Source organism: Bordetella tumbae, from assembly GCF_054780995.1.
In genome coordinates, this window is record NZ_BAAGVG010000015.1 from 1 (window position 1) to 115343 (window position 115343).

At 61.1% G+C, this 115343-nt stretch carries 100 protein-coding genes and 1 riboswitch (1 of these 101 running past the window's edge); of the genes, 50 read left to right on the plus strand and 50 right to left on the minus strand.

The features are described 5' to 3' along the window. Positions 1-369 precede the first annotated feature (369 nt). From ACYVI2_RS12245 to ACYVI2_RS12265, 5 genes are all read right to left on the minus strand, one after another. Entirely contained in the window at positions 370-1338 is a 969-nt protein-coding gene (locus ACYVI2_RS12245) for an NAD(P)H-dependent flavin oxidoreductase (protein ID WP_415821473.1), read from the minus strand. 26 nt (positions 1339-1364) lie between these two features. Next, positions 1365-2339, minus strand: a complete 975-nt coding sequence (locus ACYVI2_RS12250) for a Bug family tripartite tricarboxylate transporter substrate binding protein (RefSeq protein WP_415821472.1) — start codon at positions 2337-2339, stop codon at positions 1365-1367. 37 nt (positions 2340-2376) lie between these two features. Then, positions 2377-3906: a class I adenylate-forming enzyme family protein gene (locus ACYVI2_RS12255; protein WP_415821470.1), complete on the minus strand. Its 1530-nt coding sequence runs from the start codon at positions 3904-3906 to the stop codon at positions 2377-2379. Between the two features lie 105 nt (positions 3907-4011). Then, entirely contained in the window at positions 4012-5187 is a 1176-nt protein-coding gene (locus ACYVI2_RS12260) for a thiolase (RefSeq protein WP_415821469.1), read from the minus strand. Next, positions 5184-5585, minus strand: coding sequence for a Zn-ribbon domain-containing OB-fold protein (locus tag ACYVI2_RS12265; protein WP_415821468.1), 402 nt, complete (start codon positions 5583-5585; stop codon positions 5184-5186). Before ACYVI2_RS12265 ends, ACYVI2_RS12260 begins: the two co-directional genes overlap by 4 nt. A gap of 657 nt (positions 5586-6242) precedes the next feature. Between ACYVI2_RS12265 and ACYVI2_RS12270 the strand changes: the two genes are divergently transcribed. From ACYVI2_RS12270 to ACYVI2_RS12295, 6 genes are all read left to right on the plus strand, one after another. After that, positions 6243-7433 (plus strand): acyl-CoA dehydrogenase family protein, encoded by a 1191-nt coding sequence (locus ACYVI2_RS12270; protein WP_415822542.1) that lies wholly within the window; start codon positions 6243-6245, stop codon positions 7431-7433. A 29-nt stretch (positions 7434-7462) separates the two neighbouring features. After that, entirely contained in the window at positions 7463-8581 is a 1119-nt protein-coding gene (locus tag ACYVI2_RS12275; protein WP_415822541.1) for an acyl-CoA dehydrogenase family protein, read from the plus strand. 171 nt (positions 8582-8752) lie between these two features. Beyond that, positions 8753-9550, plus strand: a complete 798-nt coding sequence (gene paaG, locus ACYVI2_RS12280) for a 2-(1,2-epoxy-1,2-dihydrophenyl)acetyl-CoA isomerase PaaG (protein WP_415822540.1) — start codon at positions 8753-8755, stop codon at positions 9548-9550. Between the two features lie 197 nt (positions 9551-9747). Continuing rightward, positions 9748-10578, plus strand: a complete 831-nt coding sequence (locus ACYVI2_RS12285) for an HTD2 family dehydratase (RefSeq protein WP_460490314.1) — start codon at positions 9748-9750, stop codon at positions 10576-10578. Between the two features lie 30 nt (positions 10579-10608). Further along, a complete protein-coding gene (locus tag ACYVI2_RS12290) occupies positions 10609-11805 on the plus strand; it encodes a CaiB/BaiF CoA transferase family protein (RefSeq protein ID WP_415822538.1) in 1197 nt (398 codons plus the stop codon). Continuing rightward, positions 11802-12629, plus strand: coding sequence for an HpcH/HpaI aldolase/citrate lyase family protein (locus ACYVI2_RS12295; RefSeq protein WP_415822544.1), 828 nt, complete (start codon positions 11802-11804; stop codon positions 12627-12629). The genes ACYVI2_RS12290 and ACYVI2_RS12295 overlap by 4 nt, the downstream gene beginning before the upstream one ends. 49 nt (positions 12630-12678) lie before the next feature. Here the strand turns inward: ACYVI2_RS12295 and ACYVI2_RS12300 are convergent, their stop codons facing one another. The 4 genes from ACYVI2_RS12300 to hda all read right to left on the minus strand — a co-directional run bounded on the left by ACYVI2_RS12300 (position 12679) and on the right by hda (position 15977). Continuing rightward, positions 12679-13161 (minus strand): 2-amino-4-hydroxy-6-hydroxymethyldihydropteridine diphosphokinase, encoded by a 483-nt coding sequence (locus ACYVI2_RS12300; protein WP_415822537.1) that lies wholly within the window; start codon positions 13159-13161, stop codon positions 12679-12681. 64 nt (positions 13162-13225) lie between these two features. Further along, a complete protein-coding gene (gene pcnB / locus ACYVI2_RS12305) occupies positions 13226-14581 on the minus strand; it encodes a polynucleotide adenylyltransferase PcnB (protein WP_415822536.1) in 1356 nt (451 codons plus the stop codon). Continuing rightward, the gene (locus ACYVI2_RS12310) at positions 14581-15279 is read right to left on the minus strand and encodes an HAD family hydrolase (protein WP_415822535.1); all 699 of its coding nucleotides are present in this window, start codon (positions 15277-15279) and stop codon (positions 14581-14583) included. The genes pcnB and ACYVI2_RS12310 overlap by 1 nt, the downstream gene beginning before the upstream one ends. After that, positions 15276-15977, minus strand: coding sequence for a DnaA regulatory inactivator Hda (gene hda / locus ACYVI2_RS12315; RefSeq protein ID WP_415822534.1), 702 nt, complete (start codon positions 15975-15977; stop codon positions 15276-15278). Before hda ends, ACYVI2_RS12310 begins: the two co-directional genes overlap by 4 nt. Positions 15978-16117: 140 nt before the next feature. Here hda and purM point away from each other — a divergent pair, with 140 nt between their 5' ends. Further along, on the plus strand, positions 16118-17167 hold the full coding sequence (gene purM / locus ACYVI2_RS12320; protein ID WP_415822533.1) for a phosphoribosylformylglycinamidine cyclo-ligase: 1050 nt from the start codon (positions 16118-16120) through the stop codon (positions 17165-17167). Positions 17168-18171: 1004 nt separating this feature from the next. Here the strand turns inward: purM and ACYVI2_RS12325 are convergent. The 3 genes from ACYVI2_RS12325 to mutL all read right to left on the minus strand — a co-directional run bounded on the left by ACYVI2_RS12325 (position 18172) and on the right by mutL (position 22730). Beyond that, the gene (locus ACYVI2_RS12325; RefSeq protein ID WP_415822503.1) at positions 18172-19488 is read right to left on the minus strand and encodes a M20/M25/M40 family metallo-hydrolase; all 1317 of its coding nucleotides are present in this window, start codon (positions 19486-19488) and stop codon (positions 18172-18174) included. Between the two features lie 87 nt (positions 19489-19575). Then, positions 19576-20577, minus strand: a complete 1002-nt coding sequence (miaA, locus tag ACYVI2_RS12330) for a tRNA (adenosine(37)-N6)-dimethylallyltransferase MiaA (RefSeq protein ID WP_415822505.1) — start codon at positions 20575-20577, stop codon at positions 19576-19578. After that, on the minus strand, positions 20574-22730 hold the full coding sequence (gene mutL / locus ACYVI2_RS12335) for a DNA mismatch repair endonuclease MutL (protein ID WP_415822506.1): 2157 nt from the start codon (positions 22728-22730) through the stop codon (positions 20574-20576). The genes miaA and mutL overlap by 4 nt, the downstream gene beginning before the upstream one ends. A gap of 137 nt (positions 22731-22867) precedes the next feature. Between mutL and ACYVI2_RS12340 the strand changes: the two genes are divergently transcribed. After that, the gene (locus tag ACYVI2_RS12340; RefSeq protein ID WP_415822508.1) at positions 22868-23527 is read left to right on the plus strand and encodes a VTT domain-containing protein; all 660 of its coding nucleotides are present in this window, start codon (positions 22868-22870) and stop codon (positions 23525-23527) included. A gap of 120 nt (positions 23528-23647) precedes the next feature. Here the strand turns inward: ACYVI2_RS12340 and ACYVI2_RS12345 are convergent, their stop codons facing one another. Both ACYVI2_RS12345 and tsaE read right to left on the minus strand, forming a co-directional pair. Then, positions 23648-25078 carry an N-acetylmuramoyl-L-alanine amidase gene (locus tag ACYVI2_RS12345; RefSeq protein WP_415822510.1) on the minus strand — a complete coding sequence of 477 codons (1431 nt, stop codon included), beginning with the start codon at positions 25076-25078 and terminating at the stop codon, positions 23648-23650. Further along, positions 25009-25545, minus strand: a complete 537-nt coding sequence (gene tsaE / locus ACYVI2_RS12350; protein ID WP_415822511.1) for a tRNA (adenosine(37)-N6)-threonylcarbamoyltransferase complex ATPase subunit type 1 TsaE — start codon at positions 25543-25545, stop codon at positions 25009-25011. The genes ACYVI2_RS12345 and tsaE overlap by 70 nt, the downstream gene beginning before the upstream one ends. Positions 25546-25726: 181 nt before the next feature. Between tsaE and fumC the strand changes: the two genes are divergently transcribed. Continuing rightward, positions 25727-27118, plus strand: a complete 1392-nt coding sequence (gene fumC / locus ACYVI2_RS12355; RefSeq protein WP_415806666.1) for a class II fumarate hydratase — start codon at positions 25727-25729, stop codon at positions 27116-27118. A gap of 181 nt (positions 27119-27299) precedes the next feature. On the opposite strand, the gene ACYVI2_RS12360 is transcribed toward fumC, so the two are convergent. Next, positions 27300-28196 carry an AEC family transporter gene (locus tag ACYVI2_RS12360; RefSeq protein ID WP_415822512.1) on the minus strand — a complete coding sequence of 299 codons (897 nt, stop codon included), beginning with the start codon at positions 28194-28196 and terminating at the stop codon, positions 27300-27302. Between the two features lie 233 nt (positions 28197-28429). Here ACYVI2_RS12360 and ACYVI2_RS12365 point away from each other — a divergent pair, with 233 nt between their 5' ends. Continuing rightward, entirely contained in the window at positions 28430-29416 is a 987-nt protein-coding gene (locus ACYVI2_RS12365; RefSeq protein WP_415822513.1) for a tripartite tricarboxylate transporter substrate binding protein BugE, read from the plus strand. A 577-nt stretch (positions 29417-29993) separates the two neighbouring features. Here ACYVI2_RS12365 and ACYVI2_RS12370 read toward each other — a convergent pair. After that, on the minus strand, positions 29994-30893 hold the full coding sequence (locus ACYVI2_RS12370; RefSeq protein ID WP_415820196.1) for a LysR family transcriptional regulator: 900 nt from the start codon (positions 30891-30893) through the stop codon (positions 29994-29996). 181 nt (positions 30894-31074) lie between these two features. Between ACYVI2_RS12370 and ggt the strand changes: the two genes are divergently transcribed. Beyond that, on the plus strand, positions 31075-32832 hold the full coding sequence (gene ggt, locus ACYVI2_RS12375; RefSeq protein ID WP_415820195.1) for a gamma-glutamyltransferase: 1758 nt from the start codon (positions 31075-31077) through the stop codon (positions 32830-32832). A 68-nt stretch (positions 32833-32900) separates the two neighbouring features. Here the strand turns inward: ggt and ACYVI2_RS12380 are convergent, their stop codons facing one another. Both ACYVI2_RS12380 and denD read right to left on the minus strand, forming a co-directional pair. After that, positions 32901-34688, minus strand: a complete 1788-nt coding sequence (locus tag ACYVI2_RS12380; RefSeq protein WP_415820194.1) for an IlvD/Edd family dehydratase — start codon at positions 34686-34688, stop codon at positions 32901-32903. Between the two features lie 12 nt (positions 34689-34700). Further along, complete coding sequence (gene denD / locus ACYVI2_RS12385; protein WP_415820193.1) at positions 34701-35687, minus strand: D-erythronate dehydrogenase; 987 nt, start codon at positions 35685-35687, stop codon at positions 34701-34703. Positions 35688-35856: 169 nt separating this feature from the next. Between denD and ACYVI2_RS12390 the strand changes: the two genes are divergently transcribed. From ACYVI2_RS12390 to ACYVI2_RS12430, 9 genes are all read left to right on the plus strand, one after another. Then, positions 35857-37296 carry an FAD-binding oxidoreductase gene (locus ACYVI2_RS12390; RefSeq protein WP_415820192.1) on the plus strand — a complete coding sequence of 480 codons (1440 nt, stop codon included), beginning with the start codon at positions 35857-35859 and terminating at the stop codon, positions 37294-37296. A 30-nt stretch (positions 37297-37326) separates the two neighbouring features. Then, positions 37327-38079 carry a FadR/GntR family transcriptional regulator gene (locus tag ACYVI2_RS12395; RefSeq protein ID WP_415820191.1) on the plus strand — a complete coding sequence of 251 codons (753 nt, stop codon included), beginning with the start codon at positions 37327-37329 and terminating at the stop codon, positions 38077-38079. An 84-nt stretch (positions 38080-38163) separates the two neighbouring features. Then, positions 38164-39387 carry a fumarylacetoacetate hydrolase family protein gene (locus ACYVI2_RS12400; RefSeq protein ID WP_415820190.1) on the plus strand — a complete coding sequence of 408 codons (1224 nt, stop codon included), beginning with the start codon at positions 38164-38166 and terminating at the stop codon, positions 39385-39387. A 102-nt stretch (positions 39388-39489) separates the two neighbouring features. Then, entirely contained in the window at positions 39490-40014 is a 525-nt protein-coding gene (locus tag ACYVI2_RS12405; RefSeq protein ID WP_415820189.1) for a TRAP transporter small permease, read from the plus strand. After that, complete coding sequence (locus ACYVI2_RS12410; RefSeq protein WP_415820188.1) at positions 40014-41291, plus strand: TRAP transporter large permease subunit; 1278 nt, start codon at positions 40014-40016, stop codon at positions 41289-41291. Before ACYVI2_RS12405 ends, ACYVI2_RS12410 begins: the two co-directional genes overlap by 1 nt. Before the next feature lie 142 nt (positions 41292-41433). Continuing rightward, the gene (locus ACYVI2_RS12415; protein ID WP_415820187.1) at positions 41434-42456 is read left to right on the plus strand and encodes a TRAP transporter substrate-binding protein; all 1023 of its coding nucleotides are present in this window, start codon (positions 41434-41436) and stop codon (positions 42454-42456) included. Positions 42457-42627: 171 nt separating this feature from the next. Next, positions 42628-43437, plus strand: a complete 810-nt coding sequence (locus ACYVI2_RS12420) for an SDR family oxidoreductase (RefSeq protein ID WP_415820186.1) — start codon at positions 42628-42630, stop codon at positions 43435-43437. A 373-nt stretch (positions 43438-43810) separates the two neighbouring features. Continuing rightward, a complete protein-coding gene (locus ACYVI2_RS12425; protein WP_415820185.1) occupies positions 43811-44449 on the plus strand; it encodes a bifunctional 4-hydroxy-2-oxoglutarate aldolase/2-dehydro-3-deoxy-phosphogluconate aldolase in 639 nt (212 codons plus the stop codon). Further along, a complete protein-coding gene (locus ACYVI2_RS12430) occupies positions 44442-45374 on the plus strand; it encodes a sugar kinase (protein WP_415820199.1) in 933 nt (310 codons plus the stop codon). The genes ACYVI2_RS12425 and ACYVI2_RS12430 overlap by 8 nt, the downstream gene beginning before the upstream one ends. On the opposite strand, the gene ACYVI2_RS12435 is transcribed toward ACYVI2_RS12430, so the two are convergent. Continuing rightward, positions 45331-46368, minus strand: a complete 1038-nt coding sequence (locus ACYVI2_RS12435) for a zinc-dependent alcohol dehydrogenase family protein (protein WP_415820184.1) — start codon at positions 46366-46368, stop codon at positions 45331-45333. The two genes, ACYVI2_RS12430 and ACYVI2_RS12435, sit on opposite strands and share 44 nt — an antisense overlap. A gap of 62 nt (positions 46369-46430) precedes the next feature. Further along, on the minus strand, positions 46431-46733 hold the full coding sequence (locus ACYVI2_RS12440; protein ID WP_415820183.1) for an ArsR/SmtB family transcription factor: 303 nt from the start codon (positions 46731-46733) through the stop codon (positions 46431-46433). A gap of 232 nt (positions 46734-46965) precedes the next feature. Here ACYVI2_RS12440 and ACYVI2_RS12445 point away from each other — a divergent pair, with 232 nt between their 5' ends. From ACYVI2_RS12445 to ACYVI2_RS12500, 12 genes are all read left to right on the plus strand, one after another. Continuing rightward, on the plus strand, positions 46966-47469 hold the full coding sequence (locus ACYVI2_RS12445) for a MaoC family dehydratase (protein WP_415805800.1): 504 nt from the start codon (positions 46966-46968) through the stop codon (positions 47467-47469). A gap of 106 nt (positions 47470-47575) precedes the next feature. Next, a complete protein-coding gene (dctP, locus tag ACYVI2_RS12450) occupies positions 47576-48565 on the plus strand; it encodes a TRAP transporter substrate-binding protein DctP (RefSeq protein ID WP_415820182.1) in 990 nt (329 codons plus the stop codon). Position 48566: 1 nt separating this feature from the next. After that, positions 48567-50195, plus strand: coding sequence for an amidase (locus tag ACYVI2_RS12455; RefSeq protein WP_460490315.1), 1629 nt, complete (start codon positions 48567-48569; stop codon positions 50193-50195). After that, complete coding sequence (gene dctP, locus ACYVI2_RS12460; RefSeq protein ID WP_415820181.1) at positions 50192-51196, plus strand: TRAP transporter substrate-binding protein DctP; 1005 nt, start codon at positions 50192-50194, stop codon at positions 51194-51196. The genes ACYVI2_RS12455 and dctP (ACYVI2_RS12460) overlap by 4 nt, the downstream gene beginning before the upstream one ends. After that, positions 51183-51827, plus strand: coding sequence for a TRAP transporter small permease (locus tag ACYVI2_RS12465; RefSeq protein ID WP_415820180.1), 645 nt, complete (start codon positions 51183-51185; stop codon positions 51825-51827). The genes dctP (ACYVI2_RS12460) and ACYVI2_RS12465 overlap by 14 nt, the downstream gene beginning before the upstream one ends. Beyond that, the gene (locus ACYVI2_RS12470; RefSeq protein WP_415820179.1) at positions 51824-53095 is read left to right on the plus strand and encodes a TRAP transporter large permease; all 1272 of its coding nucleotides are present in this window, start codon (positions 51824-51826) and stop codon (positions 53093-53095) included. The genes ACYVI2_RS12465 and ACYVI2_RS12470 overlap by 4 nt, the downstream gene beginning before the upstream one ends. A 30-nt stretch (positions 53096-53125) precedes the next feature. Continuing rightward, positions 53126-54526, plus strand: a complete 1401-nt coding sequence (locus ACYVI2_RS12475; RefSeq protein ID WP_415820178.1) for an MmgE/PrpD family protein — start codon at positions 53126-53128, stop codon at positions 54524-54526. Between the two features lie 37 nt (positions 54527-54563). Next, positions 54564-55718, plus strand: coding sequence for an acyl-CoA dehydrogenase family protein (locus tag ACYVI2_RS12480; RefSeq protein ID WP_415820177.1), 1155 nt, complete (start codon positions 54564-54566; stop codon positions 55716-55718). Next, the gene (locus tag ACYVI2_RS12485; protein WP_415820176.1) at positions 55715-56905 is read left to right on the plus strand and encodes a CaiB/BaiF CoA transferase family protein; all 1191 of its coding nucleotides are present in this window, start codon (positions 55715-55717) and stop codon (positions 56903-56905) included. Before ACYVI2_RS12480 ends, ACYVI2_RS12485 begins: the two co-directional genes overlap by 4 nt. Further along, the gene (locus tag ACYVI2_RS12490) at positions 56902-57660 is read left to right on the plus strand and encodes a GntR family transcriptional regulator (RefSeq protein WP_415820175.1); all 759 of its coding nucleotides are present in this window, start codon (positions 56902-56904) and stop codon (positions 57658-57660) included. The genes ACYVI2_RS12485 and ACYVI2_RS12490 overlap by 4 nt, the downstream gene beginning before the upstream one ends. Further along, the gene (locus tag ACYVI2_RS12495; protein ID WP_415820174.1) at positions 57657-58859 is read left to right on the plus strand and encodes an MFS transporter; all 1203 of its coding nucleotides are present in this window, start codon (positions 57657-57659) and stop codon (positions 58857-58859) included. Before ACYVI2_RS12490 ends, ACYVI2_RS12495 begins: the two co-directional genes overlap by 4 nt. Further along, complete coding sequence (locus ACYVI2_RS12500) at positions 58860-59687, plus strand: HpcH/HpaI aldolase/citrate lyase family protein (RefSeq protein WP_415820173.1); 828 nt, start codon at positions 58860-58862, stop codon at positions 59685-59687. A 32-nt stretch (positions 59688-59719) separates the two neighbouring features. Here the strand turns inward: ACYVI2_RS12500 and ACYVI2_RS12505 are convergent, their stop codons facing one another. The 3 genes from ACYVI2_RS12505 to ACYVI2_RS12515 all read right to left on the minus strand — a co-directional run bounded on the left by ACYVI2_RS12505 (position 59720) and on the right by ACYVI2_RS12515 (position 63717). Next, the gene (locus ACYVI2_RS12505) at positions 59720-60871 is read right to left on the minus strand and encodes a CaiB/BaiF CoA transferase family protein (protein ID WP_415820172.1); all 1152 of its coding nucleotides are present in this window, start codon (positions 60869-60871) and stop codon (positions 59720-59722) included. A gap of 10 nt (positions 60872-60881) precedes the next feature. Beyond that, a complete protein-coding gene (locus ACYVI2_RS12510) occupies positions 60882-61859 on the minus strand; it encodes a Bug family tripartite tricarboxylate transporter substrate binding protein (RefSeq protein ID WP_415820171.1) in 978 nt (325 codons plus the stop codon). Between the two features lie 139 nt (positions 61860-61998). Next, positions 61999-63717 carry an acyl-CoA dehydrogenase family protein gene (locus ACYVI2_RS12515; protein WP_415820170.1) on the minus strand — a complete coding sequence of 573 codons (1719 nt, stop codon included), beginning with the start codon at positions 63715-63717 and terminating at the stop codon, positions 61999-62001. 134 nt (positions 63718-63851) lie between these two features. Here ACYVI2_RS12515 and ACYVI2_RS12520 point away from each other — a divergent pair, with 134 nt between their 5' ends. Then, positions 63852-64754: a LysR family transcriptional regulator gene (locus tag ACYVI2_RS12520; protein WP_415820169.1), complete on the plus strand. Its 903-nt coding sequence runs from the start codon at positions 63852-63854 to the stop codon at positions 64752-64754. Here the strand turns inward: ACYVI2_RS12520 and purU are convergent. The 6 genes from purU to ACYVI2_RS12550 form a co-directional block, all read right to left on the minus strand. After that, positions 64751-65605 (minus strand): formyltetrahydrofolate deformylase, encoded by an 855-nt coding sequence (purU, locus tag ACYVI2_RS12525; RefSeq protein ID WP_415820168.1) that lies wholly within the window; start codon positions 65603-65605, stop codon positions 64751-64753. The genes ACYVI2_RS12520 and purU overlap by 4 nt on opposite strands. Before the next feature lie 51 nt (positions 65606-65656). Then, the gene (locus tag ACYVI2_RS12530; protein ID WP_415820167.1) at positions 65657-66763 is read right to left on the minus strand and encodes an NAD(P)/FAD-dependent oxidoreductase; all 1107 of its coding nucleotides are present in this window, start codon (positions 66761-66763) and stop codon (positions 65657-65659) included. Between the two features lie 13 nt (positions 66764-66776). After that, positions 66777-67289 carry a flavin reductase family protein gene (locus tag ACYVI2_RS12535; RefSeq protein WP_415820166.1) on the minus strand — a complete coding sequence of 171 codons (513 nt, stop codon included), beginning with the start codon at positions 67287-67289 and terminating at the stop codon, positions 66777-66779. A gap of 48 nt (positions 67290-67337) precedes the next feature. Further along, entirely contained in the window at positions 67338-67970 is a 633-nt protein-coding gene (gene pdxH / locus ACYVI2_RS12540) for a pyridoxamine 5'-phosphate oxidase (RefSeq protein WP_415820165.1), read from the minus strand. 67 nt (positions 67971-68037) lie between these two features. Continuing rightward, positions 68038-68691: a gamma-glutamylcyclotransferase gene (locus tag ACYVI2_RS12545; protein ID WP_415820164.1), complete on the minus strand. Its 654-nt coding sequence runs from the start codon at positions 68689-68691 to the stop codon at positions 68038-68040. Further along, on the minus strand, positions 68688-69902 hold the full coding sequence (locus ACYVI2_RS12550) for an MFS transporter (protein WP_415820163.1): 1215 nt from the start codon (positions 69900-69902) through the stop codon (positions 68688-68690). Before ACYVI2_RS12550 ends, ACYVI2_RS12545 begins: the two co-directional genes overlap by 4 nt. 298 nt (positions 69903-70200) lie before the next feature. Between ACYVI2_RS12550 and ACYVI2_RS12555 the strand changes: the two genes are divergently transcribed. Next, positions 70201-71049 carry a tRNA threonylcarbamoyladenosine dehydratase gene (locus ACYVI2_RS12555; RefSeq protein WP_415820162.1) on the plus strand — a complete coding sequence of 283 codons (849 nt, stop codon included), beginning with the start codon at positions 70201-70203 and terminating at the stop codon, positions 71047-71049. Positions 71050-71120: 71 nt separating this feature from the next. Here the strand turns inward: ACYVI2_RS12555 and ACYVI2_RS12560 are convergent, their stop codons facing one another. From ACYVI2_RS12560 to uvrA, 3 genes are all read right to left on the minus strand, one after another. After that, a complete protein-coding gene (locus ACYVI2_RS12560; protein WP_415820161.1) occupies positions 71121-71756 on the minus strand; it encodes an aminotransferase class IV family protein in 636 nt (211 codons plus the stop codon). Positions 71757-71883: 127 nt separating this feature from the next. Continuing rightward, positions 71884-73155, minus strand: coding sequence for an aminodeoxychorismate synthase component I (gene pabB, locus ACYVI2_RS12565; protein WP_460490316.1), 1272 nt, complete (start codon positions 73153-73155; stop codon positions 71884-71886). A gap of 5 nt (positions 73156-73160) precedes the next feature. Beyond that, a complete protein-coding gene (uvrA, locus tag ACYVI2_RS12570) occupies positions 73161-78932 on the minus strand; it encodes an excinuclease ABC subunit UvrA (protein ID WP_415820160.1) in 5772 nt (1923 codons plus the stop codon). A 314-nt stretch (positions 78933-79246) separates the two neighbouring features. Here uvrA and ACYVI2_RS12575 point away from each other — a divergent pair, with 314 nt between their 5' ends. After that, the gene (locus ACYVI2_RS12575; protein WP_005016451.1) at positions 79247-79375 is read left to right on the plus strand and encodes a hypothetical protein; all 129 of its coding nucleotides are present in this window, start codon (positions 79247-79249) and stop codon (positions 79373-79375) included. Positions 79376-79551: 176 nt separating this feature from the next. Here the strand turns inward: ACYVI2_RS12575 and ACYVI2_RS12580 are convergent, their stop codons facing one another. Then, the gene (locus tag ACYVI2_RS12580) at positions 79552-80478 is read right to left on the minus strand and encodes a LysR family transcriptional regulator (RefSeq protein WP_415820159.1); all 927 of its coding nucleotides are present in this window, start codon (positions 80476-80478) and stop codon (positions 79552-79554) included. Between the two features lie 232 nt (positions 80479-80710). Between ACYVI2_RS12580 and ACYVI2_RS12585 the strand changes: the two genes are divergently transcribed. After that, positions 80711-81646, plus strand: coding sequence for a glycosyltransferase family 2 protein (locus ACYVI2_RS12585; protein ID WP_415820158.1), 936 nt, complete (start codon positions 80711-80713; stop codon positions 81644-81646). Between the two features lie 40 nt (positions 81647-81686). Here the strand turns inward: ACYVI2_RS12585 and ACYVI2_RS12590 are convergent, their stop codons facing one another. Beyond that, on the minus strand, positions 81687-82199 hold the full coding sequence (locus ACYVI2_RS12590; protein WP_415820157.1) for a hypothetical protein: 513 nt from the start codon (positions 82197-82199) through the stop codon (positions 81687-81689). 154 nt (positions 82200-82353) lie between these two features. Here ACYVI2_RS12590 and ACYVI2_RS12595 point away from each other — a divergent pair, with 154 nt between their 5' ends. The 4 genes from ACYVI2_RS12595 to ACYVI2_RS12610 all read left to right on the plus strand — a co-directional run bounded on the left by ACYVI2_RS12595 (position 82354) and on the right by ACYVI2_RS12610 (position 85948). Then, positions 82354-83253 (plus strand): DMT family transporter, encoded by a 900-nt coding sequence (locus ACYVI2_RS12595; RefSeq protein ID WP_415820156.1) that lies wholly within the window; start codon positions 82354-82356, stop codon positions 83251-83253. A gap of 60 nt (positions 83254-83313) precedes the next feature. Continuing rightward, positions 83314-84987 carry an energy-dependent translational throttle protein EttA gene (ettA, locus tag ACYVI2_RS12600; protein ID WP_415820155.1) on the plus strand — a complete coding sequence of 558 codons (1674 nt, stop codon included), beginning with the start codon at positions 83314-83316 and terminating at the stop codon, positions 84985-84987. A 24-nt stretch (positions 84988-85011) separates the two neighbouring features. Then, positions 85012-85545 carry an isochorismatase family protein gene (locus ACYVI2_RS12605; RefSeq protein ID WP_415820154.1) on the plus strand — a complete coding sequence of 178 codons (534 nt, stop codon included), beginning with the start codon at positions 85012-85014 and terminating at the stop codon, positions 85543-85545. A gap of 181 nt (positions 85546-85726) precedes the next feature. Next, positions 85727-85948, plus strand: coding sequence for a glycine zipper 2TM domain-containing protein (locus ACYVI2_RS12610; protein ID WP_094820162.1), 222 nt, complete (start codon positions 85727-85729; stop codon positions 85946-85948). A gap of 166 nt (positions 85949-86114) precedes the next feature. Here the strand turns inward: ACYVI2_RS12610 and minE are convergent, their stop codons facing one another. The 4 genes from minE to ACYVI2_RS12630 form a co-directional block, all read right to left on the minus strand. Beyond that, positions 86115-86375, minus strand: a complete 261-nt coding sequence (gene minE, locus ACYVI2_RS12615; RefSeq protein WP_094819981.1) for a cell division topological specificity factor MinE — start codon at positions 86373-86375, stop codon at positions 86115-86117. A 3-nt stretch (positions 86376-86378) separates the two neighbouring features. Further along, positions 86379-87197: a septum site-determining protein MinD gene (gene minD / locus ACYVI2_RS12620; RefSeq protein ID WP_415805700.1), complete on the minus strand. Its 819-nt coding sequence runs from the start codon at positions 87195-87197 to the stop codon at positions 86379-86381. Between the two features lie 125 nt (positions 87198-87322). Then, positions 87323-88282 (minus strand): septum site-determining protein MinC, encoded by a 960-nt coding sequence (gene minC, locus ACYVI2_RS12625; protein ID WP_415820153.1) that lies wholly within the window; start codon positions 88280-88282, stop codon positions 87323-87325. Between the two features lie 8 nt (positions 88283-88290). After that, on the minus strand, positions 88291-90054 hold the full coding sequence (locus ACYVI2_RS12630; RefSeq protein ID WP_415820152.1) for a glutamine--tRNA ligase/YqeY domain fusion protein: 1764 nt from the start codon (positions 90052-90054) through the stop codon (positions 88291-88293). Positions 90055-90169: 115 nt separating this feature from the next. Between ACYVI2_RS12630 and ACYVI2_RS12635 the strand changes: the two genes are divergently transcribed. Further along, positions 90170-91513: a cytochrome ubiquinol oxidase subunit I gene (locus ACYVI2_RS12635; RefSeq protein WP_415820151.1), complete on the plus strand. Its 1344-nt coding sequence runs from the start codon at positions 90170-90172 to the stop codon at positions 91511-91513. Further along, positions 91510-92538 (plus strand): cytochrome d ubiquinol oxidase subunit II, encoded by a 1029-nt coding sequence (locus ACYVI2_RS12640; RefSeq protein WP_415820150.1) that lies wholly within the window; start codon positions 91510-91512, stop codon positions 92536-92538. The genes ACYVI2_RS12635 and ACYVI2_RS12640 overlap by 4 nt, the downstream gene beginning before the upstream one ends. A 614-nt stretch (positions 92539-93152) precedes the next feature. Here the strand turns inward: ACYVI2_RS12640 and risK are convergent. Then, entirely contained in the window at positions 93153-94667 is a 1515-nt protein-coding gene (risK, locus tag ACYVI2_RS12645; protein WP_415822385.1) for a sensor histidine kinase RisK, read from the minus strand. 15 nt (positions 94668-94682) lie between these two features. After that, entirely contained in the window at positions 94683-95384 is a 702-nt protein-coding gene (locus ACYVI2_RS12650; RefSeq protein WP_094819988.1) for a response regulator, read from the minus strand. A gap of 408 nt (positions 95385-95792) precedes the next feature. Here ACYVI2_RS12650 and ACYVI2_RS12655 point away from each other — a divergent pair, with 408 nt between their 5' ends. Beyond that, complete coding sequence (locus tag ACYVI2_RS12655) at positions 95793-97349, plus strand: fimbrial protein (protein WP_460490317.1); 1557 nt, start codon at positions 95793-95795, stop codon at positions 97347-97349. Between the two features lie 79 nt (positions 97350-97428). Next, positions 97429-99243, plus strand: a complete 1815-nt coding sequence (recQ, locus tag ACYVI2_RS12660) for a DNA helicase RecQ (protein WP_415822387.1) — start codon at positions 97429-97431, stop codon at positions 99241-99243. A gap of 50 nt (positions 99244-99293) precedes the next feature. Here recQ and ruvB read toward each other — a convergent pair whose 3' ends face one another. Further along, the gene (gene ruvB, locus ACYVI2_RS12665; RefSeq protein ID WP_415822388.1) at positions 99294-100355 is read right to left on the minus strand and encodes a Holliday junction branch migration DNA helicase RuvB; all 1062 of its coding nucleotides are present in this window, start codon (positions 100353-100355) and stop codon (positions 99294-99296) included. A gap of 271 nt (positions 100356-100626) precedes the next feature. Here ruvB and ACYVI2_RS12670 point away from each other — a divergent pair, with 271 nt between their 5' ends. Further along, positions 100627-101592: a threo-3-hydroxy-L-aspartate ammonia-lyase gene (locus ACYVI2_RS12670; RefSeq protein ID WP_415822390.1), complete on the plus strand. Its 966-nt coding sequence runs from the start codon at positions 100627-100629 to the stop codon at positions 101590-101592. Positions 101593-101641: 49 nt separating this feature from the next. On the opposite strand, the gene ruvA is transcribed toward ACYVI2_RS12670, so the two are convergent. The 6 genes from ruvA to ACYVI2_RS12700 all read right to left on the minus strand — a co-directional run bounded on the left by ruvA (position 101642) and on the right by ACYVI2_RS12700 (position 107184). Next, positions 101642-102214: a Holliday junction branch migration protein RuvA gene (gene ruvA / locus ACYVI2_RS12675; RefSeq protein WP_415805709.1), complete on the minus strand. Its 573-nt coding sequence runs from the start codon at positions 102212-102214 to the stop codon at positions 101642-101644. Between the two features lie 193 nt (positions 102215-102407). Then, positions 102408-102965, minus strand: a complete 558-nt coding sequence (gene ruvC / locus ACYVI2_RS12680) for a crossover junction endodeoxyribonuclease RuvC (protein ID WP_415822391.1) — start codon at positions 102963-102965, stop codon at positions 102408-102410. Further along, positions 102965-104554, minus strand: coding sequence for a bifunctional phosphoribosylaminoimidazolecarboxamide formyltransferase/IMP cyclohydrolase (gene purH, locus ACYVI2_RS12685; RefSeq protein WP_415822392.1), 1590 nt, complete (start codon positions 104552-104554; stop codon positions 102965-102967). Before purH ends, ruvC begins: the two co-directional genes overlap by 1 nt. Positions 104555-104608: 54 nt before the next feature. Further along, complete coding sequence (locus ACYVI2_RS12690; protein WP_094819995.1) at positions 104609-104848, minus strand: helix-turn-helix domain-containing protein; 240 nt, start codon at positions 104846-104848, stop codon at positions 104609-104611. 35 nt (positions 104849-104883) lie between these two features. Then, positions 104884-105909, minus strand: a complete 1026-nt coding sequence (dusB, locus tag ACYVI2_RS12695; RefSeq protein WP_415822393.1) for a tRNA dihydrouridine synthase DusB — start codon at positions 105907-105909, stop codon at positions 104884-104886. A 111-nt stretch (positions 105910-106020) separates the two neighbouring features. After that, positions 106021-107184: a UbiH/UbiF/VisC/COQ6 family ubiquinone biosynthesis hydroxylase gene (locus ACYVI2_RS12700; RefSeq protein ID WP_415822395.1), complete on the minus strand. Its 1164-nt coding sequence runs from the start codon at positions 107182-107184 to the stop codon at positions 106021-106023. Positions 107185-107219: 35 nt separating this feature from the next. Here ACYVI2_RS12700 and ACYVI2_RS12705 point away from each other — a divergent pair, with 35 nt between their 5' ends. Then, on the plus strand, positions 107220-107672 hold the full coding sequence (locus ACYVI2_RS12705) for a TM2 domain-containing protein (protein ID WP_415822396.1): 453 nt from the start codon (positions 107220-107222) through the stop codon (positions 107670-107672). A gap of 9 nt (positions 107673-107681) precedes the next feature. On the opposite strand, the gene ACYVI2_RS12710 is transcribed toward ACYVI2_RS12705, so the two are convergent. Next, positions 107682-109022, minus strand: coding sequence for an aminopeptidase P N-terminal domain-containing protein (locus ACYVI2_RS12710; protein WP_415822398.1), 1341 nt, complete (start codon positions 109020-109022; stop codon positions 107682-107684). Positions 109023-109284: 262 nt separating this feature from the next. Next, a riboswitch (yybP-ykoY riboswitch) is annotated at positions 109285-109454 on the plus strand. Positions 109455-109496: 42 nt separating this feature from the next. Between ACYVI2_RS12710 and ACYVI2_RS12715 the strand changes: the two genes are divergently transcribed. The 3 genes from ACYVI2_RS12715 (at position 109497) to ACYVI2_RS12725 (ending at position 112360) form a co-directional block, all read left to right on the plus strand. Beyond that, complete coding sequence (locus ACYVI2_RS12715) at positions 109497-110486, plus strand: sodium:calcium antiporter (RefSeq protein WP_415822399.1); 990 nt, start codon at positions 109497-109499, stop codon at positions 110484-110486. Between the two features lie 402 nt (positions 110487-110888). Beyond that, the gene (locus ACYVI2_RS12720) at positions 110889-111245 is read left to right on the plus strand and encodes a hypothetical protein (RefSeq protein WP_415822400.1); all 357 of its coding nucleotides are present in this window, start codon (positions 110889-110891) and stop codon (positions 111243-111245) included. Between the two features lie 224 nt (positions 111246-111469). After that, a complete protein-coding gene (locus ACYVI2_RS12725; RefSeq protein WP_415822401.1) occupies positions 111470-112360 on the plus strand; it encodes a cytochrome c oxidase assembly protein in 891 nt (296 codons plus the stop codon). Positions 112361-112738: 378 nt separating this feature from the next. Here the strand turns inward: ACYVI2_RS12725 and galU are convergent, their stop codons facing one another. After that, positions 112739-113578, minus strand: a complete 840-nt coding sequence (gene galU / locus ACYVI2_RS12730) for a UTP--glucose-1-phosphate uridylyltransferase GalU (protein WP_415818755.1) — start codon at positions 113576-113578, stop codon at positions 112739-112741. Between the two features lie 69 nt (positions 113579-113647). Between galU and ACYVI2_RS12735 the strand changes: the two genes are divergently transcribed. Then, the gene (locus tag ACYVI2_RS12735) at positions 113648-115162 is read left to right on the plus strand and encodes a M48 family metalloprotease (protein ID WP_415818754.1); all 1515 of its coding nucleotides are present in this window, start codon (positions 113648-113650) and stop codon (positions 115160-115162) included. A gap of 71 nt (positions 115163-115233) precedes the next feature. Here ACYVI2_RS12735 and ACYVI2_RS12740 read toward each other — a convergent pair whose 3' ends face one another. Further along, positions 115234-115343 carry the 3' portion of a YheT family hydrolase gene (locus tag ACYVI2_RS12740; protein WP_415818753.1) on the minus strand. It continues 991 nt past the right edge of the window, so the window shows 110 of its 1101 coding nt (coding positions 992-1101); its start codon lies beyond the right edge, outside the window — the gene reads right to left on this strand; the stop codon is at positions 115234-115236.

A 115343-nucleotide genomic window follows, 5' to 3' on the forward strand; every position in this document is an offset into this window, starting at 1 on the left:
ACTGCGCCATATAAAAACCCCCGAAGGTTGGATTTTTGTCCAACTTCTGGGGGTCAGTTCACAGGGCACACGCGAATCGCAGCCCTGCAAGATCTTTCTCTTTACCATCAGGGCAACAAAAAAACGCCAAGCAAGAGACTCGTGCCAGCGGTGTGATGAGCTTGAGTTACTGCGAGTCGAGCCGAGGCAATCGGCCCGGCCGGGCGCCTCAAAGTCGAGCGAGCAGCCACCGTAGGTAGCGCGAAGGCGCGGACGAGGTGAGCGACGCGATGTCCGGCCCCCGCGGGCCGGACCGACTTTGTGAAGCCCGGCCGGGCCGATTGCCTCGGCTCGACGTCCATAAGCACGCCACCCTCCCTGCAAACACCGTTAACGCCCCGCCGTCTCCAACAACGTCTTGCGCGCCTCAGCATATTCGTACGCCAGTTGTTCCACCAACGCATGAGTAGGCAGAATCTCCTGCACCGCTCCCACGCCTTGGCCCGCGCTCCAGACATCCTTCCACGCCTTCGGCCGTGTCGTCTTGTCCATATTGACCGCGTTACTATCCTTGCTATTCAGTTGTTCCGCATCCAGCCCCGCAGCCGAAATGCTGGGGATCAGATAGTTCGCCGGCACACCGGAAAAGAAGGGCGTATACAGCACATCATCTATCGTCGCCTGCAACACCATCTCGCGATAGCGGTCCGGCGCCAGCGATTCATTTGTCGCAATAAAGCGTGTGCCGATATAGGCCAAATCACATCCCAATGCCTGTGCAGCCAGCACATCTTTCCCATGACTGATGCAACCGGACAGCACCAAGGGCCCGTCGTAAAACGATCGGATTTCGTTGACCAGGGCGATGGGGTTGAGCGTGCCTGCGTGTCCGCCCGCGCCCGCCGCGACGAGAATCAAGCCGTCCACGCCGGCATCCAACGCCCGCCTTGCGTGACGGACTGTGGTCACGTCGTGAAAAACCAGGCCACCGTACGGACGCACGGCTTGCACCACGGCATCGGGTGCATGCAGGGATGTGATGATCAACGGGACGCGATGCGCTACGCATGTTTGCAGATCTGCCTGCCAGCGTGCATTCGTAGGGTGCACGATCAGATTGACACCATAGGGGGCGATCACGGCATCGGGATGTGCCGCCCGATAAAGCGCCAATCCTTTCTCAATCCGCGTGAGCCAATCCGTCAGGGCTTCCTGGGGTCTGGCGTTGAGCGACGGAAACGTGCCGATGACGCCTGCCGTGCATTGAGCAATGACCAGATCAGGTCCCGACACCAGAAACATGGGGGCGCAGAGAACAGGCAGGCGGGTCGTGGCTCGCAACGATTGCAGGGCAGACATAAAGGGATTGCTCCAATCAGGATCAGTTATTTTTGAATGTTGGCGGTCTTGATGACATCGGCCCACATCGCGTATTCGCGCTCAATACGAGCTTGTACAGCCTGGCTGTCTCCGTCGTCGACGGTATAGCCACCCTCGGTCATGGCTTTGCGGAATGAGGCATCTTGTGAGACTTCTTTCAACGCTCGCGCCAGCCGTGTCTTGATGGCATCGGGCAGCTTGGGCGGAGCCATCAGGGCATACCAGCCGACCACCTCATAGTCGGGCAAACCGGCCTCGATCATGGTCGGCACATCGGGCAGTTCGGGATTACGCTCACGCGAGGTCACGGCCAGGGCCCGGGCCTTGCCGCTTTTGATAAAGGGAATTGCGGTGCTGGTGATATCGAACATAAAAGTGATCTTGCCGCTCACCACATCCATCATCGCAGGCGAGTTGCCGCGATAGGGCACGTGCAGCATCGGGGCGTCGGCCTGCTGTTTGAGTAGTTCGGCTGACAAATGATTGGATGCGCCCACGCCGGCCGAGCCAAAGCTCACAGCAGTCGGGTTTGCTTTGGCGTAATCAACGAGCTCGCCGACCGTTTTGGCGGGAATCTGCGGACCGATCAGCAACACATTGGTGTAGTCCACCACCATGCCGATTGGCGTGAAGTCCTTGCGAGGATCGAACAGATCGCTCTTTTGTACCAGCGGCGAAATCGTCAGCGTCGGGCTGGCGGCGAAGCCCAGGATATAGCCGTCGGGCGAGGCCTTGGCAGTGGCGTCCGACGCAATCATCCCGCTCGCACCAGCGCGGTTTTCAACAACCACGGTCTGTCCCAGTTTGTCGCCCAGATACTTCGCAAAAACGCGTGCGGTGGTATCGACCGGGCCGCCCGGTGCGTAGCCGACCAACAGGCGCAGCGGCCGGTCTGGATAGGTCGCTGCGTGGGCGGCAGGAACGGCAGCGCATAGCGATACCGCCAATGCGCCAGCCTGCAAGAGGGATTTGATCGGCATGGTTTGTCTCCTTGGTGTATTGTTTTGTGCGGGTTTTTCAGGTGATTTGCGCAGCCAGTTTTTCCCGCAATGGCTGCTTCAGGATCTTGCCGCTCACTGTCGTGGGCAGCGTATCGATGGGGATGATGTGCGCCGGCCGTTTATAGGGCGCGAGTTCGCTGCGCAAATGAGCGCTCAACGCATCCAGATCAATTGCCGTGCCTGGTTGCGCCTCGATAAAGGCCACGACCTGTTCGTTTTGGTCGGCTTCGAGGCGTCCGACCACCGCTGACAATCGCACGCCAGGAAAGGCGTTGATCACAGCCTCGACTTCCGCTGGATATACGTTGAAGCCCGAACGAATGATCAGGTCTTTGGTGCGTCCGGCAATAAAAAGCGCGCCGCTGTCGTCGATCAAGCCGATATCACCGGTGTTGAGCCAGCCGCCAGGCAGCAGCGCCTTGGCAGTTTGTGCGGGATCGCGGTAATAACCCAGCATGACGCCGGGGCCGCGCACGAGAATATCGCCGCGCTGGCCTGGGACCGGCGGCTCCGCATCAGGAGAACCCAATCGCAGCTCCACGCCCTCGACCGCATAGCCCGTTGCGCAGTCATTGCGGGGGGCATCGATATCAGTGATGAATAATGAGCCGGCATACTCGGTGATGCCGTAACCATGATGCATGGGTTGTCCAAAATATCGTTCAGTGTCGCGCTTGAGCGTGGGGTCCAACGCCGCACCGCCGGTATACACATAGCGCAGACGCGGCGCATGTACAGGCTGGCTGGATGCCATCGCCAGTAATCGCGTGAACATGGTGGGCACACCTTGCAAGACACTCAAACCCGGAGACGACAGAGCACGCAGCACATCTTGAGGATCGTATTTGCTGCGCAGTACCAGGCTGGCACCCGCCTGGACCGTAGCCATCAACACGGTGGCAATGCCGAAAATATGGGACATCGGTAATGCGGCGTAGCCGATGTCGCTCGGCCCGAGGCGCCGAGATGTGGCCGAGATGCGGGCGAAGTGCAACAGACCTTTGTGCGGCACCATGACGCCTTTGGGCGCGCCGGTAGTGCCCGAGGTATAGATGACGGTGGCAACCTGATCTACCAGTTCGCCCGTTTCTGCATCCGGAGCGTTGCTGGCGCGAGTCCATTGATTGCCATTGCCCCAGACCTCTGCATCCAGGGCCTGGGCGCCGGCTGCTTGCGCATGCGCGGCCGCCGCAGTCGAAATATGGCTGGTATATAGCGTCAACATCGGCTGAGCATGGCTCAGAATCACGTCGACTTCGCGTTGGCTCAGACGCGCATTGAGCCCGACGGGCCAGGCCCCTACGACACTGCAGGCGAACAATGCCTGAATCATCTGCGCGCAATTTTCCCCGACTACCGCGACGCGATCTCCACGCCGTACGCCTTGAGCGATCAGCCATTGGCTGGCTTGCTCTACGTGTTGCCACATCTGTCCATAGCTCAATGTGGTTCCCGCCTCTTCATACAAGAAGACAGCGTCGGGTTGTTGCGCCGCCTGGAGCTGCAAGAGCTGATGAATGCGTGTGAGCGGGGACGATGAACTCATGACTTCTATGGATATCCGGAATGAAAACGATGGCGAAGCGCGGTGATAGCATCGGCGACACGCACGGCAGGACGTGACAACACGGCCCCGCCGCGCGTGAGGAACCTACAACGTGTCAGCGGTGCCGAGGATCGCTGTGGATTGGCTGGACAACGTACCGCCATTGCCGTGTACCAGAGCAAGCTGCGCGCCGTCGACCTGGCGCGCACCGCCTTCGCCACGCAGTTGCCGCACGGCTTCGATCATGATGAATACGCCATACATGCCGGGATGCACGCAGCACAGTCCGCCGCCATTGGTGTTGACGGGCAGCCGTCCGCCCGGCGCGATCGCGCCGTTTTCGACATAGGCGCCGCCTTCGCCTTTGGCGCAAAACCCTAGATCCTCCAGGAACAAGATCGTATTGATGGTGAACGCGTCATAGAGCTCCACGACGTCGATGTCGGCGGGACGCAGACCGGCCATCGCAAATGCGCGTTGACCGGATTGCTGTGCAGCCGTCACGGTCAGGTCTTCCATGGAAGAGATTTGACGGTTCCACACGGCCGTCGCGTTGCCCAGGACGTACACGGGCTTCTTCGGCAGATCGCGAGCACGGTCGGCACGAACCAGCACGTAGGCGCCCGCGCCATCGGTGACCAGGCAGCAGTCGCGCACGGTCAGGGGGTCAGAGACCATACGCGATGACAGGATCTCGTCTAGCGTCGTGGGCTCTCGCAATTGCGCTTCGGGGTTGCGTTGTGCCCATTGATTGGCCGCCAGAGCAACATGTGCGAGTTGTTCACGCGTCGTGCCGTATTGATGCATGTGCCGGGCCGCGGCCAAGGCATACGAGCTCAGCGGACTGAGCGGATCGTAGGGCGTTTCGTAGGGTTGCGGATCGAAGTTCTTGCGCACGCGTCCGATTTCCGCGCGGCTCAACGTAGAGGTGCGCTGCGTGCTGCCATAGCACACCAGTACGGCGTTGCATTGTCCCGACGCGAGCGCCTGCAGGGCCGGCATCAGATGGGCGACGAAGCTGGACCCGCCCAGCATGGTGCTGTCGATGAAGGTAGGGCGGATACCCAGATGCTCGATGACGGGCATGGCCCACATGGTGGCAGCGACGCTAGCGGTGCAGATGCCGTCGATGTCGCGCATCGTCAGGCCGGCATCGGCGACGGCGCGTTGGGCCGCCTGCACCAGGATTTCCATTTCGGTATAGCCATCGGCGCGGCCCAGGCCAGCGTGGCCCACGCCCGCGACAGCCACGGCGCCGCGCAGTTGTTGTAAATCGCTCATGCTGCCTCCTGCGCCACAAAGACGACCAAGCCTTGATCTGGTTGCTGTCGCACCTCGGCTCTCACTGCCATGCCGATGCGCACGGCATCGGGGGGGATGCCCTCTACGCGGCTCATCATCCGAACGCCTTCTTCCAGGTCGATGAGGGCGACGTTGTAGTCACCGCCGGCATCGGCTTTGCGCCGCACGACGGTCGTCGAATACACGGTGCCGCGGCCGCTGGGGGCTTCCCAACGTAGATCTGGCGCGCCGCAATGAGGGCAGATCATGCGGGGGTAGAACACGGCCTGGTGACAGGCAGTGCAGCGTTGAATCTGAAATTTTCCCTGGGCAAGGGCTTGACGGTACTGCTGGTCGGCGCCGCTGGGGGCGGAAGTATCGGGTGTGGTGGCGGTCATTTTTCGGTTGCTGAAGATGATGACAGTGTGGGCAGTGTCGGGGTTGTTGGCTGGGATGACTATTCTTCATTGCCGAAGCAGGGGTTTTGTGCAGCGGTATTCTTGTTCAGTGGGATGGTTGCTTTGTTTTGCTGGCTGAGGGGATCTCTATTGAGACGTCCGTGACGGGTGCCGGGATGCCGCGTCGGCCCTATCGCAACGGCTCGGCGCAAGACCAGGCGCCGAGGTCCGCTGCGCGGACTACCCGTCGCTCAACGGGCCGACGCGGCATCCCGGCACCCGCCACGGACTCACAGTAGTGGATTGCCCACGTCCGTAGACACAAATGAGTCGTGCACAGCATCCGTCAACTGGAAACGTTGCGAGCCGGCGTGCGCCCTGACTGAGCGATGCGGGCCTTTTGAGGGACGGGTAGTCCGCGCAGCGGACCGAGCCCCCTGCTAATGGGGCGAGCCGTTCCGATTAGGCCCGCATCGCTCAGTCAGGGCGCACGCCGGCGCCTAAAGAACTCTACCCGTTGCACGAGCACGCACCCTCTTGCTTCATAAGAGAAAAAGACAAGCACCACTTCATCCCCACGAAAGCCCCGCTTTTGCAGAGCCAGATTGCGCTAACGCCCTCGCCCGTGGCTAGATACCGTCCATAAGGAGACCTCCTATGGATCTAAGCTGGACACCCGAAGAACGGCAGTTTCGCGAGACGGTGCGAGCCTTTGCGAACGACAAATTGCCGCAAGACATCCGTGACAAAGTACTGAAGCATCAGCGGCTGCATCGTGATGATTATGTGCGGTGGCATCGGATCTTGGCGGACCAGGGCTGGGGCGCACCGACGTGGCCGCAGGAGTTTGGCGGCACAGGCTGGAATGCCATCGAACGGTTGATTTTCGAGGTCGAGTGCTTCAAGGCCGGCGCGCCGCGTTTGCTGCCGTTTGGGTTGAGCATGATCGGCCCTGTGCTGATGAAATACGGCAGTGCCGAGCAGCAGCAGCGTTTGTTGCCTCGCATTGTCCGTGTCGATGATTGGTGGTGCCAAGGCTATTCCGAACCGGGCTCTGGATCTGACCTGGCGTCGCTGAAGACGCGCGCCGAGGTCGATGGGGATCATTATGTGATCAATGGGCAGAAGACCTGGACCACGCTGGCGCAGTATGCGGACTGGATGTTCTGTCTCGTGCGCACCGATCCCGAGGCCAAGGTGCAGCGCGGGATTTCGATGGTGTTGGTCGATATGCATTCGCCGGGTGTCAGCGTGAGGCCTATTCGTACCCTCGACGGCGGGCATGATGTCAATGAGGTATGGCTGGAGAATGTGCGTGTGCCTGTGGCCAATCGCGTCGGCGACGAGGGGCAGGGATGGACGTATGCGAAGTACTTGTTAGGCCACGAGCGCACGGGTATTGCGGGCTTGGGGCATTGCTATCGCGAGCTGAGCATTCTGAAGGAGATGGCAGCCCGTACATGGCTGCATGGCCGCCCCATTCTGGAGGACAGCCGGATGCGTGACCGGATTTCGCGCACGGAGGTCGACATCATGGCGCTGGAGATGTTGCTGTTGCGGGTCGCGGCGGCGCGTGGCGATGCGCCGGGGCCGGAGGCTTCTGTGCTGAAGATCCGAGGTTCCGAGATACAGCAGGATCTGGCGATGCTGCAGATGGAGATTGCCGGGCCGGACGCCTGGGCGTATGACCCGGACTGGATGGAGGCGGATGCACCATTTCACGGACCGGGGCCCGAGATGGCGGCAGCGGCCGGCGCAGGCTATGCCGATATGCGCAAGACCTCGATTTATGGCGGCACCACCGAGGTACAGAAAGGCATCATCGCTCGCATGATGTTGGGGCTTTGAGGCGGGACAGCGCAAGGGAAGAACACATCATGGATTTTGCATATACCGAAGAGCAACGCATGCTGGCCGATAGCCTGCGGCGTTTGGTGCAGGATGAATGGAGTTTTGCGGCACGGCGCGAGCGCGCGGCTACTGCGGCGCTGGATGGGCGTGCATGGCAGCAATTGGCCGAGCTGGGCGTGCTGGGGCTGACGATTGCGGCGGAGCACGGCGGTTTTGGCGAGGCGCCTGCCAGTTTATTGCCCGTGCATCTGGAATTGGGGCGTGGCCTGGTTTCCGAGCCCGTGATCCCGAGTGCAGTGATGAGTGCGGCATTGATTGCCGACTCTGCGGACGCGGCGACGCAGCAGCGATGGCTGCCGGCGCTGGCCTCAGGCGAGGCGATCGTGGCGCTGGCGTATCAGGAACCGGGGCGGCGTTACGAGACGGAGCCGTCATTGTGTACGGTGCAACCGGCCAATGACGAAGTCCTGCATCTGTCGGGGACCAAGCATCTGGTCTGGCATGGTGCGGCGGCGCAGGCCTGGGTTGTGTCGGCACGCGATGTCGACGATGAGCCCATGTTGTTGCTGGTGCCTGCGGATGCCCAAGGCGTACAGGTGCTGGATACGCCGACACTGGATCGTACGCGCTGCGCGCGCATCGAGTTTGATCGTACGCCCGTGACAGCGGATGCCGTGTTGGCGCGCGGACAAGCCGCCCGGGATGGGCTGGCTACGGCGCTGGGTTGGGGCACGGCTGCGCTGTGTGCGCATGCGGCTGGCGCCATGGAGCGTTTGCTGGAGATCACGATCGATTATCTCAAGACGCGGCGGCAGTTCGGCCAGCCCTTGGCCGCATTTCAGGTGTTGCAGCATCGTATGGCGGATATGTTGGTGGCAAAGGAGATGGCGTTGTCGATGGCCTACGTGGCTGCTGCGGCGCTGAGTGAACCGGATGTTGCTCAACGGCGCCGCATGTTGGCCAGCGCCAAACTCGAGGCGGCATGCGCTGGACGCTATGTGGCGCAAAGCGCTGTGCAATTGCACGGCGGGATGGGCATGACCGATGAACTGGAGGTCGGTGATTATTTCAAGCGCTTGACGGTGTTGGATCAGTTGTTCGGCGATAGCGCCGAGCAACTGGCGGTGCTGCAGTCGCTGGATTGAGATGCCGGGCGCTTCAGTGGCTTTGACCTGATGGGCCGCGAGCGTCAATGGCAGCACGGTAAGATTCGGGCTGTTTTGGAACTACCGGCCTCAATCGCGGATCGCTTGGCATGCCAGGGGAGTTTTTTCTGTGCGGCCACATCACATAACAGGATATAGGGAGCAACAGGTATGACGCAGGGTTACGAGCAGATTCAATTCACGCTGGAGAACGGTGTCGGCGTGATCACTTTGAATCGGCCGGATCGTTTGAACAGCTTCACGGCGGTGATGCACGGCGAGCTGGCCCGTGCGTTGGACACCCTGGAGGCGTGCGATGAGCTGCGCGGTCTGGTGATTACGGGCGCGGGACGCGGATTTTGTGCCGGGCAGGATCTGGGCGAACGCAAGCCGTTGCCGGAAGGGCAGCGGCGCGATTTGAGTGAAGGCCTGCGTAATTTTTATCGGCCGTTGATCCTGCGCCTGCGTGCGTTGCCGGTACCGGTGGTGTGCCTGGTCAATGGCGTGGCAGCCGGGGCAGGGGCCAGTCTCGCGTTGGCTTGTGATGTGGTGTATGCCGTGGAATCGGGACGCTTTATTCAGGCGTTCAGCAAGATCGGTTTGTTGCCGGACGCCGGTGGTACTTGGTTTCTGCCCCGTCTGGTGGGAACGGCGCGAGCCATGGGGGCCGCCTTGTTCGGCGAGACCGTGTCGGCTCGTCAGGCCGAGTCATGGGGGCTGATCTGGCGTTGCATCCCGGACGAGGCGTTGGACGAGACGCGCGAGCAGGTCGTACGCACCCTGGCTCAGGGGCCCACGCGCGCTTATGCGGCGACCAAGCAGGCGCTGTATGCCTCCAGCGGCAATACGTTGGCACAACAGTTCGATCTGGAGTGCGATTTGCAGCAACAGCTCGGCTATACCGATGACTATCTGGAAGGCATACGTGCCTTTGCAGAGAAACGCGCGCCCGCGTTTCAGGGAAAATAGCGATATTGCGCCACCCGCCGTGCGCGGTCGGGCGTTGTGCGAGGCAGGGGAACCGTATCCCCTGCATTCGGCGTTTCGAGGGCGCCGCCAGCATGAATTTCAGGCTGTTGAACCCGCCCTTGTAGAAATACGAATTCACAAAGGCGGGGCGCACGGGCATGCTGGTGGCCGCTCTGGTATACCGCTAAGGAATCTACATGACGTCTCCCAATCCTGCCGACTGGATCGGCAGCAGTGAAACTGTTGCCGATAATCTCGATGTTGGCCATGCCGCCCGTATCGCCGCAACGCTCAGCGAGCCCGCACCTGGCGTAGGCGACCCGCTGCCTCCGCTTTGGCAATGGGCTTTTTTTATTACCCCGGTCGGCATGGACGGGCTAGGCAGGGATGGTCACCCGGCGCGCGGCGGGTTCCTGCCGCCCGCCGATGATAGAAACCGGATGTGGGCAGGGGGGCGGGTCACGTTTCATCAACCCCTGCGGGTCGGGATTCCTGCCGAACGCCGCTCCACGGTGGCCGATGTGCGGGAGAAGACCGGCCGTACGGGGGCATTGTTGTTTGTGACCGTGCGTCACGAATACCACCAGGAGGGCGTGCTGGCGATCGAAGAAGAGCAGGACATCGTCTATCGGCAGCCATCGCCGCCCAAGCTCGTGGGCACGGACGCTCCGCCGGCATCGCAATGGCGCGAGCCCGTGGATCCGTCACCGGTGTTGCTGTTCCGTTATTCGGCTGTGACGTTCAACGGCCATCGGATTCATTACGATCATCCTTATGTCACGGGCACTGAGGGGTATCCTGGTCTGGTTGTGCACGGTCCAATGATCGCGACCTTCATGCTGGCCGCGTTCTGCCATGCGCATCCGGCGGCGCGTCTGGAGCATTTTTCCTATCGCGGTTTGCGCCCCTTGGTCGCGCCGACTCCCTTTGAGGTCGCCGGCCGTGTGGCTGAGCCCGGGCAGGCCGATCTATGGGCCGAGCAAGATGGCACCTTGGCTCACCAGGCGCAAATAAAGTTCTCCGCTTGATCGCTTCCCTCCTGAAGGAATGGTTTTTCGATGAGTAATACTCCTGCAGTCCGTCCGTTGGACGGCATTACCGTTATCAGTCTGGAACACGCGATCGCGGCGCCATTTTGCACCCGCCAACTGGCCGATATGGGCGCGCGCGTCATCAAGATCGAGCGTCCCGGCGCGGGCGATTTCGCCCGTGGCTATGACGAGCGCGTGCATGGCCTGTCGTCGCATTTCGTCTGGACCAATCGTTCCAAGGAAAGCCTGACGCTGGATTTGAAACACCCCGATGCAGCCGAAGTCATGCAGCGTTTGCTGGAATCGGCCGATGTGCTGGTACAGAACCTGGCGCCGGGCGCGGCGGATCGGCTGGGTTTGTCATTCGATGCCTTGCACGCCAAGCATCCGAAGCTGATCGTCTGCGATATTTCCGGCTACGGCGAGGGCGGACCCTACGAGCGTAAAAAGGCCTACGATCTGTTGATCCAAAGCGAAAGCGGTTTTGTCTCGGTGACGGGGTCGCCCGATGCGCCGGCCAAGGCCGGATGCTCGATTTCGGATATCGCGGCGGGGATGTACGCGTATTCGTCGATTCTGAACGCGCTGTTGCTGCGTCAACGCACGGGCCTGGGCAGCCGTCTGGATGTCTCCATGTTGGAAAGCATGGTCGAGTGGATGGGCTACCCCATGTACTACGCGTTCGAGGGGGCGACGCCGCCTCAGCGCGCGGGGGCGGCGCACGCCACGATATATCCCTACGGTCCGTTCCCGGTGGGCGATGGCGCGACCATCATGCTGGGTCTGCAAAATGAGCGCGAATGGCGGGTGTTTTGCGAGCGCGTGCTCAATCAGCCCGCGTTGGCCGACGACGAGCGGTTTGCATCGAACTCGCGCCGCGCTGCCAATCGCGACAGTCTGCGCGCGCTGATTGTGCAGGCTTTTGCCGAGTTGACCATCGATCAGGTGACGGATCGCCTGGAAACGGCCCAGATCGCCAATGCTCGCGTGAACGACATGAAAGACGTCTGGGCGCACCCGCAATTGCAGGCGCGCGATCGCTGGCGCGAGGTGGGCAGCCCGGCCGGTACGTTGCCGGCGCTCTTGCCGCCGGCATCCAGCAGCGCGTTTACGCCCCGTATGGATCCGATCCCGGCAGTGGGCGAAAACACCGATGCAGTGCTAGCATCATTGGGGTACGCGCCCGAGGACGTGGCGCGCTTGCGTGCTGCCGAGGTCGTCTGATGCCAACTGCTATTCGTACTGCCTTGTTCGTGCCGGCCAGCCGGCCTGAACGCATTCCCAAGGCCCTGGCCAGCGGGGCCGACATCGTGATCGTTGATCTGGAGGATGCGGTCGAGCATCTGGCCAAGGACAGCGCCCGCGAGGCGCTCTGCGATTTTCTGGGCACGCATCCCGATGTGCGGCTCTGGGTTCGTATCAACGACGTCTCGACGGCTTGGCACGATGACGACCTCAAGGCCTGTCGCAGTTTTCCTGGGGTAACGGCCATTATGCTGCCCAAGGCGGAAAGCCTGGCTCAGGTGCGCCATGCGGCACAGACGGGCGTCGATATCGTGCCCATCCTCGAGACTGCAGAGGGGATTTTGAATGCGGCCGAGATCGCGGCCACGCCGGGCGTGCAACGGTTGGCGTTTGGCAGCCTGGACTACGGCCTGGATCTGGGGTTGACGCCCGATACCGAAGGGGCGAATGTCGTGCTCGATCACGCCCGGGTGCAAGTATTGCTGCGCAGCAAAGCTGCTGATCTGCCCGCACCGTTGGATGGCGTGTTTCCTGGCGTCAAGGATACGGCTGGCATGCAGGCCGCCGCCGGCCGGGCCCGCGATATGGGGTTTGGCGGCATGCTGTGCATTCATCCCTCGCAGGTCGAGATCATTCACGAGGCCTTTCTGCCGCCTGCCGCCGATGTCGAGTGGGCGCGCCGCGTGGTGGCTGCGCATCGCGAAAGCGGCGCCGGCACGTTCATGTTCGAAGGCAAAATGGTCGATGCGCCTGTCATCGGGCGTGCCAGGCAATTGCTGGAGCGCGCGGGCGAGCAGGTCTAAGGTTGTGGCGGCTTGGCGGCAGGAAGGTAACCGCCAGTCCCTGCACGCCTTAGTCCACCCGTTCGATCGGTTGATCCGGCAACATCGACAGCAATTCGATCGCAGGCCCTTGCGTCAAGGTCAATGCTGGCGCGAGTTCGGATAGCGGCGCCAGTACGAACGCACGTTCATGCATGCGCGGATGCGGCAGCGTCAGGCGCGGCGTATCCATCGTTGTATCGCCATACAGCAGCAGATCCAGATCCAGCGTCCGTGGGGCGTTCTTATAAGGCCGCTGGCGGCCATGCTGGTTTTCCAGCGCCTGCAATACATCCAGCAGGTCGAGAGGCGTCAAGGTGGTGTCCAGCGCAGCGACGGCATTGATGTAGTCCGGGCCAGTGGCGTCTACGGGCGCTGTACGATAAAAATGCGAGGACAGGCAATGCAGGATGCCTGTCGTCTGGCACAGTTGCTCCAGTACCGTGCGCAAGGTGGCTTGCGCGTCTCCGAGATTGGCGCCCAGGCCTATGTAGGCGCGTTGGATGGTGGTCATCGGCAATGTATGGCGGCGCGGCTCAGTGAAGGAGGAATTCCGTTCCCGATAGGGGCGGGAACCGTCAGGCCTGATCGTGTTGCGCAGCCGGACGGCGCGGACGGCGACGGCGTTTGCGAGGTCCACTCGATTCCGCGGGATCTCGTGGCAGGTGAGCGAGTTCTTCGATCATGTCGGCACGGGTGGCGTCGTTGCCGTTGGCCAGGTCCATCCACCATTGCGCCAGCACGCTATCAAATTCCCCGGCCGCGGCACGCAACTGCAGAAAGTCGCAGGCGGCGCGAAAGCGCGGTTGTTCGATCATGCGGTAAATGGTCTTGCCCATGCGGCGTTCAAAGCGCGGTTGCATGAACCAGATCTCGCGCATGTCGGACGAGAAACGGCGTTGGATGGCGAGTTTTTCGGTTTGCTCGTCCAGCACTGAATCGGCGGCTTGAACCAGCGCGGGGATGTTGTGCTCCCCCTGTTCGCGCAATTGTTTCCAGCGCGATTCGACTTGTTGCCACAACAACGCGGCAAACAGGAAACTGGGGCTGATGCTCTTGCCTGCGCGCACGCGCGAATCGGTACGTTCCAGTGCGAGCTCGACGAAACGCTCGCCGCCAGGCTGTTCCAGCACGACATCCAACAGCGGCAGCAGGCCGTGATGCAAGCCGTCTGCGCGCAACTGGCGCAGGCAATCCATCGCGTGTCCGCAGGTCAAGAGCTTGAGCATCTCATCGAACAAGCGCGATGCCGGCACGTTCTCGATCAGCGAGGCCATGGTCTCGATGGGCTGGCGCGTCGCCGGGTCAATGCTGCCGTTGAGCTTGGCCGCAAAACGCACTGCGCGCAGCATGCGGACCGGGTCCTCGCGATAGCGCGTGGCGGGGTCGCCGATCATGCGAACCTGGCGTTTCTTCAGATCGTGCACGCCTTGGTGATAGTCGATCACCTCTTCGTTATGCGGATCGTAGTAGAGCGCGTTCATCGTGAAATCGCGCCGTGCTGCGTCTTGTTCCTGAGAACCAAAGACGTTGTCGCGCAGGATGCGGCCGTGCTCGTCGGTTTCCTGGTCTTGCGAAGCAGGGGCGCGAAAGGTCGAGGTCTCGATGATTTCCTGGCCAAAGACCACGTGCACCAATTGGAACCGGCGTCCAATGATGCGCGCGCGGCGGAACAGCGGGCGAATCTGTTCGGGGGTGGCGTTGGTGGCCACGTCGAAGTCTTTGGGTTCGAGGCCGACGATCAGGTCGCGTACCGCGCCGCCCACGATATAGGCTTCGTAGCCGTGCTGGCGCAAGACCTCACAGACTTTGATGGCATGGCGCGACACGTTGCGGCGATCGATGCCGTGTTTGTCGCTCGTAATGCGTTGGGGCCCCCGGGCCGCTGGTGAGAACAAGCGGCTGACGAATTTTTTTATGGTGTCGGTGATCATCAGGACTTGGCATCCTTTAGGTGTTCGAACAAGTCGAGCACTTTCCAGCCACGAGTTTGCGCGATCTCGCGCAGCGACGGGCTGGGGTTGGCCGCTACTGGGTGCGTGACAATTTCAAGCAGCGGTACATCGTTGATCGAATCGCTATAAAAGTACGATTCCGAAAAATTGGCAAGGGTCTGATTCATGCCCGCCAGCCATTGGTTCACGCGCACGACTTTGCCTTCTTTGAAGCTGGGCGTACCGTGAATGCGTCCGGTGTAGCGGCCATTGCGATACTCGGCGTCGGTGGCGATCAGGTGAGGGATGCCAAAAGCGCGGGCTATCGGGGCCGTGACAAAACCATTGGTCGCGGTCACGATGGCGCAGAGGTCCCCTGCAGCCAGATGCTGATCCACGATTTCAATGGCTTGCGGCGTGATACTGGGACGGATGACTTGCGTCATGAATTCTTCGTGCCAGGTGGCCAGGTCGAACGGCGTGTGCGCGGCCAGCAGGCCCAGCATGAACTCGGCCGCTTGTTCGGCGGTGAGCTGGCCCTGGTTGTAGCGGTCCATCAGGTCATCGTTGCGGCGGCGGGCTTCTGCCGGGTCGCCTGCGCGCCCTGTGCGCGCGAGAAAATCAGCCCATTGGTAATCGCTGTCCAGCGGCAGCAGGGTGTGGTCCAGGTCGAACAGCGCGAGTCGTTGGGGCATCATGTTTTTGGTGTATCGGAGTCTGCCAGCATGGCGCGTAGCAGGGGAATGGTGATCGGGCGACCGGTAGCCAGCGAATAACGATCCAGCGCATCGAGCAATACCGCCAATTTGCGGATATCGCGTTCGCGATGCGTCAGCATCCACTGGATGACTTCGGGTGCGAGTTGCAAGCCGCGCTCTGCCGCCTGTGCGGAGAGTGCAGCGAGCTTGTCCGCATCAGACAGCGGTTCAAGCCGGAATACGAGGTCCCAGCCCAAACGGGTGCGTAGGTCTTCGCGCAACGGCATAGAGAGTGGGGCGCGGTCGCCAGCCACAGCCAAAGCGAACGCGCGGCTGGTGGCCGCACATTCGCGCCACCGATTGTACAGGGCGAACAGCCCGGCCTGCCGGGCCTCGTCCATATCGTGGACATCGTCCACCGCGATCAACCGGGGCATGGCTGCGGCGGAGTCGGCATTGGCGAGCTGACGCAGGGCGCGGGCGTTTTGCCGGATATCGATGTAAGCGGCTCCGGGCGTGGTCGCCAGCCCTTTGAGCAGGTGGCTGCGGCCGCAGCCCGCTGCCCCCCACAGGTAGAGCGCCCGGCCAGGCATCAGCGCGCGCGCGGCCGCCAACGCTTCACCGTTGGGGCCGGCAATGTAGTTCTGCAGCGTAGGAGCGGGTGCGGGTAGAACGTCGAGCAGCAGCTGGCGATTCATGGGTCAAAATGTACACAAGGCAAGGGGCGCGCAAATCGTCAAAAAGACGGTCGGCGCGTTGCTTTGCGCCTGACATCGTAAAATGGCGGGCGCAGCACCCCGTAAACTCCGCAATTGTCACATACCCCACGGTTTTTCTCATGACGACTCAACCTTCTGCCCCCCTGACGTACCGCGACGCTGGTGTCGATATCGATGCAGGAGACGCCCTGGTCGACCGCATCAAGCCTTTGGCGGCCCGTACCATGCGTCCTGGCGTGCTGGCCGGTATCGGCGGATTTGGCGCCTTGTTCCAGGTTCCTGGGAAATATCGTGAGCCCGTCCTCGTGTCGGGCACGGACGGCGTTGGCACCAAGCTGCGCCTGGCCTTTGAATGGAATCGCCACGATACCGTCGGTATCGATTTGGTCGCGATGAGTGTCAACGACATCCTGGTCCAAGGCGCAGAGCCCTTGTTTTTCCTGGATTATTTCGCCTGCGGCAAGCTCGCCGTGGATACCGCCGCGTCTGTCGTGGGCGGCATTGCCCAAGGCTGCGAGCAGGCCGGTTGTGCGTTGATCGGTGGTGAAACCGCTGAAATGCCCGGCATGTACCCCGACGGCGAGTACGATCTGGCAGGTTTTGCGGTGGGCGCGGTGGACAAAGCCGACATCATCGACGGCAAATCCATCAAACCGGGCGACGTGGTGCTGGGCCTGGCCTCCAGCGGCGCGCATTCGAACGGTTATTCCCTGATCCGCAAGATCATAGAACGCGCCAACGCCAAGCCTACCGATGATTTCCACGGTCAACCGCTGGTCGACGTGGTGATGGCCCCGACCCGCATCTACGTCAAACAAGTGCTGGCTGCGCTGGCCAAGCACGGCACCGACATCAAGGGGTTGGCGCACATCACCGGCGGCGGTTTGTTGGACAACGTGCCCCGCATCCTGCAGAACGGCCTGTCGGCCAAGCTGTACCGTGATGGCTGGGAAATGCCCAAGCTGTTCCAGTGGCTGCAGCAGCAGGGCGGTGTCGAGGATACCGAGATGTATCGGGTGTTCAACTGCGGTATCGGCATGGTGCTGGTGGTGGATGCTGCTCAGGCCGATGCGATTGCCCAGACGCTGCGTGAGCAGGGTGAAACTGTCAGCAAGCTCGGAGAGATTGTCGAGCAGGCTGAGGGGATGGCGCAGACGTTTGTGGTCTGATGTCGCTGGTATTGCTTAGGGGAATCCTGCGGTCTTGTTTCATTCGGTATTTGTTCAGTGACCGAAGGGGGCAGGACTTGCAGGAGGGTGGCGTGCTTATTGGACGTCGAGCCGAGGCAATCGGGCCGTGAGGGCTTCACAAAGCCGGTCCGGCGCGCGGGCGCCGGACACCGTGTTCGCTCGCTTCGTCCGGCCCCTTCGGGCCTCCCTTCAGCCTCCGCTCCACTCGGCTTTGAGGCGCCCTCACGGCCCGATTGCCTCGGCTCGACTCGCAGTAACTCAAGCTCATCACATTGCTGGCACGAGCCTTTTGCTTGGCGTTTTTCTGTAGCACCGTTGGCAAAGAAGAAGATCTTGCAGGGCTGCTATTCGCGCGTGCCCTGCACACGCGCGAATAGCGATCGGTCCGGGCATGCGACGGGGTGGCATGGTGCCAAGTTGGAAAATCTGCTTGGCTAGAGTTAAGGTATGCGGAGATGCGTCGCACATCTTTGGATGTCGCGAAATCGTGGAGCGAACAATCTCCTGCTTGTCTATGAGAAATCGTTGCTCGAGAGATCTTCTATTTGCCACCGATGCCAAAGCCCTCGCATGCCGATCACGAACGCTATTCATTGGCGCGCCCGTAGGCGCCAATGAATAGCAGCCCTGCAAGATCTTCGTCTTTGCAGAAATCATCGTCTACGAAGCCTACGTAGACCACCCGTGCCAGCGACCAGGGAATCAGAGACTCTGCGAGTCGAGGCGGGGCAGTGACCGTGTTGGCGCGCCTCGGAGTCGAGCGAGGGAAACCGAAGGAGCGTAGCGACGAGGTTGACGAAGCGGTGTCGGCCGCGTAGGCGGCCGACCGACTCCGTGAAGCGCCAACACGGTCACTGCCCCGCCTCGACGTCCAATAGAACTCATGCCTCGTCCTGCCCCGCTCAGACGTCCACCTACGAGCACAGTCCCCATGACTTATGCCCAGACCAACGCACTTCAGCCGGCCTATCTCTCCGACGTGGCTATTGCATCCCGGTCGTGACCAGAATAGTGCTCAGCGTCGTTCCCATAGCCTTCACCATGGGACCTTTTTCCGCATCCAGCCATTCATCCAGCGCATGTGCGCGACCGAACGTACCCGGTGCCATGCGGCCTACGGTGATGGCAGGGATGCCCAGGCTCATGGGCAGATTGGAATCGGTGGAGCTGCGGTTCAAGTCGGGCTCGTAACCACCCGCTTTGATCGCAGAAATCGCGTACTGCACGATATCGGTATCAACCGCTGTGGTGCCGGCAGGGCGGTCACCTATCGCGTCGAGTTTGAGCTTGATTTCGCCTTCTTTGGTCGAGCGCGCGAAATTCTCGGTGGCCACTGCCTCTTTGACGATCGTCAGAAAGCGGTCTTCGACGCGCTTGAGCGCGTCTACGTCTTCTGAGCGCATGTCGACTTCCATCCAGGCTTCGACCGGAATCGAGTTGACCGAGGTACCGCCGCCCAGGCGGCCTATGCTGTAGGTGGTCTTGGGGTGGGCAGGGACCGAGATCGTGGAGAACGCCGTGGCGGCTTGGCCCAGGGCATACATGGGATTGACCAGGCCAAATGCGCCGAAGCTGTGTCCGCCAGGCCCTTGGAACGTGGCGCGGTAGCGTTTGGAGCCTACGCCGCCATGTGTGACACGGGCTACGGATCCGGACTCGACTGAGTAGAACGCCTTGATCTTGCCTTGGTACTTGCCTTTGGTGAATAGGTAGCGCACCCCGCGCAGATCACCTGGGCCTTCTTCGCCCACTGTGCCTACGAACAGGATGTTGTCGCGGGTGCGGATGCCGGCAGCTTCCAAGGCGCGCACGTAGCCGGCGAGCACGGCCAGGCTCATGGTGTCGTCGCCGATGCCGGGCGCGGCCAAGCGGGTGCCTTCACGTTTGACCTTCACGTCGGTGCCCTCTGGAAACACGGTGTCCATGTGTGCCGACACGACGACGACCTGGTCGCCGCCGGCCGTGCCGGGGCGCAGGCCCAGCACGTTGCCTTCTTCATCCAGGGTGACGTCTTTCAAGCCACCGGCGCGCAGCAGCTCGGCAAACGCTTGAGCACGCTTGGCCTCCTTGAAGGGAGGAGCGGGAATTTCGGTCAGGGTAATGCCGTCTTCGACGATGCGTCCGTGCTGTTCGTCGAGCACGGCCAACGCTTTTTTGTAGGCGTCGGACGACAGAACTTTCTGTACGGCCTGATCATGCGCTGCGCTGGAACTGACCGCGTCTTTTGCCAGAACGGGCGGGGCCGCACACGCCATCGATAATGCCAACACTACTGCAACACGCCGAGATTCCTGCAACATCGTTGATGCTCCTCAGGGGTTGAATTGAATCTCGACTGTGTGCCAGTTTGATTGTCGTGTCAACAATCGCTGAGCTCGCGGCTATTGTTATGGTGAGTGCTCTGTCAACGTGTGTGCGACGGCATCGATGACCTGTGCGACTGTGTCGGTGGCGAGGCAGTCTACGATGACGCGTTCGGGTTGTGCCCGTAGCCAGGTGATTTGGCGCTTGGCTAACTGGCGCGTCGCGGCGATACCTTGTTCGCGTGCCGTGTCCAGATCGACAGCGCCGTCCAGATAACTCCACATTTGCCGGTAGCCGACACAACGTACCGAGGGCAGGCCGGGATGCAGATCGCTGCGCGCATGCAGGCCGCGGACCTCGTCCAGCAATCCGGCATCCAGCATGGCGTCAAAACGCTGGGCAATGCGTGCGTGCAGTGCAGCGCGGTCCGAGGGCTCCAGGCTGATCGTGATATATCGGTGCGCAGGGGCTGAGTCACCGGCCGGGGCATCCCCGTCGGCGTTATGGGATGTCCGTGGCAGCTCGCTCGTGCGTTGCTGACGTTGCAGCAATGCGGACATGGGTTGCCCGCTCAACATACAGATTTCCAATGCACGTTGAATACGTTGGCTGTCGTTGGGGGCTAATCGAGCGGCCGTGATGGGGTCCAGCTGCACCAGCTCTGCGTGCAAGGCGGGCCAGCCGAGCTGTGCGGCGCGAGTTTCCAATTGCGCGCGCAGCGCAGGGTCGGCCTGTGGCAGATCGTCCAGTCCGTCGCGCAGGGCTTTGTAATACATCATGGTGCCGCCCGCCAGCAAAGGCATGCGGCCACGCGCCCGGATCTCGTCGATCAAGCGCAAGGTGTCGGTACGAAACTCTGCAGCGGAATAGGACTGTGCAGGGTCTCGGATATCCAGCAGATGTTGTGGGACGAGCGCTTGCTCGTCGCGAGAGGGTTTCGCCGTGCCGATATCCATGCCACGGTAAATCGTGGCGGAATCGACGTTGATGATTTCCAGCGGCCAGCGTTGAGCGAGCGCCAGCGTGGCGGCACTCTTGCCTGCCGCCGTTGGGCCGGCCAGGCAGATGATTGGTGAGGCGCTCATTGGCCGCGTAGAAAAAGTTTATCCAGCTCGGATACTGACCACTGCACCCAGGTGGGCCTGCCGTGATTGCACTGATCGGCGCGTTCGGTGATCTCCATCTGGCGCAGCAGGGCGTTCATTTCTTCGAGGTTGAGACGCCGATTGGCTCGCACGGAGCCATGGCACGCCATGGTGGAGAGCAGCTCGTTACGCTGTTCGGTCAGGAGGCGCGACACACCCACTGCACCCAGGTCACGCAGGACGGCGCGCGCCATGGTTTCGATATCGCCTCGCGCCAGCATGGCCGGCACGGAACGAACGGCAATCGAGGTGGGGCCGGCAGGGCGCAGATCAAAACACAGCTCGGCGAGTTGCTCCTGGTGTTCTTCGACGAGGGCGACGTCTTTTTCCTGCGCATGAAAGACCACAGGCACCAGCAGTTCCTGGCGCGGCAGTTCGCGGGCATCCAACGCGCGTTTCAACTGTTCGTACACGACCCGCTCGTGCGCCGCATGCATATCGACCAGCACGAGTCCTCGGCGATTTTGTGCCAGGATATAAATGCCGTGCAACTGCGCTAGCGCCATGCCCAATGGGTGTTCTTCGTCGGTTGGCAAGACCGATGCTGTACGAGAGCCTGCTGGCGAGGCCGGCTCTCGCAGCGTACTTGCAGGAGCTGCCGTCGTTTCATCCAGCGGCCGGTATAGCGCACGCCAGTCTGCGACAGGGTTGCCGCTGGGCTCCGCATGCAGACGGAATGGGACCTGGGTGTGCGGTCGCATAGACTGGCGAGGCGCCGCTGTGGAGGATCCCTCGGCCGCCAAGCCAGAGCGTCCGTCGTGCCTGTTTGAACCCGACGACTGCCATGAACCCGCTTGTCCCCTGTATTCTGAGCCGCCAGCCTGCCCGGTGCCTTCGGCATATGCCGTGGCGCCTGTTTGTTCGGCGATGTTGGCCGGTTGCCCCTGGGCGTGCCGTTCAGCTCCGCTCGAGGTGGTGCTGTGTCCTGCTCGATTCTCGAATTCGCCCGATGACGTGCCGGGAACTACCGCGGCGCCAGGCTGACCGGACATTGCTGATGTATCCGGCTCTCGTGTGGACGGGGCCTGTCCATCAGTGCCATCCGATGTCGCCGAGACCGCCGACGCGCCACCTGTCTGCGCCAGCGCCTGACCCACGACTTGGCTGACGAATCGATGCACTGCACCGCTATCGCGAAAACGCACCTCGTGTTTGGCCGGATGTACGTTGACATCGACGGCGCCTGGATCAATGTCCAAGTACAGGACATAAGCCGGTTGGCGGTCTCCATGCAACACATCGGCATACGCCGAACGCAGCGCATGGCTGACGGTGCGATCCCGGACGAAACGGCCATTCACGTACAGATACTGGCGATCGGCCCGCGCGCGGGCGGCCGTGGGCCGCGTGATCATGCCCGACAGGCCTATGGCCCCCATCGATACATCGACCGGCAAGCCGTGTTCGGCGAATTCTGCGCCCAGTACGTCACGGATGCGCTGGCCAGGTACGGCAGGCAGCCATTGACGCTGTGCCCGGTCATGGTGGAACAGGCGAAACGCAATGTCCGGATGAGCCAGGGCAATGCGTTCCATCGCGTCGACGCAATGGCCAAACTCAGTGGCCTCGGAACGCAGAAATTTGCGGCGTGCGGGCACCGCGTCGAATAATTGGCGCACGTCGACGGTGGTGCCCGGCGGCCCCGATGCGGGACTGACCTGCATGCTGCCGCCTTCGATCTGCCACGCATGTTCGCCCTGGCGTGTACGGGAAATGATCGTGACTTGTGCGACCGAGGAAATCGAGGCGAGGGCCTCGCCGCGAAACCCCATCGACGCGACTGACTCCAGTTCGCCGAGGGATCGGATCTTGCTGGTGGCATGCCGCGCCAGCGCCAGCGGCAGTTCCTCGGGCGGGATTCCGCCGCCATCGTCCGAGACGGCAATGCGCCGGATCCCGCCGCCTTCGAGGCGGACCTCGATGGCGCGTGCGCCGGCGTCGATGGCGTTTTCCAGCACCTCTTTCAAGACAGAGGCAGGGCGTTCGATCACCTCGCCGGCTGCGATCTGACTGATCAACAGATCGGGCAGGGCGAGGATGCTGCGGCGCTCGGACGCAGAGGGGGATTGGGGCAAATCAGCGTGTTCAGGCATGTGACGATTTTAGCGCTCGTACACGGGACGTTGGGGCGGCGCCTTCAACGGGAATTTCACGCGGGGTGCGCTATAGTCGAACTCGGTTCACATCGGACGTCCCGGCGGAGCTGCCTTTTTTCAGACATGGTTACTGCATGCTCGAATTTTTCCAGATGGTGTTGCACATCGATCAGACGCTAGGCGTCTGGGTCGAACAGTATGGTTCCTGGGTTTACCTGGTTTTGTTTTTGATCATTTTTGCCGAGACCGGATTGGTGGTGTTGCCATTTCTGCCCGGCGATTCTTTGTTGTTTATCGCGGGCGCATTCGGTGCGACGGGCAGTTTGAATCCCGTGCTGCTGGGAGCCTTGCTGATTGTCGCGGCCGTGACCGGAAATACGGTCAATTACGCTGTCGGCCGTTATATCGGGCCGCGCGTTTTTACGATGAATGTCCGTTTTCTGGACCGGGCCGCGCTATTGCGTACCCACATGTTTTACGAAAAGCACGGTGGCAAGACCATCGTGATGTCGCGCTTTCTGCCGATCATCCGCACATTTGCACCGTTTGTCGCCGGAGTGGCGGAAATGAACGTGCTGCGGTTTCAGTTGTTCAACATCAGCGGGGCGATCTTGTGGGTCGCGAGCCTGATTACGGCGGGGTATTTCTTTGGCAATATCCCGTTGGTCAAAGAACACTTGAACACCATTGTGCTGCTGGGTTTGGCGGCAGCGATCGTGCCTATCATTCTGGCTGGCGTCATCAAACTGGTACGAGGACGGCGGCGTTCGGGGAATCGAGACCTGCGGCCCTGAAAAGGTCGGAAAATTTGGGGGCGAAGCCGGCGTTGCAGTCTATCGGCGCATTACTTTAGGAAGCCTCAAAGCACATCGGCCCGGGGACACCCGGGCCGATTGTCATTGCGTTGCGCGGCTTTAACTGGCGTCCGCAATATGCGCCAATGGCGGATTGGCGACGAAATACTGCTGAATGCCTGACATGATGGCTCGAGCCATTTTCTGCTGATGGCTGCTCGAGCGCAGGAGCTCTTCTTCGCGCGGATTGCTGATGAACGCGGTTTCGACCAGGATCGATGGAATATCCGGTGCTTTCAGCACGGCAAAGCCAGCCTGTTCAACCTGACGTTTATGCAGGCGATTGATTTTCTGGATCTCGTCCAGGAGCGCGGCGCCCAGGCGCAGTGAATCATTGATCTGCGCCGTGGTAGAGAGGTCTAGCAAGACCTTGGCGACTTGCTTGTCGTGGCTGCCTAGATTGACCCCGCCGATCAAGTCGGCCGCGTTTTCCTTGTCGGCCAGCCAGCGCGCCTGGGTGCTGGAGGCGCCGCGTTGCGACAACGCAAACACGGATGATCCATTGGCCGAGGGTTTGATCCAGGCGTCCGCGTGAATCGAGATAAAGAGATCTGCCCGTACCCGCCGTGCTTTTTGGACACGCACGTGCAGCGGCACAAAATAATCGTCGTCACGCGTCAGATAGGCGCGCATGTTGGGTTGATCGTCGATCAACGCTTTCAATTGCCGCGCGATACGCAGCACCACGTCTTTTTCGCGCAAGCCGCTCTTGCCAATGGCGCCTGGGTCTTCGCCGCCATGGCCCGGATCCAGTGCAATCGTCACCATGCGCTTGCGGCGCGAGGGGGTCGAGGGCGAGGGCAACGAGGGCTGGGGAATGACTGGCGCAGGCGCTGGGGTAGGCTGAGGCAGGGCAACCCGCGGGGGCGGCTCCTGTCCCTGGGCCTGCGGCGCTGGGGCCGGCACGGGCGCAGAGCCCCCTGGAGCGCCCGAGTTGCGCGAGATGTCTTCGAGGATGCGCGCCAACGGGTCGTCGACGTCGGGGCCGGCCTGTTTGTCCAGCACGGCCATCAACGGGTCTTGTGCGACCTTCGGATACAGATCGAGCACCAGGCGGTATTGGTAATCCGCCACGGGCTTGAGCGTGAACACCTGCGGCGCGATGGCCTGTTTCAGGTCGAACACCAGGCGCACGACACCGGGGCGGTTCTGCGCCACGCGCAGACTGCGGATATAGGGGTCGTCCGGGCGGACCTTGGAAATCAGCTGGTTCAGCTCGGCATTGGCCTGCAGGCCCTGGATGTCCACCACCAGGCGATGCGGATTTTCGAGGGTGAAGTGTTCCGCTTTGAGCTCGCTGTCGAGTTCCAGCGTCACGCGGGTGTATTCATCGGCAGGCCAGGTCCGTACCGCCAGGATGGTGGCGGCCTGAGCCAGACGCGGAATGACGGGCAGGACGAGCAGCGTCGTCGCCACGCTGATCAGGCGTCGGCGGCGGGCCCCGTTGGGGGACAGGGCATCTGGGGCGGAGGAGCAATCGCGTTCAACCATGTTTGTCCTCGTGCGGTAAAGGCAGTCAAAGTGACCACGCGGCCCGGGTCTGCATAAACCAGGGAAACCTGCATGTCGGGAGGCGGAAGTACCCCCTCGGCACGCTCGGGCCATTCGATCAGGACGACCGCGTCATCACGCAGTAAATCTCGAAATCCCGCATCCAGCCATTCGCGCGAATCGTTAAATCTATAAAAATCAAAGTGATAGAAGTATAAGTTAGAAACTTTATACGATTCAAGTAGCGCGTAGCTCGGACTTTTGATCCGGCCCTGAATGCCGCATTCCCGCAACAGTGCCCGGGTAAAGGCAGTTTTTCCCGCTCCTAATTCACCCTGCAGGTGGATACGTCCCCCTGGCGCGAGGCCGGTAGCACCGGTGATCAGCGGCGCAAATTGACGGGCCAGCGCGTCGGTGGCGGTTTCGTCGGGCAGAGTCAGGGTCAGGCTGCACAGCGGAGCGGACATGGCGGGGCTCGAGTGGTAAAACAGGTTGAACGTGTGCGAATTATAGAAAGCAGCCTGTCTGCTATGATCGGATTGAGTTTTATTCTTGTTTAGGCTTTATGCCTGCGCCCCATTTCGGACATTTTTTGCCCGGGACCGCCCCAAAGGCGCAGCGTGGATTTTTTTCCAGGAATTTTCACCCATGACTACCCGCATTGAAAAAGACACCTTCGGTCCCATCGAAGTCCCCTCCGACCATCTCTGGGGCGCGCAAACACAGCGGTCGCTGCATTTTTTTGCTATCTCGACCGAGCGCATGCCCGTGCCGCTGGTCGCTGCCATGGCGCGCCTGAAACGAGCGGCGGCCAAGGCGAATGCCGAATTGGGTGAGCTCGATCCCAAGATTGCCGACGCCATTGTGCGCGCCGCGGACGAAGTCATCGCCGGCAAATGGCCCGATGAGTTCCCCTTGTCGGTCTGGCAGACGGGCTCGGGTACGCAAAGCAATATGAATATGAACGAGGTGCTGGCCAACCGCGCCTCCGAGCTGCTGGGCGGGGTGCGCGGCGAAGAGCGTCTCGTGCATCCCAACGATCATGTCAATCGCGGCCAATCGTCCAACGATACCTTTCCGACCGCCATGCACGTGGCGGCGGCGGTACAGGTGGAAACCCATCTGCTGCCGGCCTTGAAAGCCCTGCGTGCAACGCTGGCTGAAAAGAGTGCGGCGTTTTACGACATCGTCAAAATCGGCCGCACCCATTTGCAGGATGCAACGCCGTTGACCCTGGGCCAGGAGCTGTCTGGCCATGTGGCCCAGTTGGACCTGTCGGAACAACAGATCCGCGCGACCTTGCCCGGCTTGCATCAGTTGGCTATCGGCGGCACCGCCGTGGGCACGGGCCTGAACGCGCATCCAGAGTTCAGCGCCAAGGTCAGCGCTGTGCTGGCGCACGATACGGGGTCGGCGTTTGTTTCGGCCCCCAACAAGTTCCAGGCCCTGGCGTCGCACGAGGCGCTGCTGTTCGCCCACGGCGCGCTGAAATCCCTGGCGGCCGGGTTGATGAAAATCGCCAACGACGTGCGTTGGCTGGCCAGCGGCCCGCGTTCGGGCCTCGGTGAAATCAGCATCCCGGAAAACGAGCCGGGCAGCTCGATCATGCCGGGCAAGGTCAATCCCACGCAGTGCGAAGCCATCACCATGCTGGGAGCCCAGGTTCTGGGCAACGACGTGGCCATCAACATCGGCGGCGCCAGCGGCAATTTCGAGCTGAACGTGTTCAAGCCATTGGTGATTCACAATTTCCTGCAGTCAGTGCGTCTGTTGGCTGACGGGATGGCCAGCTTTGATCAGCATTGTGCGGCGGGCATCGAGCCCAACCGCGAACGCATCGCCGAGCTGGTCGACCGCTCGCTGATGCTGGTGACGGCGCTGAATCCGCATATCGGCTACGACAAGGCCGCGCAAATTGCGAAAAAAGCCCACAAGGAAAATCTGTCGCTGAAAGAGTCCGCTCTGGCGCTGGGTTTTGTGACGGAAGCGCAATTCGCCGAGTGGGTAGTGCCGGCGAACATGACGAACGCCAAGCGTTAAAGACCGGCTTTCCGCGCGACGGGCTCTGGATACACGAACGTGTCCCGGGCTCGGCCGCGCAGGGGGATGATGCCGGACAATCGTATGTGGGCCGACAAACGAGGGGTGGGGCATTCAAATTCGGCGTTCCTGTGGAATCCGGCCTGCCCGCATCTTGGTCGACAGCAGTTCTGTATGGCCGTCAATAGCCGTAGATCATCAGCCACATCGGTAGCGTGACCACCGAAAACAACGTCCCCAGCGAAATGATCAGCGCGACCAGCCGGCCGTCGCCGCCCATGCGCATCGCCAGCACATAGGCTGCAGAGGCGGTGGGTAACGCCGCAAATAACAACAGCATGAGCGCTTGCTCACTGGGCAGGCCGAACAGTTTTACGGCCGTGAGAGCGGCCAATGGCAACAGCAGCAGTTTCACGGTCAAGGTCCACGCAATCAGCTTGCCGTGTTCCCGTCCGCCTTGCCAGGACAGGCTGGCGCCCACACACAGAATCCCGAGCGCCAGTGAGGCGGCGCCCAGCCGCGCCAACACCGTATCGACGGGGCCGGGCAATTGCAACCCGGCCAGGTTGCCGGCCAAGCCTAGCAGCGTGGCCATCAAGAGGGGATTGCGCAGCAACTCGCGCAACAGGCCTTTATTGCCGTGGCGAGCCAGGCCGTAGACGGCGGCCAGATTGGCCAGCGGTACGGCAAAACCGATGATCAGCGCCATCGTGGTCTGGCCGTGAGGACCGCCCAGGCTGGCCGACAGCGCCAGCCCGATATAAGTATTAAAGCGATAAGCGCACTGTGCGGACGAGGCCAGCGCCAGGGGCGGCGCCCGCAGGACTCGTCCGCCCGCCCAGGCCAGCACAAACCCTGTGAGTAACACGGCGACAGTTGCTTGCAGCAGCATCAGCGCGCTGCCGGCACTGATGGGAGTGCGCAGGATGGCTTGAAACAGCAACGCCGGAAACAAAATGAAATACACCAGGCGTTCAGTGCCCGCGAAAAACTCGCGATTAAAGCCCAGTTTGTGACGCAAGACCCAACCCAGGGCGACCAGCAAAAAATCAGGCAAAACCAGCAGTGCGACCGACATAACAATCCGGGATGGTTTGGCAATTATTGTATTTATGGACTACTCGGGCAGGCCGATTTGCTGCTATTCTCCCCGAATTCGACGAAGATGCAATTTAAAGTCGTATATATTTCGCACAGTTTTTGGCTATTTACACAGTGAGTTGTTTACAGCGATCGGCTTATCGGCGGTTCGCTGAAACCTGCACTAGTGGCTCTCAGACAGGGAGCCTCGCACACGGAGGAATCACAATAATGAAGATCAACGCTCGTATCCTGGCGACTGCTATCGCAATGGCTACCGGATTGGCTGCCACGTCGGCTGCTGTTGCTGCGGATGCCTATCCTAGCAAACCGATTCGCGTGATCGTGCCGTTTGCCCCGGGTGGCTCGACCGATATCATTGCGCGTCTGGTGACGCAACGCATGGCCCAGGAATTGGGTCAGCCTCTGGTTGTCGAAAACAAGGGTGGCGCGGGCGGCGCAATTGGCGCTGCTGAGGCTGCTCGTGCGGCCCCGGACGGCTATGTGCTGTCGATCGCGACTGTGTCCACGATGGCAGTGAACTCGGCTTGCCGTCCCAATGATCTGCCCTACGATCCGATCAAGGACTTCCAGCCCATCACCAATTTCGCCAACACCGCCAACGTGGTGTCGGTGAACCCCAAATTCCCGGCCAAGGACTTCAAGGGTTTCCTGGAAGAACTGAAAAAGAACCCCGGCAAGTACTCGTATGGCAGCTCGGGCACCTGCGGCGTGCTGCACTTGATGGGTGAGTCCTTCAAGGACGCGACCGGCACGGATATCGTGCACGTTCCCTACAAGGGTTCGGGCCCGGCTGTGGCCGACGCCGTTGGCGGTCAGATCGAAATCATTTTCGACAACCTGCCGTCGTCCATGGGACAAATCCAGGCAGGCGGTCTGCGCGCCATGGCCGTTGCATGGCCCGAGCGCCTGAAGTCCTTGCCGGATGTTCCTACGTTCAAGGAAGCCGGTTTCCCGCAAGTGAACCAGCCCGTTTGGTATGGCTTGCTGGCGCCCGCCGGCACCCCGATGGAAATCGTGAACAAGCTGCGTGACGCCGCAGTGGTGGCCCTGAAAGATCCGAAGGTCATCGATGTCCTCGCTCAACAAGGCTCGGCACCGTCGGGCAACACGCCGGAAGAGTTCTCCAAAGAAATCCAAGAGCAATACGACTGGGCGAAAGATATCGTCAAGAAGAGCAACATCAAGCTCGACTAAATCGTTCTACGGGAGGCAGGCTACAGGCCTGTCTTCGTGAGGGATGAATAGGCGCTCCATTTGGGGCGCCTATTTTTTTAAAGGTGTCAGGTCCTGTAGATGGGGGGGCGAGGGTGGCGTGGTGCTTGTTTGGAAGATCTGCTTGTCTATGAGAAATTGTTGATCGAGAGATCTTCTGTTTGCCACCGATCCCAAAGCCCTCGCATGCCGATCACGAACGCTATTCATTGGCGCGCCCGTAGGCGCCAATGAATAGCCGCCCTGCAAGATCTTCGTCTTTGCAGAAATCATCACCTACGAAGCCTACGTAGACCACCCGTGCCAGCGACGAGGGAATCAGAGATGCTGTGAGTCGAAGCGGGGCAGTGACCGTGTTGGCGCGCCTCGGAGTCGAGCGAGGGAAACCGAAGGAGCGTAGCGACGAGGTTGACGAAGCGGTGTCGGCCGCGCAGGCGGCCGACCGACTCCGTGAAGCGCCAACACGGTCACTGCCCCGCTTCGACGTTCAATAGCACTCATCTCTCCGCTCCTGGACCGTAACAACAGCGATAGCAATACGCCACCGTGCTACTCGGTTTTATGGATATGATGGATCGGCCTGCGCCAGCGTCTCGCAGGCCTGGCTCAGTTGCTCAATGAATTCGCGATGCAGGTTGGACAAGGGATCCTGCGTGCGCGTCAGAATGCTGAGGGGTACTTTCAGCGGGGGATCCAGCCGGCGCACCACCATGCCGGGGCGCAGCATGGCTCGCACGGTGATGGCATCGACGATGGCTTCGCCACAACCTGCCTCGGCCAGGGCGCAGGCCACATAGTGAGTTTGCACCTGAATCGCCACGTCGGGATCCAGGCCCTGAGCGTCCAGGGCCATTTGCAGCAGCGCGCCCGACGCATCGCGCGAGTCCAGCACAATCAAGGTGTCGTCGACCAGATCGGACAAGCGCGTCGTTTTGCTGCCGTTCGACTTGCGGCCCAGATGCACCAATTCGGTATGGCCCAGCGGTGCGCGGGTCAGTCCCGCGTAGTCTTGCATATCGAACGTCACAGCCAGATCGAGCTCGCGGCTCAGCAGCCCCTGGACCAGCTCGGCGCTGTGATAAGTATGAATGTCGAACGTGATGCCCGGCTGTTTATCGCGGCTGGCGCGGACTACCTGCGGCAGCAGGCCTAGCCCCAATGCGGGCGCGCAGCCCAGGCGGATGTGGCCATGCGGGCGCTCTCGCAGGCTCGCCGCCAGTCGGCGTACGCTATTGAGGTCTTGGTTGAGCCGGGTGACCTCAGGGCTCAGGATCTCGGCCTCGCGCGTGGCGACCAGCCGGCCTTTGACGCGCTCGAATAGCTTGAATCCCAGTTGCACCTCGGCATGCGCGAGCAGTTTGCTGGCTGCCGGCTGAGAAATATGCAGCGCCGCGGCCGCCTCGGTCAGCGAACCCGTGCGGCGTATAGCCTCGAAAATCTCGATGTGTCGAAGGCGCATGGCAAAAGGCAGAGCGAAAACGCCCCATTCTATTGCGATAATGTGCACGACGGGGCGCGTGGTCCGGTGTTTGTGACTCGATGTGGTGGTTCGGTGATGCTTTAGTCAAAATGCCCCGGGGCGATCGCCGCGCATCGCAAGTGACACACCTGCCGCAACGATGGGCTGGGGAGAGACCTTGATGTCGATAAGAAAAAGCATCCTGGCGGGATGCATCGCCGCCTTGTCGAGCACTGCCATGGCGCAGGTCGCCATCGACACCCACGAAAATCTGAATCCCGAGATCGCCTCAGGCTATACGACTCGGCAGGCCGTCAAAGGTCAGGACCTCATGGTGGCGACGGCCAATCCGCTGGCGACACAAGCGGGATACCGCATCCTGCAGGCAGGCGGCAGCGCCGTCGATGCGGCTATCGCGGCGCAACTGGTGCTGGGCCTGACCGAGCCGCAATCCTCGGGCATCGGCGGGGGCGGTTTTCTGGTCCACTATGCCGCCGCGAATCAGCAACTGCGCGTCTACGACAGCCGGGAAACCGCCCCTGCCGCTGCGCGCCCCGATCGATTCCTGCGTGACGGGAAACCGCTGCCGTTCGCCCAGGCCGTCAACAATGGCCGATCCGTCGGCACGCCGGGCCTGTTGCGGGGCCTGGAGCTCGCGCATCGGCAACAGGGAAAGCTGCCATGGCGTTCGCTATTCCAACCTGCCATTGAGCTGGCGACGCAAGGTTTCGCAGTCTCTCCCCGATTGCACGCGCAGATCGTGCAGTCGCGCGACGCATTGGCGGCGCAGCCTGCCGCCGCCCGCTATTTTCTGGATGCGGAGGGCAAACCCTGGCCTGTAGGGCACGTGTTGAAGAATCCCGACTATGCCGCCGTCTTGAGCCGTGTTGCCGACAAAGGGCCCGATACGTTCTATCACGGAGATATCGCGCGCGACATCGTGGCTGCCGTTCGTGGCCATGCGAGTCCGGGCGATCTGAGCGTGGCTGATCTGGCGGGCTATCGTGCGCGAGTCCGCGAACCCGTGTGCGGCAACTATCGGGAATATCGTTTGTGCGGTGCGCCGCCGCCCAGCAGCGGCCCATTGGCTGTGCTGCAGATGCTGGGCATCTTGCAGCACTTTCCCATGGACCAGCTGGGGCCGAACAGCGTGCAGGCCGTTCATTATTTCGCCGAAGCGGGACGCCTGGCCTATGCGGATCGAGGTTTTTATGTCGGCGATCCGGAGTTTGTGAGGGTGCCTGTGCAGGCCATGTTGAATCCGGCGTACCTGTCCGAACGCGCCGCATTGGTTCATCTCGATCGCAGCATGGGAACCGCATTGCCGGGGGATCCTGCGAAGCTGCTGTCGCAGCGCGCGCCCGATGATGCTTTGGAGCTGCCATCGACGACCCACGTTGTTGTCGTGGACGGGCAGGGCAACGTGCTGTCGATGACTAACACCATAGAGTCTGCGTTTGGCAGCAAGATCTTCGTCAGAGGTTTCTTGCTGAACAACGAACTGACCGATTTCTCGATGTCATTTCAAGACCCCGAGGGCCGGTTGGTGGCCAATCGTGTACAGCCGGGCAAACGGCCACGCAGTTCCATGGCGCCGATGATTGTGTTTCGCGATGGTCAGCCGTATATGGCGGTAGGCTCGCCAGGAGGCAGTGCCATCATCAACTACGTGGCCAAGACCTTGGTGGGCGTGTTGGATTGGAATCTCGATATACAACAAGCGATTGCTTTACCCAACATGGGCAGCCGCAATCAGGCGACCGAGCTCGAGCAAGGAACCGCGTTGGCGGACATGGCGCCGCTGCTGCGAGGCAAGGGCCATGAGGTCAAGCTGCTGGAGTTTCCCAGCGGTATTCAGGGGATCGTGATCGGCCATGGTGCCTTGACCGGTGGCGCTGATCCCCGGCGTGAAGGGCTGGTACTGGGCGGGAAAAAGTGATGTTGAAGTACGGGCGCCGTGGTTCGCCATTGCCTCAGGCAGACGCCGCAGCACCCGTATTCGCGCTATCAATGATTATGCCGTGGCATGCGTTGTGCAATTTGACGGAATTGCAGTGTGTCTTCCAGCACAGCCCCCTCGGCCAATGAGCCGACTCCGCGGCGATAAATCATCTGCCAGGGCGTGGCGTCAGGAGGCACGGCGGGGATGCCGTCGGTTTGTTTACGGCGGGCGATTTCGGCATCATCCACCAGGGCATCACAGAGCCCTTGGTTCAAATCGATGCGTATCTTGTCGCCTGTGCGCAGCCACGATAGTCCGCCTCCAGCCGCGCTTTCGGGCGATGCGTTCAAAATGGATGGACTGTCGGCCGTGCCTGATTGCCGCCCGTCGCCCAGGGTGGGCAAGCTGGAGACGCCCGCGCGCAGCAAGGCGTCTGGCGGCTGCATATTGACGACCTCGGCCGAGCCTGGCCAGCCTATGGGACCGGCGCCGCGGATCACCAGGATGCAGCGTTCGTCGATATTCAGCGCCGGGTCGTTGATGCGGCGGTGATAATCCTCGGATCCATCGAACACAATCGCGCGGCATTCAAAAATGCCTTCGCTGCCGGGCTCGCTCAAATAGCGTTGCCGGAATTCTTCCGAGATCACGCTGGTTTTCATGATCGCGAAATCAAACAGATTGCCCTTGAGCACCATGAATCCGGCGCGCTCTTTTAGTGGCGTGGCATAGGGATAGATGACTTCGCGATCCTTGCTTTCACGGCCTTGCAGGTTTTCACGCACAGTCTTGCCCGTGACGGTAGGGCAATCGCCGTCCAGTTGGCCTTGCTGCAGCAGCTCCCACATGACGGCGGGCACGCCGCCTGCGCGATGAAAGCGTTCGCTCAAGTATTGGCCGGCAGGCTGCACGTTGGCCAACAGCGGCACGTCGTAACCCTCGCGCTGCCAGTCGTCCAGCGGCAGTTCCACACCTGCATGGCGCGCCATTGCCATCAAGTGCGGTTGGGCATTGGTGGACCCGCCCAGGGCGGTGTTCACCCGGATGGCGTTCAAAAAGGCGGCGCGGGTCATGATGTCGGATGGCTTGATGTCATCCAGCACCAGCTCCACTGCCCGGCGGCCCGTGCGATAGGCCATCTGGCCGCGTTCGCGATAGGCGGCCGGAATCGCCGCACAGCCGGTCAACGACATGCCTAGCACCTCGGCCATGGCGTTCATGGTCGAGGCCGTGCCCATGGTGTTGCAATGGCCCACCGAGGGGGCAGAGTCCAATGCGGCCTGCATGAATTCTTCTTCGTTGATTTGTCCGGCGGCGAGTTTGCGGCGCGAGCGCCAGATGACCGTGCCGGAGCCTACCAATTCATTCTCGTGCCAGCCGTCGAGCATAGGGCCGCCGGACAGCACAATGGCAGGAATGTCGACCGTGGACGCGGCCATCAAGGCAGAGGGTGTGCTCTTGTCGCAACCGGTCATGAGCACCACGCCATCGATGGGATAGCCGTACAGGATTTCCACCAGGCCCAGATAAGCGAGGTTGCGATCCAGCGCTGCGGTGGGGCGCTTGCAGTTTTCGAACAAAGGATGCGTCGGGAATTCGATAGGGATGCCGCCCGCATCGCGAACGCCATCTCGTACCCGCTTGACCAGTTCCACATGCACGCGATTGCAGGGCACCAGATCGCTGCCGCTTTGCGCAATGCCGATGATGGGTTTGCCGGAGCGCAGTTCTTCCGGTGTGATGCCGTAATTCATGAAGCGCTCTAGATACAGCGCAGTCATGTCGATGTGATCGGGATTGTCGAACCAGTCTAGTGAACGCAGTCGTTTGACGGGTTTTTTACTGTTGTTCATGTCTACTCCGGGTCAGCCCAGCTTGCCGCCGAGCTCGTCGTCGATATGGGCGCGAATGATCTCGTCGAACGAGGACTCCGCCGTAAAGCCGAGTTCGCGCGCCCGGGTGGCGGCGAATCCAGGCGCCCAGCCTTGGACCATTTGCGTGATCATCGCGTCGGGCTCGCGCCGAATCAGGGCCACGGCCTTGTCACCGGCCACGCGGCGCAATGCCTCGATCTGCTCGCCGACGGTGGCGCTGACACCGGGCATATTCAGATTGCGCCGTGGTCCCACATGTTGCAAGTCCAGCGTGGCGGCATGGCGCAGGAATCCCACGGCCGAGCGCGGCGAAGCATGCCAATGCCGCACATCCTCGGGAACGGGCAGCACCGCCTCCTGGCCGACCAGGGGCTCGCGCAAAATGCTGGAAAAAAAGCCCGATGCCGCCTTGTTGGGCTTGCCCGGGCGTACGCACAGGGTCGGCAGGCGTATCCCTATCCCATCGAAAAAACCGCGCCGCGTGTAGTCCGACAGCAACAGTTCGCTGATGGCTTTTTGCGTGCCATAGCTCGTCAATGGCGTATGGTGAAAATCGTCGGGGATAGGGTAGGGCAACGGCGCGCCATACACGGCAATCGACGAAGCGAACACGACGCGGGGCTTATAGCCGTCGGCTGCCGATTGCACACGTATCGCGTCAAACAGATAGCGGGTGCCATCCAGGTTGATACGGTAGCCCTTGTCGAAATCCAGCTCGGCCTCGCCCGACACAATCGCGGCCAGATGCACAATCAGATCGGGCCGGGCGGCGACGAGCGTCTCGGCCTGGCCCGGCTCGGATAGGTCCACGGCCTGACAATCGACCTGCCCTTGGAACCCCGCAGGCGCCTCTGGCGGCACCACGTCCCATAACGTCAGTCGGTCCACATTGTGTTCGCCCAACACGGGGCCGCGCGCCAACGATTCCGTCAATTTCCGGCCAACCATCCCGGCCGCGCCAATGATGGCGATATGCATAGCAGTCTCCTCCGGGCGTCCTATGGCCCGATATTTTTGTTGAGGGCTAGGGTTGATCTCTAGTAGGCATAACATGCACTTCCAGGTAATCTGATGACCTATTATAGGGTTGTCTGACAGGCTGACTACTGGTAAAAACCAGTCCAACGAAAAAAATCTGGAGACTCGAATGACATCGTCGGGCATTGCCCCTGTCGCTGACTTGCAAGCCGCCTTGGTGCACAGGCTGGGAGCTGCGTCGGTGATTACCGATCCCACGGATCAGGCGCGCTATTGCCGCGACTGGCATGGCGATGTGATCTCGGGGGCGGTCGCGGTACTACGTCCCGATTCCACGCAGGCCGTGGCACAGGCGATACGCGTATGTGCCGAATTAGGCCTGGCTGTCGTCCCGCAAGGGGGCAATACGGGCCTGGTACTCGGCGCTACGCCCGACGATCCTCAGCATCAGGTCGTGTTGACCCTGGAACGCATGAACCGGGTGCGCAGCATGGACCCGGGCGATTTTTCCGCGGTGGTCGAGGCGGGCTGCGTCCTGCAACAGATCCAGGAGGCCGCCGAGGATGCCGATATGTTCCTCGGACTGTCGCTGGGCGCGGAGGGCAGTTGCCAGATTGGCGGCAATATCAGTACGAATGCCGGCGGCATCAATGTACTGCGCTATGGCATGGCCCGCGAGCAAGTGTTGGGGCTGGAGGTGGTGCTGCCTGACGGCACGATCCTGGATGCTTTGGGGACGTTACGTAAAGACAATCGCGGCATCGACGTCAAGCAATTGTTCATCGGCGCCGAGGGCATCCTGGGCGTGGTCACGGCGGTGTCATTGAAACTGCATCCTCGTCCCGAGCAGGTCGAGACTGCCTTGTTGGGCGTGGACTCCCTGCATACGGCCATTGAGTTATACCGTCGTGCACGGCGTGATTGCTGCGATCTGATGACCGCTTTCGAGTTCATGCCGCCATCGGCATTCATGCTGGCGCGCGAGGCGATTCCCAGCCTGACTCTGCCGATCGCGATGGACCATCCCGGCTATGTGCTGATGGAGCTCTCGGGTTCGGGCCTGGTCGATATGCGCGACTTGCTGGACCGTTTTCTGGAAAACGTCATGGCCGATGAGTTGGTGCGTGATGGTGTCGTGGCCGCCTCGCGGGCACAGGCGGCCAATCTCTGGAAATTCCGCGAAGCCATGAACGAGGGGCAGGCGCAGCGCGGCGCGCATTTGCGTACCGATGTGTCGGTGTCGCTGTCCCAATTGTCGAATTTTGTAGAGCAGGCCGAGACGCGGCTGCGAGCCGAATTCCCCGATTGCCTGACGCTGTCGTATGGTCACGTGGGCGACGGCAACGTGCATATCAATGTGATTCCGCCGGCTTCGGCGGACGCCGTCGAGCGCGATCGCGTGATTCATGATGCCAAGGACTGCATCAATGCCGTGATTGACGATTTTCGCGGCAGTATCAGTGCCGAGCATGGCATCGGCCGTTTGAAACGCCCCGAGTTCGAGGCGCGTATCAGCGAACCGCGCCGCCAGCTGTTGACGGCCATCAAGCGGGCGATTGATCCGGACGGCAGGCTTAATCCCAATTGCCAAATACGGAGCGATGCGTGATGTGCGCTGACACGATAACGCAGGAACACAATGGTTAATTTCGGACAGATCCAGCGCCTGGAGCATTTGCCTGCCAAAGTCGCTGCCACCATAGGACAGGAAATCTCGTCGGGCCGCCTCAAGGCCGGCGAGAAACTGCCTACGGAACACGAGTTGGCCAAGACGTTTGGCGTGAGCCGCTCGGTCGTGCGCGAGGCCATCGCGCAATTGCGCAACGAAGGTCTGCTCGATACGCGGCAAGGCGTCGGCGCTTTTGTACTGGAGCCGCAGCGTCGGCCCGTCATTCGCATCGATAGTACGGATCTGTCCAATCCCGAGAGCTTTCGCAGCCTCTTTCAACTGCGCGTGCCGTTGGAGGTCGAGGCGGCGGGGTTGGCTGCCCTGCATCACACTGCCGAGGATCTGGAACGTCTGGATGAGGCGTTGGAGATCATGCGCGGCATGGACACGCGCTGGACGTCCGAGGGGGTTGCTGCGGACCTGGAGTTTCATTGCGCCTTGGCCGATGGCACGCATAACGAGTATTACTCGATGTTCGTGGGGTTCATCGGCGAAAAAATCACCAACACGATTGCGGTGGCGCGTGCGCGTGCCGAGCTCGAACAGATTGTGCAGATCACCGTTGCCGAGCACACAGCAGTGCGCGATGCGATCGCGTCGCGCGACATGATGCAGGCTCGCGCCGCCATGCGAACCCACATTCTGGGGGCCGCCGCGCGCCTGGATCTGCAACTGGAAAGCCCCACAGGCGATAGGGCGAGAGATCGTGGCGCGGTGACCTGATATCTAGGCCGGACGCATCGCCCGCAATAGTTTCATTTCGAACGACAACCGTATTCGCGCGACATGTGCGACCAGGAGACCCGAATGACCGTGCCCAGCGCATCCTCAGGCACCCCCATCGAACGAGGCCACGCCGCAGCACAACGTGCGCGGCTGAGCGCAGCGGATATTTTGCCCCGTGACGTTGATCAGGCCCGTTTGGTCGGCCGCGTCTGGTCCAAAAAAATGGGCGGCCCATGCCCAGTGTTTTTGCGCCAAGGCCAGCTCTATGACGCCAGCAGTGTGGCATGCACACTATCCGCGTTGCTCGATCGTTCTGACCTGCTGACGCAGTTTGACCAGAACCAGGATTTGCCTGTGTTGGGAAGCGTGCAGGATTTTCTGGATGGTTCAGCGGGTGAATTGCTGGCGCCGCTGGATCTGCAAGCCGTCAAGGCCGCAGGTGTGACGTTTGCCGATAGCATGCTGGAGCGCGTGATCGAAGAGCAAGCCAAAGGCGACCCCTCTCAGGCGCAGGCTATCCGTGCCAAACTGGCGCCCGTGCTGGGCGACAACCTGCGCGGCCTCGTGGCAGGTTCAGAACAGGCCCAACAGGTCAAAGCCCTGCTGCAGGATATGGGGCTCTGGTCGCAGTATCTCGAGGTGGGCATCGGTCCGGACGCGGAAATCTTTACCAAGGCGCAGCCCATGTCCTCCGTGGGGTGCGGCGCGACGATTGGTATTCATCCGGGCTCGCATTGGAACAACCCCGAGCCCGAAGTCGTATTGGCAATCGCCTCTGATGGCCGTATCGTCGGCGCGACGCTGGGCAATGATGTCAATTTGCGCGACTTCGAGGGACGATCGGCATTGCTGTTGAGCAAGGCCAAGGACAACAACGCGTCTTGCGCGATCGGTCCGTTTATTCGCCTGCTGGATGACGATTTCACACTGACGTCGCTGGGGCAGCTGGAGGTCTCTCTGGATGTGCAAGGCTCCGACGGCTTTCGCATGCAAGGCATCAGTGCCATGTCCTCCATCAGCCGCTCACCGCGCGATCTGGCAGATCAGTTGTTGAATCGTTGCCATCAATATCCCGACGGCGCCGTGTTGTTCCTGGGCACCATGTTTGCGCCGACCAAAGACCGACGCGGCGAGGGGCAGGGCTTTACGCATGAGGTGGGTGACCGCGTCAGCATCTCGACGCCTGCGTTGGGACAGTTGGTCAACTGGGTCGATACGTCCGACGCTTGCCCGGAATGGACATTTGGCGTGGGTGCATTGATGCGCAACCTGGCAGAACGAGGATTGTTGACACCCAAGGCATAGAAAGTCCGGTGGGCCGTGGCCCGCCACAGCATTGCTCTGCATCACGACCAATAACGCATCGCGCGCGCCTGATGGCGTAGCGCGATCATCAAGGAGACAGGTATGCAACGAGTTACTGAACTGTTTTACAAATTTCTGGGCCTCATCATGGTCCTGTTGCTGGCTGCCATGGTGGTCATGGTATTTGGCAACGTGCTGCTGCGCTACGGATTCAATTCCGGAATCGTGGTGTCCGAGGAACTGTCGCGGTACTGCTTTGTCTGGCTGACCTTTGTGGGAGCCGTGCTGACATTTCGCGAGCATTCGCATATGGGCATCGAAAGCCTGGTACAGCGTTTCGAGCGGCGCGGCCGCCTGATCTGCATGGCGCTGAGCAACATCATCATCATGGGCAGTTCCGCGGTCTTTTTCTGGGGCGCGGTCATGCAGTTCGATATCAACGCCACCATGTTCGCGCCCGTCACAGGGCTGTCGCTAGCCTGGGTCTATGGCATCGGACTGTTCACTGGCGCTGCGTGCTTCTTGATCTCGGCATTGAGATTGATACAGGTATTGATAGGCAGGATCAGTGACGAAGAAATTGCGCGCTTTGTCGGTGAAGACGGCCAGATTGCGGAGGTGGTCTGATGACGTTGCTGATCTTTGTAGGTTCGCTATTGGGTGCCATGGCAGTAGGCGTGCCGATCGCCTTTGCCCTGATTTTCTGCGGCATCGCGTTGATGTGGCACATGGACATGTTCAACGCACAGATCGTGGCGCAGAACATGGTCACGGGCGCGGACGCGTTTACCCTGCTGGCGATTCCCTTTTTCCTGCTGGCTGGCGAGTTGATGAATGCCGGCGGCCTGTCGCGCCGCATCATTGATTTTGCATTGGCCTGCGTAGGTCACATCAAGGGCGGCCTGGGCATCGTGGCCATTCTGGCGGCGGTCATCATGGCCAGCTTGTCGGGTTCGGCGGCAGCGGACACGGCGGCGTTGGCGTCCATCCTCATCCCCATGATGCGCGAGGCTGGCTATAACGTTCCTCGTTCCGCTGGCTTGATGGCGTCGGGGGGCATTATTGCTCCCGTGATTCCGCCGTCGATGGCGTTCATCGTGTTTGGCGTGGCTGCCAATGTGTCGATTTCCAAATTGTTCATGGCCGGCATTGCGCCGGGGCTCATGATGGGATTGACGCTGGTGGGCACCTGGCTGTGGCTGGTACGCAAATCCGACATCAAACCCTTGCCCAAGCAAAGCATGAAACAACGCTTGCAGGCGACGGGGCGCGGCGCATGGGCACTGGGCATGCCGGTGATCATTCTGGGCGGCATCCGGATGGGGGTTGTCACGCCGACCGAGGCTGCGGTGGTGGCGGCCGTCTATGCCTGGTTCGTGGGCACATTCGTCTACCGCGAACTGAAGCTTTCCCATCTGTACGAAGTGTTCCTGAAGTCGGGCAAGACGACGGCAGTGGTGATGTTCCTCGTAGCCGCCGCCATGGTGTCAGCCTGGTTGATTACCGCCGCGGACATCCCGGGTGAGGTTACCGCGTTGATCGAACCTTTGATCGACCAGCCCAAGCTGCTGATGTTCGTGATCATGGTTCTGGTGATGATTGTCGGCACCGCGCTGGACCTGACGCCCACGATCCTGATCATGACGCCAGTGCTGATGCCCGTCGTAAAGCTGGCTGGCATCGATCCCGTGTATTTCGGCGTCATGTTCATCATGAACAACTGCATCGGCTTGTTGACGCCGCCGGTTGGCGTGGTGTTGAACGTGGTCAGCGGCGTGGCACGTGTGCCCTTGGGACGCGTGGTCTGGGGCGTGATGCCATTCCTCTTGGCCTATTCAGTTTTGCTGGTGCTGTTCGTGATATTCCCGGAACTGATTACCGTGCCCATGCACTGGTTGTTCTAGTTCCAGGTGTTGAGTTCGCCGTGACGACACGTTACGGCCAGACGTACGGAGCGAGCAACAAGACTCGCCGCTTTACCCAAGTCCAACGTTCACTGCTTGATATCGAAAGACAAAATCTGCCGATCAGATAGAGGAGATCTACATGAAGAAACTAGTCATAGCTGCCGCAATCGCCGCTCTGGGTGCCGCCATCGCATCACCTGCATCCGCCGCGGGCGACTTCAAATCACGCAACATTCGCCTATCCAACGGTTTGGCCCAAGAGCACCCGGTCGGTAACGGCGTCAAAGTCTTTAATGAGTGCTTGCAGGAGAAATCCGGCGGCAAAATGAAGATCACCGCATACTGGAGCAGCTCGCTGGGCGACGATATGCAGGCTACGCAAGCACTGCGCTCAGGCACCCAAGAGGCCGTGATCACCTCGTCTTCGCCGCTGGTGGGTCTGGTGCCTTCATTGGGCGTATTCGATCTGCCGTTCCTGTTCAGTAACGAGCAAGAAGCCGACGCCGTCATGGATGGCGAATTCGGCAAATTCATCAATGAAAAACTCGACGCAGCCGGCGTGGTCAACCTGGCCTATTGGGAAAATGGCTTTCGCAATCTGAGCAACTCCAAGCATCCCGTGAGCAAATGGGAAGATTTTGGCGATCTCAAGCTGCGCGTCATGCAGAACAATATCTTCCTCGACACGTTCCGCACCATGGGCGCCAATGCGACCCCGATGGCATTCGGCGAGATCTTCTCCGCTTTGGAAACGCGTGCTATTGATGGCCAGGAAAATCCCTTTGTGACCATCGATACCTCGAAATTTTATGAGGTGCAGAAATACATCTCGGTGACCAATCACGCGTATACCCCGTTCCTGGTCTTGTTCTCCAAGCCGATCTGGAGCCGCTATTCCGATGACGAGAAGGCCGCATTGCGTGAATGCGCCGTGCTGGGTGGCAAAGAGGAACGCAAAGTCATTCGGACAATGAACGGCGAATCTCTGGCCAAAATCAAGCAAGCCGGTCTCGAGGTCAACAACGTCAGCCCCGAAGAGCAAAAACGCATGCGCGAAAAAGTCCAATCGGTGTACGAGCAACACAAAGCCACGATCGGCGCCGATGTCGTGGACCGCGTACAGAAAGAGCTCGCAGCTTTGCGCGCAAAGAGCGGTTCTTGATCCCTCGCAGGCTGCGCCGTGCTCACAGAGCCGGCCAGCCTGATGAATGGCCCGTGCAAGACCATGTATGAGATTCATCTCGTCATCAACGTGGAACGTCCCGATGCCTGAAGCAGCATGATGACAAGACATCTAAAGGAAAAATGGCGGTAAAGATCACAGGGAAACTCCATGGCACAGCATGTAAACCAACCGGCAACGCCCTCATCGGCAACAGCCTCGTCCCTGTTTGACCTATCCGGCCGGCGTGCTCTCGTCACGGGCTCCAGCCAGGGGCTCGGTTATGCATTGGCGCGTGGGTTGGCTCAACACGGCGCCACCATCATCATGAATGCGCGCAACGCAGCGCGCCTGAACGAGGCGGTACAGCGTTTGCGCGGTGAGGGTCTATCCGCTCACGCATTGCCATTCGACGTCACCGATCCCGCCGCCGCACAAACAGGCATCGACCGGGCCGAATCCGAATTCGGCCCCATCGACATCCTGGTCAACAACGCCGGCATGCAACATCGCGGCCCATTGGAGCAATTCCCTGTAGACCAGTGGGACGCCCTGATGCGCACCAATATCAGCAGCATCTTCTACGTCAGCAAACCCGCGGCCACCCGCATGATCGCGCGCGGCCGCGGCAAAATCATCAACATCGCCTCCGTACAGAGCGAACTGGCCCGCCCCGGCATCGCTCCGTATACCGCAACCAAAGGCGCCGTACGCAACCTCACGCGCGGCATGGCGACCGACTGGGCGCGCCACGGCCTGCAAATCAACGCCATTGCCCCCGGCTACTTCCGCACCGAACTCACCCAGGCCCTGGTAGCCAACCCCGAATTCACTCAGTGGCTCAGCCAACGCACCCCTGCCGGCCGCTGGGGCAACCCCGAAGAACTCATCGGCGCCGCCGTCTTCCTAGCCAGCGACGCCTCTTCTTTCGTCAACGGTCACACCCTCTTCGTAGACGGCGGCATGACCGCCAGCGTATAAAACAAGTTGAAGACACAATCCACGGTCCAATCAGCAACCAATAAAGCAACCAGCGATGCCATCCCAACCCTCAACGTCCACGGCCAGCCCTCATCGCGAGTCCCTGCCGCGTGCCGGGCAATTCGCTGCCGGCCCGTTGAGCCGCGATTCAGCCTCGCGCAGCGAGGCCGAGGCCCCTGCTAACGGGCCGAGTCGCGGCGATAGGGCCGGCAGCGAATTGCCCGGCACGCGGCAGGGACGTCTCCATTGAGCCACCCGTGAACAGCCTTTGAAACACCCGCGAACACCATCGAGATCCTCGCGAACAGCCTCGAAACATCCGTGACCATCCTAGCGCCGCCCTCGTGAACAGAACATCCCCAGGACAATCCCGATGCCAACCCCTCAGCTAACCACATTGATCCAGACCCGCGTAGTCCCCGTCCTCCGTTACACCGACGCCGACCAAGCCCTCTACGCCGCCGACATCGCCATCCGTGCAGGCTTCGAAGCCATCGAACTGACCTGGACCATCCCCGGCGTCCTGAGCGTCCTGCAAACCCTGCGCCAGCAACACGGCAATGCCGTCCTGCTAGGCGTAGGCACCTTGATGGACGCCGCTCAGGCAACCGCCGTACTCAAAGCCGGCGCAGATTTCCTGGTCTCCCCCGGACTCGCCACCGACATGATCCCGCCCACCCACGAGGCCGGCAAACTCTGCCTCGTAGGCGCCTTCACCCCCAGCGAAGTCATGATCGCGACCCGGGCCAAAGCCGACGTCGTCAAAATCTTTCCCGCCGACACCGGCGGCCCAGCCCATCTGGCCGCGCTGCGAGCCGTGTTCCCCGATACCGTGTTCTGCCCCACGGGCGGCATATCGACAAGCAACATGCACGACTATTTCCGCGCCGGCGCCAATTTCGTCGGCATAGGGTCCTCTCTCTACGACAAAAAAGCCTTTGCCGCGCGCGACACCGACAGCCTCTTGGCAGCCGTGCGCCAGACTCGGGAGACCGCCCATGGCCGTGCATGATTTCGATGTGGTGGGCCTGGGCGAGGCCTTGATCGAATTCAACCAGACCGTGCCGGGCGAGCCCATGTATCGCCAAGGCATCGGCGGCGACACCTCGAACGTCATCATCGCCGCAGCGCGCGCAGGCGCACGCACCGCCTATCTGGGCCGCTACGGCGGCAACGACGATTTCGGCGAATTGCTGCTGCAAACCTGGCGCAACGAGGGGGTCGATGTGTCCGGCATGATATGTGACGAACAGGCCAACAACGGCCTCTATTTCGTACAGCACACGCCAGAAGGTCATCGCTTCAGCTACGCACGCCACGAGTCAGCCGCCGCTCGCATGCGGCCTGCTGACCTGCAGCATGGGCTGGTCGAACGATCGCGCTATCTGCACGTATCCGGTATCAGCCTGGCCATCAGCACCACCGCATGCGATACCGTGTTCGCCGCCATGGAGCGTGCCCGCAGCACAGGCACGCGCTCGTGCCTGGACGCCAACCTGCGCGCCCGCCTGTGGCCGATGTCACGCGCTCGCGCCATCCTGCGCGAAGCCATCGCACAGTGCGACGTGTTTCTCCCCGGCCTGGACGACATGGCGTTGATGACCGGCATGGATCAACCGGATGCGATCCTGGACTGGATTCGCGCCGTCAACGATCATGCCATCGTCGTACTGAAAATGGGCAGCAAGGGCGTTATCCTGGACGACAAGCTCACGCGCACGCCCATCGGCCCGCGCCAAGTAAAAGCCGTCGACGCCACCGGGGCGGGCGATTGCTTCGCCGGCAATTTACTGGCGCGAGCCTGCGCTGGCGACGATTGGTTGCAAGCCTGCCAGTACGCCAATGCCGCCGCAGGCTTGTCGACCACCGGATACGGGGCGGTCGACCCGTTGCCTAGGCCCGAGCAGGTGAGGGCATTTCTGGATGCAGCGGGCTAGGCTCACTGGCCGGAGCAGACGCGAGATGAGCTAGGGGCCCGACTGCTATCGCGATTTTTCCTCGTATCCCGTTGTTGGGTGCCTCCAGCCGGGCATGCGCGAGCGGAATCTCGGCAAGCGGGTAGACTGCGCCCACGTGCGGCCGCAACTGACCGCGCTCTATCAATGCGCTCAACTCATCGAGCTTGCCGCGGTTCTGCCGTGTGAAAACGAAGTGATAACTCGCGTTCTTGCCCCAAGCCTGAACCAGGTTTTGCGGCCGCGCAATGTCCACGATCGTGACAACACGGCCCAGTTGTGCGAGCGCGTCGGGGCTGCGCGACAAGGTGTCACCGCCAATGGTATCGAACACGACATCGACGCCGCGGCCACCCGTTTCCCGCATGATCGCGTCGACATAGTCTTCGCTTTCGTAGTCTATGGCGACATCCGCGCCCAGGCTCCATACAAATTCAAAGTTTGCTTCACGCACGGTCGTGAACACGCGTGCTCCCATGGCTTTTGCGAGTTGGATCGCCACGTGACCGACCCCGCCAGCGCCGCCGTGTACCAGAATGCTTTCCCCCACTCTTAGCGCAGCACGCACGACCAAGGCTTCCCACACCGTCCCGCCAACTAGGGTCAGGCTTGCGGCTTCGAGATGGCTCAGCGACGAGGGCTTCTTTCCGATGATTCCTTCTGCAGCGACGTGGTACTCGGCATAACTGCCTGGTCCGTCAAATATTTGCGGGGTGTACCAGACTTCGTCCCCCGGAGCGAAGGCCGTCACACCTGGCCCGACCGCTTCTACAACGCCAGATACGTCGTGTCCGGTAATGGCCGGCAGTTGCACCAAATCGGAATAATCGCCGCGCCGGACCTGGTAGTCCAACGGATTGATAGAGGTTGCCTGCACCTGGACCAGGACTTGTCCTGCGCCTGGCACAGGCTTGGGCACGTCGCAAAGTTCAAATGCTTCCGGGCCGCCAAATGATTTCAGTCTTAACGCTTTCATTGCATATCCTTATTTCGTTAAAAAGGGATATCGGGAATTATCGATATAGTGGGGTAAAAAAATTACAGCTCTTTGCCTATGAGCTTGGCAAAAGCACTGATGGTTGCTTCGTTTCGCTTGTAGTAGGTCCACTGGCCAATGCGTCTGACTTCGACCAAACCTGCTCGTTGCAGCGTGGCAAGATAATCGGACACCGTCGACTGCGACAGGCCGACACCTTCTTGGATACTGCTGACGCAGACGCCTACCATGAGAACGTCGCCTTCATCCTGTGGAGGGAAGTTCTTCGCAGGATCCTTCAAACCTTTCAAGATTTCAAGACGGGTGCGGTTTGAGAGGGCTTTGAATATTTCGAGCAAGTCCATGCGTGCATGATATCGGGATTTACCGATATGTCAATGCGATAAATAACGCCTGTGTCTGCGGAGCAACGACGGTGCTTCGGTGCGCCTCAGGATCGTTGGCATCGCCATGTGCTCAATGCCAGCGGTTTCTTGTGCGCTGTGTTGCATCGCACGACAAAAAGTCGTTGACACGCTTCTGCGCTTGATGGACTATTTGTCCAGACAAACTAACAAACTGAACAAAGGAGGCAACATGGAGGTAGTAGAGACCGGTCCTCAGCGATATCGCTTCAGCTTTGGACGCTATCTGGAGGAGTTCGAATTAGGTGCGGTGTACGAGCATCGGCCCGGCCGCACGCTGACGGATGCGGACAATATTCAGTTTTCACTGTTGACGATGAATTTTCATCCCATGCATTGCGACGCGGCATTTGCCGCGCAAAGCGAGTTTGGCCGCTTGCTGGTCAACAGTGGCTTGACGGTGGCGATGGTGCTGGGCATGACCGTCGCGGATGTCAGCGGTAAAGCGATCGCCAATCTGGGGTGGAAAGAGATCAACCTGACCGCTCCCGTTTTCGCCGGCGATACCTTGTATGCCGAATCGGAAGTTTTGGAGCTGCGTGAATCGCGCAGCCGGCCGACACAGGGCATTGTGACGACCCGGACGCGGGCCTATAACCAGAACGGCGTAGAAGTCATGAACTTCATCCGTTCCTGCCTGGTACCCAAACGCGGTCACGCTGTCGGCGACAAGTAGCGCCGGCATTTCACTTTCAGCTGTTTGATGGGCCTGCGTGGCTCAGGGGCTCTCTACGTCTGGAGAGAGCCGTGGCATTGCAGTACTCACTTCAGGAGATATTGCTATGTTTTATCCGTTTTTCCGCCGGCTTGCGGTGATATGCGCATTGGCCGTTCCTGTGAGCGCCAGTGCGGTCGAGATGGTGCTGACTTCCGAAGTCGCGGCGTCGCACTGGAAAACGCAATACATGAATGAGTTTGCCAAGGACGTTGCGAAACGTACCAACGGCGAAGTTCAAGTCAAGGTCTTCCCCGCCTCGCAGTTGTACAACGATCAGGACGGGGTAGCGGCACTGGGTACCGGCGCCGTGCACATGGTATGGCCGGTGTCGGTGCGGCTGGAGACACTGGATGCAGGATTGGGTTATCTGAATCTGCCGTTCGGCCTATCGGATCAAAAAATGGAAAATGCCTGCTTTGCCAGCGGCCTGACCGATTTGATATCCGAACGATTGAAATCCCGGCAATTGCAAGTGTTGGGTTTATTGCGCACCGCTGATCTGTTTTTCATCTTTCGTGACCGGGACGTGAAGTCGCTCGCTGATATGCAGGGAGCCAAACTGCGCGTGACAGGCGGCCGCATTTTCCTGGACATGGTGCGTGGGTTTGGCGCCAGCCCGATTTCCATGGCTGCATCGGAAATGAGTTCGGCGCTCGCGCAGGGCGCGATCGATGGCGTGTTGACGTCGCCGGCAGGTTGGGCCGAGATGATAGGCAAAACGGGCAAGTATGCCTTCCATGTTCCGGGCATGTCGTTGGCCACCTATGCCATCGTGGTAGACCGGGGATGGATGGAGACGCTCTCGGCATCGCAGCGCCAAGCCATCGTGGACAGTTTGAACAGCATCATTCCGCGCCAATGGAAAGAGGCTCGTGCAGATGACGCGAAACTCGTGAAGAAAATGCAAGACGAGGGATCGGTCTATCGAGTTGCCGATGAGGCTGCTAGTGCGGAATGGAAAGCCCGTGCCGAAGCCGCCAGAAAGGTCTACACCGATAAATATCCCGAGGTCGTCAAACAGGTCGACGAGCTGGCCAAGCGTTGCGGAGTTTGAGATGAGCACGCTCATTGAATCGGCATTGCATTGGTCTCAGGCGCGCGACTTGCCCATCGATGCGCAGGACGTACCCGAATTGGCGGAGATGGTCGAGGCCCTGCGAGTGGAGCTCAGACAGGATTGGGCAGCATCTGACATGATGCAGACCTGCGAGCCATTTGGCCAGGTGTTGCGCTCATTGGCCCCCGAACCGTTCCCTGATGTCTCGATCGAGGCCCGCAGCGCATCGCCAGATAGTGAATGCCAAGTGCGTTCCAGCCTGGCGGCGATTGAACAGCGCCAGCCTGGCAAGTCCGCCTGGATGCATATCGATGCCGATACTGCGCTGGCCGAAGCACGTTCGCTGGACGAGGAACAGCGTCATGGCAAATGGCGTGGCCCATTGCATGGGATGCCTGTGGGCATCAAGGATATGTTCGACATGCAAGGCCGTACGGCGGGCTGGGGAACGCCTCTGCGTGCCGGCAGCCCTCAGGCGCATGCAGATGCCACCGTCGTGACGCGTTTGCGCCGCGCCGGCGCCGTCATCCTGGGGACGCAGCAGATGGCCGAGTTTGCCATGTCTCCCACTGGCTGGAATGAAACCTACGGGCCTGGCCGTAATCCTTGGGACCTGGACCGAGTGTCCGGCGGCAGTTCCAGCGGGGCGGCTGTGTCGGTGGCAGCGGGGCATGTGCCACTGGCGATCGGATCCGACACAGGTGGCTCGATTCGCCTGCCGGCCGCGTTGTGCGGTTTGACCGGGTTAAAGCCCACGCAGTATCGCGTCAGTGCCGCGGGGGCAATGCCCCTGTCAGCCAGCCTGGATTGTATTGGTCCATTGGCGTGGTCGGCCGAACTGTGCGGCTACGCGTATCGAGCCATCGCAGGCAGGGACCCCGCGGATCTGTCTTGCCTGGATGCACCGGTGACCTTGGGCGCGACGTCGCGACGCCTGAAGGTGGCTGTGCCGCAATGGGACGACGGCGATCCGATCTCTGATGCGATGCGGCTCGCGTTGGACGAAGCGCAACGTGTATGGCGCGATGCTGGCGTTGAGTGCGTCATGGTCCCGTCACCCTATGCCACCTTGCAGCAGGCGAGTGTCCTGGCCTCCGTCGTGTTGGCCGTCGAGGCCGCGGCATTGCATCAGCGGTGGCTGCGTCAGTTCGGCAATGCATACGGACATCAGGTGCGTCGCCGGATCTCGCGTGGTTTGCTGGTGTCTGGCGTGGATTACTACGATGCGCTGCGTCTGCGGCATGCATTCCTGCAGCGGTATTTGCGGGACATTCAGGGCGATGCCGATGCGTTGATGCTGCCCAGTACGCCGGACGTCGCGCCACTGGTGGCGCCCACTCAGCATGCAGATCAAGCCCGCCTGGAACGGGAGTTTGCCCTGCTGTCGATCTGGACGCGAGGCATCAACTATCTCGGATTGCCTGTACTGAGCGTGCCCGCAGGCCAAGGGGCTGCGGGCTTGCCGTTGGGGATGCAATTGGTGGGGCCGCCATTGGGCGAGGATCGTGTGCTGGCGTTGGGACGACGGTATCAACAATTCACCGAGTGGCATCAGCGGCGCCCTGCAGCATGGACAGCTCCATCGCATCGGGATAGTCGGACCACCGCAACGGAGGAGACGAAATGAAAGCACTTCGGAATTGGGCCATGGCCTGGACGGCAGCCGCGGTGGTGGGGTGGGGGGCGGCGGCCAACGCAGCCGACATGATCATCACCAGTGAAATTCCATCGGCGACCAATCCTAGCCCCTACATCGAGCAGTTTATTGCCGCGGTGAGTCAGCGTACTGGGGGCGCGATACAGGGAAAGTATTTTCCAGCATCGCAGCTCTATAACGATCGCGATGGCTTGGCGGCATTGGGTACGGGCGCGGTGCATATGGTGTGGCCGGTGTCTTCGCGGTTGGAGCAGTTCGATGCACGCGTCGGTGTCGCCAGCTTGCCGTTTGCATTGACCTCGGAGGATATGACCAATCCTTGTTTCTCGCAGCGGTTCACACGCCAGATTTCCGGCTATCTCGAGCCGCGCGGCATACAAGTGCTGGGTTTTTTGCGCACGGCCGATCTGATTTTTCTCATGAAAGATCGCGATATCCAGAGCGTGGACGATCTCAAGGGCCAGAAGATCCGGGTCATAGGCGGACAAATCATGCTGGATGCGATGCGCGCCGTGCAGGCCAGTCCGATCTCCATGTCTGCCTCGGAAATGTCGGCGGCATTGTCTCAGGGTGCGATTGATGGCGCCATGACGTCGCCCGCAGGGTGGGTGGACGTCTTGGGAAAAACCGCGAAATTCGCCACCTTGGCGCCAGGCATGGGACTGGCGACGTCCGCTGTGACGGTGGACAAGCCTTGGCTGGATGCATTGCCGGAGGACCAGCGCAAGGCCATCCATGACGTGTTGAACGAGATCATCGTCAAGCAGTGGAAAGAGACCGTCGCCAAAGATCAGCAACTGATCGAGCAGATGGTGGCTCAGGGCGGGCATTACCGGGTCATGGCGCCTGAACAGGTCGAACAACTGAAAGCGCGTGTCGTCGCAGCGGGTGCGGGGTTCCGCAGCAAGCATGCCGATGCGATTGTCGAGCTGGAAAACATACGCAAGGAGTGTGTCCATGATGGCAAGTAATTTGGAATCCCCTCCATTGGCCTCCGCAAAGCAGGCGTCAGGCAAGACCATCCAAACTGCAGCCACCATTGCACCGGTATTCGGCAAACTGGGCTGGATGTCCCGATTGACGTTGGCGCTGGCCACCGTGCTTGCGTTGGGCGCGACCTTGATCATGATCGTGGAGGGCTTTAGCCGCTATGTCTTGAATGTCAGTTATTTCTGGGCCGAGGAATCTGTACGTTTTCTGATGGTGTGGGCCTTTTTCCTGACATTGGGGATCGCCGGTTTTCGTCATTACCACATTCGCACCGAGTTGCTGGTTCAGCGTTTGCCGTTGATGGCGCAGCGCGCCGTGTGGTTGCTGTCTTGCATTGCGGGTATGGGGTTCGCTTTGATTCTGGCGTATTCATCCATCCCGCAAGTGCAGCGGTTTTATTCGATGGGCATGGTGTCTGAGTCATCGCTGGAGCTGCCCATGTGGCTGCTGTTTCTCGCGATGCCGGTAGGAGGTGTGGCGCTGTTTGTCTACTATGCCTGCGCCGCATGGTATGCGTGGCGTTGGGGAGATCCCTTTGCCCCCGAGCCTGTAGAAGAGGCGCCCGATGCGAGCGTCACCGCAGCGTTGAGCCGTCAGGAGCCGTTGCTATGACACTGGGACTCTCTGTTATTGGCTTATTGGTGCTGCTCGCGCTGGGTGCTCATGTCGGCACTGCGATGGGTCTGGTATCCAGCGGCATGGTGTTGTCGGTGGACGGCGTCCCCCTGACTGTCGTCGCCCAGACGGCTTTCAAATCCATCAATAGCTATCCGCTGATGGCGATTCCCATGTTTGTATTGATGGGTAATTTGATGATGCGCGGCAATATCGTCGCAGTCATGATCGAACTCATCGGCAGCCTGGTGCGTTGCGTGCGTGGTGGACTGGCGCTGACGGTGATGCTGGCGTGCGTGTTTTTCGCGGCCGTGTCGGGATCGAGTGTGGGATCGGCGGCCGCGATTGGTGCCGCGACGGTGGATGGCCTGAAGCGTGAGAACTATCCGCCGCGGTTTTCGGCAGCCTTGGTCGCGGTGGGCGGAACACTGGGCTTGATGATCCCGCCGTCATTGGGTTTCATCCTGATTGGCTCCATCGTCGGGTTGCCGGTGGACAAATTGTTCATCGCGGGAATCCTGCCGGGTCTGATGGAAGCGGCGTTTCTATTGATGACCACGGTATGGCTCACGCGCCGGCATGGTTACGGGAATACGGCGGGAACCCCGGATTTCGCAGGCTTTACGCGGCGCCTGCCGCGTGCCGCGGGGGCGTTGTCCATGCCGGTGCTGGTGCTGGGATCCATTTACCTGGGCATTTTTACGCCCACTGAGGTGTCGGCTGTCGCGGCGGGTTATGCCGCATTGTTATGCGTGTTGATCTACCGCACGATGAAATGGCGGGACGTGTGGCAGGCTTCACAAGAGTCGATCCTGCAGTCCACCATGATTTTTATGGTGGTCATGGGTGGAAGCCTGATCGGCTTCATCCTGGCACGTATGGGCGTGTCGGCGTCGTTGATCGGTTTCATGGAACGCATGGACATGAGCGCGTGGCAGTTTCTGCTGCTGGCAAACGCGGTGTTGCTCGTGTTGGGCATGTTCCTGGATGGTGTCGCCATGATTGTGCTGACCGCGCCGTTGCTCTTTCCCATGGCGACCCACCTCGGTATTGATCCTGTTCACTTCGCCGTGATCATGGTGGCGAACGTCGAGATCGCGACGTTGACGCCGCCGATCGGCCTGAACCTGTTCGTGATGAGCGGTATCGCCCGTATCCCGGTCGAGCAGGTCGCCCGTGGCGTGGTGCCGTTTTACGTCACCAGGCTGGTGTCCTTGGCCCTGATCACTTTTGTTCCCGCATTGTCGTTGGCGCTCGTGCATTGACGGCATCGTTATAGATTCTGGAGGACAGACATGAAAGACAATGCAATGCCCGCTGCAGGACTGGCTCTGTCGGAAGTATTGGCGCAATACGCTGCCGGTTTCGATGCACGGCGTATTCCTGATGAGGTGCGTGAGCGGGCCCGGCTGCTGATGCTGGATTCCGTCGGTATCGCCATCGCATCGCATGGCTATGACTTTTCCCGCCGTGCCTTGGCCGCGATTGACGAGCTGGATGGTGGTGGCGACAGCGTTGTGATCGGCAGTTCACGGCGCATGGACCTGCGTAACGCTGCGTTGGCCAATGGCATTCTGGTGCATGGCCTGGATTATGACGACACCCATGCCAGAGGCGTGATTCATGCCACGGCGTCGGCGTTGCCCACCGTGTTGGCGTTGGCGGCGCGCGAGGGCCGCAGCGGTGCGGACATGGTGGCCGCCTATGTGCTGGGCATGGAGGTGTCTACGCGCCTGGGAGCGGTAGCCAAGGGAGGCTTTCATCAAATCGGCTTTCATCCCACGGGATTGATTGGCGCCTTTGGTTGCACCTTGGCAGCGGCTTGGCTGCTGGGGTTGAACGTACAGCAAATGGTGGATGCGCAGGGCATCGCCCTGTCTCTGGCCTCGGGCAGCCTGGAGTTTCTCAACGACGGCGCATGGAACAAGCGGATGCATCCTGGCTGGGCCGCGGCTGCGGGTATCACGGCAGCCACGTTTGGCAAGCATGGTTATACCGGTACGCGTCTAGCCTATGAGGGGCGGTTCGGCTTGTATGCGAGTCATTTGGGCGGAGCCGACTATGACCTCGGCCTGGCCACTGCCGAACTCGGCGATCGATGGGAGTTGATGCGCGTGTCGGTCAAGCCTTTGCCTGCCTGCCACTTTACGCATGCCAGTGTCGACGCTGCCGCACGGTTGCATGCGCAAGGGCTCTCTGCGGAACAAGTACATCGCATTACGGTGCTGGTGCCGCAGGAGGTCGTCAAAACGGTATGCGAACCCGAGTCTTCCAAACGCAAGCCCGCCAATAGCTATGAGGCGCAGTTCAGCATTCCGTACCTGGTCGGTACGGCATTGAGCAAGGGGCGGCTGACGCTGGACGATCTGGAGCCGGACGCGCTGCGCGATCCGGCGGTGCTGGCCTTGGCCGAGGTGACGGATTACCGGCACGATCCCGATAGCGGTTTTCCCAAGCATTACTCGGGCGAGGTCATCGTGGAGCTGAAAGACGGCCGTGTGCTGCGCGAGCGCGAGGCAGTCAACCGCGGGGCGGAAGACCGGCCTTTGACCGAATCGGATATCCGGGCCAAGTATCGGGACAACGTATTGCGCCGAGTGGCGGCGGCGCGGGCTGATGCCATTGAACAGAGTGTGCTGCAACTGGAACAAGGGCCGTCGCGCGCGCTGGCAGATCAATTGGGACGTGAGGTTTGAGCGGCGTGTGCCGCCTATAGGGGTTGAGGAGTATCTGATGACAATGCACGATGATGGGCAGGAACAACTGATTCTGGATATGGTCGGCCGCTTTCTGGAACAAGAGGTACGGCCCCATGTGTGGCAGCTTGAGCATGACGATGTCTATCCCGAAGAAATCGTCGAAAAAATGAAGGCCATGGGGTTGTTCGGCTGCCTGATTGCGCCGGAGTACGGTGGCCTGGGGCTGTCGACGACAATCTATGCCAAGATCATTGAGCGCATTTCCGAGGAATGGATGTCGCTGTCGGGCATTCTGAATTCGCATCTGATCATGGCGGCCGCCGTACAGCGCAACGGTACAGAAGCACAAAAGCAGGCGTTTTTGCCCCGTTTCGCGACGGGCGAGCTGCGTGGCGGCATTGGCTTGACAGAGCCCGATTGCGGCACCGACCTGCAGGCGATTCGGACCACGGCACGGCGCGAAGGCGACGAGTATGTCGTCAATGGCGCAAAGATGTGGATCACCAATGGCTATTACGGAAATTGCTTTGCACTGTTGGTCAAAACGGATCCGCAAGCCGAGCCGCGTCATAAAGGGATGAGTCTTTTCATCGCGGAGAAAGGACCGGGATTCAACGTCAGCCGAAAACTGGAAAAGCTGGGATACAAAGGCATCGACTCGACTGAACTCGTATTCGAGAACTACCGCATTGCGGCCGATCGCTTGATTGGCGGAGTCGAAGGCCGGGGGTTGCAGATGATCCTGAACGGACTGGAGTTGGGCCGCATCAATGTTGCGGCCCGCGGCGTGGGGGTGGCGCAAGCCGCGTTGCGCGAGTCGGTCAAGTACGCCCAGCAGCGCAAGACCTTCGGCAAGCCGATCTGCGAACATCAGGCCATCCAGACCAAGCTCGGCGAAATGGCAACACGCACGCAAGCCGCACGCCTGTTGACGCTGCAAGCGGCACAAGCCTATGACCGCGGTGAACGTTGCGACATGGAGGCGGGGATGGCAAAGCTCTTTGCGACCGAGACTGCCGTGGAGAACTCTTTGGAAGCCATGCGTATTCATGGCGGATATGGCTATTCGAAAGAATACCTGGTCGAGCGTTTCTACCGCGATGCGCCGCTGCTGGTCATTGGCGAAGGCACCAACGAACTGCAACGCATCATCATTTCCAAGCAGTTGATCGAAAGGAACCGCGTATGAGTCTGCCGCTCACTGGATTGCGTATTGTCTCGGTGGAGCAATATGGCGCGGGGCCGTTCGGCACGCAGCATCTGGCCGATCTAGGTGCAGAGGTCATCAAAATAGAAAATCCTCACGATGGCGGTGATGTCGGCCGCGCGGTGGGACCACACTATTTCGGACCGGGAGATAGCCATTTTTATCAGGCCTTCAATCGCAACAAGAAAAGTGTCACGCTGGATTTGAAACAGCCGCAAGGCCAGCAGGTGCTGCGCGATCTGTGCCGGCACGCCGATGCGGTATTCAATAACTTGCGCGGAGACCTGCCAGGGCGGCTCGGGCTGACCTATGATGCCTTGCGTGACGTGCGGGCGGACATCGTCTGCGTGCATTTATCGGCGTATGGCCGCGATGGCGAGCGTGCGAGCTGGCCGGGGTATGACTATCTGATGCAATCGGAGGCAGGGTACTTGTCGCTCACCGGCGAGCCTGATGGTCCGCCGTCGCGATTCGGACTGTCCATCATCGATTTGATGACGGGAACGACGGCAGCGCTGGGCCTGGTATCGGCTGTTCTGGGTGCGCGCCAGAGCGGGATAGGGCGAGACGTGGATGTCAGCCTGTTCGACGTGGCGCTGCACAACCTGGGATATCTGGCAACATGGTATTTGAACGGCGGGCACAAAACAGGACGTGCGCCTCGGTCCGGGCATCCTTCGCTAGTGCCCAGCCAGTTGTATCGTACGGCAGACAGCTGGATCTTTATTATGTGCAACAAGGAAAAGTTCTGGCCTTTGCTGGCGCAAGCGATGGGCCATCCCGAGTGGATCGATAACCCCGATTACCGCAGTTTCAAGGATCGTCTGCAGAACCGCGATCGTTTTAATGAGGAGCTGGAAGCCGTCTTCATGTCCCAGACGACAGACCACTGGATGGCGCGTTTTGCCGGCCGGGTGCCCGCGGCGCCCGTTTATGATGTGGCCCAGGCGCTGGATAGTTCGTTTGTAAAGGCGCGTCAGTGCTTGCTGGACGCTTATGATACGGAGGGCAGGGCGATCCGGAATGTAGCGTCACCGATCCGGTGCCCTGGAGAAGCCCCATTGACCCGGGCGGCGCCAGCCATGGGCGTTGATACTGACGATTTGCTGGCGCAGGCGGGTTATGGACCTGATCAGATTGCCAGTTTGAGGAATAATTCCGTTTTATGACAGTAAAGATCGAAGCGCCAGGGGGCCGCCCGCGATATTTGCAGCTGGCGACGACGCTGATCAACGAGATACGAGCGGGCCGGTATCCGGTGGGCAGTTTGCTGCCCACCGAGTTTGAGTTGTGTGATCAGTTTGGCGTGTCGCGCTTTACCATCCGCGAGGCGGTCAAACAGTTGGTACAGATGGGGATGGTGACGCGTCAGGCGGGCGTCGGCAGCCGCGTGCTCAGGCAGGCGCCGGTGACGCAGTACACGCAGACCATGTCGGGGATTACGGATCTGCGCCAGTATGCCTACGAAACCTCTCTGGAAATCGAGGGCCAGGCATTGTTGAATGTGGACGGAGACCTGGCAGATACCCTGGATGCGTCGCCGGGCGAAACCTGGCTGCACGTATGGGGATTGCGTTACACCAAAGCGCATGACGCGCCTATCTGTTTGACTGACGCGTATATCGCGCCGGCCTTTCGCTCAGTGACGGGCATACAGGGCCGGATGACGCGTGCGCTGTATGCGGTCCTGGAGGAAGAGTTCGACGTACAGATTACGACGGTGCATCAGGATATCCAGGGTGTCGTATTGGACAAGGCGCTGGCGTCTCGCCTGGGGGCCAAGCCCGGATCGGCGGGCTTGCGGCTCGAGCGCCGATATATGGATGCGCGCGATGCGTTGGTTGAATTGGCCGTCAGTGTCCACCCCGCGGATCGTTTCAGTTACCGCGAGTCATTCCGCCGTGAATGGCAGGTGCCTGTGTGAGGGTTTCCAGCGGCGCAGTTCTGGCAATTACGTTGGCGGTGCAGTCATTGGTGGCTGCAGCCGCATTGGTGGTGCCGGTGTTGGCGCCCGCGATCAGTGCCCAGACCGGTGTGGCGGGCGAGTCGGTCGGCATTTACGTGTCGTTGATGTATGTCGGGGCGATGGCAGGCAGCTTGATGGCTGGCGGCTGGGTGTCTCGGCTCGGAGCGATCCGTGCCAGTCAACTGGGACTGGTGTTGTGTGCGGCAGGGCTGCTCTTGAGCGTGGCCGGGTATACGGTGTTGCTGGCTATAGGCGCGGTACTGTTGGGCCTCGGCTACGGACCGATCACGCCCGCCAGTTCGCATCTGCTGATCCAGACAACGCCTGTGCATCGGATGTCGTTCGTGTTTTCCGTCAAACAGACCGGCGTGCCGCTGGGAGGCGTGTTGGCGGGTCTATTGGCCCCCAAGCTCGAGATAGGCGTGGGGTGGCAGGGGGCGCTGCTGGTAACGGCTGCGGCGTGCCTGATATGCGCATTATTGGCGCAATGGGTGCGTGCCGAACTGGATGCGGACCGCAAACCAGCCCGAACGGCAGGACTGGGAAATCTACGTGCGCCGCTGGCGTTGATTTTTTCGCGTAGAACGCTGTCACTGTTGGCTGGCGCCTCGTTATGCTTTTCGGCGGTGCAATGGTCGTTCAGCGCGTACCTGGTGACGTATCTGCACGATAGTCTCGCGTACACCCTGATTGCGGCGGGCGCCCTGTTGTCGCTGGGCCAGGTTGCCGGGGTGGTGGGACGTATTTTTTGGGGATGGTGTGCCGACCGCTATCTGGGGGCGGCTCTGATGCTGGCCGTGCTGGCTGCCCTGATGGGGTTGGGAGTGCTGGTGTTGGCGTCGTTATCGGCCCAGGCTCCTGTGCCGATGGTGGCGCTGGCGCTGGTGGTGCTGGGCGCGGCAGCCGTCGGCTGGAACGGCGTATACCTGGCGGAAATCGCGCGTCAGGCGCCAGCGGGAAAAACCGGCATGGCTACGGGCGGCGCGCTGACATGTACTTTTCTGGGCGTTGTCGTGGGACCGCCTTTGTTCGGCGCGATGATGGCGCTGTTTGACAGCTATCGGATCGCTTTCGTCCTGATCGTGATTCCGTCATTACTGTGCGGCGCGCTGTTGGTGGTGCAGCGGCGTCGTTTTTCAGTTCGCGAGGAGACATGAGTGAGGAAACGTCTGCGTAGCTTGCTGTTTGTGCCGGGTGATCGTCCCGAGCGTTTTGATAAGGCCGCGTCGGCCGGCGCGGACGCCATCATTCTGGATCTCGAGGACGCGGTGTTGCCGGAGGCAAAAGTACGGGCGCGCAGTCTGGCGGTGCAGTGGCTCGCCTCATCTGCCTGCCCTGCGTTGATACGCATCAATGGCGCGGACACGCCTTGGTTTGACGCTGATGTCAGCGCCTTGCAGCAGACGGGCTGTCATGCAGTGATGTTGCCCAAGGCAGAAAACCCGTCAGTGTTGAATCAATTGCGCCGGCGCTTGGGCGATGACGTATGCCTGTTTCCCTTGATCGAAACGGCCGCAGGGGTGGAACATGCAGGGGCCCTGGCGCGGGCGCCCGGGGTCGTACGCCTGGTATTCGGCAGCGTGGATTTTGCGCGCGATACGGGGATTCAAGACGAAAATGGCTGGCTGCCAATACGCGTCGCCCTGGTGCTGGCATCGCGACGGGCCGGGCTGGCAGCGCCTATCGATGGCGCGACCTTGCATTGGGATGATTCCGACGCATTGCAAACCGCGGCAGCGGCTGCCCGCCGCCTCGGCTTTGGCGGGCAGCTATGTATTCATCCCAAGCAGGTGGCGCCGGTGAATAGGGGATTTTTGCCTTCAGAGGATGAGCTGGCCTGGGCCAAGCGAGTGATAGACGCAATCGCGCGAGGCGGGCATGGCGCGGTGACGGTGGACGGCAAACTCGTGGACAAGCCGCTGCATGACCTGGCCCTGGCATGGCTGGACATGATCGATGAGGGATCATCGCCAGCCTGCGCTTGAGCGGGATGTGCTGTTCAGGCTGCACACCGGGCTCAGGGCGTGACGTCTATGGCAGACCGTATCTCCTCGTTGTGTTCTCCCAGTTCCGGCGGCAATCGCCGCAAACTGGCCGGCGTGCGAGACAACTTGATCGGTGATCCCACGCCTCGATAGTCGCCTTGTTCCAACACCATCCTGCGATGCCGGGTATGTGGATGATGCAAGACGTCCTCTACATTTTGTACCGCTGCGGCGGGCACCCCTTGTCGCAAGAGCTGTTCTGCCAGCGTTGCGGCGTCGTGCGAGACCAGTTTTTCCGTCAACACTGCACGCAGGGCATCACGATGTTGCAGGCGATCCGCATTGTTTGTAAATCGTGCGTCAGCCAACAAGGCCTCGGCGTTCAGCGCACGCGCCAGCGCCGCAAACTGCCGATTGTTGCCTACCGCCAGAAAGATCGGGCCGCTTTGTGTCGGCAGCGTTTCATAGGGCGCGATGTTGGGATGTGCGTTCCCGGTGCGGCCAGGGACCTTGCCACTATAAAAATAATTCGCCGCATGCGGATGCAATAAGGACACCGCACAGTCGTACAACGTGATGTCCAGAAACTGGCCCAGGCCGCTGCGCACGCGTTCGTTCAACGCCAGCAAGACGGCGACGGCTGCGTTCAAGCCCGTGACCATGTCGACGACAGGCAAGCCGACCCGTGTGGCATCGCCATCGGCATCGCCATTGACGCTCATCAGGCCGCACATGGCTTGTGCGCAGGCGTCATAGCCGGGCAGGCCACCTAATGGGCCGTCGGCGCCAAAGCCGCTGACGCGGCAGTGAATCAGGCGAGGAAACGCTGCGCTGAGCTGCTCGTACCCGAGACCCCATTTTTCCAGAGTGCCAGGCTTGAAATTCTCGACGAGCACGTCTGCGTCGGCCAATAGATGACGCAGCAGCTCCTGCCCTGCAGGTTCAGACAGATCCAGTGTCATGCCGCGCTTATTGCGATTGACACCAATGAAGTATGACGCAGTCTCGTTCAGGAATGGCGGGCCCCATCCGCGTGTTTCGTCGCCGGCGGGCGGTTCGATCTTGATGACATCGGCGCCATGATCCGCGAGCAACTGCGTGCAGTAGGGTCCGCCCAGTACGCGCGACAGGTCAATGATTTTGCATCCGGTCAACGCGCCAGGCGGCAGCGAAGGGAGAGACATGCTGGATTCCTTAGTCTAAGGCGACGCCGGCTTCCTGGATGATGGCGTGCCATTTCGGAACCTGTGCATCGATGAACGAGGCCAGGCTTTGAGGGGTTTTGTCGTCTGCTTCAACAATGCCTTGTTTGTGCAAGGTCTCTTTGACGTCAGGATCGGCCAGGACGGCGATGAATGCCTGGTTCAATTTATCGACCACATCGCTGGGGGTATTCCGCGGCGCCACGATGCCAAAGAACACGCTGACGTCATAGCCGTCCAACCCTTGTTCTGACAGGGTGGGCAGATCGGGCAGCGCTTGTGAACGCTGCGCGCTGGCCAGGCCGATGGCGCGCAATGTGCCTGCCTGGACATGCGGCAGCGCGGTGAGAATATCGGTGAACGACATCGATACCTGTCCACCCAGCAAATCGTTCAACGCAGGCCCCGTGCCTTTATAGGGGATGTGCAGAATCTGCGTGCCCGCCATTTTGTTGAACAGGATGCCGGCCAGATGCGAAGAGGCGCCGTTGCCGGACGAGGCATAACTGAGTTTGTCCGGATTCTGTTTTGCATAGGCGATCAGCTCTTGCACATTGTGTACGGGCAGCGACGGATGAACGACCAGGATATTGGGCAAATGGCCGATACGGATGATGGGAGCAAAGCTCTTTTGCGGATCGTATTGCTGCTGTTTGTAGAGGCTGCCGTTGATGGCGAGCGGGCCCGAGGTACCGAACATGATGGTGTAGCCATCGGGTTTGGCGCGGGCGACATATTCCGCGCCGATATTGCCGCCGGCGCCAGGGCGATTTTCCACGACGACAGTTTGGCCCAATTGGCGTTTTAATCCTTCGGCCAGGCGTCGCGCCATCGCGTCGGTGGGCCCGCCCGGTGGAAAGGGCACGATGAGCGTGACCGGCTGATTGGGGAATGCCTGCGCGGCGCGAACAGAGGTGGACGCCAACAAGGCGGCGCTGGCCAGTGTCAGGCAGAAATGTCGTCGTTGCATAGTTGTCTCCTGTGGTGTGAATATTTGCCCGTTGAACAGGTCTGATGTTTTGGGAAAATTTCCCTACGCTGCGCCTGCGCTCCGTTGCATTCGACGTGCGCAGGTTTCTGAGTTCTACGAGGCCGCGCTTGCTAAATGCCTAGCTGATGCTTTGTGCCTCGGGGCTGTCTGGCCGCAAGAAATGCCGCAGCAGTTCGCGGCAGCTGTCGTCCTCATCGTCTGGAATGGCGCACGGATTGGGCTGCGCCAGGCGGTGTCGCACGACATGGTCGGCCAGCAGGCTACGATCGGCCAGCGCCGTCCCTGAGGCCTCCCAGCGCAGTGCGGCAATCGATAGCGCATGATAGAGCGCCGATGCCGCTTGGCGCGCCAGGTCGGGACGGTCTTTCAGTGCCGCATGATGGGCGAGCGAAAAGGCGCTCTCCAGGGCTTTGGCTTGCGTGTCAGCTACGGCAGGGCTGCACGGTACGCCAGCTTGCAAGAGCGCATCGATATGCTGGCGCAACGCTGCCAAGGCATCGGTTTTCTGAATCGCACGCAATACGTCCAGCGCCACGATGTTGCTGGTGCCTTCCCAGATGGATCCCAGATGGGCGTCACGCACCAGGCGGGCTTCGACGAATTCTTCGATATAGCCGCAGCCGCCGCGTACTTCCATGCCGTCTCCGGTGACTTTACGCGCATCGCGGCAGGCGCGGAATTTGATCAACGGTGTCATGATGCGGGCCAATGCCGCGGACTGTGTATTGTGTTCGGCTTCAGCCAACGCTGCCGCAGTTTGAAACATCACACTGCGCGCTTGCTCTGCCCAGACGGTCATCTTGACCAACTGCCGGCGCATCAACGGCATCTCGATCAACCGTTTGCCAAAGGCACGGCGATGTTGGGCAAAGTAAATCGCCTCAGTGACCGCCCGCCGCATCAAGCCGGCTGCCCGCATGCCATTGGATAGCCGGGAATTGTTGATCATGTCGGCCATCTGCTGGAACCCTTTGCCGCGTTCACCGACCAGCCAGGCTTGTGCGCCCTCCAGGCGGATTTCTCCGCTGGCCATCGAGCGTGTGCCGAGCTTGTCTTTCAGACGCAGAATCCGATAGGCGTTGTGCGTGCCGTCCGGCAAGTCGCGCGGCAGCAGGAAAAGCGATACGCCTTTCAAGCCCTCGGCGGGCTCGCTGCGCGCCAGCACCATGGCGAACCCCGCATCCGCATTGGAGCAAAACCACTTGTCGCCATATAGCCGCCAGGTGCCGTCTTCCTGCAATGCTGCACGCGTGGTGGTGGCGCTAACGTCGGAGCCCGCGCCTTGCTCTGTCATGAACATTGCGCCTTGGCGCAATTCATCGAAATCCTGCGAGGTGACTTGGGGCAGCACCCGTTCGATCAGTGCTGGGTCGCCGAACTTGCGTAACGTACGTGCCAGCGAGTCCGTCATGCTGACCGGGCAGCACAGGCCGAATTCCGCCTGAACGAACAGATGGCTCAAGGCATATTTGGCCGCGGGCGGCATGGGGAGGGGCCAGCCCAGCACGCCGCCGCGATGCGACATGGCCGCCAAACCGAATTCGCTGTAGGCCAGGCGTTCCAGCTCGATATAGGCGGGATGTTTGTGTAGGCGCGATTCGTCCTGCCCGGCACGGTTGCGTACAGACAGGGTCGGGGGATTCTGATCCGCAATGGCGGCCAGTTCGTCGATGCGTGAGCCGGCCAGGGTTCCGAGGCGATCCAGATGCGGCAGCAGGTGCGCGTGTAAGTCAGGCGGCAGATAACGTGCGCTCATCGCGGCTGCATAAGGATCCGCGCGAAACAGATTCAGGCCCCGGGAATCGGGCACATCGGAGGAGGCTGGCGACAAAGTCATGGCGGGCTCGAGAAAGGACGTAATGCATGCGCTGGAGCACGCATCGTTACCGAAACCATCCATCTATACAAATACTGTTTTAATGTTGAACGATATAAATTAAATATAGATTCAAACATCGACGGGAGATGCCCATGGATCTGGAGCCACGTCTGTTGCGTTACTTCATTGCGGTCGCCGAAGAACGCCATTTCAGCCGTGCCGCGCAGCGGCTGCATATTTCTCAGCCGCCTCTCAGTTATGCCATTCGGCAATTGGAGACGACGCTGGGAGCGCAACTGCTGGAACGCACCAGCCGCCACGTGGCGCTGACCGAAGCCGGGCGCGTGCTGTATCGCGAGGCGCAGGCCTTATTGCGTCAGTCCGAGGCCATCGGGACGTTGGTACAGCGTGTTGACGCCGGCTTGCGCGGGCGTCTGCGCATCGGGTTTGTCGGGTCGATGCTGTACCGGGGCTTGCCTGATTTGCTGGCGTCGATGCGTGCGGCTTTGCCCGATGTCGAGCACGTGCTGATTGAGCTGAATTCACATGATCAACTAGAGGCCGTGCGCCGAGGCGAACAGGACTTAGGGTTCATTCACGCGAATCCTGCACCGGGCGAAGTCCGGACGCTGGATCTGTTGGCCGAACCTTTTGTGCTGTGCGTGCCTGATACGCATCCGTTGGCCCGCCGCCGCCGGGTGTCGCTGCGAGCGGTCGCCAAGGATGATTTTATTTTCTTTGCGCGTGAGGCCTCGCCCAGCTATTACGAGACGGTATTGTCGATGTGTGTGACCGCAGGCTTTCACCCAGTCATACGCCACGAGGTTCGCCATTGGCTCAGCGTTGCAGCGCTGGTGTCGCAGGGATTGGGGGTGTCTATCGTGCCTGCGTGCCTGGCTCGCAGCGGTTTGGCGGGCACGCGCTTTATCGCGTTTGATCACCAGGCGCGGTCCATCAGTCAGGCTATCTGGCCGAGACCGGTGGATTCGCCGCTGTTGCGCACCGCCGTCCGGCTGGTGCGCAACCACTATGGCAAGACCGGCGAAAAGGCCTAACGGAACACGACTGTCTTGTTGCGATTGAGCAGAATGCGGTGCTCGACATGGCTGCGCACGGCACGGGCCAGCACCAACGATTCCACATCGCTGCCGACTTGCGTCAGGTCTTGTGCCGTCATCGTGTGATCCACGCGTTCGATGTCTTGCTCGATGATCGGACCTTCGTCCAAGTCGGACGTCACGTAGTGTGCGGTCGCGCCGATGATCTTGACGCCGCGGGCGTGCGCCTGGTGATAGGGGCGCGCACCCTTGAAGCTCGGCAAGAAGCTATGGTGGATGTTGATGGCGCGGCCATTTAGCGCCTGGCACATGTCTTGCGACAGGATCTGCATGTAGCGCGCCAGGACCACCAGATCGATGTTTTCTGACTCGACCAGGCTCAAGACCTGTCTTTCCTGGTCGGCCTTGGTGTCGGGCGTGACCGGCAGATGGTGAAACGGAATACCGTACGACGCGGCCAGGCTCGCGTAGTCATTGTGGTTGGACACGATGGCAGCGATCTCGGCATGCAGCTGGCCGCTCTGTACGCGGAACAGCAGGTCGTTCAGGCAGTGTCCTTGTTTGCTGACCATGATCAACAGGCGAGGCTTGCGGCGTGCATCATGGATTTGCCAGTCCATGGCAAACGTATCGGCCATGGGTGCAAACCGTTCGCGCAGGCTGTCCGCGGTCACGTCGGCAGGCAAGTCGAAATGCACCCGCAAAAAGAAACGGCCGCTTTCGTCATCGCCGAATTGCTGAGAATCCAGGATGTTGCAGCCCAGCTCGAACAGCAGGCCGCTGACGCGATACACGATGCCCGTGCGATCGGGGCAGGAAAGGGTCAGGATATGATCGTTATGCGGCATGATCTGAGAAAAATAATAAGGTCACTACGCTGCGGCTCGGCGGCGGGAAAATTACGATAACCGAGCGACGGTCTCGTCGGCGATGGCGAGGCTGGCGGTCAGGCCCGGCGATTCGATGCCGAACAGATTGACCAATCCTGCGACGCCGTGCATGGAGGGGCCGGCAATGACAAAATCCGCGGCAGGCTCGTGAGGGCCGGAAATCTTGGGGCGGATGCCAGTATAGCCAGGAGCAAGCGCGCCATCAGGCAAGGCGGGCCAATAGGTGCGGACCGCGTCATAGAACACGTCGGCCCGGCTCGGGTCCAGCGTGTAGTCTTCGACAGGAATCCATTCGGTATCCGGGCCGAATTTGGCTTGCCCGCCCATATCCAGCGTCAGGTGCACGCCCAGGCCGGCGTGCTGAGGCACCGGGTAGATCAGGTGCGAAAACGGCGCCCGGCCGGTCAGCGTGAAATAGCTGCCTTTGCACAGATATTCGTTCGGAATGCTGGCCGGCGGCAGGCCATCGATGTGGCGTGCCAGCGTAGGTGCATGAATGCCCGAGGCATTGATCAATACATTGCACGACAGGCTCATCGCCTCTTCGCCGCCGAACTGCACCTCGAATCCGCCTTCGGGCCGGACGCGGGCCGATTGCATCGGCGTGTAAAAGACGCATTGCGCGCCTGCGTTTTCCGCATCGCCCTGGTAGGCCAGCATCAGTGCGTGGCTATCGACGATACCGGTGGATGGCGACAGCAGGGCGGCCGTGCAGTGCAGGGACGGCTCCAGTGCCATGGCCTCGGCGGCGGTGAGCTTGCGCATATCGTCAACACCATTGGCGAGGGCGCGCTGCGCGATGCCGTCCAGCAAGAGGGCTTCGTCGTCCGTCGTCGCGACAATCAGTTTGCCCAGGCGCTGGTGAGGCACGCCACGTGTGGCGCAATAGTCGTACAGCATGTGTTTGCCGCGCACGCACAATTGCGCCTTGAGGCTGCCGGCGGGATAGTAGATCCCCGCGTGGATGACTTCCGAGTTGCGGGAGCTGGTGCCTGTGCCTATCCCTTCGGTGGCCTCGGCCAACAAGACCTCGCGGCCTTGCAGGGCCAGTGCGCGCGCTACTGCCAGGCCTACGACGCCAGCGCCGACCACGATGCAATCGATGTCAGTACTCATAAGGGAACCGGGTTTATTTTGAGTCAGCGTGAGCCGGGGTCAATTCGAATCCGCCGGCATGAAAAACGAGGGGCGCTTCGGCGGTGTGGCCGCAGCGTTCGACTTCGCCCACCATGATGATGTGATCGCCCTCGACGTAGCGGCTGCGGTTGCGGCATTCGAACCAGGCCGCGCAATACTCATCCAGCATGGGCGTACCGCCAGGGGCCTGGCCTCGGGGCAGCCCGTCAAAGCGCTCGCGGGTATTGCCTGTGGCAAAGCGCCGCGCCAGCGCAATCTGGCCGGCAGACAACACGTTGACCACGTAGCATTCGCATTGTTCGAATACCTCGAGCGAGCTCGACCGGCGGGACAGGCTCCAGAGTATCAGGGGAGGGTCCAGCGAGACCGAATTGAACGAACTGACGGTCAGGCCGATCGGCGCGCCATCGGGAGCGGCCGTCGTGACGACCGTGACGCCGGTGGCAAAACGGCCAAGCGCGGTACGGAAAAAGCTCGCATCGAAGGAAGGGGCTGTATGGGGCATGCAGGCAGCGGTCGGCGGGGGCGAGAGTCGCTCAGGAGGGCTTAGGGTTCAAGGCGACAGGCGATCGATGACCCAGCTGCCTTGGCCGTCGGGCAAATACCGCAGGCGGTCATGCAGCCGCGATGCGCGGCCCTGCCAGAATTCGAACAAGGTCGGTACGAGGCGGTACCCTCCCCAGTGGGGGGGCCGGGGCGGCTGATCGCCGTAACGCTCGCGGAATGTCTGCTCGCGGGCTTCGAGCTCGGCGCGCGTAATGGGCTGGCTTTGCTCCGAGGCCCAGGCGCCCAGGCGGGAGCCCAGCGGACGGCTATGGAAATACGCGTCGGATTCCTCGGCCGAGGCCTTTTCGATGACGCCCTCGATGCGCACCTGACGCTCGAGCGGTTGCCAGAAAAACAGCAATGCGGCGCGCGGGTTGTCCAGCAGGTCACGCCCTTTACGGGACTCGTAATTGGTAAAGAACACAAAACCGCGCGCATCAAAGCCCTTGATCAGCACGGTGCGGGCCGACGGCTGGCCTGTGCTGTCAACGGTGGCCAGCGTCATGGCATTGGGCTCGGGGACCTTGGCCTGCAGGGCTTGGTCAAACCACTGGCTGAACTGTTCGAGCGGCGACGCAGCAGCGGTCTCCTCGAGCAGGACATTTTTTTCGTAGCTTTGGCGCAGATCAGAGACAGACATGAGGCGGGACATCCAGGCGCATCAGAAATCGGGTATCCCCCAGTTTACCGCCTTCGTGAGATGGGGTTCAGTTATCGGGCAGAGGGTCGGCCTGTTCTTCGAGTTGCCGGGCGATCCGGTCCAGGCGCGCGTCATGTATGCCGGCCTCGCGCAGGGCCGAGGCGGTTTGGACCACATATTCCGTGCAGGGGCCGCAGCTGCCGGAGGCGCGTCGCACGATAGCCAGCAGTTCGGGCTCGGGCAGCGTCCGGATGTAGGCCGGGTTGTCGCGGTTCATGATGAATACCAGCGCGCGTACGGAGCCTTGGTCCGTGGTGCAGTTGATCCAGCGGGGCAAATAGGCGCCGGTGGACATTTCGCGATTCCACAATGCCGGGAAAAAATCAGGGACGGAGTTGCCCGCCAAGCGATAGACCACTCCCCGGCAGGAGCCTCCACGATCGAGCCCGAATACCAGTCCCGGGCATTCCGGGGTGCCACGATTGACTCGAGACCACAAGCAAAGCGCACGATGGTGGCCACGCAAGGTCGCCAGCCGGCGTTCCTGAAAATCGAAATCGGGGCGCCAGATCAGGGAACCGTAGGCGTAGACCCAGACGTCTTCGCCCTCGCGCCAATGCTTGAGAGCCTCGTCAAGCGAGGCGCGTCGTTCTTCGGGCGTCCAGAGACGAAAAGGGGGGACAGGGGCGGTGAGGGCGGAAGGAGGGGTCGGCGAATTCACGGCGCGGGAGTTTCTGCGTCTTGCGGGGGGTGACGATTGGCCCAGCCGCCTGCGCTCAGCGCGGCAGCGTAGGCCCAAAACAAGGGAGCGATGCCAATTACCGCACCCAACGCGCCAAAGGTCAATGGCAGAGAGACTTGCGAGGCATTGATGAATGCCATCCGCAAACCCACCGCCTCTGCGGCACGACCATGCGGCGTATGTTGGTGCAGTAGCGACAGCATACTCGGTTGGCAGCATCCCAGGGCCAAACCCAGAACAAAAGATAGCGCAATCAGGACCGCAACGTCGGCGAAAAGCGGGTAAACGAGAAAATCTACCGCCGTGATGACCATGGCTGTGCGCACGAGCGTCCAGGAACGTACGCGCGTCTGGATAAACGGCAATGCCAGCCGAATGAGGAAAGTTCCCAGCGCGAAGGACGCAAGTATGGTGCCGATCGTGGTGGCGGACAGCCCGATGGCGACCCCGAACAGCGGTACGACAAACAGGTGGGTATCCCAGGCGCCCGACAAAATGGTATTGACCATCAGGATGCGCCGCAGGGGTGGGAGTTGCAGTAATTCGGTGGCCCGCCGGCGTGCGATCTGCCGCGCAGCGGGCTCTATGCTCTCGTCCACGGCGCGCAGAGCGGGCTGCAGCCGGCGCAGCCCGGCCAGGGCCAGCAGTGGCCCCAGGGTCAAAATGCCGAATGCCAGCCGTGAACCCAAATGATCGATGGCCAGCCCGGCGATGAGCGGACCGCTGAATCCGGAGCCCGCCATGGAGAGCGACAACCAGGAAAAATTGCGCAGGCGGCGCGCAGGTTCGGCATGCCCCAACACATCCTGGGTCGCGACTTGGTGCAACATGAAGCCAGTACCGATGCTACAGGCTGCAATGAGCAGCGTGATCTGGTGTTGGTGGATAAAGGGCAAGACTGTGCCGGTGACAACCAATGCATTGCCCAAGGTGATGGGGCGGCGTATCCCGATACGGTCGATCCACTGGCCGGCCCGTACCGACATCAACATGGGGATGACCGCGAATACCGCGACCAAACTGCCCACAATAAACGTAGATAGCCCCAGTTGCAGGGCAGTTAGCGATACGGTGATGCGTCCGCCGGTGAGGGCGATGTGGTTGAGCATGGCAACCACGCACAGCAGACCCGCTCCGGAAAACTCCGTCGCATGAGAGGAAGAAGAGGGGGAAGGGGCTGAAGTTGACACTGATGCGGCATTAACTTCTGCGATTTTGATCTTAAGTCTCCGGGGTGTCGAGAGAGCGCAGCCGGGCAATTTGATGGAACAAGAAAACCGAACGGCACATTTGTCGGCATATAGCCGCCCGGTTGGGATGAACTGATGTTAATTAATTGATAGATCACAGAAGTTGTGATTTCCCAGGGCGCGACGCGCATCGAATCAGAGATTGTCAGGGTGTGTCCTTATTGCAACGTTTGGCCGAAGCTGGGTCGTTTTGTGTGGATTGCGCTGTGCGGTACGCCGTCGTGGGAAAATAGCGCCCATGGATATTTCACCTACCTTGGATGACGTCGACGCCGAACGCCGTTTTGGTGGTTTGGCGCGCCTATATGGCCCGGATGCGCCGGCTCGTTTGCGAGAGGCACACATTGCAGTGGCGGGTTTGGGCGGAGTGGGGTCCTGGGTTGCAGAGGCGCTGGCCCGATGCGGCGTGGGGGCGTTGACCCTGATCGATCTGGACAACATCGCGGAATCCAACGTCAATCGGCAGATTCATGCCCTGACCTCAACCATCGGGCAGTCCAAGGTCGACGCCATGGCGGATCGGATTCAGGCGATCAACCCGGCGTGCGTGTTGACGCGTGTCGAGGATTTCGTCGAGCCCGGCAATATCGATCAGGTGTTGCCTGGGCCGTATGCCGTGTTGGTCGATTGCACGGATCAGGCAGCGGCCAAAATCGCGATGGTGCTGTATGCCCGCGAGCGCCGCGTGCCACTGCTATTGTGTGGCGGCGCGGGGGGCAAGACGGATCCGCTGGCCTTGCGCGCGGGGGATTTGTCGCAGGCGGTAAACGACGCGCTACTGGCCAAGCTGCGCAATCAATTGCGCCGCCAGCACGGATTTCCCAAGGCCAGCGACGCACGCGGCAAGGCGCTCAAACGGGTCCCGCGCATGGGAGTGAGAGCGCTCTGGTTCGATCAGCCGGCGATCATGCCCGCGGCTTGGGCGCGCGCTGCCGAGGTGACCGACGATATGGGGGCCGCCGCTCAGACGGTTGCGCCGCAGGGACTGTCGTGCGCGGGATATGGCTCTGTCGTGACGGTGACGGCAGCGATGGGGATGGCCGTCGCTAACGAGGCGTTGCAACTGGCGTTGAAAGCAAAGGCGTAGTCAACGCCTGAACGTCTTCCCCTGTTTAACGTCGGCGCCGGCCGCTTGAGGCCGGCCATGCTACGCATGGATCAGACTGATCGCAAGGTGACGTCGAACCAGCCGCGCAGCGCGTTGGACAGGCGTATGCCTTCGGCCTGATGCAGGTCTTGCGCGCTCAGGGTGCGTTCGTGCACCGACTCTCGATCGAGCAACTCCGCGCGCTGCACGCCCGGCAGGCAGCCGCTGCTGGTTGGAGGCGTGTACCAGACACCCCGGATCAGCAGATAAACGTTGCTGCGGCTGCCTTCGCAGAGCTCCCCGCGTTGATTCAGGTACAGCAGGTCGAATACGTCGGGATGCGCGGCCAGCCAGCTCGCGGCGTCGGTGTACCAGGGGCGATAGGTGGTTTTGTAGCGCAGCAGGGGTTCGTCTGCGTCCAGTACCTCATCAGACAGCATGATGTGCTGAACGTCGGGCAACGCGGGCAAGGGGGCCGTTTGGACAGTGCGGTGTCCCGTGCGATTGAGCAGCAATCGCAGCCGGTGCATACCGGGTGTGGCCAGCATGGATAGCGCGGAATACAGGGCCCGTTCGATTTCCAGCGCACCCGCCCATGGATAGTCCAGCGCGGCGCAACTGGCTTCCAGGCGGGCCAGGTGGCGGGGCAGCAGGGGGATGTTGCCGTCTGCGTCGACAAGCATGGTTTCGATCAGCTCAGCGGACATGATCTGAATCTCGAGTGCAGGAAAAACGGCCCGGTGATGGAATGCGGGGGTGAGTTGGAATGTTATCCGATGATGGAGTGAGAGGCCGATGCCGGTGCGGCCGCCGCAGCCGTGCCGCGGCAGATAACTATGCCGGTCCCGACGCAGAGGCTGGCATGGCATCCTGCAAGAGCCGAGCTTTCCACTGGCACTCCTGCCATTCCAGTTCCGGATCCGAGTCGTGCACGATGCCGCCTCCGACGCTATAAACCCCTTGGCCAGTTTGATCCAGCACCAGCGTCCGAATCGCGACGTTCAGCGAAAAATCCCCATCGGGCGCGAGCCAGCCGATGGCCCCGCAGTACAGGCCGCGCGGTGCGATTTCCATTTGGCGGATGCGCCGCATGGCGGCGATCTTGGGCGCGCCGGTAATCGAGCCGCAAGGAAACAGGGAGTGCAGGATCTGGCTGAACGTCGCGTCCGGGACCTCGGCGGTCACCGTGGAGGTCATCGTCCACACGGTGGGGTAGCGTTCCAGGGTGAATAGCGCAGGCACCTGGACCGAGCCAGGGCGGGCCAGGCGGCCGAGATCATTGCGCAGCAGGTCCACGATCATCAGGTTTTCTGCGCGATTTTTGGCGCTGGCGTGCAGTTCGCGGCCGAGCCGTTCGTCTTCGATGGGATCTGGATGGCGTGGCGAGGTGCCTTTCATCGGGCGTACCGTCAGGCGGGCGCCCTCTCGCCGCACAAACAACTCTGGGGAAAACGACAGTACGGTGCGTTGGCCGTCTTCGATATAGGCGCCGTGGGCTACCGGATGGCGAGCTGCGAGGTGTTGGTAAAGCGAACGTGGGTCGCCTTGCAGCTGTACATCCAGAGGCAGGGTGTAGTTCACCTGATAGAGTTCGCCCGCGGCTATCAGCTGGCGGATGGCTTCGATCTGGCGCAGATAGTCTGCTCGTGCCATGCGAGGCCGGATGGAAGTGATATGTGCGGCTGGTACATGCCGAGTCGTTATGTCTGCGGTATTTGCGGAGCCGGGGGAGGTCGAGGCAGGGACCTCGCTTGCGTGCAGGGTGGGCGTGTTTTCCGCAGTCCGTGTCGGTACGGTGTTCTCCGCCGGCCACGGCGCTTCAACGGTCATGCGCTCGAATACCAACCCTGCCAGGCGAGCTGTGCCATCGGCGACTTGCCGTGTTGCCGCGCCGCCTGTGGGCGGCGGCAAGGTGGTTTCGGGGGCCAGCCATTCCCCCAGCTCGTAGTCGAGCAGCAGCGCGACCCAATACCCTGCGCGGCGCGCGGCCTCGATGGCGTCCAGCGCGGCAGGCAATTCCTCGCGGTGACGGGCTTCGATGCGTTGGCGCAGGCGCTGCAGATTCAGTGCACGCCCGGCCAGACGATCTTCAAAACGACATTGCATGATGCTTACTGCTGTTGTGCGAGAAATTCCGTCAAGACACGGCCGGTATGCGAGCGTTCGCGCAAGGTCATCACGTGTTCGGGCGAACCCTCGGCGACCAGTTGGCCGCCTCCGGTGCCGCCCTCGGGGCCGAGGTCGAGCAGCCAATCGGCCTCGGCGATCACGTCCAGATTGTGCTCGATCACGACAACAGTATTGCCTGCCTCGACCAGGCGATGCAGCACGTGAATCAGTTTTTCCACATCGGCCATCGACAGGCCGACCGTCGGCTCGTCCAATACATACAGCGTGTGCGGAATGCGCGAAGCACGGCCTGTCGTGATGACGCCCTCGGTCAAGCGGGCTTTCGACAGCTCTGTGACCAGCTTGATGCGCTGCGCCTCGCCTCCGGATAGGGTGGGCGAGGGTTGCCCCAGTGTCAGGTATCCCAGCCCCACGTCCTGCATCAGTTGCAAGGGACGATGAATTTTGGGATGCGCGGTGAAGTAGCCCAGCGCATCGTCGACCTCCATGTTGAGCAACTCGCCCGCGTTTTTGCCGCGCATTTGTACTGACAACGTGTCGCTGTTGAAGCGTGCGCCGTTGCAGGCATCGCAGGGCACTTTGACGTCGGGCAGGAAGTTCATTTCGATGGTGCGCATGCCCTGGCCTTCGCAAATGGGGCAGCGGCCATCGCCGGTGTTGAACGAGAACCGTGCGGCGCTCCATCCGCGCATGCGGGCCTCGCGCGTATCGGCGAATTGGCGGCGCACGTCATCCCAGAACCCGATATAGGTGGCCGGGCAGGACCGCGGGGTTTTGCCGATGGGTGTCTGGTCGACTTCCAGGACGCGATCGATCGTCTCCCAGCCGCTGATGCGTTCGCAGCCGTTCCAGCGCGGGGCTTTGGATTGCGAGACGGCTTGCAGCAGGTTGTCGAGCAGGACCTCGCGTGCGAGCGTGGACTTGCCGGATCCGGACACGCCCGTGACGACGCTGAGACGGCCAATGGGAATTCGGGCATCGACATGGCGCAGATTATGCAGGTGTGCGCCATGGATCTGAATCATCTGCGTGTCATCGTCGACCGCGCGGCGGCCATTGAGCGGATGCTTCAAGGGCTTGGCCAGATAACGGCCGGTGACCGACTCAGGTGCGTCGATCAGGTCCTGCGCGCTGCCTTGCGCCACAACGCGGCCGCCGCGCACGCCTGCGCCGGGGCCAATGTCGATGATGTGCGAGGCACGGCGGATGGTGTCGTCATCGTGCTCCACCACGACCAGCGTATTGCCGTTGCCTTCGAGACGGGCCAGGGCGTCCAGCAATATGCGGTTATCACGTGGATGCAGGCCGATGGTGGGCTCGTCCAGCACGTAGCACACGCCTTGCAGGTTCGAGCCCAACTGTGCCGCGAGCCGGATGCGTTGGGCTTCGCCGCCCGACAAGGTGGGTGCGGCACGATCCAGCGCCAGATAATCCAGGCCGACCTCTTTCATGAAATTCAGGCGGCCGCGAATTTCCGTCAGGATATCGCGCGCAATTTCGCCCTCGCGGCCGCGCGCAACCAGGCCGGTGAAAAAGGTGTGTGCCTCGGAAACCGGCATGGCGGCGAGCTCGGCGATGGAGCGGTCACGCCAGCGCACGGCTCGCGCTACGCGATTCAGGCGCTGGCCATCGCAGACCGTGCAAGTGTGAGCCTCGCCATCGTAGCCCGCGTTCCAGGCGGATTCCTCGCCGGTTTGCTCGGCGTCGAAATCCTGCAGTTGTACGCCCGTGCCAAAGCATCCCGTGCACCAGCCATGTTTGGAGTTGTACGAAAACAGGCGTGGGTCCGGCTCTGGAAAGCTGGTGCCGCACGAGGGGCAGGCGCGTTTGACCGAGAAATGCTGCTGCTGCAGCTCGCTGTCGAGCGCCTCGTGCAGTTTGTTGACCGGCCAGACCATGCTGAGGACGCCTTGGCCGTGTTCCAGGGCCTGTTTGACGGCATTGCGCAGCGCCGCCTCGTTGTCGGGATCGACGATCAGATCGGCGATCGGCAACTCGATGGTGTGTTCCTTGTAGCGATCCAGGCGCGGCCACGGACTGACGGGAATGAACGTGCCGTCGACCCGCAAATGCGTGTAGCCCTTGGAGCCCGCCCACTTGGCCAAATCGGTGTAGTAGCCCTTGCGTGCAGTGACCAGCGGCGCGAGCAGGCCGATATGCTGGCCCTTGTGCTCGCGCAACAGGCGCGCCACGATCTGGTCGGTGTTTTGCGGCTCGACGGCGACCTGGCAGTCGGGGCAATATTGCGTGCCCAGCTTGACGTACAGCAGGCGCAGAAAATGGTGAATCTCCGTCATTGTGGCGACGGTGGATTTACGCCCGCCGCGGCTGGTGCGCTGTTCGATCGCGACCGTGGGCGGAATACCGAAAATCGCGTCCACATCCGGCTTGCCCGCAGGCTGCACGATGGCGCGCGCGTAGGCATTCAACGATTCCAGATAACGGCGTTGGCCCTCGTTGAACAGGATGTCAAAGGCCAGCGTGGATTTGCCCGAGCCCGAGACGCCGGTGATGACGGTGAACTTGTCGTGGGGAATCTCGACGTTGACGTTTTTCAGGTTGTGTTCGCGCGCATTGCGTATCTCGATGGCTTGCGCCTGGCGCCGGCGGCGCATGAGAGATTGCAGCGGCGTACCGGCGCTTTCCGCATAGGTGGCGGCGGGCTCGGCCAATGTGAGGGCGGAAGAGGCTGACGCGGCGTCAATGTCAGTATCTCCAGCCGTGACTGCCTCGATGGCCTGGCTCGGCAATACGCTGACTTCGTAGTCGCGTAACGCCGTCCCGGTATGCGAGTGCGGGTTGTCCATCAAGTCTTGCGGGGTACCGACACCTACGACGAGGCCGCCGGCGTCGCCACCTTCGGGGCCCAGGTCGATCAGCCAATCTGCGGCGCGGATGACGTCGAGATTGTGTTCGATGACCAACAAGGTATGGCCTGCCGCGAGCAGCTTGCGGAATGCGCGCATCAGGCGCGACACATCGTCAAAGTGCAGTCCGGTCGTCGGCTCGTCGAACAAGAACAGGCTGCCTTTTTTAGCAACCTTGGCGGTCGAGATGCCACTGCGCGCGGCTTCGGCCAAATGGCCGGCGAGCTTCAGGCGCTGGGCTTCGCCGCCGGATAACGTGGGGACGGGTTGTCCTAATCGTACGTATTCGAGACCCACATCGGCCAAGGGCGCCAGCCCGGTCTGCACATCGCGCAAGCCTTTGAAAAATTCCAGGGCCTCGCTGACGGTCATCTCCAGGACCTCGTCTATCGAGGCGTTCTTGCCCAGGTGTTCGATGCGCACCTCGAGGACTTCGGGACGGAATCGCCGTCCGTCGCAATCGGGGCAACGCAGATAGACATCGGACAGGAACTGCATCTCGACATGCTCGAAACCGGTGCCGCCGCAGGTGGGGCAACGCCCGTCGCCGCTATTGAAACTGAACGTGCCTGCGGTGTAGGCGCGTTCCTTGGCGAGCGGCGCTTGGGCAAAGAGCTTGCGGATCGCATCAAAGGCCCCGACATAGCTTGCCGGATTCGATCGTGCGGTCTTGCCGATAGGCGTCTGATCGACCATGACCACGTCGGCAATCTGCTCGGCGCCCAGCAGGCGTTCAAACGGGCCGGGGGCCTCGGAGGGCTTGCCTTGGTATTTGAGCAGGGCCGGATACAGCACATCCTGGACCAAGGTCGATTTGCCCGAGCCCGACACCCCGGTAACACACACGAGACGGCCGAGCGGCAGTTCGATAGAGACGTTGCGCAGATTGTGTGCGGTCGCGCCCTCTAATAACAGGCGCGGCGTGTTGGCAGCGACGGGCATGGGGCGCGGCGCCTCGACACGTTGGCGTCCGCCCAGGTAGTCGCCAGTGAGCGTGTGAGAACTGCGCAACTGGGCGGGCGTGCCGTCGAACACAATACGTCCGCCGCGTTCGCCCGGACCCGGCCCGATGTCGATGATGCGATCCGCAGCCACCATGACTTGAGGGTCATGTTCGACGACGACCAGGGTATTGCCGGCCTGGCGCAACCGATGCATGACTTCGACGACGCGGTGCATGTCGCGCGGGTGCAGCCCGATAGACGGCTCGTCCAGGACGAACAGGGTGTTGACCAGCGAGGTGCCCAACGCCGTGGTCAGGTTGATGCGTTGTACTTCGCCGCCAGACAAGGTGCGGCTTTGACGGTCCAGCGTCAGATAGCCCAAGCCCACGTCGCAGAGAAATTTCAATCGCGCGCGGACTTCGGTCAGCAGCAGATCGGCGGCGGCATCCAGCACGCCGGTAAACGAGAGCGTGTCAAAGAAGCTGCGCACGCGTTCGATGGGCAACTGCATGACATCGTGAATCGACAGGCCGTCCAGGGACTCGAGCTGTTCACGGCTCCAGGCCGCGCCTGCGGGCATGAAACGCGTATAGCGCCCGTCGCCCGGCGGCAGAACTGCATCGGCCTCGGCCTTGGTCCCCAAGCGCCACAGCAAGGCATCGGACTTGAGACGCGCGCCATGACACGTCGGGCAGGGGGTATAGCTGCGGTATTTGGACAGCAGTACGCGCACATGCATTTTGTAGGCGCGGCTTTCCAGCCAGGCAAAGAATCGATGTACACCGTACCACTGGGTTTTCCAGGCGTTGTTGCCGCCTTTCCAGTCGGGATCGCCATGCAGCACCCAATGGCGCTGTTCCTCGGTCATGGATTTCCATGGCACAGAGAGCGGGATACCCGCGCGCGGTGCGTATTTGGCCAAATCGTCCTGGCATTCCTTGTACGAGGGCGTTTGCCAGGGCTTGATGGCGCCTTCGTTCAAGGTTTTGTTTTCGTCAGGGATGACCAGGCCGTAATCGATGCCGATGACGCGCCCAAACCCGCGGCAGGTTTCGCAGGCGCCGAGCGGCGAGTTAAAGGAAAAACTGCTGGGTAGCGGATCGGTGTATTCGATATCGCAGTCTGCACAGTGCAGGCGATCGCTGTATTTCCAGACCTGTGCGTCGGCGCCTTCGTCGTCGAGCGCATGAACGGCCATGTGGCCGCCGCCCATGCGCAGCGCGGTATCCAGCGCCTCCATCAGGCGTTCGCGTTCTGCGCTGGAATGACGGAATCGGTCTTGCACTACGTGCAGAATGCGGCGTTCGTCGTTGGTCGTTGCGGTTTTGGCCTTGCTGGCGGTCTTTGCGCGTTTGCTGGCGACCCTGGTTGCCGACGGTGCACGGGTTTCTTCGTGGTGCACGCGGGTGTAGCCCTGCTGCTCGAGAAAGCCGCGAACCTCGTCTTCTGTGAAGTTGGCGGGTACGGCAATCGGGAACGTAATGACTAGGCGCGGGTCGCCCGCCGCCGGTGCGCGCCGCGCCAGCGAGGCGGCAATCGAGTCGGGCGTATCGCGCCGCACGAGCTTGCCGCAGCCGCGGCAGTAGAGCTTGGCGCCGCGCGCGAAGAGCAGCTTGAGATGATCGTTCAGCTCGGTCATCGTGCCCACGGTGCTGCGCGAGCTGCGCACCGGGTTGGTCTGGTCGATGGCGATGGCGGGCAAAATGCCCTCGATGCGATCGACCTGGGGTTTGTCCATGCGGTCCAGAAACTGGCGTGCATAGGGCGAAAAGGTTTCGACGTAGCGGCGCTGGCCCTCGGCATAGAGCGTATCGAACGCCAGGGAGCTTTTGCCTGAGCCCGACACGCCGGTAATGACGACGAGCTCGCCGGTGGCGAGCGTCAGATCCAGGTTTTTCAGGTTGTTTTGGCGGGCGCCGACGATGCGAATTTGAGAGCTCATGACGAGGGAACGATGCGTGGACGAAGCGGAATCAGACCAGAATCCGCGGACGATAGGATATCGCTGAGATATCTGTATATTTAAACAGTATCTTAGATTACCGCTAATCCGTGTAATTGTCGCGTGAATATCCTTGGCCAGGGCTGGGGCCGGGCTCGATTTGGCTGCTGGCAGCGTTTAAGGCTACAATGCTGAGTTATCCAATTTCTGCCACCAGCCTGTGGCCCGTCAGTATTGCAGCGTAGTTTGTCTATGCTTTGATACTGGGAACGTCGGGCGGGTTTGGGCACTATCGAACCTTACCGGAGATCATCATGGCTGAGCGCAAACGTGTGCGTCGTAACACCCTGGAACGCCGTTGCCTGGGCAAGTCTTTCAAGCGCTTGTTCGTCAACGCCCCCAAAGGTGTTTTCAAGATGCTGGAAAAAATCAAACGCGTGTAATTCTTGCGCCTTGATGTAAAAAACCACCGATTATGTCGGTGGTTTTTTTTTTGCCGCCGGGCCGCCCCAAGGCAAAAAACGGCCCCCTCGGGGGGCAGCAAGCCGAAGGCGCAGCGTGGGGGCTTTTTTTACCGCCGGGCCGCCCCAAGGCAAAAAACGGCCCCCTCGGGGTATGTTTAAACAACCGGGTCCAGCCAAGGACGCAGAAAATCCATGAAGGCCCGCGTTTTGGCGGGCATCACAGGGGTCGGCAGTTCGGCATAGACCGAGAGGGGCTCCAGGCGCCATTGCGGCAGGATGCGCCGCAAGGCGTTGCTGTCGATGATGGGAGCCAGGGCTCGGCAATTGGGCAATCGGGTGATGCCCATGCCCAAGCCAGCCAATGAGCCAATCACACTGATACTGTTGCCCGCGATAGCGCCTTTGACGGCTACACGTTCGCTGTGTTGGCCGTTATGCAGCACCCAGAATGAATGTTCCGGGTCGATCGTGGTACGAAAGCACTCGTGCTCTGACAGGTCGGAAGGCTGCTGCGGTTCGCCGTGTTCGCGCAAATAGTCGGCCGACGCGTACAGATGAGTGTCCAGCGAGGCAATTTCCTGCGCGATCGATTCTTCGGCGGCGCCAGGCTCTGACGCGGGGGCGCTGCGGCCGAAACGCAGGACCAGATCGAACGGGCCGCCTTGCGAGTTTTCGGCGGCTTTCATGCTCATGTCGAACTCGCATTCCAAATCGGGGTAGCGTTCGGTGAAGGCCTTTAACGCATCAGGCAACAGCCAGATCGCGATGCTGTAGGGGATCGCAATGGTGAGCCGTCCCTGCGGACTGGCTGACAGGGTCTGCAGTTGTTCATGCGCCAGGCGGGCTTCGTCAACGAGACCTTGGCATCGTCGCAGGTAAGCGGCGCCGGCATTGGTCAGCTCCAGGCGCCGGGTGTTGCGGTTGATGAGCCGTAATCCAATCGCTTGTTCCAGTTGGCCGATGCGGCGTGACAGCGTCGAGGTCGGCATGGCGAGCGCTCGTGCGGCCAGACTGAAGCTCTTGCGGCGAGCAACTTCGACAAACAGCGCGATATCGTTTAACTGGATAGGATGAGTGTCCATAGGTCGTCCGTGGCAGCCGCCAGAGTTTACCTGCTGGATGGCATTTTGTTCGCGGGTGGCGTCAGACAATGACGACATGCCTGTTTCACTACGGCAGAATTTGCAAAATTTGTTTTCAAAATGGCTGTTTCGGAATACCTCCCGGGTCTAAATATCCTCCTACACTTACCCAGTTTTTACTTGTAAGCAGCGTGGCTGCCGTTGGCGCGCTTGCGCAGACCTGTTTGATTGCATGAGTGAGCCTCAATACACGTTCACGATACTGACGCCCACTTATAACCGGGCAGGCACTCTGTATCGTGTGTACGAATCCCTGAAACGGCAGGTTTGTCGTGATTTCGAATGGTTGGTCGTAGACGACGGATCGACGGATCGGACTCACGAAGCGGTCCGGGCATGGCAGGCCGAGGCCGAGTTTCCCATCAGATATATCTGGCAGAAAAACCAGCATAAAAAAACGGCATTCAATCGAGGCGTACGTGAGGCGTATGGCGAGTTCATCATTACGCTGGACAGCGATGATGAGATGCCGCCGGAGGGACTGCAGATATTGAAGGACGCCTGGGAACAGATTGCGCCGGATCAACGCGAGCGATATGTGGGCGTGATGGGCCTATGCGCCCGGCCCGACGGTGACATTGTGGGAGATCGTTTCCCGCAGGACATTTTCGATGCGTCCGCCGTCGATCTGTATTTCCGTTATCGAATCAAGGGCGAAAAATTCGGCAGTCTGCGTACGGCTGTGCTGCGCCGTTTTCCTTTTCCCGAGGATGTGGCGGGCTTTGTGCCCGAGAGCCTGATCTGGTGGGCGATGGCGCGGGCGGGATACTTGAACCATTGTATTAACCGCGTGGTTCGGGTTTATCACCCGAGCCCGGACGGGTTGAGCAGGGGGGCGGTATCGATTCGCAATAATGCGCAGGGCCTGTATTTGCTGGCGTGGGATGTGCTCGAACACCACATGGAGTGGTTCCGGTTTCGGCCCAAGGATTTCTTGATGGCTGCTGCGCGGTTTACGCGGTTCCGATTGGATCTGGAGCACTCGGGCGTACCCACGGCAGTGCAGGCCTATCCGCTGACTCGGCCGACAGCCAAGATGCTGGTGGGGTTGATGTGGCCGGTGGGCTATATGTTGTACCGGCGGGATCAGCGGCGCGGAGTGGCTTAGGTCCCACCAGGATGATTTTTACCTGGCCCGCTCCCCGGTTTCAGTGAATGCGATGTCCAGGAGGGAGAGCGGCGTCGTAGTCGCCGTCATCATCCTCGTCATCATTTTCCTCTTCTTCCTCGTCTACATCAGGCAAGGGCTCATCGGACAGCGCAAAGGGCAGGACGTCCAGCAGGTCGTCGGACCAGGCGGTTTCTTCGCCGGATTGGTCCAGTTTGACGAAGCGTTCGCCTTCGGCCAGAGTGATCTGGATGGCCCAGAGGTAGAGGCAATCGTAGGTATCATTGTCGGTGGGGCTGAGGCCGCCACGATTACCCAGGAGGCGGGCCTGCGGCCCTCCCAGTTGGACATGGGGTTGCTCATCGTCTTTGGCGCTTTGCTCGACGGGTATGCCAAAGCTGACCCATTCGGTGCCTTCGTCACCCAGCACGACTTCGGCCAGAACGGGTTTGCCTAGGTAGGCGCTGAGGGCGTCAGCGGTTTTGGCGAGCATGTCGAGCTCCTGGGAGCTGAAATGCGTCAATGAGGCCGGGGGCGTGGAGGAGGCGGTCATGATGGGTCCTGATAGGGGCACTGCGTGCGATCCAGGCAATGCCGGTTGCAGCCGTATATACGAAACCCATATTGTCGCTCGTTTCTCAAGCACGGCGGCGATGTTCACGATACAGCGCTAATATCGCGGCTTTGCTTGCGCAAAGTCTGTTGTCATGTCGAATGCTGTAACGGCGCCATCGGCGCGCCATATGTTGTTTCCACTATTGGCGGCGTTGATCTGGTCATTGAATATGGTGGTGACCAAGATGGCGGCCGATGTGATTGAGCCGGCCGTGATCGGGTTTTATCGCTGGGTGCTGGCCGGCGTGATCCTGACGCCTTTTGTGTTGCCCGGCGTATTGCGTGGCTGGCGTGCGATCGTGCCGCATCTGGGCAAGCTGGCCGTATTGGGCGCGCTAGGGATGGCGGTGTATCAAGGGTTGATTTATGTGGCGGCGGCGACGACCACGGCGACCAATATGGGCATCATCACTGCCATGGTGCCGCTATTGACGATTGTGCTGGTTTGTATCGTGCTGCGAGAGTTGCCGGCCTGGACGGCGGTGGCGGGCGGCGCCTTGTCGCTGCTCGGGTTGGGCGTATTGCTCGGCGAGGGGAATCCCCTGCGCTTGCTTGAGGTCGGCGGCAGCATCGGTGACGGGTTGATGGGCGTGGCGGCGCTGGCTTATGCGATGTATGGCGTGTTGCTGCGCCGTTGGCCCTTGCCGATCGGGGTGTGGCAGTCGCTTTACGTGCAGGTGTTGTTCGGCATTTTGTTTCAGGTGCCTTCGTTTTTGTTGGCACCGGCTTCGCCGTTGAATGCCAGCAATATTCCGTTGGTCCTGTATGCGGGGATTTTTCCTTCGTTGTTTGCACCGTATCTGTGGATGCAGGGTGTGCGTTATTTAGGACCGAATCGGGCCAGTATTTTTTTGAACCTGATGCCGGTCGGCACGGTAGCGATTGCGGCCTTCATGTTGAACGAGGTGCCGCATAGCTATCACATTGTGGGTGGTCTGATGGCGCTGGCGGGAGTCAGTCTGGCGCAATGGCGGCCGCGCAAGGCTGACTGAGGCTATTCCGGCCTACAATCATGGCTTCCCTCTGATTCGTCTTTTTTTGCATAAGAGTCCATGGCCCAATACGTCTACACCATGAATCGCGTTGGCAAGATCGTGCCGCCAAAGCGACAGATTTTGCGTGATATTTCTCTTTCGTTTTTCCCCGGCGCCAAGATCGGCGTGCTGGGCCTGAACGGTTCGGGCAAATCCACTTTGCTCAAGATCATGGCCGGCGTGGACAAGGAAATCGAAGGCGACGCCGTACCCATGCCGGGGTTGAATATCGGCTATCTTCCGCAGGAACCTCAGTTGAATCCCGAGCACACGGTGCGCGAGGCCGTCGAAGAAGGCCTGGGCGCGGTGGTGAACGCCAAAAAACGGCTGGATGAGGTCTATGCGGCCTACGCCGAGCCCGATGCCGATTTCGATGCCTTGGCGGCCGAGCAGGCCGAGCTCGAGGCGGTGATTGCCGCGGCCGCATCGAGCGGCGCGGACGATATCGAGCACCAGATGGAAATCGCGGCCGATGCGTTGCGTTTGCCGCCCTGGGATGCGACTGTAGGTAATTTGTCGGGCGGTGAAAAACGTCGCGTGGCCTTGTGCCGCCTGCTGCTGTCCAAGCCTGACATGCTGCTGCTGGACGAGCCGACCAACCACCTGGATGCGGAAAGCGTCGAGTGGCTGGAGCAATTCCTGCATAAATTCCCGGGCACGGTGGTGGGTGTGACCCACGATCGCTACTTCCTGGACAATGCGGCCGAGTGGATTCTGGAACTCGACCGGGGTCATGGTATCCCGTGGAAAGGCAACTACAGTTCCTGGCTCGAGCAAAAAGACGCTCGCCTGAAACAAGAAGAAGCCTCGGAATCGGCTCGCCAAAAGACCATCAAGAAAGAACTCGAATGGGTGCGCCAGAACCCGAAGGGCCGTCAGGCCAAGGCCAAAGCCCGTCTGGCGCGGTTCGAGGAGCTGTCTTCGTACGAGTACCAAAAGCGCAATGAAACCCAGGAAATCTTTATTCCCGTGGGCGAGCGTTTGGGTAACGAGGTCATCGAATTCAATAACGTCAGCAAAGCCTATGGCGACCGTCTGCTGATCGACAACCTCAGCTTCAAGGTGCCTCCCGGCGCGATCGTGGGCATCATCGGTGCCAACGGCGCGGGTAAATCTACGTTGTTCCGCATGATTGCCGGCCGCGAGCAGCCGGACTCGGGCAGCGTGGTGCTGGGTCAAACCGTGCAATTGGCCTTTGTCGATCAGTCGCGTGACTCGTTGCAAGACGGCAAGTCGGTCTTCGACGCTGTGGCAGACGGGGCAGATCTGTTGACTGTGGGCAAATTTGAAATGTCGTCGCGGGCTTATCTGGGCCGCTTCAACTTCAAGGGCGCCGACCAGAACAAGGTTGTCGGGCAATTGTCGGGCGGCGAGCGCGGCCGTTTGCATCTGGCCAAGACGCTGGTCGCGGGCGGCAACGTGCTGCTGCTGGACGAACCGTCGAACGATCTCGATGTGGAAACCTTGCGTGCGCTCGAGGACGCCTTGCTCGAGTTCCCGGGCAGCGTGATGGTCATCAGCCACGATCGCTGGTTCCTGGATCGTATCGCGACGCATATCCTGGCATTCGAGGGCGATTCGCAGGTGGTGTTCTTTGATGGCAACTACCAGGAATATGAGGCCGACAAAAAACGCCGTCTGGGCGAAGAGGGCGCCAAGCCGCGCCGTTTGCGCTACAAGGCTTTGAAATAATCTTTGACATAGGTCCTGCTAGCCATGTTGCTCAACGCCGCTGATTCGACATTGTTGATCGTGGATATGCAGGAACGCCTGCAGCCCGCGATTTCCCAGGCAATGGAGTCTGCAGCGGTGGCTCACAAGCTGGCCCAGGGGGCTCGCTTGCTGGACGTGCCTGTCGTCGCGACTCAGCACAGCAGTGCGGCGTTGGGCAAGACCATCGCGCCGTTATGCGAGTCGGTGCAGTCAGTGTTTCAAAAACGGCATTTTTCTGCCGTGCGAGAACCAGGCTTCGAAGCCTGGCTGCCCCCGGCCCGGCGCACGATTCTGGTGGCTGGCTGGGAGGCTCACGTTTGCGTGCTGCAAACGATTGTGGGGCTGCTTGAACTGAATTATCACGCGGTTTTTGTCACCGATGCGGCCGGCTCTCGCCGTCCTGCGGACCACTATGCTGGCCTGCGGCGTATCCGGGCGTCGGGCGCGACGGTCATTACTGCCGAGATGGCCTTGTTCGAATGGATGGAGACTTGCGACCATCCTCGCTTTCGTGACGTGTTACAGCTCGTGAAATAATCCCGACAACAGGCTACGGTCGCGTGGGGCGATCAGGGTTATTACCTACCCATGGATACAATTTATCGGTATCCCTCACAGCCTGGCGGGGCACTTTTTGAGATCCTGACGGTTCATAAGAGTGCGGGGGTGTTTTCGCCGTGGGGCGGCTCGCCGGCAAGAACAGGAGTCTCAAATCATGATGAAAATCGGAACTATCTCGAAAGTGGGTATGGCTATTTTGCTGGCAGTTTCTGTGGCGGGCTGTTCGTCATGGGACAGCATGAGCCGTCGTCAAAAGAGCACGGTGGGCGGCGCAGCCGTGGGCGGTGTGGCCGGTGCCGTGATTACCAACGGTGGTATCTTGGGCACGATCGGTGGCGCTGCGTTGGGCGGTATCATCGGTGATCAGGTCGGCAAATAACGCCAGACTGCAGCGCGAAGCCATGTGCATGGCTTCGTACTGCACAAGGAATGATCACAGGGATAGCGTTTGATTTGCGCTTAGCTGGTATTCCAGGGTTTGATATGACAAAGGGCCCCGACTATACGTCGGGGCCCTTTGTCATATGACAGCCAAGATGCCGCGATCAGGCTTCTTTTTGCGGCATTTCGATTTTGACTTCCAGCACTTCCAGGGTGTCCTGGCGTTCCAGGTGCACCCTGATGTCATCAGGGTTGATGTTCACGTACTTGGAGATGACGGCGACCAACTCTTGCTGCAGTTGCGGCAAGTAGTCGGGCGATGCGCCACGGCCCGTGCGTTCGTGTGCCAGGATGATCTGCAGGCGTTCCTTGGCGACTACCGCCGAAGTTTTTTTCTGCCCAAGCAGAAACGACAGGAAAGACATTGCTTACTTCCCTCCGAATAGGCGCTTGAGCAAGCTGGGTTTGTTGTAGTCCGTGAAGCGCAGTGGTTTTTCTTCGCCGAGATAACGTGCGACGACGTCCTTGTAGGCTTCGGAAACGTCGCTGTCGCGCAAGTGGATGGCGGGCAGGCCCTGGTTGGATGCCTGCAGTACGGCTTCGGACTCGGGAATGACACCGATGAGCTTGATGCGCAGGATGTCTTCGATATCGCTCAAGGACAGCATTTCGCCGTCATTGACACGCTTGGGGTTGTAGCGTGTCAATAGGAGGTATTCCTTGACGGGATCTTCGTCGGCCTCGATGGCACGACGTGATTTGGAGGCCAAAATCCCCAGAATACGATCGGAATCGCGCACCGAAGAGACTTCGGGATTGGTGACGACCAGCGCATCATCGGCGAAATAGGCCGCCATCAATGCGCCTGCTTCAATCCCGGCCGGCGAGTCGCACACAATGTAGTCGAAACCCATTTCCTTGAGTTCTTCGATGACTTTGCCGACGCCTTCTTGGGTCAGCGCATCCTTGTCGCGTGTTTGCGAGGCGGGCAGGACAAACAGGTTTTCCAACTGTTTGTCTTTGATCAAGGCCTGCTTGAGCGTGGCTTCGCCCTGGATGACGTTGACGAAGTCATACACGACGCGGCGTTCGCAGCCCATGATGAGATCCAGGTTGCGCAGGCCGACGTCAAAGTCGATCACGGCGGTTTTGTGGCCGCGCATGGCCAGACCGGAGGAAAAGCTGGCGCTCGTGGTGGTCTTGCCGACTCCACCCTTTCCGGAAGTCACCACAACAATTCGTGTCATGACTGTTTAACCCTTATGTTCGAATAAATCGCGTTATCGTAAAGCAAAAAGCCTATGTAAGGCTTCTTACAAGATGTAGACCTCGTTATCGGATGGTGTATCCGATAACGAGATCCATGTTTGGTTCATTTCTTCAGGGCGTCGACGCGCAGTGTTTCGCCGTCGAGATGCACGAGCGCAGGTTGGTTGTGCAAGGCACTGTCGAGTTTGGCCTCGACGACACGATACACGCCTGCGACTGCCAGCAATTCTGCGTCAAGCTGCGTGGTGAAAATACGCGCCGAGGTATCGCCGCGTGCGCCCGCCATCGCTTTGCCGCGCAAAGGGCCGTACACGTGCACATTGCCATCGGCAATGACTTCGGCACCTTGGCTGACCATGCCGATGACGACCAGATCGGTATGCCGTGCGTAAACGCGTTGACCTGAGCGTAGTGGTTTGGTGATGACCAACGCGGTGGTGGGAACGGCCGGAGCTGGCTCAACTGATGCCGTCTCGGGTGTTGCCGAAACCGCTACTTTGCCGGGGGCATCCTTGCTCGTGGAGGCCGCTGCTTTGCCAGTCTTGGCCGAGCCCTTGTCGGTTTTGGCCGGCGCAGAGGCTTTGTTCGCCGAGGCGTCTTGAGCGGAAGCCGTCGACGTGGTCGCGTTGTCGGAGGCTTCGGCCTCGTTCGTCGCGGCAGATCCCGTCGCTAACGCGGCTGCGGGCACGCCAGGCACCGGTGTCGAGACATGGTTGGGCGGCGCCATCTCTACCGTGGCGGCGGGGCGCGCGACGGGCGTCGACAGCTCGACGGGCGCCAGGCCCGCGGCTTGGGCTGCCTTGAGATTATCGCCTTCGGCGACCACGCCGATGGGAGGCAGGTTGTGGCCGCGCAGCGCGGCGAGCAGGGCCGGCCAATCGATGGGGTCTGTCACGCGGCTGGCGTCGATGACGACCGGTTCGTTTTCAAAAAAACTGCCGGCGTCGGCCATGCGCTGATCCAGGGCGGCGGACAAGCGCGTCAAATCGGCGCTGTGCAGCACCACGCGGATGGCATACAGCGTGGCGCTTTTGAAGTCGAGGGCGAGGGAGTCTGTCGTCATGGTCAAAATCAGGCCGTGGCCCAGGAGTCGCGCAACGTCACGATGCGATTGAGTACGGGGGCCTCGGGGGTGGAGTCCTTGCTGTCCGCGGTGAAATAACCCAGCCGTTCGAATTGCCAGGTAGCACCCGGCGTGGCGACGGTGCCGGGTTCCAGCCAGGCCGTCACGGTTTCGCGCGATTTGGGGTTCAGGCAAGCCAGGAAGTCTTTGTCACCGCCATCGGGATGCGGATCGGCAAACAGGCGGTCATACAGATGCACCTTGGCCGGGATGGCATGCGCCGCGCTGACCCAGGTGATGTTGCCCTTGACTTTGACGCTGTCGGCGCCCGGCGTGCCGCTCTTGGTGTCAGGCAGGTACTCGGCCTGGACCTCGGTGATCTGGCCAGATTCGTCTTTGGTGAAACCGGTGCAGCGCACGACGTAGCCGTATTTCAGGCGGACGGTGTTGCCGGGATACAGGCGGAAGTACTTTTTGGGAGCCTCCTCGCGGAAGTCGTCGCGTTCGATCCAGAGTTCGCGCGAGAACGGAAACTCGCGTTTGCCGGCGTCGGGGTCGTGGGGATTGCGAGGCGCCGAGCAGAGTTCCTCTTGGCCAGCCGGGTAGTTGGTGATGACCAGTTTGATCGGATCCAGCACGGCCACGGAGCGCGATGCGATGGGGTCCAGGTCGTCGCGCACGGCTTGTTCCAGCAGGCTGTAGTCGATGCGCGAGTCGGATTTGGACACGGCGGTGCGATCGCAGAACAGGCGGATGGAGGCCGGCGTGTAGCCGCGGCGGCGCAAGCCGAATATCGTGGGCATGCGCGGGTCGTCCCAGCCGTCGACGTAGCCCTCGCGCACCAGTTGCAACAGTTTGCGCTTGCTGGTGACGATGTAGCTGAGGTTCAGGCGGGCGAATTCGTATTGGCGCGGCAGGGGGCGCGCCAATTTGCCGAGCTCGGCCAGGCGCGCCAGGATCCAGTCGTAGAACGGACGCTGGTCTTCGAATTCCAGCGTGCAGATACTGTGGGTGATGCCTTCGAGGGCGTCTTCGACCGGATGAGCCCAGCTGTACATGGGGTAAATACACCACTTGTTGCCGGTGCGGTGGTGCGTGGCATGCCGCACGCGATACATCACCGGATCACGCAGGTTGATGTTGGGCGAGGCCATGTCGATCTTGGCCCGCAGCACCAGACTGCCGTCGGGGTACTTGCCGTCACGCATGTCGGCCAGCAGGGTCAGCGACTCCTCGGCCGGACGATCCCGCCACGGCGAGGCCTTCCCCGGCTCGGTCAGGGTGCCGCGGTTCTGGCGGATCTGCTCGGGCGTCTGCTCGTCGACGTAGGCATGGCCGGCCTGCACCAGCGCCTGGGCGAATTCGTACATGAATTCGAAATAGTCGCTGGCGAAATACAGGTTGTTGTTACCGTCGGCCTTCCAGTCGAAACCCAGCCAATTTACGGCTTCGATGATGGAGTCGACGTATTCCTGGTCTTCTTTTTCGGGGTTGGTGTCGTCAAAGCGCAGGTGGCAGACCCCACCGTATTCGCGGGCGAGCCCGAAATTGACACAGATGCTCTTGGCGTGGCCAATGTGCAGGTAGCCATTGGGCTCCGGCGGAAAACGGGTGCGGATGCGCGCGGTGTCCGGCTCGCCCTGGGACTGTATCGAGGCTGGGCCAGGCGTGCCGGACCAGCGCTTACCTTGGTAGCGGTTGGCCTGCAGGTCATCTTCGATGATGTTGCGCAGATAGTTGGTGGCGGCAGTCGGAGTCGGGGCGGTGGTCATGCTGAATGGATAGGTGAATGCAGCAGCAAAGCATCAATTTTGCCACGTTCGCACTCCGATGCCGTCGCGGCCCATCTCCCGCGTTCAGGAAACAGGCTCTACACTACCGGCCATCATGGATATTGTTCCCCTCTTGCTGGCTCGGATCCAGTTCACTACCAGCCTCAGTTTTCTGGCGCTATTTATGGCATTGGCGTTCGCGCTGGCCTGGTTGCTGCTGTTTTTCAAATTGCGCGCGCACGGCACCGGGCAGGCCGGATGGACGGCCGCCTATCGATTCTGGGTGCGCATTTTTGCCTTGTCGTTCGTGTTGGCTCTGGCGGCCGGGTTGCCGGTATTGATCCAGCTGGGCAGTCTGTGGCCCGGCCTGATGGACAAAATTGGTAACGTGGCCGCGCCGCTGATCGGCTTTGGCGTGCTGTCGGTGTTTGTCCTGAAATCCTGTTTTCTGGGCGTCATGCTGTTTGGCCAGCGCCGGGTCTCGAACTGGGTGCATACCTTTGCGGTATTCATGGTCGCTGTGGGCCAGGGCGCCGCACTGTTTTGGGTGTTGGTGCTGCAATCATGGGTACAGACTCCCGCCGGCGCGACGCTGATTGACGCCCGTTACCGGGTGCTGGACTGGCAGGAGGTGATATTCAATCCCTCTCTCGGCTGGAATCTCGGGCTGATGGCGTTGTGGTCGCTGCTGGCGGCGGCTTTTTTGATGCTGGGCATTACCGCGTTGCAAGCTTTGCGCCGTCCCTTGCAGGATGGAGAGCGCTGTACGTTCAAGACGGCATTGGTCGTGGCGGTGGTGGCTTCGACGCTGCAGGTCCCGGTCCTGAATGGGGCAGGTCGAGTCATGGCGGAACACCAGCCGGCCAAGGCGGCCGCGGCAGCGGGCTATTGGAAAAGCGGTACTGTGCCGAGTTGGACGGTATCGGGTCTGCCTGACAGTCGGTCGGAGGTCAATCGCTATGACTGGACGCTCGAACAAGCGGGCGGCAGCTGGCTGGGGCGTGATGAGCAGGGGCGTTATCTCGGGCTGGATAAATTTTCCGGCATGCGTCCGCCTGTGGGGCTGACGTTCTGGACGCTGCGTGCGATCTTGGTATTGGGTGTGTTGATGTTGCTCGTATCGTGGGCGACCGCAGCACTGACACTGCGGCGCAAACTGGATCCAGCCCCTTTACCGGCGTGGTGGCTGCGTTGCATGGTGGGCATGTTGTACAGCGGCGGGCTGATGGTGTTGGGGGGCGGAGTGTTTTCATTGGTGGGCATGCAGCCCTATGTCGTCAATGCCACCATTACACAAACCGAAGTCCTGGGGACTGCCAGCACGACCTCGTTGGCGCTGGGGGTAGCAGGCTTTGGCGTGTTGTATATCGTGTTGATTGCAGCGTTTAACGGCATGTTGTTTCATGCGGCTCGTTACGGCGTGGTGCCGGTACGCAAACCCGGAGGACCGTCTCAATGATCGCCGCACTGGCCGCTTCCCTGGGCGTCAACGCCAACGATCCGACGTTCTGGATTCCGTTGGTGTTCATGGGGCTGTTGTTTTTGCTGATTATCGGCGGCGTGGTGCTCGATGGCTTTGATATTGGCGTGGGCATGTTGTTGCCTGTAGCGCCGGTCGATGAGCGCGGACGCATGATGGCGCTGCTGAGCCCCTGGCGCGATGCCAACGAGTTTTGGCCGCTGCTGGGTATAGGCTTGTTCGCCGCGGCTTTTCCGCTGGCGTGGGGCGTTATTTTTGGCAAACTGTATGGGCCATTGGCGCTGATGGCCATGGGCATGATGTTGCGCAGTGTCTCGTTTGAGTTCCGGATTCGCGCTCGCGCCGAGTTGAAATCACGATGGGTGTTCGGGTTCTGGCTGGGGTCGTTGGCGACGGCATTCGGGCAGGGGCTGGTCTTGGGACGTATCGCCACGGGGTATCAGACGGAGGCGGGCTACGGGTGGTTTTCTGTGGTGATGGGCTTGTGTGTGGTGGCTGCCTATGTGCTGCTGGGCGCTGCCTGGCTCGTCATGCGCGTGGACGGGGATTTACAACGCCGTGCAGCCCGCTGGGGACGTCATGCCATTCGCTGGACGGCTGTGGGGATGGTGGCGGCCTCGGTGATGCTGGGGCTGGCTAACGCCGGGATTTTCTACAAGTGGAGCAATCCCGGGGGATTTGCGACGGTTGCAGGGGTCTGGGCGATCATGCTGCTGTGTTTCTCCTGCGCCGAGATGTTGCTGGCTCGTGTGCCCCGGGAGGAGTCGCCGTATCAATGGCTGCCATTTGTGTTGTGCATCGTGCTGTATTGGCTGATGCTGGCGGGGTTGGGGTATAGCTTGTTTCCCTATCTGATTCTGGATGATATGACGTTGTGGGATGGGACGGCGTCGATTGAGTCCATGCGGCTGGTGCTGTCGGCTGCGGTGGTGGGGGTGCCTGTGGTATTGGTGTTTAATCTTTGGGCTTATCGGTCGGTGTTTGGGAAGGAACGGCGGGGGTGACCGTTGGTGCCCGTGGTTGTCGTTGAGTCTGGGCTCGTACGTTCGGTGATTAGTTCTTCTGGCGTCGAGCATGGGCAATCACGGCGTGGGGGCTTCGCGTGGCCGGTCGGCCGCCTGCGCGGCCGACACCGCTTCGTCAACCTCGTCGCTGCGCTCCTTCGGTTTCCCTCGCTTGACCACGAGGCGCCCCCACGCCGTGATTGCCCATGCTCGACTCGCGATGTCTCAAGCTCGCCGCATCGCTGGGACGGGTGCCTTGCTTAGGCTTCGTGGGGCAGGCTTTGGCAAGGAAGAAGATTTTGCAGGGTTGTTATTTTTGGCCGCCTACGGGCGCGGCCAAAAATAACGTTGGGGCGTGGTGTACCGGAGGTTTGGGGTTGGCATCTTTGGCCTGCTGCTGCTGTGAGTTCCTGTCGGGTGCCCAATGGCTATGCCGGCCCGTTGAGCGACGGGTAGTCCCCGAAGGGGACCTCGGCGCCTGGTTTTGCGCCGAGCCGTTGCGATAGGGCCGGCATAGCCATTGGGCACCCGACAGGAACGCCTTTCCAGAGACACCAACGATCAGCAAACGCCCCATAGCCGTCCATGCCAAGAAACACCTGCAGCCTCAAAACCTAGGCAGTCAATGCCAACGGCAAACTGATACGCACCAACAGCCCCCCGCTTTGGGCCTCTAACAATGTCAGCTTCCCACCGTGCGCCCGAGCAATGGCATCGGCCAGCGCCAAACCCAGGCCGACGTTGCCAGTGCGGGTACGTGCATCGTCCAGTCGGGCAAAGGGACGTAAGGCTTCGGTACGGCGCTCTGGGGCAATGCCGGGGCCGTGATCTGCGACGTCTAGGATGGCGAGTTGGCCATCGCGTCGCAGGGTGATGTCGATGGGCGGCTCGCCGTGGTGCAGGGCATTGCCGATGAGGTTGTCCAGCAGGCGCCCCAGCGCGACGGCGTCGCCTTGGACGGTCATGGCGTCTTCCGTGGCGTCCAGCGTGATGGCGGTGCCGGTGCTGGTCCAGCCGCCAACGCGATCGGCCAGCCATTCGGGTACGGATAGCGGGGCGTAGCGATAGGCTGCGGGGTCTGTGCCGCGGACAAAGCCGATGAATTGGTCCACCATGTGCTGCATGTCCTGCAGGTCTTTGCGCAGGCCTTCTTTGAGGGCTGGGTCATCGGCCATCTCGATGCGCAGCCACATGCGCGATAAGGGGCCTTTCAGGTCGTGCGGCAAGCCAGAGAGCAGGGTGCGCCTCACCGAATCGGATTCGGCCAAGGCGTCCAGCATGGCGTTGAAACGTTCGCCGAGTGCGCGGGTTTCGCGTGGGCCAGATGGCTCTACGCGCTGGGGTTGTCCTGCCGCCAAATGATCGGCGGCTTCGGCCAGGCGGGTCAGTGGGCGGGTAATGTGCCAAGAGAATCCCGCTGCCAACAGCAGGACCAGGCCCAATCCGCCTAACCACACGGCGATCGTGGGAGTCGAGACAGAGGGGTCCAGGCGCTCCAGCGGGATGACCAGCCATTCGCGCAGCCGGGGGGCGTCTTCGGTGTCGGCGTTACGGGCCAGGGATATGTAAATCTCGGGCTCGGGGCCGTGTGACAGCGCGACGCGGGTCCCATCGTTGAGCCGGTCGTTGAGTTCGCGAATGGGACCACGCAGGTCGCGTCTCAGGTCGTCCTCAGGGGGCGGGGGACGCGGGCGTTCTGTGTCACGGCTCTGGTTGCCGCCATCGCCAGGCATGGCAGGACGGCCCGGGTTTGCTGCGGCGCCTGGTGTACGAAGGTCGTTGTCGCCGTTGTTGGCACGAGGCGGTGGCGACGATGGCGCAGAACGGCGATGTGGGCGCTGCAGTTGGGCCTCGGCAGGCAATGTGCGCGACCAGAGCCGCCATTGGTTCTGCGAGGCATTGCGTACGAATTCGGCACGGTCTTCGGCCGGAATCTGAGACAGAGACGCGCGTAATGTGCGAATGGTCGTGGCGATATAGCCGATGGCGACGTCTTCGAGAAATTTCTGGCGATAGTAGGACACCGTGGCCAGGGTAGCCGCCTGGGCCAGCAGCACCGCGCCGAGCACGAGCAGGATCAGGCGCGTACGCAGCGAACGCGGCAATAGGAATCGGGTCAGGCGGCGCATGCGCAGGCGGGCCGCTTAAGGCGAAAACCGATAACCGATGCCCCAGACGGTCTGGATCCAGCGAGGTTGTTTGGGGTCGTCTTCGATGGCGCGCCGTAACCGCAGGATGGCAATGTCGATAGCGCGATCGTTGCGTTCGCCGCCGTCGTCGTCACGCGCCAGCGCCAGCAGACGCTCGCGCGACAAGGGTTTGCCTGCGTTGCGAACGAGGGCTTCCAGCAGGTTGATTTCTCCGCCGGTCAGTTTCACGGCCTCGCCGTCGCGCAGCAACTGGCGCATGGTGGGGTCGAACGTAAAAGGACCAAACGTCACTGCAGCGTCTTTCGTCAACGCAGAAGGGCCGCGCTTGCGTCGTAATACGGCTTCAATGCGGGCCAGCAGTTCCCGCGGGTCAAAGGGCTTGCCCAAATAATCGTCGGCGCCGGCCTCCAGGCCGATGATGCGGTCTACGGCTTCGTCGCGAGCGGTCAGCAAGATGACCGGAATGTCTTCGCCTTGTTCCCGCAGACGGCGACAGGCATCCGCGCCGTCGCCACCCGGCAGCATGCGGTCCAGCACCAGCAGGTCGGGCGCGTAGCGCGCAATGCGCGCGGTCAGGTCGCTGGCATCCGGCGCCAACAGGGTGTCGTATCCGTGGCGATTCAGGTAATCAGCGAGCAATTGCCGCAAGGCCGGGTCGTCGTCGACGACCAGCAGCTTGGTATGTGGTGTATCCATGTCGCCATAGTGGCCGTGGAACGGGCCGGGAGCAAGAGGGAGGAAACGGATTGAAATATACCGTGACTGTCGAGAGGGTCACGAAAGCGGCATGGTATTTCAATAAAATGTAGGTTGATCTTTGTATGTCTCGATGGGATCGGGCAGCGTGGCGAAGGCGCAGCGTGGGGGCATTTTTTGCCGCCGGGCCGACCCAAGGCAAAAACGCCCCCTTGGGGGGCAGCAAGCCGAAGGCGCAGCGTGGGGGCATTTTTGCCGCCGGGCCGACCCAAGGCAAAAACGCCCCCTTGGGGGGCAGCAAGCCGAAGGCGCAGCGTGGGGGCATTTTTGCCGCCGGGCCGTCCCAAGGCAAAAACGCCCCCTTGGGGGGCAGCAAGCCGCAGGCGCAGCGTGGGGGCATTTTTTGTGATGTTTCATTTGCAGGTGTTGGCGTGGTCTCGTATTTGGGCCTCGCATGTGCGCAGGCGCAGGCGGGGGGGCGAGGCATGGCCGGCATCAGGGATGGTGGCGCAGCGGGGCTGGGGAAGCCGTATTGCCGTGGCAGGCGTGCTGGCGATGGCGGGCGTACCGGCCGTCGCAGGAACGTCGTTGCAGTCAGGGGCCGCGCCGATCGGGCTGGCCCCGGCAACATCGCCCGCGAGCCAGGCCGCTGCGTCATCGCTCGTCGCGCAGTTCGATGATTCATCGTCGGGCAGTTATGACGTGATCCAGCGAGCGGCGCGCGAGGGGATTCGGGTTTTGTCGCCCACTCAATCCCTGCCCGTCGCGCCGGTCGCCAATGTGCCGTTTCAGGAGCTGCCTCTCGATCCCTCTCCTTGCCAGATGCAGCCGGCTGAGGGGTTGAAAGATGCGTCATTGCACGAGAACCCATCCCCTACTGCGCCGGAAACCGCCGCTGACGCTGCGGACGCTGATCCTGTGAACGCGCCGACGCCGGACAGTCCCGGCGACCCATCGGCGCTGAGCCAGACGCCTGCAGATCAGGCCGCTGCCTTGCCCATCGAGTGCGCCAATCTGTTTCCTGATATTGTCCCCGTGCCTCAGCAGGAATATTCCTTCGGCCTGGAAACGGTGGATCCTGCGCTGCAAGATCCTGTGGTGGTGGTGACGACCGGTCATCCCTCCACGCGCCCCTGGTTTTCGGCGGTGGGGTCACAACAAGGGTTTTCCTATAGCGGTGGACAATGGACCTACCGCGATACTGTCGGACCGACTGTCTCGATGGGCAATTTGACGGCAAATGCCCCGATCTGGGGCAGCGCGGTTCCCATAGGTGGCCTGCAAGTGTCCTCCAGTTGGAACGGCGGGGCGCAGACCGTGTCGGAGGGGACCTTTGCCTACTCCTCTGCGGTGGGGAGGCTGAACTACACCGATACTACGGTCCCGGCGGGGGCGATTGATTATGGCGAGACCGCTGGCAGCGGTTCATTGCGATACGGCCTGACGCCCAAGCTGACGCTGGAAAGCCAGATGCAGAGCGCTCCCGACATGTCTACTCATGGGCTGGGCACGACTTATGCCGCCGGTGGCCTCGGTACGTTTCAGATGGGCGCCACACAAAGCAATTTCGATCACGTCAATGCGTGGCGATATCGCTTTGGTTACAACGTCAATTTGGCCGAGTCGGTCAGCCTGGCCGTGACGAATGAACAGATCGGTGTGGGGTTTGGCGATTTGTCGGATTACCGCAGCGGTGCGGTGGGGGCACCCACCATGCGCAATACCCTGGCGGCGGGCGTGCCTTTGCGAGGGTGGGGGACGTTGACGGGGAGTTACACCGGTACCCGGGAAAGCGGCGTGGCAGTTGAGCAGCGCTTCGGGTTGGAACACAGCATGTTGGTCGCTCCCAGCGTCCGGCTGGCGGTCGGGGCTGATCGCGACGTGGTGACGGGCGATTACGAGATGCGCGCTGGCATTACCATGCCGGTCGATGCCTTCATGCGTGGCCGATGGATTCCTTGGTAGTGATCAATTTGTGCGGTTGGCACCCCAGCCGGTGCAATGAGGCTTAAAATCGCCGCCATGACGTTTTTCGCTACTTCCCATGTCTGACCCCCGCGCCCAGGACGTCCTGCAGCGCGTTTTCGGTTACGAATCCTTCCGCGGCGACCAGCAGGCCATTGTCGATCACGTGATCGCAGGGGGCGATGCCCTCGTGTTGATGCCTACTGGCGGCGGCAAGTCGCTGTGCTATCAGGTCCCGGCGCTGGTGCGCCAGGGGACCGGTGTCGTGGTGTCTCCGCTGATCGCCTTGATGCAGGATCAGGTCGACGCCCTGACCGAACTGGGCGTACGGGCCGCGTTTCTGAATTCCACACAAGACTGGCGAGTAGCGCGCGAGGTCGAGCAGGCGTTCATCAATGGCGAGCTTGATCTGTTGTATGTCGCGCCCGAGCGATTGCTGACGGACCGTTGTTTGCAGCTGCTCGAGCGCGGCCGTATTGCGCTGTTCGCCATCGACGAGGCTCACTGCGTATCGCAATGGGGACACGATTTCCGGCCGGAATATCTCGGGCTGTCGATGTTGCACGAGCGTTGGCCAGAGGTGCCGCGCATCGCCTTGACGGCGACCGCGACTGCCACCACGCGCGTCGAGATTGCGCAGCGCCTGGCGCTGGACCAAGCCGAGCATTTTGTCGCGAGCTTCGACCGGCCCAATATCCGCTATCGCATCGTCGAAAAAAATGAGGTGCGCCGCCAGTTGCTGGATCTGATCCGCTCCGAGCACGAGGGCGATTCCGGCGTGGTGTATTGCCTGTCGCGTGCACGCGTCGAAGAGACCGCTGATTTCCTGTGTCAGAACGGCATCAGTGCGTTGCCCTATCACGCGGGGTTGAACACGGCGGTGCGGGCCGCAAACCAGTCACGTTTTCTGCGCGAAGACGGTATCGTCATGGTCGCGACTATCGCCTTTGGCATGGGGATCGACAAGCCCGACGTCCGCTTCGTTGCCCATATTGACCTGCCCAAATCCGTCGAAGGCTATTACCAGGAAACCGGCCGCGCGGGCCGCGATGGCCTGCCCGCCAGTGCGTGGTTGGCCTACGGTCTGCAGGACGTGGTGCAACAACGCCGGATGATCGACGAATCCCAGGGCGATGAGGCTTATCGCCGCCGCCTCGGACAGCAGCTCGACGCCATGTTGGGTTTGTGCGAGACCGTGGAATGCCGGCGCGTGCGGCTTTTAGCCTATTTCGGGCAGACGATTACGGCTTGCGGCAATTGCGATGTCTGTCTGGAGCCGCCTCAGGCCTGGGACGGCACCGTGGCCGCACAAAAGGTCTTGTCGGCCGTCTATCGCCTCTGGAAAGAGCGCGGGCAGCGCTATGGGGCCGGGCATATCATCGACATCCTGCGCGGCAAGAGCACCGACCGGACACGACAGCATGGGCACGAGGCCCTGAGTGTATTTGGCGTGGGGGCCGACCTGTCGGATAACGCGTGGCGCGGCGTTTTGCGGCAATTACTGGCGCAGGGGCTGCTGACCGTGGATAACGAGGGGTTTGGCACCTTGGCTTTGACCGAAGGCAGCCGCGCCGTCCTCAAGGGCGAGCGCCAACTGATGCTGCGGCGCGAGTCCGAAAAGAAACCTCGCAGCTCGAAATCAAGTACGCGCACACGTGCGCCGGTCATTGATCTGCCGCCCGATGCCATGCCGCTGTTCAATGCGTTGCGTAACTGGCGTGGAGAGGTCGCGAAAAACCACGGTGTGCCTGCATATGTGATTTTCCATGACGCGACATTGCGTGAGATTGCCCTGGCCAAGCCGGCGTCCATGGAGGATCTGGGGCACATCAGCGGGGTCGGAGCACGCAAGCTCGAAGCCTATGGCGACGATATTCTGCGACTGGTGGAGTAGCGCCGGGGCAGAGCCTACGGCGCTATCGCGAGGGAAATGGATTTCCCGCGTTATTTGCTGAACAGGTCCGCGTTGTCCGAGGGGGGCGCCAACCCCAGATGCCGCCACGTTGTCAGCGTGGCAGTGCGGCCACGCGGCGTGCGTTGCAGATAGCCGTGTTGAATCAGATAGGGCTCGATGACGTCTTCGATGGTGTCGCGTTCTTCGCCTATGGCTGCTGCCAGGCTATCCACCCCCACTGGGCCGCCGTCGAATTTGTGGATGATGGCCTCCAGCAGCTTGCGGTCCATCAGATCCAGACCCTGCGGGTCGACCTCCAGCATGGCCAGCGCACGGCTAGCTGAATCGGTATCAATCACGCCGTGGGATTTGACCTCGGCGTAATCGCGGACTCGGCGCAGCAGGCGGTTGGCAATGCGAGGGGTGCCGCGGGCGCGACGCGCGACTTCGGCGGCGCCGTCGGGTGTGATCTCGGCATTGAGCAAGCCCGCGCTACGCGTCACGATGTGCGCCAGATCCTGTGCGTTATAAAACTCCAGGCGCGACACAATACCAAAGCGATCGCGCAGGGGGTTGGTCAACATGCCTGCACGTGTGGTGGCGCCTACCAGCGTAAACGGTTGCAGGTCCAGCTTGACGCTGCGGGCTGCGGGGCCTTCGCCGATTAGAATGTCGATCTGAAAGTCTTCCAGCGCCGGGTACAGAATTTCCTCGACCACTGGCGACAGGCGATGGATTTCGTCGATGAACAGGACGTCGTTTTTTTCCAGGTTCGTCAGCAGTGCCGCCAAATCGCCAGGGCGCTCGAGCACCGGCCCGGAGGTCTGGCGCAGTTGCACGCCCATTTCGTGGGCAATGATGTGGGCCAAGGTCGTCTTGCCCAATCCAGGCGGTCCGAACAGCAGGACGTGATCCAGCGCCTCGCCCCGCTTGCGGGCCGCTGCGATGAAGATCTCGAGCTGCTCTCGCGCCCGTTGCTGCCCCACGTATTCCTGCAATGCCTTGGGCCGCAGGGCGCGTTCGATGGATTCCTCGTTGGGCGACACCGGTTGCGGCGCGACCAATCGAGGAGCGTCGGGCAAAGAAGAAAGCGAGTCAGACTGGATGGCCATAGTTCAGAGTAGGGCTGGCGGTCGTGCAAAAGACAAGGCAAAAATAAAAGGCGCCGGCACGTGAGCATCGTACACCACGTGAGCGGCGACGGTGGGCGATGACAACGCTTGCGGACAGATGGTGATACTAGGGAACCGAGGCAGGCACGGCGGCGGGGTTCGACGGCTGCCGGCGACGATATCGGCGACTGCCGCGCACGACGGCGCTGACGATGCGGCGAACAAAAGATATCATTTCGGCATTCCCTCACTTTGCTATCCCAGGAATCCCATGTCCGCTGCATTGCCTACTTACGAAGACGTTGTCCGCGCCAGCGAAATCCTGGCCGGCGCAGCACATCGCACACCTGTGCTGGTTTCATCCACAGCCAATGCGCGCACGGGTGCCCAGGTGTTTTTCAAGTGCGAAAATTTCCAGCGCATGGGGGCATTCAAGTTTCGGGGTGGTTACAACGCGATTGCACAGCTGACGCCCGAGCAACGTGCTGCCGGGGTGGTGACATTTTCATCAGGTAATCACGCACAGGCCATCGCGCTGGCTTCGCGAGAACTCGGTGTGCAGGCCACCATCATCATGCCTCACGATGCCCCTGCAGCCAAGCGTGCAGCTACCGAGGGCTATGGCGGGCAGGTCGTCACATATGACCGCTACCAGGATGATCGCGAGGCCGTCGCGCGCCGTATTCAGCAGGAAACCGGTGCAACGCTGATTCCCCCGTACGATCATCGTGATGTGATTGCCGGGCAGGGCACGGCCGCCAAAGAATTGTTCGATGACGTCGGGCCGCTGGACGCGTTGTTCGTTTGTCTGGGTGGAGGCGGCTTGCTGGCGGGCTCGATCCTGTCGGCCAAAGCCCTCAGCCCGGACTGCGAGGTCTATGGCGTCGAACCCGAGGCGGGCAACGATGGCCAGCAGTCGCTGCGCAAGGGGGAAATCGTGCGTATCCCCGCACCGAAGTCCTTGGCCGATGGCGCCGTGACCACGCATCTGGGGCAGTTGACCTTTCCTATCATTCAACAGGGCGTCAAAGACATCGTTACTGTCACCGACGATCAGTTGGTCGACACGATGAAGTTCTTTGCCGAGCGCATGAAAATGGTGGTCGAGCCGACAGGGTGTTTGTCGACTGCTGCGGTATTGCAGCAGGTCGTCGCGGTGCCAGGCAAGCGCGTCGGTGTCATCATCAGCGGCGGCAACGTCGATCTGGCGCAGTATGGACGCCTGTTGGCGGGGTGATAGGCGTTGATGCGTGCCAGCTCTATGCTTTCGGATGCTGGCCGTCAGTTCAGCGCACCAACGCCTTGAGCGCCAGGCGTATCCCGTCCGACACGCTCGTGCCCTCCGGCAACGTCTTGAGTGCAGTCTGAGATTCTTTATCCGAATATCCCAGCGCCAACAGCGCATTCAAGATATCCGTTTGCGTATCAGGCAAGGCGTGCGCTGTCGCACCGATGTCCGCGCCCAGCTTGCCGCGCATTTCCAATAGCAGGCGTTCTGCGGTTTTCTTGCCGATTCCCGGCACGCGCGTCAGCCTGCCCGGTTCCTGCAATGTGATGGCCTGTGCCAGATCGCTCACCGACAACCCTGACAACACGGCCAGGGCGGTACGAGCACCGATGCCGCTGACCTTGATCAACTCGCGAAACGCGCTGCGTTCGTTGGCCGAGGCAAAGCCATACAAAATATGCGCATCCTCGCGTACCGTCAGATGGGTGTAGAGCGTGACTCGGGCGCCGAGCTCAGGCAGCCCATAGAGCGTGCTCATCGGGACTTCGATGTCATAGCCCACGCCGTTGACGTCCACGCATAGCGTGGGCGGGAGTTTTTCGATCAGGGTTCCGGTGATGCGTCCGATCATGGTGACAATGCCAGCAAACAGGTGAGAGAGGGCGTGGATGATACGCCGTGTATGGTCGGCATTCTACGCGGGATGGCGTACCGGGCGGCCATCGTGCACGCGGACAGAATAGTTGCCGCAGCTCACCATGTCAGATTCGACGGATTGTCAGGCCGCGATTGGCGGTCAGCGATTGTCACGCTGCGATTGACAGTCAGCGTACCAGCCGGCCACCGCGTACCCGGGCTCGGCCACTGCCGCGGCCCAGCATGTCAGCATTCGCCAAGTTACCCAGCCGTGTCTGCAGCGGGCCGACGTGAGCGTGACAAATGGCGCAAGCCAAGGCATCCGCCGAATCGGGCGCCGGTGTGCCATCCAGCGACAGCAGGCGTTGCACCATCATCTGCACCTGCTCTTTTGCCGCTCGCCCGGTGCCCACCACGGCCTTTTTGATTTGCAGCGCGGTGTATTCGTGCACGGCCAGCTCGCTGTCTGCTAGCGCGCAGAGCGCAGCGCCACGCGCCTGCCCCAGCAATAGTGTCGAGGCAGGGTTGGTATTCAGAAACACAATTTCCAGTGCGGCGACATCCGGCTGGGTGTCGCGCGCCACCTGGCGCAGATTGTCCAGAATGACCTTCAGGCGCTCAGGCAGTGATAACGCCGGCGGCACCACGATGGTGCCGCTGGCGACATAGCGCAGCCGCATACCCTCGGCATCGATCACACCGAAGCCGGTGCGGCGCAATCCTGGGTCGATGCCGAGAACACGCATCAGTGGCGGAAGTGGCGCGTGCCGGTCAGGACCATGGCAATGCCATGCTCGTCGGCAGCGGCGATCACTTCGTCGTCACGGACGCTGCCGCCCGGCTGAATCACGCACGTTGCGCCTGCTGCGACCACCACATCCAGCCCATCGCGGAACGGGAAGAACGCATCGGACGCCACGGCCGAACCCTGCAGCGTCAGGCCGGCGTTTTCTGCCTTGATCGAGGCAATACGAGCCGAATCAATACGGCTCATCTGGCCCGCGCCCACGCCCAGGGTCATGCCGCCGCCGACGAACACAATGGCGTTGGACTTGACGTACTTGGCGACTTTCCAGGCAAACGCCAGGTCGTTCATTTCCTGTTCGGTGGGCTGACGCTTGGTCACGACCTTGAGCGCGTCGCTCGGCACTTGATAGGCGTCGGGCGTTTGAACCAGCCAGCCGCCGCCCACGCGCTTGATATCGAAATCGTTCTGGCCTGTGCCAGCGGGGATTTCGAGAACGCGGACGTTTTTCTTGGCGGCCAGGACGGCCAGCGCAGCGCCGTCATAGGCAGGGGCCAGCAGGACTTCTAGAAACTGGCTGCTGACGGCTTCGGCCGTCGCGGCATCGACCGGACGGTTAAAGGCGATGATGCCGCCAAACGCCGAGGTGGGGTCCGTCTTGAAGGCCTGTTGATAGGCATGCAACGGGTCTTGCGCGACCGCGACGCCACACGGATTGGCGTGCTTGACGATGACGCAGGCCGGCGCGTCAAAGCTGCGCACACATTCCCACGCCGCGTCGGCATCGGCGATGTTGTTGTACGACAGTTCTTTGCCCTGCAACTGGCGATAGTTGCCCAGCAGGCCGGCTGCGCGCGTCGAATCGACATAGAACGCGGCCTTTTGGTGAGGGTTCTCGCCATAGCGCAGGGCTTGGGCCTGTTGCACCTGCAGGGTCAGCGTACGCGGCCAATCCAGTCGAGCCGGAACGGCCTCCTGGGCGGGTGCGGGCTCGGCCAGGCTGGTCAAATAGGCGGCAATCGCGCCATCGTAGGACGCGGTATGCGCGTAGGTCTTGGCGGCCAGCTCCAGGCGCAAGGCGTACGAGGTACTGCCCGTCTGGTCGATTTCGTGCAGCACGCGCGAGTAGTCGGTCGGGTCGATCACGACAGTGACGCCCCCGGCTTCGGTGCCGTGGTTCTTGGCGGCCGCACGCAGCATGGCCGGGCCACCGATATCGATGTTTTCCACCGCATCGGCAAAACTGCAATCCGGCTTGGCAATAGTTTCACGGAACGGATACAGATTGACGACCAACATGTCGATGCGATCGATTCCGTGCTGGGCGATGGTATCCAGGTGCTCCGCGCTGTCGCGGCGAGCCAGCAGGCCGCCATGGATCTTGGGATGCAGCGTCTTGACCCGGCCGTCGAGGATCTCGGGCGAGCCGGTGTGCGTCGCGACTTCCGTGACGGTCAAGCCGGAATCGGCCAGCAGGCGGGCCGTGCCCCCGGTGGATAGCAGACGTACGCCGCGCGCAGCCAGGGCACGGGCGAATTCGACGATGCCGGTCTTGTCGGACACCGAGAGCAGGGCAGTTTCGATTTTCATGGTTGGGTTGGGGGGATAGAAAAAGCGTTCAGAGGCGCAGCGCGCGCGAAAGGCCTACGGCTGGATATTGTGCGCCTGGAGTTTTTTGCGCAGGGTATTACGGGTGATGCCCAGTATTTCAGAGGCGCGGGATTGGTTGCCGCCAGAACGTTCCAGCGCGACTTCGAGCACCGGACGTTCGACGCAACGCATCACCATGTCCCACATATCGTGGGGCTCGGAGTCACCCAGGTCTTCGAAATAGCGCGCCAAGCTGGCGCGCACGCAGTCTTCCAGGACATCATTCTTACTCATTTGTACAGATTTTATAGTTGGAGGTGGGAGGCGGATCACGCCGCCATCAGCGGTTGCGCGGCGAAAACCGGTGGTGCCGGGTCGCCGCGGGTGAGTTCGTCGAACCAGTCCGACACCGCCCGCCATTGGTCGTGCGTGTTGTCGATCTGATTCATGCGGTTGCGAAACGGGTCTGCACCGGGCAGACCGTCTACATACCAGCCTATATGTTTGCGCGCCGAACGGACACCGGTATGTTCGCCGTAAAAACGGTAATGATCATTCAGGTGCTCGAGCAGCAAGTCGCGCATTTCTGCGTAAGACGGCGGCGCGAGCGTCTCGCCCGTCTGCAGATAGTGGTCAATTTCGCGAAAAATCCAGGGGCGCCCTTGGGCTGCACGACCAATCATGACGGCATCGGCGCCCGTGTAGTCCAGCACGTAGCGCGCCTTTTCCGGGGAATCGATGTCGCCATTGGCGACGACCGGTATGGACAGTTCGGCCTTGACGGCGCGTATCGTGTCGTATTCGGCTTCGCCGGTATAGAGGTCGGCCCGCGTGCGGCCGTGTAGCGCCAGGGCGGCGATGCCGGCCTCCTGGGCGCGCCGTGCCACGCGTAATGCATTGCGATGGTCGCGATCCCATCCGGTCCGGGTTTTCAGCGTGACAGGCACGCCCAATGGCGCACATGCCTCCACGACGGCATCCAGAATGCGGGACACCAGGTCTTCGTCGCGCAGCAGGGCCGAGCCCGAGGCCAGATTACACACTTTCTTGGCCGGGCAGCCCATGTTGATATCGATGATGCGGGCGCCGCGTTCGGCATTGAATGCGGCGGCTTCGGCCATCATCGCGGGGTCGGCCCCAGCAATCTGGACCGCTACCGGGGCGATTTCACCATCATGATTCAAACGCCGGGATGTCTTGACGCTGTCCCACAGGCGCGGGTTGCTCGCGGCCATTTCCGACACAGCGTAGCCTGCACCCAGCCGTTTGCATAATTGACGGAAAGGGCGATCCGTCACCCCCGCCATGGGGGCGACCAGAACATTATTGGAAAGAGTCCACGGGCCGATGCGCATGCGCACATTTTAACCGACCGGGAAGCCCTCTTTTGGGGCGAATGCGGTCGCTCCCCAATTTTGCCGGCAATGTTGAGGTTTGGAGCGGGTCGGCTTGCTAACGATATGTGTTCAGGAACGCAGACCCTGCAATAAGTGCCGCGCCAAGGGGGCTCGCAGCGGAGCAGCCAGATCCAGTGCCAACAAACCCGCCCCGCAGGCGTGCTCGATAGGCGCCAGTCCTGTCGCAAAGGCGCGCGGCATCAAATCGGTCAGTCCCGCCGTAATCCAACGGTCAGCCAGGCGTGAGCTGGCGAATTCCGCCAGCTTGGCACCTGGATCGCCCGCGGGGGTGCCCAGCCAGCCGGACAGCACCTGCGCCAGGCGCGCGGCGTCGCGCAACCCGAGATTCAGGCCCTGGCCCGCCACGGGGTGCAAAGTCTGGGCCGCATTGCCTATCGCGACGACGCGGCCCTGGACTAGCGTGCGCCGGGCACTGAGCGCCAAGGGAAATACGTGACGGGGTGCATCGCTGGACAGCCGCCCGAGCCGCGTTCCAAAGGCTGCACTCAAGGCGGCAGAGAACGCCGCGTCATCATGCTTCGCCAATTCGGCGGCACGATCGGGAGAACTGCACCAGACGACCGAATAGGCATGCGCATTGAGCGGGTGGGGGAGCAAGGCCAACGGCCCTTCGCGCGTGAAGCGTTCCCATGCCCAGGCCGAACGCGGCAGCGTCGCCTGGGCGCTCGTGACAATGGCATGCTGGCTATATTCGCGCCGCACATCGGCGCCGCCACTGCCATCAGACAGCACGGCGACGCTGCACAGGAGCTCAGTGTCGCCCTGGCGAATTCGGATCCCCTGGTTATCTTGGTGGTGCACGTGGGCGGGCGGGCCATGCAGCACCGTTACCCCGCTGGCCGTGGCGCAGTTCTGCAGCGTGGCGTGCAATTCGGCATAGGACACGACGCTGCCCAGACGAGGCACCTGAAAATCGTCAGTATGAATAACCGTGCTGCCCAGCCGTCCGCGCTGGGAGACGTGAACATGGCGAATATCCGCGGCCCGGCCCGGCCAAGCCCGCAACGATTCCAGCAAAACCCGGCTGCCGTGGTTCATCGCCAGCACACGGGGGTCCGTCGCAGGGGATGGTGCCTGTGCAGCCGGCGCTGCCGATCCCGCCAGCAAGGCAATGCGTTGCGGTTGTGCGGTATGCCGTGCTAATAACAGTGCCAGCACATGGCCAACCGGGCCCGCGCCCAAAATCGCGATATCGTAAGCAGACTGAGTCATAGGCGAATTTTACCGTCCACCCCTACAATCCCACCATGACATCCGTCCCGTTCTCCGCTCCCGCAGCAATGATCCGTCCTCGCAACAAAGTGGTGCTGGGGCTGCTTGCCTGTTTTCTTGGCGTATTCGGAGCGCATTGGTGGTACCTGAGGCGGCGTTATGCCTGGCTGGTGACGCTGGCCGCTGTGGTCTGCCTGGTGGCAGCGACACAATTTCCTGTGTGGTACGACAATCCCGCGGTTTTCCTGCTGTTCATTCCGATGATCGACGGTTTCATCGAGGGGGTGGTCTTCAGCCTCATGCCGGACGAGAAGTTCGATCGCCTGTATCACCCCGGACAGGGGCGGGTAACTCATACGGGACTGGGTCCGGTACTAGTGGCGATAGCCGGGACACTGGTAGGCGCTACCGTGGGCATGTTCGCCATCGCCATGGTGGTGGTGTACACCTGGACGGCGATGGGATGGCTGGACGGATTCGTGCTGTAGCCGTTTGGATTATTCCCGCATCAGCGCCTCGATTTCTCTGGCGTCGACTGGCACACCCCGCGTAATGAGCTCGCAGCCCTCTGCAGTGACCAGCGCATCATCTTCGATGCGGATACCGATATTCCAGAATGCCTCGGGCACGTCCTCTGCCTCGCGCACATAAATGCCCGGCTCGATCGTGAGCACCATGCCGGCCGCCAGCGACCGCCAGGGGCGGTCCTGTTCCGAGATTGAGCCTTGCCGGTAATCGCCCACATCATGCACATCCAGCCCCAGCCAATGGCCAGTGCGATGCATATAAAAACGCGTATACGCGGCCGATTCCAGCACGCCGTCCAGCGAGCCGTTCAGCAGCCCCTCGTCCAGCATGCCTTGGGCCAGCACACGCACGGCGGCCTCGTGAGCATCGTTCCAACTGCGGCCCGGTGCGGTCGCCTGCACCGCGGCCTGCTGTGCGGCCGCCGTCAAGTCATAGAGGGCGCGTTGAGGGCCCGTAAATCGTCCATTGGCGGGAAATGTGCGGGTAATGTCGGACGCATAGCTGTCATATTCGCAGCCCGCGTCTATCAACACCAGGTCACCGTCACGCAGCACGGTATCGCCGGCGGCGTAGTGCAGCACGCACGCATTGGCGCCTGCGGCCACGATGCTGGGATAGGCGGGCGACTGGGCGCCATGACGCCGAAACTCGTACAACAGCTCGGCTTCCAATTGATACTCGTGCATGCCGGGCCGGGCGGCCCGCATGGCGCGCGCATGGGCGCCCGCCGAAATGCGCGCCGCCTGGCGCATCGTGGCGATTTCGCTGGCGTCCTTGATCACACGCATATCGGCCAATATGGGCCGCAAGTCCTGGATGCGGCCAGGCGCCAGGCGCCGGCCGCGCCCCTGTTGTTCGGCCTGGAGCAGCCAGTGCCGCAGCTTGCGTTCGACCGGCCCGGTCGCCGCGAAAGAGCGGTACAGCGTGGGTTGATCCGCTAACAAGGCGGGCAACAAAGTGTCCAGTTTATCCGTGGCATAGGCCTCGTCGAATCCATAGCGTGTCACCGCGGCATCGGGGCCGCAGCGGTAGCCTTCCCAGATTTCTTGCTCTGGGTGTTTTGCCCGGCAAAACAGAATGGCACGATCCGTGATGCCAGCGACCAGCACCAGCCATGCCTCGGGCTCTATAAAGCCCGTCAGATAGTAAAAATCGCTGTCGTGTCGATACGGATATTCAGCGTCGTGATTGCGCTGGGCGTGTGGGGCAGTCGAGAGCACTGCGATCCCGCCGCCTGCCGCCCGCATATGGGCCAACAAGCGTCGACGGCGTTCAACGAATGGAGCGATATCAGGGCAGGGCAGGCTCATGGCAAAGTCGGCGAGGCCATCAATAATGAAAACACACTCACTTTACCGCGCCCATCGCGTGCAGGCGGGACAGAAATGTCTCAATCAGCGTCTGATTTTCGCCTGTTCTGCGCAGACCCAAAGGCAGCTGCGCGTCACCGTCAGTACGTGTGGAGGCAGGGCGCGACCAGCGCAGCGGCTACGGTGGCCCGGCGCCAGAAAATATCCTGGTTGCTGCCATCCCTGCGCAACGTACGCCGCTGGAGCGGCTGCTACAATCCCGCCCACTGTCATTGGGGAGTAGCCATCCTTTGATCCCCAAAGGAGTCAGCGTCAACAGACTTGGTGGTCTTGACCCCATGGCGCTGACGGTTCCCGAGCCGCGACTTCGCACGCGGCCGGTCAGCCCGGCGAGACCTTTGGCCGCAGTGCGTTCACCTTGCCGGGCGAGCCGCACTGTCGCGCCATTGGTATCTGCTCGTCCGGCTGTGCATCATGTTTCTCACACTGTTTCTGTTTTTCCTGTCCGCGCTGGTCATCTACTTTGCCTGCGAGTATTTCGTCAACGGTATCGAGTGGGTGGGACATAGACTGAACCTGGGAGCGACCGCCACAGGCACCGTGCTCGCCGCGTTTGGCACCGCTTTGCCCGAAAGCGCCGTCACCTTTATGGCCGTGGTTTTCGGTTCCTCTCCAGAGCAGAAAGACATAGGAGTGGGGGCCGCCATGGGTGGGCCGCTGGTGTTGGCCACCCTGGCGTATGCCGTCGTCGGCCTGACATTGTGGCGCGCACGGCGTGCAACCTGTATTAACGCGGATCAGCCCAGGTTGGCACGCGACCAGGCCTGGTTCATGGCCGTGTTTGTCTTCAAAGTCGGTTTGGGTCTGCTGGCGTTTGTCTGGAAGCCTTGGTTGGCCCTGGTGTTTGTGGGGGTGTATGCGCTTTACGTCAAACGCGAGTTGTCCAACGACGAGGCCTGCCTGGACTGCGATGACCTCGAGCCGTTGAAACTGCGGCCCAGCGACGAGAACCCCTCCATGACCTGGGCTTGTACGCAAACCGTCCTGGCACTAGTCGTGATCGCCGGCGCATCCCATGTGTTCGTGAATCAGATTGAATTGTTGGGCATCGCGTTTGGCGCCTCGCCGCATCTGGCCGCCTTGTTGCTGGCACCTGTGGCGACTGAGTTGCCCGAGATCATGAATGCCCTCATCTGGGTGCGCCAGGGCAAAGAGCGCCTGGCCTTGGCTAACATTTCGGGTGCCATGATGATCCAGGCCACCATTCCCAGCGCCTTGGGTATCGCCATGACACCGTGGTTGCTGGACGGTCCATTATTGATGGCAGGTTTCCTGACCTTGGTGTCCATCTCCATACTGTGGATACGTTTTCGCCGCGCCAGCATGAGCGTTACTGGCTTGGCAGCCGTGGGAGGGCTGTATGGGGTGTTTGCGCTGTACCTGGTCTGGCACTTTTTGGCTTGAATCCGTCAGAAACCCGAAAATATGACCGGCATCCCCTCGACACGATCCTTGACACAATTTCGGGAAAACCCTTGTTCTCGAGCCGAAGTTCGCGTAAAATCAATACGTTTACATCATTTGGAGTTGTTCTGTGAATACCGATTCCGGCGACAGTAGTCGATCTTGCATCGACGTCGCTGCCTGACAGGATCTCCGCAGAATCTCCTTCTGCCGCATCCTGCCAGTGCAGGGTGCGGTATATGACAACCAGTCCTTGGTTGTCACGTCCCCACCAAACCGCCAGAACCGCCGCTGTCTTTTCGCAGCCTGCGTAGCCGCGCCCCATTTGCGCGCCTAACGTATGCCGCGGGATAGGCACGTGCGTATTCGTCTGAACGCTCCGAGCTTTATCGGGAGGCTGCTATGCGTTTATTTGATCTGTTCATGCGCCGCGCCGGTGTGGACCGCGCCAGCTCACTCAATCGCCGTCACGGTACGTCGCGATTGACCATCGTTTGTCCGCGCGATGCCTTGGGGGCGGTACGCAAACAAGTCTGCCTGGACTTTGGTGCAGCCGGGCTCGACGTTGCACAATTCCAAATCGACTCCAGCCGCGACGCCGATTACGCATCGGCGTGCATCACCGTCAATTGTCCCCCTGAGCTTCGCTCCGAGCTCATGTCGCAGGCTCGCCGCCTGCAGGCCAACCCTGCCGTGCGCCATGTGCATTTTGGCGCATCGGCCAACACCACCAACGCCGCCGCCGTCGCGACGGCGTGATCGCCCGGGGCGGCGCCGCGATGGCGCTGCCTCACCCCAGCACGTTTTTTGCCCCTCATCTGCTGCCGATTAACGGCATGCAAACTCCAGGTTGCCTTGTCCACGCGAAGCGGTCGTATTCGCGTAGACCCATAAAGGCGCAGAACGGTCCCTTACAATGAGCACATCGTCGGGTGCTGCGGGTTGGCGCCTTGTCTGCATCGTCGGGCTTAACGGATCTTGGCATGGATAGTCTAGGCTGGCTCGTCCCATGGGAATTTTCCCCCACCTTGGTCGCCGCATTCGTGGTTGCCATCGTGTTGTTCCTGCGTGGCCAGCGCGTACACCGTGTCACCAAAGCCCGCCAGTTTCTATTCTGGGCCGGCATCGTATTGCTATACCTGTCCCTGCATACGCGGGTCGACTACTACGCCGAGCGCATGTTCTTCATCCACCGCATACAGCATCTGGTCCTGCATCACCTGGGGCCGCTGCTGGTGATGGCTGCCTTCCCCGGGTCCGTTATGCGTGCGGGCTTGCCCCTGGCTTGGCGAATACGCTTGCGCGATTTTCTGCGCACAGCAGGCGGCCGTCTCATGGTCGTCGTATTGACCAACAAATACTTCGTTCCCGCGCTCTTCGTTTTTCTTGTCTTGATCTGGCTGATCCCGTCCGTCCAGTTCTATTCCATGTTGGATTGGCGTTTATACCGTCTGATGAATTGGTCCGTCGTCATCAGCGGATTCATGTATTGGAACCTGATCCTCGACCGCCGCCCCAGTCCCCCCGCTGCCATGAGTCCCGGCGGCCGCGTGATATCCCCCGTCCTGACCATGGCCCCCCAAATGGTCGCTGGCGCCGTCATTGCCTTCACCGAGTCCGACATCTACCCCTTGTTCGAACTCTGCGGCCGGGCCATCGCCATGTCTGCCCAAACCGACCAAACCATCGGTGGCCTGACCATGTGGATACCTGCTGCCCTGATCGAGGTCTTCGGCCTGATGGTTGCATTAGGCACCCTGATGCGCCTCTCCGGCAAAGGCCGCCTGCGCCCCGAAGACCGCCAGGCCCGCGACCGCGCCCGGCAACGCCAACTCGCCCAAGCCAAACCAGACAAGTCAGTCATTACCCCCTGACTCATGTTGGGACACCATTCCCCACCCGCGCCACATCCTGTGGCGCCCCCCCCAAAAAACAAACTCGGACGGCCACTTCCGCTAGCGCAACCAGCATCCGCAGCATGCCGTCACTGCGAGTTCCTGCCGGGTGCCTGAAAGCCATGCCGGCCCGTTGAGCGGCGGGCAGTCCCCGAAGGGGACCTCGGCGCCTGGTCTAGCGCCGAGCCGCTGCGATAGGGCCGGCATGGCTTTCAGGCACCCGGCAGGAACGTCTTAACAGAGACGCTCTCGGCAAGCAGAAGCAGAAGCAGAAAATCCCCTAACAGAGGCACTCCCGGCAAGCAAAAGCCCAAACAATCCCCCTCAATCAGCCAACTCACCGGCAGAAGGGGACTGCTATTCCCCCGTCAACCCATGATACTTCCGCCCCAACGCCACCGTAGCCTGAAACATCCCCGCCTTGCTCCCGCAGTCATACCGCTGCCCTTCATATCGATGCGCCCAGACCGGAGACTCGCTCAGCATTGACGCAATACCATCAGTCAGCTGAATTTCATTATTTGCACCAGCCTGCGTCGCCCTGAGATGAGCAAAGATCTCCGCCTCGAGCACATAGCGCCCCACCACCGCAAGCGTCGATGGCGCCTCCTCCGGCGTGGGCTTCTCGACAATGCGCGTAATCCGAGCCGTGCGGTGACCCCGCATATGGGTCTCCACGATGCCATATCTGCTGGTCTCTGACCGAGGAACATCCTGCACAGCCACCACACTGGCATTCTGGGCATAGGCCGTGTCGATGAGCTGCTTCAAAACCGGCGTCTCCGCATCGATCAGGTCGTCGGCCAGTAGTACCGCAAAAGGCTCATTGCCCACCGCCGGCGCGGCCGTAAGCACCGCATGACCCAGGCCCAGCGGCGCCGATTGGCGGATATAGAGGCAGTTGATATGGGCCGGCAAAATACCTCGCACCGTGTCCAGCAGCTCGTCTTTACCCTTGCGCTCCAGCGCGGTCTCCAGCTCGGGAGCCGAATCGAAATGGTCTTCGATCGCGCGTTTATTGCGGCCTGTAACGAAAATCAAATCTGTGATTCCCGCGGCCAATGCTTCTTCTACAGCGTACTGAATCAATGGTTTGTCGACGACAGGCAACATTTCTTTGGGCATTGCCTTGGTGGCCGGCAGAAAACGCGTACCCATTCCCGCAACTGGGAATACGGCCTTGCGAATCGGGCGCATGAGAGAGAACCTCAATAGAAAATTAAATGATCTGCCAAAACTTTTGCTGGCGATCGCTATCATATTGCCATGAACCGCAGCTATTCGATAATTTCGACATCAATTGTGAAGCGCTGCCTGGCCGGCGCCCTCAGCCTGAGCTTGGCCGTGCCTTTTGCGCCTGCCGTCGCTCAGCCTGTGGGTCTGCCCTCCATGGGCGCGGCGTCGTCGGCAGACTTGTCGCCCGCGCTGGAGCGCCAGCTCGGCGAGGCGATCATGGCGCAGGGCCGGCGCGATCCTACCTATATCAATGATCCCGAGGTCACTCAATATCTGACGACCATGGGGCGCAAGCTGGCGTCCTTTGCCCCTGGGGCAGTGCCTGACGTCGAAATGTTTGGCGTGCGAGACCCTCAAATCAACGCATTTGCCATGCCTGGCGGGTTCATCGGCGTCAACAGCGGCCTGATTGTCGAGTCTACCAGCGAGGCCGAACTGGCGTCGGTGCTGGCCCACGAAATCGGACACGTCGTACAGCGCCATATTGCGCGCGGCATGACGCAGCAGAACCAGAGTGGTGTCGTCATGATGGCCAGCCTGGCCGCGGCATTACTGGCTGCGCTGGCCGGCGGAGGCGGTAACCTGGCCATGGGGGTAGCCGCATTCGGGCAGGCCGCTGCGATCAATCAACAGCTGGGTTTTTCGCGCGATGCGGAGCGCGAGGCCGATCGGGCGGGATTTGTCATGCTGACCAAGGCAGGTTACGACCCCCAGGGCATGGTGCGCATGTTTTCGCGCCTGATGGGCGCCTCCCGCTTGAATGAAGGCATGGGCGGCGGTGCCTGGGCCAGTACCCACCCCTTGTCGATCGAGCGGATGTCCGACGTACAGAATCGGGCTCGCAGCGTGCCCTCCGAAAACTACGCGGATAGTGATGATTACTGGTACATCCGGGCAAAGATGCGGGTGATCCAGGGACGTGATGCAGTCAGTTTGCGCACGGCGAATCAAGTCTTGCAGGATGAGGCCACCAGACTGACCGGTGTGAGGCAGTCGGCGGCGAATTATGGTCTGGCCATGCAGGCGTTTCAGCGTAATAACCTGGATGACGCCCAGAATTTTCTCAATCAGGCCGAAGCCGGCGGGCGCAGCGCGCCGCAGCTGGCGCGGCTCGGTATCGACCTCGCCGCGGCCAAGAAAGACAATGCGCAAGCCTTGCAACTGGCGTCTGCCGCCGTCAAACGTTGGCCGCAACAACGCGCGCTAGGCATCGCCTACGCCCAGGCATTGCAGGGGGCGGGCCGCCATGCGGATGCGCAGGCCTATTTGCGCCAACGCATCAATCAGTGGGGCGATGACGAGCCTGGCCTGTATCAGATGTTGGCATACAGCGAGGAACGCAACGGCCAACCTGTGCAGGCGCGCCGCGATATGGCCCGATACTATGTGTTGACCGGGGCCTACGCCTCGGCCGAGTCTCAACTGCAACAGGCCCGTGGCATGTCCAAGGATTTCTACGAGCAATCGCAAATCGATGTACAGATTCGAGAGGTCAAGGATCGCTTGGCCGAAGAGCGCGATCTGCTGGAGCGATTCAAGAGCTGATTGCGCGGGGCGTGTCTGATAGTCCCGAGGGGAATCGATAGTTTAGAAAATTCGATTCCGCTTGGGTGAACTCACTGCCCCGTTTCAAAAAAACGTCCCAGCCGTTGCGGCAGCCATCCCAGGTGTGCCGGAAAGGCGCCCGTCGGAAAGCCGGCATGGCCGCCTTCGGCGGGTTGATGCA

Coding starts and splice junctions, on each gene's coding strand:
- ACYVI2_RS12245 (WP_415821473.1), bottom strand. CDS start 1,338: ATGTCTGCCCTGCAATCGTTGCGAGCCACGACCCGCCTGCCTGTTCTC.
- ACYVI2_RS12250 (WP_415821472.1), bottom strand. CDS start 2,339: ATGCCGATCAAATCCCTCTTGCAGGCTGGCGCATTGGCGGTATCGCTA.
- ACYVI2_RS12255 (WP_415821470.1), bottom strand. CDS start 3,906: ATGAGTTCATCGTCCCCGCTCACACGCATTCATCAGCTCTTGCAGCTC.
- ACYVI2_RS12260 (WP_415821469.1), bottom strand. CDS start 5,187: ATGAGCGATTTACAACAACTGCGCGGCGCCGTGGCTGTCGCGGGCGTG.
- ACYVI2_RS12265 (WP_415821468.1), bottom strand. CDS start 5,585: ATGACCGCCACCACACCCGATACTTCCGCCCCCAGCGGCGCCGACCAG.
- ACYVI2_RS12270 (WP_415822542.1), top strand. CDS start 6,243: ATGGATCTAAGCTGGACACCCGAAGAACGGCAGTTTCGCGAGACGGTG.
- ACYVI2_RS12275 (WP_415822541.1), top strand. CDS start 7,463: ATGGATTTTGCATATACCGAAGAGCAACGCATGCTGGCCGATAGCCTG.
- paaG (WP_415822540.1), top strand. CDS start 8,753: ATGACGCAGGGTTACGAGCAGATTCAATTCACGCTGGAGAACGGTGTC.
- ACYVI2_RS12285 (WP_460490314.1), top strand. CDS start 9,748: ATGACGTCTCCCAATCCTGCCGACTGGATCGGCAGCAGTGAAACTGTT.
- ACYVI2_RS12290 (WP_415822538.1), top strand. CDS start 10,609: ATGAGTAATACTCCTGCAGTCCGTCCGTTGGACGGCATTACCGTTATC.
- ACYVI2_RS12300 (WP_415822537.1), bottom strand. CDS start 13,161: ATGACCACCATCCAACGCGCCTACATAGGCCTGGGCGCCAATCTCGGA.
- pcnB (WP_415822536.1), bottom strand. CDS start 14,581: ATGATCACCGACACCATAAAAAAATTCGTCAGCCGCTTGTTCTCACCA.
- ACYVI2_RS12310 (WP_415822535.1), bottom strand. CDS start 15,279: ATGATGCCCCAACGACTCGCGCTGTTCGACCTGGACCACACCCTGCTG.
- hda (WP_415822534.1), bottom strand. CDS start 15,977: ATGAATCGCCAGCTGCTGCTCGACGTTCTACCCGCACCCGCTCCTACG.
- purM (WP_415822533.1), top strand. CDS start 16,118: ATGACGACTCAACCTTCTGCCCCCCTGACGTACCGCGACGCTGGTGTC.
- ACYVI2_RS12325 (WP_415822503.1), bottom strand. CDS start 19,488: ATGTTGCAGGAATCTCGGCGTGTTGCAGTAGTGTTGGCATTATCGATG.
- miaA (WP_415822505.1), bottom strand. CDS start 20,577: ATGAGCGCCTCACCAATCATCTGCCTGGCCGGCCCAACGGCGGCAGGC.
- mutL (WP_415822506.1), bottom strand. CDS start 22,730: ATGCCTGAACACGCTGATTTGCCCCAATCCCCCTCTGCGTCCGAGCGC.
- ACYVI2_RS12340 (WP_415822508.1), top strand. CDS start 22,868: ATGCTCGAATTTTTCCAGATGGTGTTGCACATCGATCAGACGCTAGGC.
- ACYVI2_RS12345 (WP_415822510.1), bottom strand. CDS start 25,078: ATGGTTGAACGCGATTGCTCCTCCGCCCCAGATGCCCTGTCCCCCAAC.
- tsaE (WP_415822511.1), bottom strand. CDS start 25,545: ATGTCCGCTCCGCTGTGCAGCCTGACCCTGACTCTGCCCGACGAAACC.
- fumC (WP_415806666.1), top strand. CDS start 25,727: ATGACTACCCGCATTGAAAAAGACACCTTCGGTCCCATCGAAGTCCCC.
- ACYVI2_RS12360 (WP_415822512.1), bottom strand. CDS start 28,196: ATGTCGGTCGCACTGCTGGTTTTGCCTGATTTTTTGCTGGTCGCCCTG.
- ACYVI2_RS12365 (WP_415822513.1), top strand. CDS start 28,430: ATGAAGATCAACGCTCGTATCCTGGCGACTGCTATCGCAATGGCTACC.
- ACYVI2_RS12370 (WP_415820196.1), bottom strand. CDS start 30,893: ATGCGCCTTCGACACATCGAGATTTTCGAGGCTATACGCCGCACGGGT.
- ggt (WP_415820195.1), top strand. CDS start 31,075: ATGTCGATAAGAAAAAGCATCCTGGCGGGATGCATCGCCGCCTTGTCG.
- ACYVI2_RS12380 (WP_415820194.1), bottom strand. CDS start 34,688: ATGAACAACAGTAAAAAACCCGTCAAACGACTGCGTTCACTAGACTGG.
- denD (WP_415820193.1), bottom strand. CDS start 35,687: ATGCATATCGCCATCATTGGCGCGGCCGGGATGGTTGGCCGGAAATTG.
- ACYVI2_RS12390 (WP_415820192.1), top strand. CDS start 35,857: ATGACATCGTCGGGCATTGCCCCTGTCGCTGACTTGCAAGCCGCCTTG.
- ACYVI2_RS12395 (WP_415820191.1), top strand. CDS start 37,327: ATGGTTAATTTCGGACAGATCCAGCGCCTGGAGCATTTGCCTGCCAAA.
- ACYVI2_RS12400 (WP_415820190.1), top strand. CDS start 38,164: ATGACCGTGCCCAGCGCATCCTCAGGCACCCCCATCGAACGAGGCCAC.
- ACYVI2_RS12405 (WP_415820189.1), top strand. CDS start 39,490: ATGCAACGAGTTACTGAACTGTTTTACAAATTTCTGGGCCTCATCATG.
- ACYVI2_RS12410 (WP_415820188.1), top strand. CDS start 40,014: ATGACGTTGCTGATCTTTGTAGGTTCGCTATTGGGTGCCATGGCAGTA.
- ACYVI2_RS12415 (WP_415820187.1), top strand. CDS start 41,434: ATGAAGAAACTAGTCATAGCTGCCGCAATCGCCGCTCTGGGTGCCGCC.
- ACYVI2_RS12420 (WP_415820186.1), top strand. CDS start 42,628: ATGGCACAGCATGTAAACCAACCGGCAACGCCCTCATCGGCAACAGCC.
- ACYVI2_RS12425 (WP_415820185.1), top strand. CDS start 43,811: ATGCCAACCCCTCAGCTAACCACATTGATCCAGACCCGCGTAGTCCCC.
- ACYVI2_RS12435 (WP_415820184.1), bottom strand. CDS start 46,368: ATGAAAGCGTTAAGACTGAAATCATTTGGCGGCCCGGAAGCATTTGAA.
- ACYVI2_RS12440 (WP_415820183.1), bottom strand. CDS start 46,733: ATGGACTTGCTCGAAATATTCAAAGCCCTCTCAAACCGCACCCGTCTT.
- ACYVI2_RS12445 (WP_415805800.1), top strand. CDS start 46,966: ATGGAGGTAGTAGAGACCGGTCCTCAGCGATATCGCTTCAGCTTTGGA.
- dctP (WP_415820182.1), top strand. CDS start 47,576: ATGTTTTATCCGTTTTTCCGCCGGCTTGCGGTGATATGCGCATTGGCC.
- ACYVI2_RS12455 (WP_460490315.1), top strand. CDS start 48,567: ATGAGCACGCTCATTGAATCGGCATTGCATTGGTCTCAGGCGCGCGAC.
- dctP (WP_415820181.1), top strand. CDS start 50,192: ATGAAAGCACTTCGGAATTGGGCCATGGCCTGGACGGCAGCCGCGGTG.
- ACYVI2_RS12465 (WP_415820180.1), top strand. CDS start 51,183: ATGATGGCAAGTAATTTGGAATCCCCTCCATTGGCCTCCGCAAAGCAG.
- ACYVI2_RS12470 (WP_415820179.1), top strand. CDS start 51,824: ATGACACTGGGACTCTCTGTTATTGGCTTATTGGTGCTGCTCGCGCTG.
- ACYVI2_RS12475 (WP_415820178.1), top strand. CDS start 53,126: ATGAAAGACAATGCAATGCCCGCTGCAGGACTGGCTCTGTCGGAAGTA.
- ACYVI2_RS12480 (WP_415820177.1), top strand. CDS start 54,564: ATGACAATGCACGATGATGGGCAGGAACAACTGATTCTGGATATGGTC.
- ACYVI2_RS12485 (WP_415820176.1), top strand. CDS start 55,715: ATGAGTCTGCCGCTCACTGGATTGCGTATTGTCTCGGTGGAGCAATAT.
- ACYVI2_RS12490 (WP_415820175.1), top strand. CDS start 56,902: ATGACAGTAAAGATCGAAGCGCCAGGGGGCCGCCCGCGATATTTGCAG.
- ACYVI2_RS12505 (WP_415820172.1), bottom strand. CDS start 60,871: ATGTCTCTCCCTTCGCTGCCGCCTGGCGCGTTGACCGGATGCAAAATC.
- ACYVI2_RS12510 (WP_415820171.1), bottom strand. CDS start 61,859: ATGCAACGACGACATTTCTGCCTGACACTGGCCAGCGCCGCCTTGTTG.
- ACYVI2_RS12515 (WP_415820170.1), bottom strand. CDS start 63,717: ATGACTTTGTCGCCAGCCTCCTCCGATGTGCCCGATTCCCGGGGCCTG.
- ACYVI2_RS12520 (WP_415820169.1), top strand. CDS start 63,852: ATGGATCTGGAGCCACGTCTGTTGCGTTACTTCATTGCGGTCGCCGAA.
- purU (WP_415820168.1), bottom strand. CDS start 65,605: ATGCCGCATAACGATCATATCCTGACCCTTTCCTGCCCCGATCGCACG.
- ACYVI2_RS12530 (WP_415820167.1), bottom strand. CDS start 66,763: ATGAGTACTGACATCGATTGCATCGTGGTCGGCGCTGGCGTCGTAGGC.
- ACYVI2_RS12535 (WP_415820166.1), bottom strand. CDS start 67,289: ATGCCCCATACAGCCCCTTCCTTCGATGCGAGCTTTTTCCGTACCGCG.
- pdxH (WP_415820165.1), bottom strand. CDS start 67,970: ATGTCTGTCTCTGATCTGCGCCAAAGCTACGAAAAAAATGTCCTGCTC.
- ACYVI2_RS12555 (WP_415820162.1), top strand. CDS start 70,201: ATGGATATTTCACCTACCTTGGATGACGTCGACGCCGAACGCCGTTTT.
- ACYVI2_RS12560 (WP_415820161.1), bottom strand. CDS start 71,756: ATGTCCGCTGAGCTGATCGAAACCATGCTTGTCGACGCAGACGGCAAC.
- pabB (WP_460490316.1), bottom strand. CDS start 73,155: ATGCAATGTCGTTTTGAAGATCGTCTGGCCGGGCGTGCACTGAATCTG.
- uvrA (WP_415820160.1), bottom strand. CDS start 78,932: ATGAGCTCTCAAATTCGCATCGTCGGCGCCCGCCAAAACAACCTGAAA.
- ACYVI2_RS12575 (WP_005016451.1), top strand. CDS start 79,247: ATGGCTGAGCGCAAACGTGTGCGTCGTAACACCCTGGAACGCCGTTGC.
- ACYVI2_RS12580 (WP_415820159.1), bottom strand. CDS start 80,478: ATGGACACTCATCCTATCCAGTTAAACGATATCGCGCTGTTTGTCGAA.
- ACYVI2_RS12585 (WP_415820158.1), top strand. CDS start 80,711: ATGAGTGAGCCTCAATACACGTTCACGATACTGACGCCCACTTATAAC.
- ACYVI2_RS12590 (WP_415820157.1), bottom strand. CDS start 82,199: ATGACCGCCTCCTCCACGCCCCCGGCCTCATTGACGCATTTCAGCTCC.
- ACYVI2_RS12595 (WP_415820156.1), top strand. CDS start 82,354: ATGTCGAATGCTGTAACGGCGCCATCGGCGCGCCATATGTTGTTTCCA.
- ettA (WP_415820155.1), top strand. CDS start 83,314: ATGGCCCAATACGTCTACACCATGAATCGCGTTGGCAAGATCGTGCCG.
- ACYVI2_RS12605 (WP_415820154.1), top strand. CDS start 85,012: ATGTTGCTCAACGCCGCTGATTCGACATTGTTGATCGTGGATATGCAG.
- ACYVI2_RS12610 (WP_094820162.1), top strand. CDS start 85,727: ATGAAAATCGGAACTATCTCGAAAGTGGGTATGGCTATTTTGCTGGCA.
- minE (WP_094819981.1), bottom strand. CDS start 86,375: ATGTCTTTCCTGTCGTTTCTGCTTGGGCAGAAAAAAACTTCGGCGGTA.
- minD (WP_415805700.1), bottom strand. CDS start 87,197: ATGACACGAATTGTTGTGGTGACTTCCGGAAAGGGTGGAGTCGGCAAG.
- minC (WP_415820153.1), bottom strand. CDS start 88,282: ATGACGACAGACTCCCTCGCCCTCGACTTCAAAAGCGCCACGCTGTAT.
- ACYVI2_RS12630 (WP_415820152.1), bottom strand. CDS start 90,054: ATGACCACCGCCCCGACTCCGACTGCCGCCACCAACTATCTGCGCAAC.
- ACYVI2_RS12635 (WP_415820151.1), top strand. CDS start 90,170: ATGGATATTGTTCCCCTCTTGCTGGCTCGGATCCAGTTCACTACCAGC.
- ACYVI2_RS12640 (WP_415820150.1), top strand. CDS start 91,510: ATGATCGCCGCACTGGCCGCTTCCCTGGGCGTCAACGCCAACGATCCG.
- risK (WP_415822385.1), bottom strand. CDS start 94,667: ATGCGCCGCCTGACCCGATTCCTATTGCCGCGTTCGCTGCGTACGCGC.
- ACYVI2_RS12650 (WP_094819988.1), bottom strand. CDS start 95,384: ATGGATACACCACATACCAAGCTGCTGGTCGTCGACGACGACCCGGCC.
- ACYVI2_RS12655 (WP_460490317.1), top strand. CDS start 95,793: ATGTTTCATTTGCAGGTGTTGGCGTGGTCTCGTATTTGGGCCTCGCAT.
- recQ (WP_415822387.1), top strand. CDS start 97,429: ATGTCTGACCCCCGCGCCCAGGACGTCCTGCAGCGCGTTTTCGGTTAC.
- ruvB (WP_415822388.1), bottom strand. CDS start 100,355: ATGGCCATCCAGTCTGACTCGCTTTCTTCTTTGCCCGACGCTCCTCGA.
- ACYVI2_RS12670 (WP_415822390.1), top strand. CDS start 100,627: ATGTCCGCTGCATTGCCTACTTACGAAGACGTTGTCCGCGCCAGCGAA.
- ruvA (WP_415805709.1), bottom strand. CDS start 102,214: ATGATCGGACGCATCACCGGAACCCTGATCGAAAAACTCCCGCCCACG.
- ruvC (WP_415822391.1), bottom strand. CDS start 102,965: ATGCGTGTTCTCGGCATCGACCCAGGATTGCGCCGCACCGGCTTCGGT.
- purH (WP_415822392.1), bottom strand. CDS start 104,554: ATGAAAATCGAAACTGCCCTGCTCTCGGTGTCCGACAAGACCGGCATC.
- ACYVI2_RS12690 (WP_094819995.1), bottom strand. CDS start 104,848: ATGAGTAAGAATGATGTCCTGGAAGACTGCGTGCGCGCCAGCTTGGCG.
- dusB (WP_415822393.1), bottom strand. CDS start 105,909: ATGCGCATCGGCCCGTGGACTCTTTCCAATAATGTTCTGGTCGCCCCC.
- ACYVI2_RS12700 (WP_415822395.1), bottom strand. CDS start 107,184: ATGACTCAGTCTGCTTACGATATCGCGATTTTGGGCGCGGGCCCGGTT.
- ACYVI2_RS12705 (WP_415822396.1), top strand. CDS start 107,220: ATGACATCCGTCCCGTTCTCCGCTCCCGCAGCAATGATCCGTCCTCGC.
- ACYVI2_RS12710 (WP_415822398.1), bottom strand. CDS start 109,022: ATGAGCCTGCCCTGCCCTGATATCGCTCCATTCGTTGAACGCCGTCGA.
- ACYVI2_RS12715 (WP_415822399.1), top strand. CDS start 109,497: ATGTTTCTCACACTGTTTCTGTTTTTCCTGTCCGCGCTGGTCATCTAC.
- ACYVI2_RS12720 (WP_415822400.1), top strand. CDS start 110,889: ATGCGTTTATTTGATCTGTTCATGCGCCGCGCCGGTGTGGACCGCGCC.
- ACYVI2_RS12725 (WP_415822401.1), top strand. CDS start 111,470: ATGGATAGTCTAGGCTGGCTCGTCCCATGGGAATTTTCCCCCACCTTG.
- galU (WP_415818755.1), bottom strand. CDS start 113,578: ATGCGCCCGATTCGCAAGGCCGTATTCCCAGTTGCGGGAATGGGTACG.
- ACYVI2_RS12735 (WP_415818754.1), top strand. CDS start 113,648: ATGAACCGCAGCTATTCGATAATTTCGACATCAATTGTGAAGCGCTGC.